This window comes from Nocardia terpenica, assembly GCF_013186535.1.
Classification (GTDB): domain Bacteria; phylum Actinomycetota; class Actinomycetes; order Mycobacteriales; family Mycobacteriaceae; genus Nocardia; species Nocardia terpenica.
The window spans coordinates 845,051-957,036 of record NZ_JABMCZ010000003.1 but is presented as its reverse complement, the minus strand read 5'-3'; the positions used below and the strand labels follow the sequence as shown (position 1 = coordinate 957,036).

Annotated in this window: 114 protein-coding genes, 2 tRNA genes and 1 pseudogene (3 of these 117 only partly in view); 64 read left to right on the top strand and 53 right to left on the bottom strand. The window is 68.7% G+C overall.

Annotated elements, in window-relative coordinates:
• Nucleotides 1-1,257, bottom strand: partial view of an ABC-F family ATP-binding cassette domain-containing protein gene (locus tag HPY32_RS26020; protein WP_067576650.1) — the 5' portion only. 450 nt of this gene lie to the left of the window's left edge; only the first 1,257 of its 1,707 coding nucleotides appear in the window; its start codon is at nt 1,255-1,257; its stop codon lies beyond the left edge, outside the window.
• Nucleotides 1,258-1,360: 103 nt separating this feature from the next.
• On the opposite strand from HPY32_RS26020, the gene HPY32_RS26015 reads away from it, so the two are divergent.
• From HPY32_RS26015 to HPY32_RS26000, 4 genes are all read left to right on the top strand, one after another.
• Nucleotides 1,361-1,762, top strand: a complete 402-nt coding sequence (locus HPY32_RS26015) for a hypothetical protein (RefSeq protein WP_156673749.1) — start codon at nt 1,361-1,363, stop codon at nt 1,760-1,762.
• Nucleotides 1,763-2,060: 298 nt separating this feature from the next.
• Entirely contained in the window at nt 2,061-3,113 is a 1,053-nt protein-coding gene (locus tag HPY32_RS26010; protein ID WP_228787704.1) for an alpha/beta hydrolase, read from the top strand.
• Between the two features lie 32 nt (nt 3,114-3,145).
• The gene (locus HPY32_RS26005; protein WP_067576646.1) at nt 3,146-4,153 is read left to right on the top strand and encodes an SDR family oxidoreductase; all 1,008 of its coding nucleotides are present in this window, start codon (nt 3,146-3,148) and stop codon (nt 4,151-4,153) included.
• 134 nt (nt 4,154-4,287) lie between these two features.
• The gene (locus HPY32_RS26000; protein ID WP_156673748.1) at nt 4,288-4,623 is read left to right on the top strand and encodes a glycine zipper domain-containing protein; all 336 of its coding nucleotides are present in this window, start codon (nt 4,288-4,290) and stop codon (nt 4,621-4,623) included.
• Nucleotides 4,624-4,704: 81 nt separating this feature from the next.
• Here HPY32_RS26000 and HPY32_RS25995 read toward each other — a convergent pair whose 3' ends face one another.
• Complete coding sequence (locus HPY32_RS25995; RefSeq protein WP_067576642.1) at nt 4,705-5,451, bottom strand: class I SAM-dependent methyltransferase; 747 nt, start codon at nt 5,449-5,451, stop codon at nt 4,705-4,707.
• 72 nt (nt 5,452-5,523) lie between these two features.
• Here HPY32_RS25995 and HPY32_RS44855 point away from each other — a divergent pair, with 72 nt between their 5' ends.
• Nucleotides 5,524-6,102 (top strand): CGNR zinc finger domain-containing protein, encoded by a 579-nt coding sequence (locus HPY32_RS44855; RefSeq protein ID WP_231951241.1) that lies wholly within the window; start codon nt 5,524-5,526, stop codon nt 6,100-6,102.
• Nucleotides 6,103-6,400: 298 nt separating this feature from the next.
• On the opposite strand, the gene HPY32_RS25985 is transcribed toward HPY32_RS44855, so the two are convergent.
• From HPY32_RS25985 to HPY32_RS25965, 5 genes are all read right to left on the bottom strand, one after another.
• Complete coding sequence (locus HPY32_RS25985; RefSeq protein WP_067583953.1) at nt 6,401-7,288, bottom strand: alpha/beta fold hydrolase; 888 nt, start codon at nt 7,286-7,288, stop codon at nt 6,401-6,403.
• Between the two features lie 41 nt (nt 7,289-7,329).
• Nucleotides 7,330-7,974, bottom strand: coding sequence for a class I SAM-dependent methyltransferase (locus tag HPY32_RS25980; RefSeq protein ID WP_197696297.1), 645 nt, complete (start codon nt 7,972-7,974; stop codon nt 7,330-7,332).
• Nucleotides 7,975-8,118: 144 nt separating this feature from the next.
• Nucleotides 8,119-8,640 (bottom strand): LppP/LprE family lipoprotein, encoded by a 522-nt coding sequence (locus HPY32_RS25975; RefSeq protein ID WP_067576636.1) that lies wholly within the window; start codon nt 8,638-8,640, stop codon nt 8,119-8,121.
• A 112-nt stretch (nt 8,641-8,752) separates the two neighbouring features.
• The gene (locus tag HPY32_RS25970; RefSeq protein ID WP_067576634.1) at nt 8,753-9,421 is read right to left on the bottom strand and encodes a YoaK family protein; all 669 of its coding nucleotides are present in this window, start codon (nt 9,419-9,421) and stop codon (nt 8,753-8,755) included.
• The gene (locus HPY32_RS25965) at nt 9,418-10,593 is read right to left on the bottom strand and encodes a PucR family transcriptional regulator (RefSeq protein ID WP_067576632.1); all 1,176 of its coding nucleotides are present in this window, start codon (nt 10,591-10,593) and stop codon (nt 9,418-9,420) included. Before HPY32_RS25965 ends, HPY32_RS25970 begins: the two co-directional genes overlap by 4 nt.
• A gap of 150 nt (nt 10,594-10,743) precedes the next feature.
• On the opposite strand from HPY32_RS25965, the gene HPY32_RS25960 reads away from it, so the two are divergent.
• Nucleotides 10,744-12,414 (top strand): alpha-keto acid decarboxylase family protein, encoded by a 1,671-nt coding sequence (locus HPY32_RS25960; protein ID WP_067576630.1) that lies wholly within the window; start codon nt 10,744-10,746, stop codon nt 12,412-12,414.
• Here the strand turns inward: HPY32_RS25960 and HPY32_RS25955 are convergent.
• A complete protein-coding gene (locus HPY32_RS25955; protein WP_067576628.1) occupies nt 12,411-12,977 on the bottom strand; it encodes a CGNR zinc finger domain-containing protein in 567 nt (188 codons plus the stop codon). The genes HPY32_RS25960 and HPY32_RS25955 overlap by 4 nt on opposite strands.
• A 102-nt stretch (nt 12,978-13,079) precedes the next feature.
• Here HPY32_RS25955 and HPY32_RS25950 point away from each other — a divergent pair, with 102 nt between their 5' ends.
• Nucleotides 13,080-14,264 carry an epoxide hydrolase family protein gene (locus HPY32_RS25950; protein WP_067576626.1) on the top strand — a complete coding sequence of 395 codons (1,185 nt, stop codon included), beginning with the start codon at nt 13,080-13,082 and terminating at the stop codon, nt 14,262-14,264.
• 75 nt (nt 14,265-14,339) lie between these two features.
• Nucleotides 14,340-15,761: an APC family permease gene (locus tag HPY32_RS25945; RefSeq protein WP_228787708.1), complete on the top strand. Its 1,422-nt coding sequence runs from the start codon at nt 14,340-14,342 to the stop codon at nt 15,759-15,761.
• On the opposite strand, the gene HPY32_RS25940 is transcribed toward HPY32_RS25945, so the two are convergent.
• The 3 genes from HPY32_RS25940 to HPY32_RS25930 all read right to left on the bottom strand — a co-directional run bounded on the left by HPY32_RS25940 (nt 15,758) and on the right by HPY32_RS25930 (nt 17,940).
• The gene (locus tag HPY32_RS25940) at nt 15,758-15,994 is read right to left on the bottom strand and encodes a hypothetical protein (RefSeq protein WP_067576624.1); all 237 of its coding nucleotides are present in this window, start codon (nt 15,992-15,994) and stop codon (nt 15,758-15,760) included. The genes HPY32_RS25945 and HPY32_RS25940 overlap by 4 nt on opposite strands.
• Nucleotides 15,995-16,057: 63 nt before the next feature.
• A complete protein-coding gene (locus HPY32_RS25935; RefSeq protein ID WP_067576622.1) occupies nt 16,058-16,372 on the bottom strand; it encodes a nuclear transport factor 2 family protein in 315 nt (104 codons plus the stop codon).
• An 89-nt stretch (nt 16,373-16,461) separates the two neighbouring features.
• Complete coding sequence (locus HPY32_RS25930) at nt 16,462-17,940, bottom strand: MDR family MFS transporter (protein WP_067576620.1); 1,479 nt, start codon at nt 17,938-17,940, stop codon at nt 16,462-16,464.
• Nucleotides 17,941-18,048: 108 nt separating this feature from the next.
• Between HPY32_RS25930 and HPY32_RS25925 the strand changes: the two genes are divergently transcribed.
• Both HPY32_RS25925 and HPY32_RS25920 read left to right on the top strand, forming a co-directional pair.
• Nucleotides 18,049-18,501: a DUF6153 family protein gene (locus tag HPY32_RS25925; protein WP_067576618.1), complete on the top strand. Its 453-nt coding sequence runs from the start codon at nt 18,049-18,051 to the stop codon at nt 18,499-18,501.
• A gap of 108 nt (nt 18,502-18,609) precedes the next feature.
• The gene (locus tag HPY32_RS25920) at nt 18,610-19,239 is read left to right on the top strand and encodes a DUF305 domain-containing protein (protein WP_171983062.1); all 630 of its coding nucleotides are present in this window, start codon (nt 18,610-18,612) and stop codon (nt 19,237-19,239) included.
• 533 nt (nt 19,240-19,772) lie between these two features.
• On the opposite strand, the gene HPY32_RS25915 is transcribed toward HPY32_RS25920, so the two are convergent.
• Nucleotides 19,773-20,063, bottom strand: a complete 291-nt coding sequence (locus tag HPY32_RS25915) for a hypothetical protein (protein WP_171983169.1) — start codon at nt 20,061-20,063, stop codon at nt 19,773-19,775.
• A 355-nt stretch (nt 20,064-20,418) separates the two neighbouring features.
• On the opposite strand from HPY32_RS25915, the gene HPY32_RS46850 reads away from it, so the two are divergent.
• The 4 genes and pseudogenes from HPY32_RS46850 to HPY32_RS25900 all read left to right on the top strand — a co-directional run bounded on the left by HPY32_RS46850 (nt 20,419) and on the right by HPY32_RS25900 (nt 22,586).
• Nucleotides 20,419-20,652 carry a serine/threonine protein kinase gene (locus HPY32_RS46850; protein WP_444939661.1) on the top strand — a complete coding sequence of 78 codons (234 nt, stop codon included), beginning with the start codon at nt 20,419-20,421 and terminating at the stop codon, nt 20,650-20,652.
• A 291-nt stretch (nt 20,653-20,943) separates the two neighbouring features.
• Nucleotides 20,944-21,481, top strand: a pseudogene (locus tag HPY32_RS46950) (GlnX family signal transduction membrane protein).
• A complete protein-coding gene (locus HPY32_RS25905) occupies nt 21,466-21,696 on the top strand; it encodes a hypothetical protein (protein ID WP_067576612.1) in 231 nt (76 codons plus the stop codon). The pseudogene HPY32_RS46950 and the gene HPY32_RS25905 overlap by 16 nt, the downstream one beginning before the upstream one ends.
• A 113-nt stretch (nt 21,697-21,809) precedes the next feature.
• Complete coding sequence (locus tag HPY32_RS25900) at nt 21,810-22,586, top strand: hypothetical protein (RefSeq protein ID WP_067576610.1); 777 nt, start codon at nt 21,810-21,812, stop codon at nt 22,584-22,586.
• Between the two features lie 272 nt (nt 22,587-22,858).
• Here the strand turns inward: HPY32_RS25900 and HPY32_RS25895 are convergent, their stop codons facing one another.
• From HPY32_RS25895 to HPY32_RS25885, 3 genes are read right to left on the bottom strand one after another with little or no spacing between them, the layout of a single operon-like run.
• On the bottom strand, nt 22,859-24,535 hold the full coding sequence (locus HPY32_RS25895; RefSeq protein ID WP_067576607.1) for a DUF885 domain-containing protein: 1,677 nt from the start codon (nt 24,533-24,535) through the stop codon (nt 22,859-22,861).
• A gap of 7 nt (nt 24,536-24,542) precedes the next feature.
• On the bottom strand, nt 24,543-25,856 hold the full coding sequence (locus tag HPY32_RS25890) for a lipase family protein (RefSeq protein ID WP_067576605.1): 1,314 nt from the start codon (nt 25,854-25,856) through the stop codon (nt 24,543-24,545).
• Nucleotides 25,853-26,977, bottom strand: a complete 1,125-nt coding sequence (locus HPY32_RS25885; protein ID WP_067576604.1) for an esterase/lipase family protein — start codon at nt 26,975-26,977, stop codon at nt 25,853-25,855. Before HPY32_RS25885 ends, HPY32_RS25890 begins: the two co-directional genes overlap by 4 nt.
• A gap of 167 nt (nt 26,978-27,144) precedes the next feature.
• Here HPY32_RS25885 and HPY32_RS25880 point away from each other — a divergent pair, with 167 nt between their 5' ends.
• The 4 genes from HPY32_RS25880 (at nt 27,145) to HPY32_RS25865 (ending at nt 30,345) form a co-directional block, all read left to right on the top strand.
• Nucleotides 27,145-28,386 (top strand): PucR family transcriptional regulator, encoded by a 1,242-nt coding sequence (locus tag HPY32_RS25880; RefSeq protein WP_067576602.1) that lies wholly within the window; start codon nt 27,145-27,147, stop codon nt 28,384-28,386.
• Nucleotides 28,387-28,522: 136 nt separating this feature from the next.
• Complete coding sequence (locus HPY32_RS25875) at nt 28,523-29,113, top strand: TetR/AcrR family transcriptional regulator (RefSeq protein WP_067576600.1); 591 nt, start codon at nt 28,523-28,525, stop codon at nt 29,111-29,113.
• A 147-nt stretch (nt 29,114-29,260) separates the two neighbouring features.
• Nucleotides 29,261-29,800, top strand: coding sequence for a winged helix-turn-helix domain-containing protein (locus HPY32_RS25870; RefSeq protein WP_067583944.1), 540 nt, complete (start codon nt 29,261-29,263; stop codon nt 29,798-29,800).
• Nucleotides 29,710-30,345, top strand: a complete 636-nt coding sequence (locus HPY32_RS25865) for a transposase (RefSeq protein WP_082870394.1) — start codon at nt 29,710-29,712, stop codon at nt 30,343-30,345. The genes HPY32_RS25870 and HPY32_RS25865 overlap by 91 nt, the downstream gene beginning before the upstream one ends.
• Here HPY32_RS25865 and HPY32_RS25860 read toward each other — a convergent pair.
• Nucleotides 30,342-31,055 (bottom strand): class I SAM-dependent methyltransferase, encoded by a 714-nt coding sequence (locus HPY32_RS25860; protein ID WP_082871006.1) that lies wholly within the window; start codon nt 31,053-31,055, stop codon nt 30,342-30,344. The genes HPY32_RS25865 and HPY32_RS25860 overlap by 4 nt on opposite strands.
• Nucleotides 31,056-31,336: 281 nt before the next feature.
• Here HPY32_RS25860 and HPY32_RS25855 point away from each other — a divergent pair, with 281 nt between their 5' ends.
• Nucleotides 31,337-31,900, top strand: a complete 564-nt coding sequence (locus HPY32_RS25855) for a hypothetical protein (RefSeq protein ID WP_156673745.1) — start codon at nt 31,337-31,339, stop codon at nt 31,898-31,900.
• 53 nt (nt 31,901-31,953) lie between these two features.
• Here HPY32_RS25855 and HPY32_RS25850 read toward each other — a convergent pair whose 3' ends face one another.
• From HPY32_RS25850 to HPY32_RS25835, 4 genes are all read right to left on the bottom strand, one after another.
• A complete protein-coding gene (locus tag HPY32_RS25850; RefSeq protein ID WP_195119172.1) occupies nt 31,954-32,511 on the bottom strand; it encodes a hypothetical protein in 558 nt (185 codons plus the stop codon).
• 169 nt (nt 32,512-32,680) lie between these two features.
• On the bottom strand, nt 32,681-34,168 hold the full coding sequence (locus HPY32_RS25845) for an amino acid permease (RefSeq protein ID WP_231951240.1): 1,488 nt from the start codon (nt 34,166-34,168) through the stop codon (nt 32,681-32,683).
• A 172-nt stretch (nt 34,169-34,340) separates the two neighbouring features.
• Nucleotides 34,341-35,396, bottom strand: a complete 1,056-nt coding sequence (locus HPY32_RS25840) for a phosphotransferase enzyme family protein (RefSeq protein WP_197696296.1) — start codon at nt 35,394-35,396, stop codon at nt 34,341-34,343.
• Nucleotides 35,389-36,729 (bottom strand): purine-cytosine permease family protein, encoded by a 1,341-nt coding sequence (locus tag HPY32_RS25835; RefSeq protein ID WP_067576594.1) that lies wholly within the window; start codon nt 36,727-36,729, stop codon nt 35,389-35,391. The genes HPY32_RS25840 and HPY32_RS25835 overlap by 8 nt, the downstream gene beginning before the upstream one ends.
• A 68-nt stretch (nt 36,730-36,797) precedes the next feature.
• Between HPY32_RS25835 and HPY32_RS25830 the strand changes: the two genes are divergently transcribed.
• From HPY32_RS25830 to HPY32_RS25820, 3 genes are read left to right on the top strand one after another with little or no spacing between them, the layout of a single operon-like run.
• The gene (locus tag HPY32_RS25830) at nt 36,798-38,114 is read left to right on the top strand and encodes a family 1 glycosylhydrolase (RefSeq protein WP_067576590.1); all 1,317 of its coding nucleotides are present in this window, start codon (nt 36,798-36,800) and stop codon (nt 38,112-38,114) included.
• A 43-nt stretch (nt 38,115-38,157) separates the two neighbouring features.
• The gene (locus HPY32_RS25825; protein WP_171983061.1) at nt 38,158-39,078 is read left to right on the top strand and encodes an esterase/lipase family protein; all 921 of its coding nucleotides are present in this window, start codon (nt 38,158-38,160) and stop codon (nt 39,076-39,078) included.
• A 57-nt stretch (nt 39,079-39,135) separates the two neighbouring features.
• A complete protein-coding gene (locus HPY32_RS25820) occupies nt 39,136-40,419 on the top strand; it encodes a glycosyltransferase 87 family protein (protein ID WP_082870393.1) in 1,284 nt (427 codons plus the stop codon).
• Between the two features lie 5 nt (nt 40,420-40,424).
• Here HPY32_RS25820 and HPY32_RS25815 read toward each other — a convergent pair whose 3' ends face one another.
• Nucleotides 40,425-41,303, bottom strand: a complete 879-nt coding sequence (locus HPY32_RS25815; RefSeq protein WP_171983060.1) for an SGNH/GDSL hydrolase family protein — start codon at nt 41,301-41,303, stop codon at nt 40,425-40,427.
• Nucleotides 41,304-41,406: 103 nt separating this feature from the next.
• Between HPY32_RS25815 and HPY32_RS25810 the strand changes: the two genes are divergently transcribed.
• Entirely contained in the window at nt 41,407-41,592 is a 186-nt protein-coding gene (locus HPY32_RS25810) for a hypothetical protein (RefSeq protein WP_067576585.1), read from the top strand.
• A 106-nt stretch (nt 41,593-41,698) separates the two neighbouring features.
• On the opposite strand, the gene HPY32_RS25805 is transcribed toward HPY32_RS25810, so the two are convergent.
• Nucleotides 41,699-42,175 carry a phosphatase PAP2 family protein gene (locus HPY32_RS25805; protein ID WP_171983059.1) on the bottom strand — a complete coding sequence of 159 codons (477 nt, stop codon included), beginning with the start codon at nt 42,173-42,175 and terminating at the stop codon, nt 41,699-41,701.
• Nucleotides 42,176-42,737: 562 nt separating this feature from the next.
• Between HPY32_RS25805 and HPY32_RS25800 the strand changes: the two genes are divergently transcribed.
• The gene (locus HPY32_RS25800) at nt 42,738-44,093 is read left to right on the top strand and encodes a sensor histidine kinase (RefSeq protein ID WP_156673743.1); all 1,356 of its coding nucleotides are present in this window, start codon (nt 42,738-42,740) and stop codon (nt 44,091-44,093) included.
• On the opposite strand, the gene HPY32_RS25795 is transcribed toward HPY32_RS25800, so the two are convergent.
• Entirely contained in the window at nt 44,094-44,765 is a 672-nt protein-coding gene (locus tag HPY32_RS25795) for a response regulator transcription factor (protein WP_067583925.1), read from the bottom strand.
• A gap of 195 nt (nt 44,766-44,960) precedes the next feature.
• Between HPY32_RS25795 and HPY32_RS25790 the strand changes: the two genes are divergently transcribed.
• The 4 genes from HPY32_RS25790 (at nt 44,961) to HPY32_RS25775 (ending at nt 50,041) form a co-directional block, all read left to right on the top strand.
• Nucleotides 44,961-46,358, top strand: coding sequence for a lipase family protein (locus HPY32_RS25790; RefSeq protein ID WP_067576581.1), 1,398 nt, complete (start codon nt 44,961-44,963; stop codon nt 46,356-46,358).
• Between the two features lie 142 nt (nt 46,359-46,500).
• Nucleotides 46,501-48,006, top strand: coding sequence for a 2-methylcitrate dehydratase PrpD (gene prpD / locus HPY32_RS25785; RefSeq protein WP_067576577.1), 1,506 nt, complete (start codon nt 46,501-46,503; stop codon nt 48,004-48,006).
• On the top strand, nt 48,003-48,917 hold the full coding sequence (prpB, locus tag HPY32_RS25780; RefSeq protein WP_067576575.1) for a methylisocitrate lyase: 915 nt from the start codon (nt 48,003-48,005) through the stop codon (nt 48,915-48,917). The genes prpD and prpB overlap by 4 nt, the downstream gene beginning before the upstream one ends.
• Complete coding sequence (locus HPY32_RS25775; RefSeq protein ID WP_067576573.1) at nt 48,917-50,041, top strand: bifunctional 2-methylcitrate synthase/citrate synthase; 1,125 nt, start codon at nt 48,917-48,919, stop codon at nt 50,039-50,041. Before prpB ends, HPY32_RS25775 begins: the two co-directional genes overlap by 1 nt.
• Before the next feature lie 4 nt (nt 50,042-50,045).
• On the opposite strand, the gene HPY32_RS25770 is transcribed toward HPY32_RS25775, so the two are convergent.
• Both HPY32_RS25770 and HPY32_RS25765 read right to left on the bottom strand, forming a co-directional pair.
• The gene (locus HPY32_RS25770) at nt 50,046-50,888 is read right to left on the bottom strand and encodes a helix-turn-helix domain-containing protein (protein ID WP_067576571.1); all 843 of its coding nucleotides are present in this window, start codon (nt 50,886-50,888) and stop codon (nt 50,046-50,048) included.
• Nucleotides 50,885-51,415 carry a DUF6879 family protein gene (locus tag HPY32_RS25765; RefSeq protein WP_067576570.1) on the bottom strand — a complete coding sequence of 177 codons (531 nt, stop codon included), beginning with the start codon at nt 51,413-51,415 and terminating at the stop codon, nt 50,885-50,887. The genes HPY32_RS25770 and HPY32_RS25765 overlap by 4 nt, the downstream gene beginning before the upstream one ends.
• 555 nt (nt 51,416-51,970) lie before the next feature.
• Here HPY32_RS25765 and HPY32_RS25760 point away from each other — a divergent pair.
• Entirely contained in the window at nt 51,971-52,153 is a 183-nt protein-coding gene (locus HPY32_RS25760) for a hypothetical protein (protein WP_156673742.1), read from the top strand.
• Between the two features lie 1,463 nt (nt 52,154-53,616).
• Here the strand turns inward: HPY32_RS25760 and HPY32_RS25755 are convergent.
• On the bottom strand, nt 53,617-54,381 hold the full coding sequence (locus HPY32_RS25755; RefSeq protein ID WP_082870391.1) for a glycosyltransferase family 2 protein: 765 nt from the start codon (nt 54,379-54,381) through the stop codon (nt 53,617-53,619).
• The gene (locus HPY32_RS25750) at nt 54,378-55,187 is read right to left on the bottom strand and encodes a GntR family transcriptional regulator (protein ID WP_067576568.1); all 810 of its coding nucleotides are present in this window, start codon (nt 55,185-55,187) and stop codon (nt 54,378-54,380) included. Before HPY32_RS25750 ends, HPY32_RS25755 begins: the two co-directional genes overlap by 4 nt.
• Before the next feature lie 132 nt (nt 55,188-55,319).
• Between HPY32_RS25750 and HPY32_RS25745 the strand changes: the two genes are divergently transcribed.
• The 16 genes from HPY32_RS25745 (at nt 55,320) to HPY32_RS25675 (ending at nt 64,035) form a co-directional block, all read left to right on the top strand.
• Nucleotides 55,320-55,781, top strand: a complete 462-nt coding sequence (locus HPY32_RS25745; protein ID WP_067576566.1) for a hypothetical protein — start codon at nt 55,320-55,322, stop codon at nt 55,779-55,781.
• Nucleotides 55,778-56,077: a hypothetical protein gene (locus HPY32_RS25740; RefSeq protein ID WP_067576565.1), complete on the top strand. Its 300-nt coding sequence runs from the start codon at nt 55,778-55,780 to the stop codon at nt 56,075-56,077. The genes HPY32_RS25745 and HPY32_RS25740 overlap by 4 nt, the downstream gene beginning before the upstream one ends.
• Nucleotides 56,074-56,295 (top strand): hypothetical protein, encoded by a 222-nt coding sequence (locus HPY32_RS25735; RefSeq protein ID WP_156673741.1) that lies wholly within the window; start codon nt 56,074-56,076, stop codon nt 56,293-56,295. Before HPY32_RS25740 ends, HPY32_RS25735 begins: the two co-directional genes overlap by 4 nt.
• The gene (locus tag HPY32_RS25730) at nt 56,292-56,570 is read left to right on the top strand and encodes a hypothetical protein (RefSeq protein WP_156673740.1); all 279 of its coding nucleotides are present in this window, start codon (nt 56,292-56,294) and stop codon (nt 56,568-56,570) included. Before HPY32_RS25735 ends, HPY32_RS25730 begins: the two co-directional genes overlap by 4 nt.
• Nucleotides 56,557-57,162, top strand: coding sequence for a DUF2637 domain-containing protein (locus tag HPY32_RS25725; RefSeq protein ID WP_231951239.1), 606 nt, complete (start codon nt 56,557-56,559; stop codon nt 57,160-57,162). Before HPY32_RS25730 ends, HPY32_RS25725 begins: the two co-directional genes overlap by 14 nt.
• A complete protein-coding gene (locus HPY32_RS25720) occupies nt 57,162-57,518 on the top strand; it encodes a hypothetical protein (RefSeq protein WP_156673739.1) in 357 nt (118 codons plus the stop codon). The genes HPY32_RS25725 and HPY32_RS25720 overlap by 1 nt, the downstream gene beginning before the upstream one ends.
• A 19-nt stretch (nt 57,519-57,537) precedes the next feature.
• Nucleotides 57,538-57,825: a hypothetical protein gene (locus HPY32_RS25715; protein WP_156673738.1), complete on the top strand. Its 288-nt coding sequence runs from the start codon at nt 57,538-57,540 to the stop codon at nt 57,823-57,825.
• 107 nt (nt 57,826-57,932) lie between these two features.
• Nucleotides 57,933-59,147: an FtsK/SpoIIIE domain-containing protein gene (locus tag HPY32_RS25710; protein ID WP_067576554.1), complete on the top strand. Its 1,215-nt coding sequence runs from the start codon at nt 57,933-57,935 to the stop codon at nt 59,145-59,147.
• Nucleotides 59,144-59,440 carry a hypothetical protein gene (locus tag HPY32_RS25705; RefSeq protein WP_067576552.1) on the top strand — a complete coding sequence of 99 codons (297 nt, stop codon included), beginning with the start codon at nt 59,144-59,146 and terminating at the stop codon, nt 59,438-59,440. Before HPY32_RS25710 ends, HPY32_RS25705 begins: the two co-directional genes overlap by 4 nt.
• Nucleotides 59,437-59,763 (top strand): hypothetical protein, encoded by a 327-nt coding sequence (locus HPY32_RS25700; protein ID WP_067576550.1) that lies wholly within the window; start codon nt 59,437-59,439, stop codon nt 59,761-59,763. The genes HPY32_RS25705 and HPY32_RS25700 overlap by 4 nt, the downstream gene beginning before the upstream one ends.
• Entirely contained in the window at nt 59,760-59,894 is a 135-nt protein-coding gene (locus HPY32_RS45765; RefSeq protein WP_269456460.1) for a hypothetical protein, read from the top strand. The genes HPY32_RS25700 and HPY32_RS45765 overlap by 4 nt, the downstream gene beginning before the upstream one ends.
• Nucleotides 59,891-60,076 carry a hypothetical protein gene (locus tag HPY32_RS25695; RefSeq protein ID WP_082871003.1) on the top strand — a complete coding sequence of 62 codons (186 nt, stop codon included), beginning with the start codon at nt 59,891-59,893 and terminating at the stop codon, nt 60,074-60,076. The genes HPY32_RS45765 and HPY32_RS25695 overlap by 4 nt, the downstream gene beginning before the upstream one ends.
• Nucleotides 60,073-60,735, top strand: coding sequence for a hypothetical protein (locus HPY32_RS25690; protein ID WP_082870390.1), 663 nt, complete (start codon nt 60,073-60,075; stop codon nt 60,733-60,735). The genes HPY32_RS25695 and HPY32_RS25690 overlap by 4 nt, the downstream gene beginning before the upstream one ends.
• A complete protein-coding gene (locus HPY32_RS25685) occupies nt 60,736-62,550 on the top strand; it encodes a replication initiator (RefSeq protein ID WP_082870389.1) in 1,815 nt (604 codons plus the stop codon).
• Between the two features lie 13 nt (nt 62,551-62,563).
• Nucleotides 62,564-62,773: a helix-turn-helix transcriptional regulator gene (locus tag HPY32_RS25680; protein ID WP_067576544.1), complete on the top strand. Its 210-nt coding sequence runs from the start codon at nt 62,564-62,566 to the stop codon at nt 62,771-62,773.
• On the top strand, nt 62,773-64,035 hold the full coding sequence (locus HPY32_RS25675) for a tyrosine-type recombinase/integrase (RefSeq protein ID WP_082870388.1): 1,263 nt from the start codon (nt 62,773-62,775) through the stop codon (nt 64,033-64,035). The genes HPY32_RS25680 and HPY32_RS25675 overlap by 1 nt, the downstream gene beginning before the upstream one ends.
• Before the next feature lies 1 nt (nt 64,036).
• On the opposite strand, the gene HPY32_RS25670 is transcribed toward HPY32_RS25675, so the two are convergent.
• From HPY32_RS25670 to HPY32_RS25620, 11 genes are all read right to left on the bottom strand, one after another.
• A tRNA-Leu gene (locus HPY32_RS25670) sits at nt 64,037-64,110 on the bottom strand.
• Nucleotides 64,111-64,165: 55 nt separating this feature from the next.
• Entirely contained in the window at nt 64,166-65,632 is a 1,467-nt protein-coding gene (locus HPY32_RS25665; RefSeq protein WP_067576537.1) for a peptide MFS transporter, read from the bottom strand.
• A gap of 286 nt (nt 65,633-65,918) precedes the next feature.
• Complete coding sequence (locus HPY32_RS25660; protein ID WP_067576536.1) at nt 65,919-66,866, bottom strand: Ppx/GppA phosphatase family protein; 948 nt, start codon at nt 66,864-66,866, stop codon at nt 65,919-65,921.
• The gene (locus HPY32_RS25655) at nt 66,863-67,411 is read right to left on the bottom strand and encodes a DUF501 domain-containing protein (protein ID WP_067583919.1); all 549 of its coding nucleotides are present in this window, start codon (nt 67,409-67,411) and stop codon (nt 66,863-66,865) included. The genes HPY32_RS25660 and HPY32_RS25655 overlap by 4 nt, the downstream gene beginning before the upstream one ends.
• Nucleotides 67,408-68,043, bottom strand: coding sequence for an FtsB family cell division protein (locus HPY32_RS25650; RefSeq protein ID WP_171983057.1), 636 nt, complete (start codon nt 68,041-68,043; stop codon nt 67,408-67,410). Before HPY32_RS25650 ends, HPY32_RS25655 begins: the two co-directional genes overlap by 4 nt.
• A gap of 46 nt (nt 68,044-68,089) precedes the next feature.
• The gene (gene eno / locus HPY32_RS25645; protein WP_067576534.1) at nt 68,090-69,379 is read right to left on the bottom strand and encodes a phosphopyruvate hydratase; all 1,290 of its coding nucleotides are present in this window, start codon (nt 69,377-69,379) and stop codon (nt 68,090-68,092) included.
• Nucleotides 69,380-69,666: 287 nt separating this feature from the next.
• Nucleotides 69,667-70,422 (bottom strand): lytic transglycosylase domain-containing protein, encoded by a 756-nt coding sequence (locus HPY32_RS25640; RefSeq protein ID WP_156673737.1) that lies wholly within the window; start codon nt 70,420-70,422, stop codon nt 69,667-69,669.
• An 88-nt stretch (nt 70,423-70,510) separates the two neighbouring features.
• The gene (locus HPY32_RS25635; RefSeq protein ID WP_067576531.1) at nt 70,511-72,022 is read right to left on the bottom strand and encodes an ABC transporter ATP-binding protein; all 1,512 of its coding nucleotides are present in this window, start codon (nt 72,020-72,022) and stop codon (nt 70,511-70,513) included.
• Nucleotides 72,019-72,891 carry an ABC transporter permease gene (locus HPY32_RS25630; RefSeq protein WP_171983056.1) on the bottom strand — a complete coding sequence of 291 codons (873 nt, stop codon included), beginning with the start codon at nt 72,889-72,891 and terminating at the stop codon, nt 72,019-72,021. Before HPY32_RS25630 ends, HPY32_RS25635 begins: the two co-directional genes overlap by 4 nt.
• A 412-nt stretch (nt 72,892-73,303) precedes the next feature.
• The gene (locus tag HPY32_RS25625; protein WP_067593359.1) at nt 73,304-74,233 is read right to left on the bottom strand and encodes an ABC transporter permease; all 930 of its coding nucleotides are present in this window, start codon (nt 74,231-74,233) and stop codon (nt 73,304-73,306) included.
• Nucleotides 74,230-75,735 carry an ABC transporter substrate-binding protein gene (locus HPY32_RS25620; protein ID WP_067593362.1) on the bottom strand — a complete coding sequence of 502 codons (1,506 nt, stop codon included), beginning with the start codon at nt 75,733-75,735 and terminating at the stop codon, nt 74,230-74,232. Before HPY32_RS25620 ends, HPY32_RS25625 begins: the two co-directional genes overlap by 4 nt.
• Before the next feature lie 819 nt (nt 75,736-76,554).
• Here HPY32_RS25620 and HPY32_RS25615 point away from each other — a divergent pair.
• The 6 genes from HPY32_RS25615 to HPY32_RS45760 all read left to right on the top strand — a co-directional run bounded on the left by HPY32_RS25615 (nt 76,555) and on the right by HPY32_RS45760 (nt 83,626).
• Nucleotides 76,555-77,607: a TauD/TfdA family dioxygenase gene (locus HPY32_RS25615; protein ID WP_067593365.1), complete on the top strand. Its 1,053-nt coding sequence runs from the start codon at nt 76,555-76,557 to the stop codon at nt 77,605-77,607.
• Nucleotides 77,561-78,523, top strand: coding sequence for an ornithine cyclodeaminase (locus HPY32_RS25610; RefSeq protein ID WP_067593369.1), 963 nt, complete (start codon nt 77,561-77,563; stop codon nt 78,521-78,523). The genes HPY32_RS25615 and HPY32_RS25610 overlap by 47 nt, the downstream gene beginning before the upstream one ends.
• A 98-nt stretch (nt 78,524-78,621) precedes the next feature.
• Nucleotides 78,622-79,914, top strand: a complete 1,293-nt coding sequence (locus HPY32_RS25605) for a type III PLP-dependent enzyme domain-containing protein (RefSeq protein ID WP_067596187.1) — start codon at nt 78,622-78,624, stop codon at nt 79,912-79,914.
• A gap of 36 nt (nt 79,915-79,950) precedes the next feature.
• On the top strand, nt 79,951-80,982 hold the full coding sequence (locus HPY32_RS25600) for a cysteine synthase family protein (protein WP_067593371.1): 1,032 nt from the start codon (nt 79,951-79,953) through the stop codon (nt 80,980-80,982).
• A 68-nt stretch (nt 80,983-81,050) separates the two neighbouring features.
• A complete protein-coding gene (locus HPY32_RS25595; RefSeq protein WP_082871925.1) occupies nt 81,051-82,391 on the top strand; it encodes an MATE family efflux transporter in 1,341 nt (446 codons plus the stop codon).
• Nucleotides 82,392-82,516: 125 nt separating this feature from the next.
• Nucleotides 82,517-83,626, top strand: a complete 1,110-nt coding sequence (locus HPY32_RS45760) for a phosphodiesterase (protein ID WP_309247542.1) — start codon at nt 82,517-82,519, stop codon at nt 83,624-83,626.
• Here the strand turns inward: HPY32_RS45760 and HPY32_RS25585 are convergent.
• The gene (locus tag HPY32_RS25585; protein WP_228787128.1) at nt 83,623-85,044 is read right to left on the bottom strand and encodes a stealth family protein; all 1,422 of its coding nucleotides are present in this window, start codon (nt 85,042-85,044) and stop codon (nt 83,623-83,625) included. The genes HPY32_RS45760 and HPY32_RS25585 overlap by 4 nt on opposite strands.
• Before the next feature lie 574 nt (nt 85,045-85,618).
• Here HPY32_RS25585 and HPY32_RS25580 point away from each other — a divergent pair.
• From HPY32_RS25580 to HPY32_RS25570, 3 genes are all read left to right on the top strand, one after another.
• Nucleotides 85,619-86,074, top strand: a complete 456-nt coding sequence (locus tag HPY32_RS25580; RefSeq protein WP_067593381.1) for a flavodoxin domain-containing protein — start codon at nt 85,619-85,621, stop codon at nt 86,072-86,074.
• Nucleotides 86,075-86,177: 103 nt separating this feature from the next.
• Nucleotides 86,178-86,654, top strand: a complete 477-nt coding sequence (locus HPY32_RS25575; RefSeq protein ID WP_067593384.1) for a pyridoxamine 5'-phosphate oxidase family protein — start codon at nt 86,178-86,180, stop codon at nt 86,652-86,654.
• Between the two features lie 4 nt (nt 86,655-86,658).
• Nucleotides 86,659-86,955, top strand: a complete 297-nt coding sequence (locus HPY32_RS25570) for an MTH1187 family thiamine-binding protein (RefSeq protein WP_067593387.1) — start codon at nt 86,659-86,661, stop codon at nt 86,953-86,955.
• Between the two features lie 9 nt (nt 86,956-86,964).
• Here HPY32_RS25570 and HPY32_RS25565 read toward each other — a convergent pair whose 3' ends face one another.
• From HPY32_RS25565 to HPY32_RS25550, 4 genes are all read right to left on the bottom strand, one after another.
• A complete protein-coding gene (locus HPY32_RS25565; RefSeq protein ID WP_067593390.1) occupies nt 86,965-87,669 on the bottom strand; it encodes a nucleoside triphosphate pyrophosphohydrolase in 705 nt (234 codons plus the stop codon).
• Entirely contained in the window at nt 87,666-91,280 is a 3,615-nt protein-coding gene (gene mfd / locus HPY32_RS25560) for a transcription-repair coupling factor (RefSeq protein WP_067593393.1), read from the bottom strand. Before mfd ends, HPY32_RS25565 begins: the two co-directional genes overlap by 4 nt.
• 248 nt (nt 91,281-91,528) lie before the next feature.
• Nucleotides 91,529-92,176 carry a TetR family transcriptional regulator gene (locus HPY32_RS25555; RefSeq protein ID WP_067593395.1) on the bottom strand — a complete coding sequence of 216 codons (648 nt, stop codon included), beginning with the start codon at nt 92,174-92,176 and terminating at the stop codon, nt 91,529-91,531.
• Between the two features lie 218 nt (nt 92,177-92,394).
• Nucleotides 92,395-93,009 (bottom strand): TetR/AcrR family transcriptional regulator, encoded by a 615-nt coding sequence (locus tag HPY32_RS25550; RefSeq protein ID WP_067593398.1) that lies wholly within the window; start codon nt 93,007-93,009, stop codon nt 92,395-92,397.
• A 381-nt stretch (nt 93,010-93,390) separates the two neighbouring features.
• On the opposite strand from HPY32_RS25550, the gene HPY32_RS25545 reads away from it, so the two are divergent.
• From HPY32_RS25545 to HPY32_RS25525, 5 genes are all read left to right on the top strand, one after another.
• Nucleotides 93,391-93,461: transfer RNA gene (locus tag HPY32_RS25545), tRNA-Gln, on the top strand.
• A 70-nt stretch (nt 93,462-93,531) separates the two neighbouring features.
• Nucleotides 93,532-95,022 carry a bifunctional UDP-N-acetylglucosamine diphosphorylase/glucosamine-1-phosphate N-acetyltransferase GlmU gene (gene glmU, locus HPY32_RS25540; RefSeq protein WP_067593401.1) on the top strand — a complete coding sequence of 497 codons (1,491 nt, stop codon included), beginning with the start codon at nt 93,532-93,534 and terminating at the stop codon, nt 95,020-95,022.
• On the top strand, nt 95,019-95,999 hold the full coding sequence (locus tag HPY32_RS25535) for a ribose-phosphate diphosphokinase (protein WP_067593404.1): 981 nt from the start codon (nt 95,019-95,021) through the stop codon (nt 95,997-95,999). The genes glmU and HPY32_RS25535 overlap by 4 nt, the downstream gene beginning before the upstream one ends.
• 69 nt (nt 96,000-96,068) lie before the next feature.
• Nucleotides 96,069-96,383 (top strand): hypothetical protein, encoded by a 315-nt coding sequence (locus HPY32_RS25530; RefSeq protein ID WP_082871701.1) that lies wholly within the window; start codon nt 96,069-96,071, stop codon nt 96,381-96,383.
• Between the two features lie 106 nt (nt 96,384-96,489).
• Nucleotides 96,490-97,146, top strand: a complete 657-nt coding sequence (locus tag HPY32_RS25525; protein ID WP_067593407.1) for a DUF2461 domain-containing protein — start codon at nt 96,490-96,492, stop codon at nt 97,144-97,146.
• Here the strand turns inward: HPY32_RS25525 and egtD are convergent.
• From egtD to egtA, 4 genes are read right to left on the bottom strand one after another with little or no spacing between them, the layout of a single operon-like run.
• Nucleotides 97,124-98,095: an L-histidine N(alpha)-methyltransferase gene (egtD, locus tag HPY32_RS25520; RefSeq protein ID WP_067593410.1), complete on the bottom strand. Its 972-nt coding sequence runs from the start codon at nt 98,093-98,095 to the stop codon at nt 97,124-97,126. The two genes, HPY32_RS25525 and egtD, sit on opposite strands and share 23 nt — an antisense overlap.
• Complete coding sequence (gene egtC / locus HPY32_RS25515) at nt 98,092-98,937, bottom strand: ergothioneine biosynthesis protein EgtC (RefSeq protein WP_067593414.1); 846 nt, start codon at nt 98,935-98,937, stop codon at nt 98,092-98,094. The genes egtD and egtC overlap by 4 nt, the downstream gene beginning before the upstream one ends.
• Complete coding sequence (gene egtB, locus HPY32_RS25510; RefSeq protein WP_067593419.1) at nt 98,937-100,277, bottom strand: ergothioneine biosynthesis protein EgtB; 1,341 nt, start codon at nt 100,275-100,277, stop codon at nt 98,937-98,939. Before egtB ends, egtC begins: the two co-directional genes overlap by 1 nt.
• Nucleotides 100,278-100,329: 52 nt before the next feature.
• Entirely contained in the window at nt 100,330-101,634 is a 1,305-nt protein-coding gene (gene egtA / locus HPY32_RS25505) for an ergothioneine biosynthesis glutamate--cysteine ligase EgtA (RefSeq protein WP_067593422.1), read from the bottom strand.
• 259 nt (nt 101,635-101,893) lie between these two features.
• On the opposite strand from egtA, the gene HPY32_RS25500 reads away from it, so the two are divergent.
• Nucleotides 101,894-103,090 carry an aminotransferase class V-fold PLP-dependent enzyme gene (locus HPY32_RS25500; RefSeq protein WP_373686665.1) on the top strand — a complete coding sequence of 399 codons (1,197 nt, stop codon included), beginning with the start codon at nt 101,894-101,896 and terminating at the stop codon, nt 103,088-103,090.
• On the opposite strand, the gene HPY32_RS25495 is transcribed toward HPY32_RS25500, so the two are convergent.
• The 3 genes from HPY32_RS25495 to HPY32_RS25485 all read right to left on the bottom strand — a co-directional run bounded on the left by HPY32_RS25495 (nt 103,087) and on the right by HPY32_RS25485 (nt 105,151).
• Entirely contained in the window at nt 103,087-103,827 is a 741-nt protein-coding gene (locus tag HPY32_RS25495; protein WP_171983055.1) for an SDR family NAD(P)-dependent oxidoreductase, read from the bottom strand. The genes HPY32_RS25500 and HPY32_RS25495 overlap by 4 nt on opposite strands.
• Before the next feature lie 114 nt (nt 103,828-103,941).
• Nucleotides 103,942-104,523, bottom strand: coding sequence for an aminoacyl-tRNA hydrolase (gene pth, locus HPY32_RS25490; RefSeq protein WP_067593428.1), 582 nt, complete (start codon nt 104,521-104,523; stop codon nt 103,942-103,944).
• A 22-nt stretch (nt 104,524-104,545) separates the two neighbouring features.
• Nucleotides 104,546-105,151 carry a 50S ribosomal protein L25/general stress protein Ctc gene (locus HPY32_RS25485; RefSeq protein ID WP_067593431.1) on the bottom strand — a complete coding sequence of 202 codons (606 nt, stop codon included), beginning with the start codon at nt 105,149-105,151 and terminating at the stop codon, nt 104,546-104,548.
• Nucleotides 105,152-105,596: 445 nt separating this feature from the next.
• Here HPY32_RS25485 and HPY32_RS25480 point away from each other — a divergent pair, with 445 nt between their 5' ends.
• Nucleotides 105,597-106,931, top strand: a complete 1,335-nt coding sequence (locus HPY32_RS25480) for a dicarboxylate/amino acid:cation symporter (protein ID WP_067593435.1) — start codon at nt 105,597-105,599, stop codon at nt 106,929-106,931.
• Between the two features lie 63 nt (nt 106,932-106,994).
• Nucleotides 106,995-108,614: a peptide chain release factor 3 gene (locus tag HPY32_RS25475; RefSeq protein WP_098699154.1), complete on the top strand. Its 1,620-nt coding sequence runs from the start codon at nt 106,995-106,997 to the stop codon at nt 108,612-108,614.
• A 27-nt stretch (nt 108,615-108,641) separates the two neighbouring features.
• On the opposite strand, the gene HPY32_RS25470 is transcribed toward HPY32_RS25475, so the two are convergent.
• The 3 genes from HPY32_RS25470 to HPY32_RS44845 form a co-directional block, all read right to left on the bottom strand.
• Nucleotides 108,642-109,166 (bottom strand): nuclear transport factor 2 family protein, encoded by a 525-nt coding sequence (locus tag HPY32_RS25470; RefSeq protein WP_067593441.1) that lies wholly within the window; start codon nt 109,164-109,166, stop codon nt 108,642-108,644.
• Nucleotides 109,167-109,293: 127 nt separating this feature from the next.
• Nucleotides 109,294-109,464, bottom strand: a complete 171-nt coding sequence (locus tag HPY32_RS44850) for a hypothetical protein (protein WP_253949865.1) — start codon at nt 109,462-109,464, stop codon at nt 109,294-109,296.
• A gap of 72 nt (nt 109,465-109,536) precedes the next feature.
• Nucleotides 109,537-110,409, bottom strand: a complete 873-nt coding sequence (locus tag HPY32_RS44845) for an Abi-alpha family protein (RefSeq protein ID WP_082871704.1) — start codon at nt 110,407-110,409, stop codon at nt 109,537-109,539.
• A gap of 291 nt (nt 110,410-110,700) precedes the next feature.
• On the opposite strand from HPY32_RS44845, the gene HPY32_RS25455 reads away from it, so the two are divergent.
• A protein-coding gene (locus HPY32_RS25455) for a DUF445 domain-containing protein (protein WP_231951846.1) crosses the window boundary here: on the top strand, nt 110,701-111,986 show its 5' portion. It continues 1 nt past the right edge of the window; 1,286 of the gene's 1,287 nt are visible here — the first part of the coding sequence; its start codon is at nt 110,701-110,703; only part of the stop codon is in view: it crosses the right edge, with 2 bases visible at nt 111,985-111,986.
• Nucleotides 111,984-111,986, top strand: partial view of an Abi-alpha family protein gene (locus HPY32_RS25450; protein ID WP_231951848.1) — the 5' end (the start) only. It continues 810 nt past the right edge of the window; 3 of the gene's 813 nt are visible here — the first part of the coding sequence; it begins with the start codon at nt 111,984-111,986; its stop codon lies beyond the right edge, outside the window. The genes HPY32_RS25455 and HPY32_RS25450 overlap by 4 nt, the downstream gene beginning before the upstream one ends.

Below are 111,986 nucleotides of genomic sequence, written 5' to 3'. Positions count from 1 at the left end.
GGTTTGGGCGAAGTAGCCGGGCCGGACGCGGGCGCCGAGCGCGGCGCGGCCGGTGTGCGGCACGGGCTCGGGGTCGAGGTCGGGCGCCGGGAGATGGTCGGCGTCCGGGTCGGTGCCGCCCGCCGCGAGCAGCCGCAGGAAGTGCGACTTGCCCGAGCCGTTGGCGCCGAGCACCGCGACCCGGTCGCCGTACCAGATCTCGGCGTCGAACGGCCGCATCAGTCCGGTCAGTTCCAGCCGCGTGCACACCAGCGCGCGTTTGCCGGTGCGCCCGCCCCGCAACCGCATGGATACGTTCTGCCGCAACGGAATCGCCTCGGGCGGCCCGGCCTCCTCGAACTTGGCCAGCCGGGTCTGGGCGGCGTGATAGCGGGCCGCGACGCTGTCGTTGAACTTCGCCTTCTCCCGCAGGCGCAGCACCAGCGCGCGGAGTTTGGCGTGCTCCTCGTCCCAGCGGCGGCGCAGTTCCGCCAGCCGGGCGGTGCGGTCCTCGCGCGCCCGGTGATAGCTCGCGAAGCCGCCGCCGTGGATCCAGGCGGTCGCCCCGGCGGCGCCCGGTTCGAGCGTGACGATCCGGGTGGCGGCATTGGCGATCAGCTCCCGGTCGTGGCTGACGAACAGCACCGACTTGTCCGATGCGGCGATCGTCCGTTCCAGCCACTGCTTTCCGGGCACGTCCAGGTAGTTGTCCGGCTCGTCGAGCAGCAGCAGTCGGTCCGGGCCCGCGAACAATGCCTCGAGGGCCAGGCGTTTCTGCTCGCCGCCGCTGAGCGTCCGCACCGAACGCCACTTGGCCCGATCGAATCCGACGCCGAGGACGGCCGTGGTGACGACATCCCAGAACGCCTCGGCCTCGTACCCGCCGACGTCGACCCAGTCGGAGAGGGCGTGCGCGTATGCCAACTGGGTGGCCTCCTCGTCGCGCTCGATCAGCGCGTTCTCGGCGGCGTCGAGCGCCCGCGCGGCCGCGGCGATGGGGGCGGCGGCGATGTCCAGCAGCAGATCGCGCACGGTCGAGTCGTCGTCGACTCGGCCGATGAACTGCCGCATCACCCCCAGCGTCCCCGACCGCGTCACCGCGCCGTCGTCGGCGGCCAGATCACCGGCGATGATCCGCAGCAGCGTCGTCTTGCCGGTGCCGTTCGGGCCGATCAGCGCCGCCTTCACACCCGCACCGATCCGAAAGCTCACCCCGCCGAGCAGCGGGCGCCCGTCCGGCAGGACGTAGTGAAGATCGGCAATGTCGATGTGCGCCATAGCGCCTGAGGCAACCCGACCGACGCCGCCCGCCGCAACCGAGTTTCTGCCAAGATGGAGATAGTCCGCGATCTACTTCCGCTACGCAGGAGGACGAAGATCCATGGTGACTATTCGGAACTATCGGCGTTCGGCCTTCGTCATGACCGTCTTCGCGGCGCTGGGAACGGCCGTCGCGTCGACGGCCGCCCCGGCGCTCGCCGACGGCGACAACAGCATCAAGGTCACCGGTGTCGGACCGGAGAACGTGGGTGTCGATTACACCTGCGCCTCCAACGCCGGAGTGGTCGCCATCAAGGCGCTGGCCGGAGCTCCCGATGCCGACAGACCGTCGGCGTCGGGCGCGCAAAGCCCGGTCACCTGCGATGGAAGTCCCCAAAGCGACGTGGTCGTCCTGACCGGGGCCAAGTTGGCGAAGGGGCAGCAGGTGCAGGTGCGGGTCGCGCTGGTCACCGGCGACGACACCGTGGTCTCCGGGTACGCCAACGTGTACACGCTGGGGTAGCGCCGACTCCGGTTGCGAAAACGCCGTTCCCCGAGTGACATGGGCGCCATGTTCACGTACGTGGTGACCGCGGAGTTCGCGAACGACGAAGCGCGGGAAGAGTATCTGGCCTGATGCGGGGCGGGCACGTGGCGGAGGTGGTCGCGCTGCGCGCCGCGGGCGCGCGGTTCACCGAGTCCGGCCGGGTCACCTTCGCCCGGCGCACCGGGGAGATCGTCTACGGCGTCTGAGCCGATCCCGTTCCGGGTCCGATGAAAATCGCTGCGTGGCAGATGGTTTCATCCGTATCGTCGCAGGGATGATGACGGACTTCACCCCGAGTTTCGATCTCGCCGGACGATTGGATCTGCACACCTTCTCCAGCACCCTGTTACGCGGCAATCCGCTCGGCGACCCGCACGAGCGGCCGCTGTGGGTCTATACGCCGCCGGGCTACGATGCGCCGGAGAACGCCGAAACGCGTTATCCGGCCGTGTATGTCATCCAGGGCTACACCGGCCGGTTGCCGATGTGGGGATACCGGCATCCGTTCAAGACACCGTATGTGGAGCTGGCCGACCGGGTCTTCGCCACCGGTGAAGCGCCGCCCGCCATCGTGGTCTACATCGACGCCTGGACCAAATACGGTGGCAGTCAATACGTCGACTCGCCGGGCACCGGCCGCTACCACTCCTATCTGTGCGAGGAGATCGTGCCGTGGGTGGACCGCAACTATCGGACCGCGGCCGATCGCGAGCACCGGGCGATCGCGGGTAAATCCAGCGGCGGATTCGGGGCGATGATCACGCCGATGCTGCGGCCCGACCTGTTCGCCAACTTCGCCACCCACGCCGGAGACAACCTCTACGAGTACTCCTACATCATGGAGTTCGGGAAAGCCGTTCGGCGCCTGCGGGAGTTCGGCGGCGATATCTGGGCGTTCTGGCGCGATTTCGGCGAGCGCGCGGCCCAGGGCGGCCCGATGCGGGATTCCGACACCACCGTCGTCATGCTGCTCGGCCTCGCCGCCTGTTATTCGGCGGGCGAGGACGGCACGCCCGAGCTGCCGTTCGATCCGGTCACCGGCGTGCTGCGCGAGCAGGCGTGGCAGCGCTGGCTGGACTGGGATCCGGTGCGCATGGTCCCGAAATACGCCGACGCCCTGCGCTCGATGCGGGCCATCTGGATCGACGGCGGCACCCGCGACGAATGGTTCCTCGATATCGGGGCCGAGGCGTTCCGCCGCGCCCTGTTCGACAATGGCGTGCCCGAGGACCGCGTGCGCTTCGAGCTTTTCGACGACACCCACATGGGTCTGGACTATCGCTATCGACACGGGCTGGCCTGGCTGTGTCGGCACATGTCGGCGTGACCGGGTAACGTCCGGGGTCGAGGGGAGGGTCGATGAAACTCCAAGCGGGACAGGTGGCCGTGGTGACCGGCGCCGCGAACGGCATCGGGCGGGCGGTGGCGGCGGCGCTGGGTGCGCGCGGCCTGCGGCTGGTGCTGGCCGACCTCGAGGCCGACCGGCTGGCCGAGGTCGCCGCCGAACTCGACGCCGACACCGTCGCGGTGCCCACCGATGTCACCGATACCGAACAGGTCGAGCGCTTGGCGCAGACCGCGCTCGACCGATTCGGCGGGGTGGACCTGCTGGTCAACAATGCCGGAACGATGGCGGGCGGCCCGAGCTGGCAGATCGATCCCGCCGACTGGCAGCGGATGATCGCGGTCAATCTCGGCGGCGTGGCCAATGGCGTGCGCGTGTTCGTGCCGCAGATGGTCGCGGCGGGTCGCGGTCACGTCGTGAACATCGCGTCGGTGTCCGGGCTCATCGCCGATCCGTTCAATGCCGTCTATGCGGCCACCAAACACGGTGTGGTTTCGCTGTCGGAATCCTTGCGCGGCGAATTGTCCCTGCTGGCACCGGAAATCGGTGTCACGGTCGTCTGCCCGGGACCGATCGATACCCGCATGCTGCGCGGCCTGATGGACAATGCGACGGCCCTCGTCGCCGGGGGCCCGGACGCCCTGCGCGAACGACCGGAGGCGGGCTGGTTCGCCACCGTCACCGCCGACCAATACGAAAAGCTGACACCGCTGTTCGGGGCCGTCACCGATCTGAATTCGGTAATGGTGACGCCCGCCGACGCCGCCGCCGTCGTTCTCGCCGCCGTCGAGGCGAACCGCCTGTATGCCACCACCCATCCGGCCTGGGCGGCGAAGGTGCGCGACCGCAGCGAGCGCATCATCGCCGACCTGCTCGCCTCCCCCACCGAGCGCATCCGGGCAATTGCCTTGGGCCGCAAGGCCCGCGCGCGGGTGGAGCACGGTGGCCGGGTGGCCCGCCGTATCGCGTTCCGATGCGGCGAGGTACTGGGAGGTTTCAGGGAGGGTTTCCGCGGCAACTGAATTGGCCGCGGTGTCCGGTGCGGATACCAATTCGTTGTTCGACGGAGCGAATCGGGTTGTCGCGCACTATTGTCGGAAAAGGTTCTCGAAAGGCGAGAACCGGTCGCAGTTGCTCTAGAGCAGTTAGGAAGAAAATGGCTCGTCACATGCTGGTCACATCGGGTCGCGTCGCCGCGGTCGTCGCCGTGCCGCTCATGGCCGCGGCAATGTTCGCTCCAAGCGCCTCGGCCGAGGAGGTAAATCCGTCGGCCACCACGGTTTCCGCGGGAATTCCGTTGCAGCCGGAGAACATTGCGACCAACCCCGATGCCCAGTACCCCGACCCGGTGCTGAACGGCGCGGTCGCGGGCGCCGCGATCGGTTCTGCCGTGGGTTCGGCCACCGGCTCCGGCGGCCCCATCCTCGGGGGCCTCATCGGCGCCCTGGTCGGCCACTTCAACCCCGACGTGATCCCGCAGATCCTGCCCTGATCCGGTCGGTTTCGGCCCACCGTGCGGCCGGGCCGCGCACCGCTGCCCGGCCCGGCCGCCGTCGTTACCGGCTCACCATCGCTACCTGACGGCCGCGACGATGCGGCGGCGGCCGTACTGCCAGATCGGGGAGACCGTGCGGAATCCGGCCTCCCGCAAAAGATTCAGGTGCTGTTCGTAGCCGGTGCCGCCGTCGGCGGGGTGCTCCCAGGCTCGGTTGTCGCGTTCGGCGACGGCGGCGGCGAGCTGCGGTTCGTCGGTGATCGCGGTCCACCATTGCGCCCAGTCCTCGCGGTCGCCGACGCCCTCGCGGTCGATCTGGCCGCTGCCGATGGCCCGCTCGAGGAGGTCGATATCGGCGTCGACGGTCACCATATCGTCGCCGTTGATCAGGATGCCGCCCGGCCGGATCAGGCTCGCGGCCTGGGCGTAGACCCGCGCGAGCTGATCGGGGTAGAGCCAGTGCAGGGCGGTGGTGCTCACGATCGCGTCGACCGGCTCCGAGATCGGCAGCGCGGCAATCCATGTCGGATCGGTGAGATTGTGGTCGACGAGTTCGAAGCCGTAGGCGGAATCGGCCAGCGCGAGCAGCACCGGATCGGTGTCCACGCCGATGACGCGGGCGCGGGGCAGCCTGTCGCGAATGCGGGCGCCGAGCGACCCCGGGCCGCAGGCCAGATCGATGACCAGCGGATCCGGGCGCCCGGTCTGCGCGACGACGGCGTCGGCGATCACCGCGAACACCGTCTCGCGATCGGGTAGGTACCTTTCCTGCTGGCGATCCCAGCGCTCGATCCAGGTGCGGGCGGTGGCGGTCGTGAGCTGCATGATCCAACCTCTGTAACTGTCATAATGATTGATGACAGTGACGAGATTAGCCAGAGCGGAGTAACTGGTCAAGTGCGTTTAGACAGTCACACCCTGTCTGCCGTGGAGGTCGCGGCGGAACTCGTCAATGCCGTCGTTCCGGGTGAGAACCGGGGCAGGCCCTATCCGCCCGCGGCCGATGCCGCGGAGCTGCGCGACCGCGTGGGTGGTGCGATCCGCGCGGCGTACGGGCATCCGGTGGACGCGGACGAGGCCGCGGGGCTGGCGCGCGTGGCCGAGCAGGCGCGGCGCGTGTTCGCCGCGGTCGCGGCCGGTGACCTCGACGACGCCGCGGGCCGGATCAACGCCATGATCGTCGAATACGACGCCCGGCCCACGCTCACCCGGCGGGACGGCGGGCCGTGGCATCTGCACTCCCACCCCCCGGACGCCCCGCTGGTCACCGGGATCGGCGCGGGGACGGCGGTCAGCCTGGCCTACGTTCTCGGCAGCGAATACGCCGACCGGATCGGCGTCTGTTCGGCCGACGGCTGCGACCGCGTGTATCTGGATGTGTCGCGCAACGGCACGAAACGATTCTGCGGGACGGCCTGCCAGAATCGCACCAAGACATCGGCTTTCCGCGCCCGCCGGGCGGCCGGGGATTCCTAGCGCGAATTCCCGCGGCCATCCGACTCGGGCGCGGCAACGAATGTCCTAGGACGTCGCAACTATCCGCGGAAGAAGGAGAACATCCGGTGCCCGTCGGTTGTGCACGCGCGGCAATGCTGGCCGTTTCGGGCCTACTCGCCATGTCCGCCTTGGTAATTCACGCCCCCGCCGAGGCGCGAGCCGAGGGGCCGATCGGCGGATGCCGGGATATGATATTCCGCCCGTCCGGCGCATCGAGGTCGAGGTGTACCGGAAACTCGACGGCACCCTGATATTGCTCCCTCGGCGGTGACAGCGTTCAGGGCCGAGACAGGCGGTCGAGTACCGCGCGGTTGAACTCGTCGGGATTCTGCAACATGCCGAAATGACTGACATTGGGCAGGATTCGGAGCTCCGCGTGCGGAATCGTGCGGGCCAGATATTCGGTGTGCGCGCGGGCGATCACCTCGTCGTGTTCGCCGTCGGCAATGGTGGTCGGCACGGTGATGGCGCGCAATTGGTCCGCGGTGTAATCGGGTTGGGTGTCCCACATGTGCGTGATCTGGGCGACGAAGCCGTCGTACTGGTCCGGGGTGGGCGACAGCGCCTGATATTCGGTCCGGGCGCGGGCGACGAAACGAGCGAAGTTCGGGCTGTCGGTGCCGTGCGGAATCAGCCCGGAGGGATCGGAATTGGCGCCGTAGGCGAAAAGGCTGCCGAGCCGGTCGGGATGATGGATGGCGATATCCAGGCCGATGATGCCGCCGTCGCTCCAGCCGACCAGATCCACCTTCGGCAACCGGAGGTAATCCAGCAGGGCGAGCACATCGGCGGACATCAGGTCGTAGCTGTACGGCTCGGCGGTGCGGGTGCTGCGCCCGTGGCCGCGGCTGTCGGCCACGATGACCCGATACCCGGCGCGCACCAGCGCCGGGACCTGGTAGTCCCAGTATTCGGAGTTGGACAGGCCGCCGTGCAGCAGCAGGACCGGCCGCCCCTGCCCGAATTCGGCGTAGTACACGCGGATTCCGTCGACGGGCGCGTACCCGCTCTGCGCGCCCGGCGGCACCGGCCCCAGCGCCGGGAGCGTCTGCCACACCGCGGGCGCCGTCGCCGACCGACTCGAACACCCCTGCCCGGCGACCAGGGCGGCCAGCAGCACGACGACTGCCACGAAACCGGCACGACCTCGCACGAAACGGTCCATACCGTCACTGTGCCCGACGGCGGCCGCCGCCGGGAAGATTTTCACGCCGCGCGCGTGCCCCGAGCCTTCCGGCAGGGGTGGAAGCGGGCCAGATACGCGGGACCGAGCCCGCTGCGGGTGGTCAGGTGCAGTCCGGCCGCGTCGGCGTGGGTGAGCAGCGTGGTGAGGGTGATCCAGTGCGGGTCGAAGAACTCGCCGACGACGAGCCGTCCGTCGGGGGTGAGAACTCGTTCGGCCTCCCGCAGCACGGTGCCGATATCGGGGATCTCGCCGAGCGCGGTGATCAGGTAGACCGCGTCGAAGCTCCCGTCGTCGAACGGCAGGCATCGCGCATCCGCCTGCGTGGCAACGATATTCGTGATATCGAGGTCGCCGGCGCGGCGCAGCACGTGCGACAGCATCTCCGGTTGCACGTCGAGCACGTCCAGGCGACCGGACTCCCCCAGCTGCGGGGCGATGTGCAGCGCCTGAAGCCCGGTGCCGGGGCCGATTTCGAGCATGCGCTCGCCGGGGCGCGGCTGGAGAATGGCATCCAGCCGCGCCCCGGTGAGCATCGGCAGCGGAACGTCGAGCATCCACCGCTGGCTGTACGGAAACGGCGCGCGATCGCCGAACCACAACCACCCGGCCGCGCCCACCGCGGCAGTACCAGCGACCATGGCCGCCGCCTTGCGCATACGAATCATCAATCCTCCCTGCGACATACGATATCGGATCGGTCGAAGTCTCGCTCTTCCACCGAGTCTCGTCGTCGCGGAGGCCGTCGGCGCTGGTGCTAGTGGGTGTTTCGAGGGTGGGGCAGGCTACACCCCGCACCACCCTCGCGGCGGCTACTGGTCCGGGTCCGGCGGGAACTGGCCGTCGGCGGTGACCTCGTGGCCGTTCAGGGTGAAGGTCACCACGGACGGGCCGCCGCTGGGGCAGCACAGGGCGTCCTGCGGGAGGGCCCAGCGGTAGCGGACCTGGACGTGCGTGCGGTCGCCGCCCAGGACGTCGGTGTAGGAGTAGTACTTGGAGGTCGCGGTGCCCAGGTACCGGCCGTCGGTGAAGAACAGCACGTGCGAGCCGGGATGGGTACCGGCCCAGTCGACGGTCATCCAGGACAGCAGTCCGTCGCAGCCCTGGGAAACCGGCACCTGGCTACCGGATTCGATCACCCAGGGGTAGCCCCCGCGGTTCGGCGGCAGCGACGCCACCGCGTCCCGGGCCACCTGCGAGTTCACATCGAAGCACAGCCCGTGGCCACCGCCGGGCGGCACGGGGTCGGCGGCGGCGATCGGCGCGCCGAAGGCGACGACGCTCGTCGCGACGGCGGCCGTGGCCGCCAGGAAGGCCGCTGACTTGATTCTCATGGATCCCCCTCGGAATCTCGGGACAACAGACACGAATGGCATTGGCGCTGAACCGGATCCCCGAACCCGGGCAAACCAGCCGAATCGGATATCGGCGCCGGAGCGGCGAATGTTAGCGCTCGTCATGAACGAACAGCGCCAGGGCGGCGACCAGCAGGGCGGCGGGGATCAGCGCCGCGTAGGCGTGCAGGTGCACGGTCAGGACGCCGCCCAGGCAGGCGCCGACGAGGAAGGCCAGGACCACGGCGAGGAAGCGGCGGGCCCGGCGGGCCGCCTCGCGATCGCCGGATATCACTGCGGCATAGGCGTTCTGGGTGGCGATGCGGAGATTGCCGGTCGTCATCGTGGTGCTGTACGGGGTGTCCACCAGGGTGCGGAAGGTGGTCACCTGCACCGAGGCGACGAAGGCCACCAGCACGGTGACCACGGTCTCGGCGTCGTTGGGCGCCAAGGCGACTCCGATGAGCACGAGGATCTCCAGCACCACCGCCACCCGCACCGGCCGGCGCAGGAACGCCGAAATCCGGGGCCGCTGCAACGTTTCCGCCACCAGCACACCCGCGATGAAGGCCAGGATGGGCGGAATGCGCTCGGCCGCGCGCCACCAGTCGCGTTGGGCGGCAGAGACACCCAGCAGCACGATATTGCCGGTCTGCGCATTGGCGAACACCCGGTAGCCGACGAAGGTGTAGGCGTCGAGCATGCCGCCGACCAGGGCCAGCAGCAGCCCCAGTCGAACCGACTGTGCCGTGGGCAGTTTCACCGGCTCGTCGGCCGTCATCGTTCGATCACCTCGTTCGGGGCGGGGGCGAACAGGCCGAGTCCCAGCATGCTGCGCGACAGGCCGTCCCAGGTGCGGGCATCCCATCCGGTGAGTTCCTGCCAGCGGTCGAGCCGGTACTTCACGGTATTGGGGTGCACGTGCAGGACGCGTCCGGTCGCGGCCAGCGACATGCCGTGGTCGGCGAAGTGCCGCACGGTGTCGGCCAGGTCCGGATGCTCCGCGGCCGGGGCGCGGACGGATGCCAGGACCGCGGCGAGCCGGTCGGCCTGCGGGAGCACGGTGGCGGGCAGCCACTCGTCGCGGAAGTGCGCGACCGCGCCGCCGCGCGCGAGCGGAAGCACCTGCTGGGCGTCGACGATGGTGGCGGCGGCGCCGGGCAGGCCGGGGCGCGGCAGGCCGACGCCGATCGGCGCGTGCGGCTCGCGGCGGCGCATCTCGGTGAGTAGCGCCTCGGCCGGAATGCGTTGCAGCAGGGCGAGCATCGTGGTGCCGCGATTGACGCAGCGCAGCACGCCGCGCGGGCGGCGCAGGGCCAGGCGCAGCTCGGCGAGGCGTTCGTCGGACCAGCACGCGGCCGGGGAGCAGACGGCCTGGAAGTCGCCGCCGGGGTCGAGGGTGATCGCGTGCGCCAGGCGGGTCAGGTCGGCGGGCGACGCGCCGCCCGCCAGCAGGGCGTCGAGAAAGCGGTAGGTCAGGCCCAATTGGGCGGCGTCCTCGGCGCGGACGGCCTCGCCGTAGGCGTCGGCCGCGGCGGTGGTGGCCTGCTGCACCCAGGTCCAGACGGTGCCGACCAGGCGCACCAGGTGCGCGGCCAGGCCCGGATCCCGCTCGTCGGCGCGGGTGAGCAGCACGTTCCACATCTCGCGGTAGCCGACGTGGTACGCGCCCATCAGCGATTGCATGGACACGCCCTCGCGGGCGCGCAGCCGACCGAGCTCGCGGGCTCGGTCGCGCTCGCGGGCGGACGGGGGCCGCCGGGTGGACAGCCCGATGAGCAGGCCCTCGAACTGCTCGGTGACGCCGACGATGTGCTCGTCCCGATCGACCACGTGATAGCCGGGCACCTCGCGGCGGATGATCTCGACGATGCCCGGGACCAGCCGGGGCAGGTCGGCGGTCACCGCATCGCACAGCGCGATCACGGGCTGCCAGCTGTCCGGCGCTGTCATGGGGTCACCTCGCTGATATTTCCGTCCGGAGCCTTTTGCGTTTTCCACGATAGAACCCGGCCTCGATTCTCGGTTTGCGCCCTAGTTGCCGCCTTGTTCGGCGACGAGCCTTGAAGGCAGGAAACAACGAGGACGAGAGGCATACGACCAATGGCGAGCCACGACACGATCACCGTGACCGACTACCTGCTGCGGCGACTCGAATCGCTCGGCGTGCGGCACATTTTCGGCGTTCCGGGCGACTACAACCTGAAGCTGCTGGATACCGTCATCGCGCATCCGGGCATCGAATGGGTGGGCACCGCCAATGAATTGGGCGCGGCCTACGCCGTCGACGGCTACGCGCGAATGACCGGATTCGGCGCGCTGGTCACCACGTTCGGTGTCGGTGAGCTCAGTGCGATCAACGGGGTCGCGGGCGGCTTCGCCGAGCGGGTGCCGATGGTGCACCTGGCGGTCGGCCCGGCCCAGGAGATGGAGCGGTCCGGCGCGATCCTGCATCACACCACCGGCGACGGCGATTACGAACGCTTCGCGCGGGCGCACGAGCAGATCACCTGCGCGCAGGCGGTGCTGCGGCCCGGCACGGCCGGCGCCGAGATCGACCGGGTACTGGCCACCGCGCTGCGCGAGAGCCGCCCGGTGTATCTGCGGCTGCCCGCCGACGTTGCCGCAGAACGGATTCCGGCGCCCACCGCGCCACTGCCGCTGCCCGGCGCCGCGGACGTGAACCCGGACAGCCTCGCCGCCTTCCTCGATGCCGCGGAACAGGCCGTGGCCGAGGCGGATTCGACGGCGGTGCTGGCCGACTTCCTGGCCGACCGCTTCCACGCCCGCACCGAGTTGGCCGAATTCCTTGCGGCGAGCGGCTTTCCGGTCGCGACGCTGTCCACCGGCAAAACGGTGGTGGACGAGCAGGACCCGCGGTTCGTCGGCGTGTACTCCGGGCAGTTCAGCGATCCGCGCACCCGGGTCGCGATCGACGAAGCCGGGGTGCTGATCCGAGTGGGCGTGCTGCTGGCCGACACCACCAGCGGCGGATTCAGCCAGGGCTTCGATCCGGAGGCGGGCATCGACCTCGGCCCGTACTCGGCGGCGGTGGACGGCAAGCGATTCGACGGCGTGCCGATGGCCGCCGCATTGGCCGGGCTCACCCGGCGCCTCGGCACTGTGCCTGCGCCGCAACGGATTCCGGCCGCACCGGCGCCGGTGGATCGCGGCGGCGACGAGCCGCTGACGCAGAACTACCTGTGGGACGCGGTCGCCGCGGCGGTGCGGCCGTGGAACACCGTGGTCGCCGAGCAGGGCACCTCCTTCTTCGGCATCGCCACCCGGCACCTGCCGACCGGCGCCCGATTCATCGGCCAGCCCCTGTGGGGTTCGATCGGCTACACCCTCCCCGCCCTGCTGGGCGCGCAGATCGCGGACCCCACCCGGCGCGGCGTCCTACTCATCGGCGACGGCTCGGCCCAACTGACCATCCAGGAACTGGGCACCATCGCCCGCCACGGCCTCACCCCCGTCATCATCCTGGTGAACAACGACGGCTACACGGTCGAACGGGCCATCCACGGCAAGCGCGCGGTGTACAACGACATCGCACCCTGGAACTGGTCGGCCATTCCCGGTGCGCTGGGCGCCTCGAACGCGCTGGTGTTGCACGCCCGCACCGCCGCCGAACTGGACCACGCCCTGGCCGAGGCCGCCCTCGCCACCGACCGCCTGGTGTTCCTCGAGGTCGTCACCGATATCGATGACACCCCGGCCCTGCTCACCGGATTCGCCGAAGGCGTTGGGGCACGCAATGGTTCGGACAGCTAACGTCGTTCCGCTGGTTTCTTGGCGTTGAAACGCGCCTTCTTCTGGCGGTTTCCGCAGGTGTTCATGTCGCACCATTTGCGGGTGCGGCTTTGGCTGGTGTCGAAGAACGCGGCCCGGCAGGTCGGTGAGGCGCACAGGGCCAGTTTTCCGTCTCGTTCGCCGGACAGGATGGCGATCGCGTCGGCGGCGATCACGCCGAGGGCGTCGTCCACGCCGGACGCCGAGCCGAGCCGCCAGTGCCGGGTGCCCTCGGGCGTCAGGATCGCCGCGGCCCGGCCCCGAACGCTGCGGCCGTTGATGACTCCGACGGCGGCGGCGGGCAGCGGGTCCCCGATCGCGGCCGCGGTCGCGGCGGCGTGGATCGACTCCCGCAATTCCCGGGCGAGGTCGAGCTGGGCGGGGGTGCAGGAATCCACGGCCAGGCCGTTCACCGCCAGCCAATCGACCAGCCGCTGCGGCGTGGGAATGCGCTCCACGGCATTGCCCCGGCGCTCGGTCAGGGTCGCCGTGAAGCTGGTCGCCAACACGGCACCGAGGCGGAAGTCGGGGAACTCGGCACGCATGGAACCACCTTAGCCGGTTGCACACCGATCTCACGGCATGTTAGAACCGTCTTAGCCGGTTCACGAGACGTGGTGGCCGGTCCCCGACGGCCAGGAGGTCTCATGCCCCGCGACGTGCACCCCTTCCACGCCCACGCCACCGACGCCGACCTCGACGATCTCCACGCACGATTGGCCGCGGCGCGGCTCCCGGAGGCCGAGACCGTCCACCACGCCACACCCGGCCCGCACCGATGGGAACAGGGCGTCCCCCTCGCCGACCTCATCGATGTCGTGAATTACTGGCGCACCCAATACAACTGGCGGTCCTTCGAAACGCGCCTCAACCGCATCGGCCAGTTCCGCACCACCATCGATGATCTGGGAATCCACTTCCTGCACCGCCGATCCCCCCGCGCCGACGCCACCCCGCTGATCTTGACCCACGGCTGGCCCGACAGCATCGTCCGATTCCTCGACGCGATAGACGAACTGGCAGACCCCACAAACGCAGACGCACCGGCATTCCACGTCGTGGTCCCGTCACTACCCGGCTTCGGCTACAGCGACAAACCCGCCACCACCGGATGGGGAACCGAAAAGATCGCCGCCGCATGGGTGGAACTGATGGACCGGCTCGGCTACCCGAGGTTCGCGGCCCACGGCGGCGACTGGGGAGGCAATATCACCACCGTCCTCGGCGGCAGGTTCCCGCAACACGTTCTCGGCATCCACACCACATTCGCCGCGGCACCACCCGGCCTGACCACCGACGGACTCACGGCGGTCGAACGCCGATGGGTCGAAGAAACCCACGACTTCTGGCACGGATCCCCCACCCGCCTCCGCGCCGCCTACGCCAAACAGCAAGCCACCCGACCCCAGACCATCGGCTACTCCCTCGTCGACTCACCCATCGGCCTCCTCGCCTGGATCCTCGACAAATTCGCCGAATGGACGGACACCCACGACAGCCCATTCGAAACAATCCCCATAGACCGCATTCTCGACAACATCACCCTGTACTGGCTCACCCGAACCGGCGCATCAGCAGCCCGCCTCTACTACGAAAGCCACAACGCCCTGGACCCCGAACTCCGCGTCGACATCCCCACAGCCCTCACCATGTACCCCCGCGACACCGAAAAATGCCCCCGCCCCTGGGCACAACAACGCTACCGACACATCATCCGATGGCGAACACCCGAAACCGGAGGACATTTCCCCTCCCTGGAGGTCCCCGAATACTTCGTCAAAGACCTCCAAGACGGACTCGCAGCCGTACTCGCCGCCGACCGCCGCGGGTAAGACCTTGAAACGGGTCCTGCGCGAACGGCTCTGACGCGGGTGCTGGCGCAGGTAGTGTGATCTGGATCATGCTGGATGGGTGCGCTGGTTCATGCGTACGGATTTCTCGCGGCGGAGGAAATGATGGATGCCCCGACCCCGCATCTGAGCAGGACTCTCACTCTGGGGCCTGTTGTCTTGTTCGGATTGGCCTATATGGCGCCGATGATCGTGCTCGGCACGTTCGGGGTGCTCGACGACGATACCGGGGGTGTGGTGCCGACCGCGTATCTGCTGGCGCTGGTCGCGATGCTGTTCACCGCGATCAGTTATGGACGAATGGCGGCGGCGTATCCGGTGGCGGGGTCGGCCTATACCTATACCCGGCGCACGATCGATGCGCGGGTCGGTTTCCTGGTCGGCTGGGCGGTGCTGCTGGACTACTTCTTCCTGCCCATGGTGATCTGGCTGATCGGGGCGGCATACCTGCACGATCAGTTCCCGGCGACACCGGCGTGGGTGTGGATCGTGCTGTTCATCGTCGCGACCACCGCGCTCAATGTGGTCGGTATCAAGCTGGCGGCCAATGTGAATCTGCTGTTGATGGCGATGCAGGTGCTGGTGCTGATCTTCTTCGTGGTGCTGTCGTTCCGGCACGTGAGCTCGACGGCCGGGTTCGGGGCGATGTTCTCCGGGGTGCCCTTCGGGCATTCGGGCACGACGGTGTCCAAGGTGGCGGCGGGTGCGGCCGTGGCGGCGTATTCGTTCCTCGGGTTCGACGCGATCACCACGCTCACCGAGGAGACCAAGGACGCCCGGCGCACCATTCCGCGGGCCATCGTCCTGGTCACGGTGCTCGGCGGCGTGATCTTCGTGATCGCCGCCTACGCAACGCAATTGGCGGCGTTGCGGGTGCACGTGAAGAACTCGGACACCGCGGCCTCCGACATCGCCCACGCCATCGGCGGGCAGCTGTTCGGTGCGATATTCCTTGCCGGACTGGTGATCACGCAGTTCGCCTCGGGAATCGCGGCCCAGGCCAGCGCCTCTCGGTTGCTGTATGCGATGGGACGCGATTCGGTGCTGCCCCACAAGGTGTTCGGCTATGTGCACCGCGCGTTCCACACCCCGGTGTTCAATATCGCCGCGATCGGCGTGGTGGGCATCGTCGCGGTGGGGCTGAACGTCAGCGAATCGACCGGGTTCATCAACTTCGGCGCGTTCACCGCGTTCACCTTCGTCAATCTGTGCGTGATCGCCCTGTCGATCCGGCGGGGCACGCTGCGCGGCGCGCGCGGCATCCTCGCCAACCTGATCGCACCGCTGATCGGCGCGGGGGTCTGCGTCTGGCTGCTGACGAACCTCGACACCATCGCGATCGTGCTGGGCGTGATCTGGCTGGCGCTCGGCATCTGCTACCTGACCTACCTCACCCGCGGATTCCGCAAGGCCCCGCCGGAAGTGGCGTTCACCGAGGAGGATCGGCCCGACGAGACCCCCGAGCTACAGCTCAGTTAGCGATTGAGCCAGGCGTCGAACAGCGCCAGCACCACGGCGACGGCGACCAGCGCCAAACCCACCGGGAGGGACTGGGCGATGGTCGCGGTGATCACGGCGGTCAGCAGAATGGCCGCGACGGGCGCGTAGACGAACGGGTCCGGCCAGCCGAGCGCGCGTCGGCGTCCGCCGCCCCAATCCCCGCGCTGCGCGCCGCGCTGCTGCCCCGCCGAACCTCTACTCGTCGCGTTCACCAGCGCGAGTGTACATTTCGACGGCGAGATCGGCCCGCCGACGGGGTGCCGGGGTGAGCGGCCCTACGCCTGGCCGGTCTCGAAGCGGCTGATCTTGTCGCCGCTGACCGTGAAACGCCATGCCGTGCGCATCGCGCCCCAGCGATCGTTGGTGTAGTTGGCGACGAGGGCGGTGCCGCCGTCGGCGACCGATTCGACATCCATGCGGCCGTTGCTGCCGAATGCCTCGCTCTGCACCCAGTTCCGCAGATCGCGGTCGGTGCCGTCGTCGGACATGGTCGCGTCCGGGGTGAGCAGGCCGAAGAATTCGTCGCTGTCGCCGGCGTTCAGGGCGGCGACGAACTTGGCCACCACGGGATCGAGCTGATTCACAGTCATCGGCGAATCCCTCCGGGAGGTGAGCGGACAGGTTCCTCCAGCAAAGCTACCGCAAATGACTGGTGCGCAGGTGCCGATCCGGCGACGCCCTATTCGAACATGACGGTGTCGGGGGCGGGGGCGCTTCGAGCGTCGTCCGACTCGGCCACCGGGACCGAGGTCGCGGCCCGGTGGCGGGGCATGGCGGCGGCCATGCCGACCATCACCAGCGCGACCACGGCCACGCCGATGAACACGCCGTGGATGGCGTGCGCCAGGACCGCGGGCGCGGGATGCGCCGCCTGGCCGACGTGCGCGTTCACCAGCGCGCCGAAGATCGCGACGCCCACCGCGCTGCCGATCGAGCGGGCGAACATATTGGCCGAGGTGACCACGCCGCGCTCGGCCCAGTCCACGCTGGCCTGCGCCGCGATCAGGGTGGGGCTGGCGATCAGGCCGAGGCCGCCGCCGATGACGAAACAGCCGAGGGCGACCTGCCACAGCGAGGAGCGGTCGGTGAGCAGCAGCATCCCGGCCCCACCGAGGGTCGCGATGCTGGACCCGATCATGCCGGTGAAGCGGAATCCGATGCGCAGGTACACCTTTCCCGACTGCGAGGCCGCGATCGGCCAGCCGATGGTGAGCGCCCCGACGGTGAGGCCCGCCACCAGCGCCCCGGTGCCGAGCACGCCCTGGGTGAAGGTCGGCACATAGGTGGTCAGGCCGAACATGACCGCGCCGACCAGCAGCGAGATCAGGCTGCTCGCCACGATCACCCGCCGGGAGAAGATCCACAGCGGCAGAATGGGATTCGTCGCCCGCCGCTCCACGAAGGCGAACACCACGATCGCCAGCGCTCCCCCGGCGAACAGTCCGACGCTGGGCGCCGAGCCCCACGCCCAGGAGTGCCCGCCCTCCAGCAGCGCGAGAATGACTGCCCCCGCGCCCAATCCGAGCAGCGCGGCGCCGAGGTAGTCGATGGTGTGCCGCCGCCGCGGGGCGGTCTCGCGGAACGTGCGCGCCAGCATCCAGGCCGCCAGCACCGACAGCGGAATGTTGACGAAGAAGATCCAGCGCCAGGTCAGGTATTCGGAGAACAGGCCGCCCAGCAGCGGGCCGAGCACCGAGGAGATGGCCCACACGCTGGCCAGGTAGCCCTGCACCTTGGCGCGCTCCTCGACGGTGTAGATGTCACCGGCGATGGTCATCGACATCGGCATGACGGCGCCCGCGCCGATGCCCTGCACGGCGCGAAAGATGATGAGCGCGAACATATTCGTCGCCACGCCGCACAGCAGCGAGCCGAGCGCGAAGACGGCGATGCCGAACTGCATCACCGGTTTGCGGCCGAAGGTGTCGGCCAGCTTGCCGTAGATCGGGACCGTAACCGCCTGGGCGAGTAGGTAGATCGAGAACAGCCACGGAAATTGCGCGAAGCCGCCGAGACTGTCGGTAATGGTGAGGACGGCGGTCGCGATGATGGTGGAGTCGAGCGCGATGAGCGAGGTGGCCAGCATGAGCGCGATCAGAATGGGTCCGCGCTCGGATCGTAGGCCGATCGAGGGTCTCCTTGTCGTTGCGGTGCTCACGACTTCCCTCCTTAGCTCGGCTCAACAACTAAAGTGAACACCCCGGCGCAAGTGAAATTCCCGACCCATACCGCCCAGGGGTATCGTGCTGCGGCTACACTGTGCGGCGTGAGCGATCGGCCCCGGCTGCGAGCGTCCGGACACGTCCGGCCGCTCGCCGTGTTGGCGCTGCTCATGGGCGTCGCGGTGATGCACATAGTGGTATTCGCGGCCAGCCACGTCATGGGGCCGTCGGGCGAGTCGACCGCGCGGGCGGAGCGCATGACGGGCATGGTCGCCGAGACCGTGCCGACCGTCCCCGTCGCGGATCGGGGATCGGCGGCCGCGAGTAAGCATGCGGGGCCGTGCGATTCCGGCGGCTGCGGTGTCGTGCACGGCATGCATGCCTGTGAGTTCATTCTCGCGCTGGCGGCGGCGCTGGGCCTGATGGTGCTGGCGTGGGTCGGGGTGGGCACGAGCCGTCTCGGGCCGCCGGGGGCGGGAACGATGTCGGCGCGGCGGGCGCGACCGCCGCCGTGGACGGTGCCCTCGCTGGCACAGCTATCGATTCTGCGGATCTGACGGGCCGCCGCGTCGGCATGAATCACGCACGCGGACGCGGGTTTTCGAGCCCTACCGACCGGGGACGCCAACGACCGGCGCTCCCCCCAAATCCACAGGAGTACACCCATGTTCCGTTCGCGCGCTCGAATCACGCTGGCAGGCACCGGAATCGCCGTCGCCCTGCTCGTCGCAGGTTGTAGCAACGACGATTCCGGTAGCAAGCCAACCACGACCAGTTCGATGGCGGACATGCCGGGAATGAGCCACGGCGCCACCGCCTCCACCAACGCACCCACCCGCACCGACTTCACCGACGCCGACGTGACGTTCCTGCAGATGATGTATCCGCATCACGCCCAAGCGGTGGAAATGGCCAAACTGGTACCGACCCGCTCGCAGAACCAGCAGCTGATCGACCTGGCCGCCCGCGTGGAGCAGGCCCAAGCCCCCGAAATGCAGAAGTTCGCCGACCTCCTCCACAGTTTCGGCAAACCCGCCCCCGCCCCCACCATGGGCCACGACATGCCCGGCATCATGTCCCACGACGACATGACCAAGCTCGCCGCCAGCTCCGGCCCCGACTTCGACCGCATGTGGATGCAAATGATGATCGCCCACCACCGCGGCGCCATAGACATGTCCAACACCGAACTGGCCTCCGGCACCAACCCCGACACCCGCTCCCTGGCCCAAGCCATAATCACCGCCCAACAGGCCGAAATCCAACAAATGCAGGGCATGCTCAACCAGGGCTGATTCCGGCCGAAAGCACGCCGGAATGACGGCGGCCGCTGCGGATGGCGGCGGCCGCGCCGGAATAACGACCGCCGCTGCGGAATAGGCGGGCGCGCCGGAGTAACGGTGGGCGCTGCGGAATGGCGGCGGGCGCTGCGAAACGGCGGCCGACGCGGCAGAACGGCGGCGGGCGCGGCAGAACGGCGGCGGGCGCGGCAGAACGGCGACAGCACGCCGGAATGACGGCGGCAACTGTGGAATGGCGGCGGCCGCTGCGGAATGGGCGGGCGCGCCGGAGTAACGGCGGGCGCGGCAGAATGGCGGCGAGCGCGGCGGAACGGCGACAGCACGCCGGAATGGCGGCGGCCACTGTGGAATGGCGGCGGCCGCGCCGGAATAACGACCGCCGCTGCGGAATGGGCGGGCACGCCGGGGTAACGGCGGGCGCAGCAGAACGACGGCAGGCGCAGCAGAACGGCGGCGGGCGCGGCAGAACGGCGGGCGCTAGCGATACAAATGTCCCTCGCAGGTGCGCCCTGGCGCGCCTGCGAGGGTCAGCTCCCGATGACCGCGTTCATAATGGTGCCCGCGCTGGTGGCGACGCCGCCGCCGAGCATGGCGCCGGCCACCATCTTGGGCGAATCCAGGCTGCCGCCCGACCATTTCTCCCAGGCGAATTTGCCGCCACCGTAGGTGATGGCGCTGATGCCGGAGAGCAGGACGAACCAGGTGAAGTACCGGACCATCTTGAGCAGCTTGTCGGCCGCCGGTGGGGTCTCGGGGGTGGGGTTGCCGACCTGGGCCAGCACCGTCGTGTACATATCGTGTGCCGCGGCGAGAACCATGCTCACGTTCGTTGTCCTCTCGGATACTGAGTGATGCGGGGTGATGCATCCGCCCGGATGACGCCGAGGGCGGCGAGAGCATGCAGCTATAACACGTGGTTCCTAGATCATTGAACCGCATTCGGCGACCGCGTGGGGCACAGACACACCAGATCGCCGCGCGGTTCTGGCAGCATGACCGATACCGGGTGGGGATCGGTTCCACGCGGACGGCGCCCGCGGGCCGGTCCGGGAGCACGGGGCGGGCAGCCGGTCGGAACGCACCACCCGCCGCGGATCGAGCCGCACGCCGTCCAACCGCAGCACCCGCTCGAGCCGCGGCCGCCTGGGCGCGGGACTGGTCACGATCCCGCCGATGCCCTATCGCGCCCCCTCGACCGCCATTATGACGAATCCGGTTGTGCCCGAACAGGACCGGCTCTGCGACCGGTGCGGCAAGCCGGTCGGGCGCGGGCGATCTGGTCGCCGGGCAGTACGAGGTGCTGGGCTGCCTCGCGCACGGCGGGCCGGTCTGGATCTATCTGGCCCGCGACCGGAATGTGAGCGACCGCCGGGTGATCCTCGAGGGCCTGCTCGACAGCGGCGATAGCGACGCCATGGCCGAGCGGCAGTTCCTGGCGACCGTCGACCACCCGAATATCGTCAAGATCTACAACTTCGTGCAGCATCCGGATCCGCGCTCGAGAGAGCTGGTCGGCTACATCGTGATGGCGTACGTCGGCGGCGCGTCGCTGAAGGAGCTACGCTCCGCGCGTGGGGGCGACGGAGCGCTCATCCCGCTACCGCCCGCGCAGGCGCTGGCCTGTGGTTGTGGTCGGCGCGCTGGCTACGGCGTTTGTCGTGGCGACGGCGGCGGGGGGCGCTGCGAGGCGGGGCGGAGGTGGTCGGGCATCGGACCGCGCCGCGGGTCGCCGCCACCGACGATCTGTCCTTCGCGCTGGCCGATATGGATGCGGAGGTGGCGAATGTGCTGCTGGTGGGCGGGGATTCGGCCCTGGCCACGGTGCACGACGCGGCGCTGCGGAGTTATCGGCAGCGGCGCGCAGGCCGATGCCGATCTGCAACAGGGGGTCTCGGTGGCGGGCACCGACGATGCCGCGCAACGCACCATCCGGACGCTGCTCGATCAGCTCGGTGATTACGAGGCGCGGGTCGCGAATGTCGTGCTGCTCAACGACTCCGAGAAGGGCCCGGCCGGACGCCTCGCACCGGACGTCCTCGACCAGTACCGGCAGGCGACCGCGCTGATGGGCACCATGCTGGGCAGTGCGGGCCAGCTGAGCGACGCCAATACCCGTGTGCTCGAGGGTTTTTACGCCAGCACGCGGCACAGCGCCTCGGTGGACCAGGCGTGGCTCGGGGTGTGCGCGATGGTGCTGCTGGGTCGCTCGTCGGATTGCAGGTGCTGCTGCGGGTGACCATGCGGCGGCGGCTCGATCCCACGCTGCTGGCGGCCACCGTGGTCGCCGTCGCGGTGGTGGTCGGCGGCTTCGTCACCGATTCCGTGGTCGAACTGGCTGCCCTGCACCGCTTTCGGGCTCATCGCCGTGCTGTGTCTGCTCGGGGTGCGGTCGCGGATGGTCGAGTACCGATGAACGTGTGCCGGGTCACTGCCGGGACAGGAGCGCCGTAAAGACTGGGGGCGGGGCCGTCAAGGCTCCGTCAGGGGCGTATCGGGCCGGAGTTGCGGATGTGAATGTTTCAGCAGGTGTGTGGGTGGGGCGTGGAGATCGAGGAGATGTAGCGATGGACTGCCTGTTTCGCCTGGTCGACGATACCGAGCAGTTCCTGTCGACCTGGTGGCGGCGACGCCCCGGGGTACTCAATCCGTTGTTCCCGCCGGTCGACGTGCTGCCGCCCGCTACGGTCGAGGCGCTGCTCGACGATGGCCTGCTCGCGGTGCCCTACGTCGAATTGGTGGGCGCGGACGGGACGGTGCCGCCGGACCGGTTCTGCCGCCCGCGCACGGTGCTGGGGCGGCGACTCACCAATTACGTTGACGCCCACCAGGTCCGGCGGCTCATCCGCGAGGAGGGCGCCACCCTGGTCCTGCGCTGCGTGGGCCAGTGGAACACCGGGGTACGCCGCCTGACCGACGGCATCGCCGAACGGCTGGACCATCGGGTGGAGGCGACCTACATCGTCACCCCGCCCGGCCCCGGGGCCCGCCGCACCGAGCCCGTGGACGCGGACAGGCTGACCATCCAGATCGCCGGGGAGACAATGTGGCAGATCCACGGCAACCCGTCCGATGAACGACCCGGCGCCACTCCCGTGATGTTGGAGACCACCGTGCACTCGGGCCAGGTCCTGTACACACCGAAGGGTTTCACCCTGACCGCACTCACCATCGGCGACGAGCCCTCGGTCCACCTGTCCCTCGCCATCGCGGACTCCCCCACCGAACCCCTCGCGCCCACAACCCTTTTCCAAAAACTCCGAACCAGCCCGGACGGCCTCGCCCCTGAAGCCCTGACCTCCGCCGCCCGAGCCGCGGTACGCCCGATATCCGGCGAGGGTTAGTCGGGTCACCACCAGGCCCCGGCCAAAAGCACGCCGGGGCCAACAACTAACCCGTCGCGCCGGGGCCGACAACCAACCCGCCACACCGGGGCCGACAACCAACCCGCCACACCGAGCCAACAACCAACCCGCCACACCGAGCCAACAACTAGCCCGCCACGCGAGGGCCAATAGGCTCGCCTACAGGGCAGGCGAGCTCGTCCGCCACGTCGAGGGCAACTCGACCCGGTGGGCCGCCGGATTCTCCGGCCCCGGCATGCTTTTGGCCGGGGCTACAGGGAGGCGGCCAGTTCTCGGAGGACCGGGAGGCTGATGGAGCCGGAGCCGAGGATTTTGTCGTGGAAGGTCTTGATGTCGAAGGTGGGGCCGAGGCGGGTGGTGGTTCGGGCGCGTTGGTTCAGGATTTCGAGTTGGCCGATTTTGTAGCCTACGGCCTGGCCGGGCATGGCTATGTAGCGGTCGATCTCGGTGCGGATTTCGGTCAGGCCGATGGGGACGGTGGAGATCATGTAGTCCAGGGCCTGTTGGCGGGACCAGCCTTTGGCGTGCAGGCCGGTGTCGACCACGAGGCGGCAGGAGCGGAACGAGTCGGCGGCCAGCATGCCCAGGCGGGCCAGATCGTCGGCGTACAAACCCATTTCGTCGGCCAGCCGCTCGGTGTAGAGCGCCCAGCCCTCGACGAAGGCGGTATTGGCGAAGGACTGCCGCTGGAAGCGCGGCAGGTTCTCCAGCTCACCGGCGATGGTGAGTTGCAGGTGGTGGCCCGGGATGGCCTCGTGATAGGCGATCGCCCCGGTCTGATAGCGCGGGCGGGACTTCGGGTCGTGCAGGTTCACGAAGTAGGTGCCGGGCCGGGAGCCGTCGGCGGCGGGCGGGAAGTAGTAGGCGCCGGGCGCGTCCGCGGCCAGAAATTCCGGCACCGGCACGATGTCGCAGCTCTGGCGCGGCAGCCGCCCGAACCAGTTCGGCATCTCGATCTCGGCCGCCGCCAACGCCTTTCGGGCGTCGGCCATGACCTGCTCGCCCTCGGTGTAGTTGAGGTCGGTGTCGGTGCGCAGCCGCTCAAGGATCGCCGACATGTCGGTCAGGCCGAACAGGCGACCGCAGAGTTCGGCGTATTCCCCACGCAGCCTCTCGATTTCGGCGAGCCCGATCTCGTGGATCTCGTCCGCGCCGAGGTCGGCGAGGGTGGTGTGACGGCGCAGCAGGCGGCGATAGATGTCCTCGCCGTCGGCCCCGAGCCAGCACAGCCCGGCCTTCTCGTCGGGGCGGGCGGCGGGCAGCAGCTCCTCGGCCAGCACCTGCCGATAGGCGCGGAAGGCCGGGCGAATCACCTCCCGGGCCAACTCGGTCAGCGTTGCGCGCCAGGCCTTTTCGCCGTCCCAGTCGGCCGGTCCGGGGAAGACCACGAAGGGGTCGGAGTCGAGGCCGGAGGCCAGGTATCCGTCGAGCTGGTTGAGCGAGCGCTCGATGGCTATCCGGGCGGGCGCGCGGCCCGCGGCCAGGCCCGCCCGGAACCGATCCGTCGCCTGCGCCAGCGCGACGCCGATCTGCCGGAAGCGGCGCACCAGCGCCTCGGCGTTCTCCGGCCGCGGCGCGTTGAGCTGCGGCGCGGCGGTCAACAGCAGCGAATGCACGCCTTCCATCTGGTCCGACGCCAGCTCCGTCGGCCGCCAGGCGCGGTGATCGATGGCCGAGTCCAGCTCGGCGTGCAGCAGGCTGCGGGTGGTGCGGTCGGTGTCGGAGAGCCCGGCGGGATCGAGCGCCGCCACCCGCGCCAGCAGGTCCCGCCAGGTGGTCAGCAGCCGCTGGTCGGCCTCCGCGGAATAGTCCTCGATGCGGTCGTCGAAGCGCCGGTCGCCCAGCAGCGTCGCCTCGCTGGGCGCGGACTCCAGCACGCTGTCCCAGTACTGTTCGGCCAGATCGATAAGCTCGTCGTGCGCATTCATACCGACATCATGCCGGGCGGCCGCGCCGGGCTCCGTCGAAACGCGGCCGCCACTGCGATGCCTCGACCGGCCCGCGGATCGGGCGACGGGCCAGCACCCGCAGGGCAAGCCCCGCGAGCCGACGATGCCCGGCCAGCGCGCGCCGGGAGACCGCCACCGACCACACCGTGTCGGTCCCGGTCCGCGCGGGCAGGCCCGCGAAACGGTCGGCGATCCAGTCCAGCATGGCCGGGACACCGGCGAACTGGAGCGGCAGATGGGTGCCGAGGCGGTCGCGCAGATAGCGCACCCGGGCCCCGGCATCGAGGTAGCGCCGCACCAGTGCGTCCACGTCGGCGACCGCGATCACCTCGTCCGGCACGCCCTGCAATACGAGCAGCGGCATGGCCGGAGCCGTTGCGCCGGGCCGGATCTCGGCCAGGATCTCCCGCAGCTCCGGTGCCGCCAGCAGCGCCGCCGCACCGCCGCGGCAGTGGTCGGCGACATCGCGCAGCGCGAACCGAGCCAGCAGCGGAAAGGTCGCGGCCCCTTCGGCTTTCGCCAGCAGCTCCAGGTAGGGCGGCCGGACTCGTTCGCGCAGCACCCGATCCAGCTGCGGGTAGGTGCGGCGCAACCCGGCGGTGAACACCATCGCGAAACCCGCGAACAGCGTGCCGTTCATGCGGGCGAAGGCGGCCCCCGGATCGCCCACCGGTGATCCGGCGACCGCGCCGACGATCTCGAGCTCCGGGGCGTAGGCGGCGGCCAGTTCCGCCGCCCAGGCGGTGGCCAGCCCGCCACCCGAATATCCCCACAGCGCAACGGGAGTGCGCGAACCCAGGCCCAGCGGCGCGAACCGCAGCGCGGCGCGAATGCCGTCCAGGGCCCGGTAGCCCGGCTCGCGAGGCGCGCCGAATCTGCCGGTGCGCCCGCCGTGATCGGGCACCGACACCGCCCAGCCGCGGGCCAGCGCGGCCACGATCAACGGCAGCTCCAGCTGCGGGATCGCGCCGAGCGCCCGCGCGCCCCGCCGCAGCGCGTAGGACGGGAAGCAATGCGGCGCAACGGCATCGATCGCGCACTGGAACGACACCAGCGGGCGCGGCCGGTCCCGGTCCGCGCCGTGCGGCAGCAGCACCGTGGTGACCGCGGCCTCCGGCGCACCGTGCAGGTCGCAGCTGCGGTAGAGCAGCTGCCACGCCGAAACCCGGAGGGGGACAAGGCCGAACAGGGCGATATCGACGATGCGGCTGCGCAGCACGGTCCCGGCGGGCAGGGCCGCGAAGCCGTCCGGCGGGACGTGGAACGGATCGCCGTCCGGGTGCGGCGGGCGGTGGCTCACAGCCCGCCCCCGCCGCCCACGAACCACGGGTTGAGGGTGCAGCTCAGCTCGGGATTCGCCGCCGGGTCCAGGGCGTGCAGCGCGATGGAGGCGGCCCGCGGCGAGTACATCATCGTGAGGTGGTCGGACATGTCCTGCGCGCAGCCGTCCTGCAACACGATGTCGTGCACGGTGGCGCCCGGCCCGGCCCGCAGGAAGGCGCGGTCCAGCGGGTTCATCACCTCGTCGAATCGGGTGTCGACCACCGTGTAGTCGACCCCGGGCACGGTGTCGCCGTCCGCGTTCAGCCGCTGGACGAATTCCGAGCCCTCCGCCTGTTCGAAATTCGCGGGACCGATGATCGGGCGGTAGAAGCCCAGGATATCGATGCCCAGGTTGGTGATCATCCGCCCGAGCGTGGCCATTCCGAGCAGCGATGTGCCGTGATAGGTGGCGCCGAAACTCACCAGCCGGCGCACCTTGTCCGCGCCGCCGCCGAATTTCAGATATTGCTCCGCGACCGGGCCACCCTGGGAGTGCGCCACGATATCCACCCGATCGGCGTGGGTTGTCGCGCGCACCCGATCGATGAAATCGCCGAGCTGCACCGCGGAATCCTCGATCCGGCCGACGCCGTAGCGACCGGGCAGCACCGCACCGATCCCGCCGCCGTCCAGGGGCGCGGACCGGCCGTAATTGAAGGTGAAGACGCAGAATCCGGCGCGCGCCAGCCGCGGGGAGAGAAAGGCGAAATCGTCGTAGGCATTGAGCCAGGTGCCGTGCACCAGCACCACCGGATCCGGATGCGCGGCGCTCGGGGCGCACCGCCCCTGGTTCGCGCCCGGCGGCGCGGCATCCGGGTGGCTTACGCCATATGCGAATGCGGCCAGATACGAGGACATTTCGGGGCCCTCGACGAGCGCGTCGGAGGCATGGCCGACCACCGGCCCGCCGCCGCTGCCGGTATCCATGATCGGTTCGATCCGGTGGCCGTCCGGGGTGAGCGGGAGTTGCGCGGTCAGCTCGTTCGCGAGTTCCTGTGCGGCGCTGGGCGAATCGGCGGCCGCGTGAGTCGTGGTGGCAAGGGTGGCACATAGCAGGGTCGCCGCTACGACGGCGGTGCGCCGAATTGTCTGCAACATTGCAAATCCTTCCGCTCGAGCACTGCACAAATTTTCGTGCCCCGCCGCGAGAGAGTCACTGCACCCTCGTGCACAGATTCCTCTCGACGATTTGTATTGGGAGACAAAAGATATTCCAGCGAAGCCGACGACTTGCCCTCGGTGCTGTGGCTCGCGACAATCGGCTCATGTCGGTCGCAGTTCATTCCTCGCCCGGAGAAGGCAGCATCGTGACGCGGGTGCTCGATCGGTTGCCGCAACTCGCCGAGCGCATTCTCGCCTCCGGGCTGGGGTCGGTGTTGCCCGCGGGGAGCCTGCCCGAGGGGCATTTTCTGGAGGTGCTGCCCGCCATCTACGGGTGCGCGCACGCGTTTCTGCGGGCCGTCGAGCAGGGCCGCGAGTTCACCCGGGAGGAGGTGCGGACGTTCGTGGTGCCGGTGGTGGAGCGGCACGCCGAGGACCGCCTGCCGCTGCGACTGCTGGTCGAGGCCGTGCACGAGTCGGCGCGGCAGGTGCTGCGCGAGGCGGTGGAGGTGAGCGATCCCGCCGCCCCGGGGGAACTGGTGGAATTCGGCGATCAGCTGCTGCGGCTGCTCATGCACATCAATGCGGTGGTGGTCGAGTCGTACGCCGAGGTCGAGCAGTCGGTGTTCAATGCCGAACGCGAAGCGCGCCGGGCATTGTGCGCGGCGCTGCTGCGCGGGCTGCCCGCCGAGGAACTGGCCGCGCGCGCGGATATCGTTCTGGCCGACCACTATTCGGTGCTCGCCCTTCGGCTGCGGTCCGCCGAGCCGGCGGCCGAGGTGGCGAATCTGCTGACCCGGCGGCGCATTCGGCTGTTACAGCAGACCCTGGATCGGCTGTCGCTCACCGCCACGCTGCACACCTTCGACGGCGCCCACGGCACCGTGCTGCTGCCCGGCGGCGAACCGGGCGGCGTCGATGTCACCGAGCTGGCTGCCGAGCTGGCCCAGCGGTTCGGCGTGGATGTCCTCGTGGCCGAAATCGCCGGGACCGCACGGGAATCCGTGCCCGGCGCGGCTCGTCAGGCGGCCGAGCTGGCGGAGCTGGCCCGGCTGCTGGGGCGACCGACCGGCGGCTACCGCATCGACGACCTGGTGCTGGAATATCAGCTCACCCGCCCCGGACCAGCGCGCGACCGGCTCGCCGAACGCATTGCCCCGCTGCTGCGCAGCCCGCACCTGGTCGAGACCCTGGACGCGCACCTGCGACACGGCGCCGACCGCAAGTCCGCCGCCGCCGAAATGCACGTCCACCCCAATACTTTCAGCTACCGCCTCCGCCGCATCGCCGACCTCACCGGGACCGACCCGGGCGAACCGAACGGATCACGGTTGCTCGCCGCGGCTTTGACGGTGCACCGGCTGTACCCGACGGCGGAGGGCGATCGAATGGTGCACCCGCAGTAGGCGAGAACCACGACATAGACCGCGCAGGGCACCACCACGGCCGTGAGCAGCAGGGCGCGCAGGATGGGATGCCAGCTCGCGGCGAACGGTCGCGGGAATCCGCAACTAGGTGGTTGGATTTTGCTACCCTCGGTCCATGGCCTGGGACACCGAACGCACCAAGCAGCTGCTCCTGGACGCCGCGACCACGGAATTCAGCGAGCACGGGCTGGCCGGGGCCCGGGTGGATCGGATCGCGAGCGCGGCGGGGGTCAACAAGGAGCGTATCTACCAGTACTTCGGCAAGAAGGACGAGCTGTTCGGCATCGTGCTGGCGCGCGAGGTCACCAGGGTGATGGACGCGGTGCCGATCACGGGCACCGGCCCGCAGGCCGTCGTCGGATACGCCGTCGGCCTGTTCGACTACCTGTGTGCCACACCGGCATTGGCGCGGCTGATGTTCTGGGAGGGCCTGGAGCTGGGCGCCCCGGTCGCGGAACCGGAGCGCCGGGCGAATACGCGGGCCAAGGTGGCGGCCATGCGCGACGCGGTACCGATGCTCACCGAAACCGAAGCGCAGGAGGTGCTTTCGACGATTCTCACGCTCTGCCACGGCTGGCACACCCTACCCAACGTCGATCGGCTGCTCGCCGGGGGCAAATCCGGGACCGCCGCGCGGGCGCGGCGGCGACGGGAGTTCATCGCGAGGACCGTTGCGGCTGCGCTGGATTCGCTCGCCGGGGGGTGAGGCATGGTGTGCGGCTTTAGGTCCCGGCCAAAAGCACGCCGGGACCAAGGGGGATTGCACGCCGGGACCAAGGGGGTTAACCCGGTTCCGGGTGTGATGTCGCGGTGGGGTGACGCTTGATCGCGGTTGCTGCGGTATGCCGGTGTGGTGAGGTATCCCCAGGGCGGTGGGTTGACCACCGAGCGGCGGATGTTCCGGGAGGGTATTCGCCTGCGGGCGGCGGAGATGTTCGCCGCGGGACAACGTAATTCGGTGATCGCTGGGCAGCTGCGGGTCAGCCTGCGATCGGTGCAGCGGTGGCGGCGGGCATGGCTACTCGGCGGGCAGCGGTCGTTGCGGTCGAAGGGGTCGCCGGGGCGGCCGAGGCTCTCCGATGCCTTGTTCGCGGTGCTCGAGACCGAGCTGGCGCGCGGTGCGGCCGCGCACGGCTGGCCGGATCAGACCTGGACCCTGGCCCGGATCCAGACGCTGATCGGGCGCCGGTTCCACAAGCATCTGTCGCCGGCGAGCATCTCGGAGATGCTGCGCCGGCACGGCTGGAGTCACCAGATACCGGCCCGCCGCGCGGTCGAGCGTGACCCCGACGCGGTCACCGGATGGGTGAAAACCACGTGGCCGCAGGTAAATCCACCGCGGCGGCGCTCGGGGCCTGGCTCGTGTTCGAGGACGAGGCCGGGTTCTCGATGACGCCGCCGACGCGCCGCACCTGGTCTCCGCGCGGGCACACACCCGTGGTCACCGTCCGGGGGCGATCCCAGCGCCGATTCTCCATCGCCGCCCTGACCTGCTACAAGGACGGGGAACGCTCCCGGTTGATCTACCGGCCGAAGCGACACCCGGACGCGAAGAACGCCGCACGCCGCAGTTTCGCCTGGACCGATTACCGGGACCTGCTCATTCGCGCCCACGTGCAACTCGGCGGCCCGATCGTGCTGGTGTGGGACAACCTCAACGTGCACCGCGATGCCCGCCTGCAGGCATTCATCGACACCCGCGACTGGGTCACCTGCTATCGGCTGCCACCGTATGCGCCCGACCTCAACCCGGTCGAAAGCATCTGGTCGCTACTACGACGCAGCAACCAGGCCAACACCGCCTTCGACGATCCCGCCCACCTGATGCACAGCCTGCGACACGGCCTGCGACGAATCCAACACCGGCCCACCATCATCGATAGCTGCCTCGCCGGGACCGGCCTCACCCTCACGACATCACACCCGGAACCTCGTTAGTTGCGGGTGGCCACCAGAACCCAGGTGGGAAGGGTCATTCCGCCCGAGCCGTCGAGTTGGATGTCGCCGCCTGCTTCGCGGACGGTGTCCAGGAAGGTGCCGGGGAGGGCGACGGCGTCGATGCGGTCGCGGCGGAAGGTGGTGAGTGTCCAGTCCGGGTCGGAGAACAGGGTGCGCAGCTCGCTCTCCTCGATCGGGAAGGGCGAATACCCTTGCGTGAGGCCGTCACCCGGGAAACAGAATTCGATGACGCGCGCGCCCGGGCGCAGGATACGAGCCAGCGCGGCGACGTGGGCGCGGCGGCCGGCCGGGTCCAGGCAGTGCAGCAGCGAGCTGCCGAGCACCGTGTCGAAGCGGCCGTCGTAGCCGGTCAGTGTGGTGGCATCGGCCACCTCGAAGGTCACCGGGATGTTCCGCTCGGCCGCGCGGGCGCGGGCCTGCTCGATCGCGGTGGGCGCGGCGTCCGCGCCGGTCACCCGGTAGCCGCGGGTGGCCAGGTAGACGGAATTGTTGCCCAGGCCGCAGCCGATATCGAGCACCTCGCCCGAAAACTGGCCCGCCGCTTCCAATTCCACCACCAGATGCTGCGGTTCACCGATGTCCCACGGCATGCGATCGAGGACCACACCCTCCATCAGGGTGCCGTCGCGATAGGCGCGATCGAAGTCGATGTCGGTGGGGTCGATGGGAGTTACTGGGTTGTCGGTCATGAGATCCATCCCCGCTTTCGCCGGTCGGGAGTCCTGCCTGTCCGCTCCGGAAGTCTAGTCCGAATCGGAGGAGCAGTCTCCGTTTTCGGCCGAGCAACTTCCCACCCGAAACGACACGCCGAGACCGGCGACGCGACCGCGTCGGCACGCGATTCGACGCGCCGAGACTCTGGGCAAAGCCATTTGCTGAAAGGTAGCCTTCTCAACGGCAGGACGGTCGCCCGTCTTGTCCACCCTCTGCCTACGGGGTGACCAGGGACGGCGGGGAAGCGAGTACCGATATGGCAACTATCGGACAACTGAGAGCGGCGCTGGCGGTGCTGGACGCCGAGATCGACGAGGTCGCGCACCAGGTGTGGGACCGGGAGATGGCGGGCTCCGACATCGCGGGGGTGCAGCACGCGATGCTTGCCGGGCTGCTGTATCGGCTGATCGGCGCGGACCTGCGAAGATCGCTGACCACGGCGCCGGATCTGGCCGCACTGGAGGACCGCGCGCGGGCCGCCGGTCCGGGGGCCGTCGCCGTGCACGACGAAGACCTCAGCGCGCAAGCGCATTTCGAGGCGTACTGGCTGACCGACCGGATCGCCGAGCTCTACGGCACCACCGACCAGGTGCCGCCGCCGCTGGCCGCCGCGGCCTACACCGCGGAGGCCACCCGCAGTCTGCTACGGATTCACCGCGACCTGCTGCGCGGTGCGCGGCTCGACGCCGGATACTCCGCGTGGGAAACCGTTCTCGACCAACTCGATCGAGCCAGGGCGCTGGCGAGGGCCGCCCACGCCGCCGCCGAGACCGCGCCGCAGCAGGGAGTGATTCCGGCCAAAAGCGTGCCGGAAACATAGGGGAAGAGCGTGCCGGAAACATAGGGGCAAGCCGCCGTAAGCCCCGATTGCGGTCAGCCCCCGACCTTGGCGAGGGCCGTCGTCCAGTCCGTGGCGATGGCTTCCTGGGCGGCCCGCAGGGATACCGTGCGGGCGCAGACCAGCTGGTGCAGGCGGTTTTCCACGCTGTCCTTGGCGTTGGGGGAGGCGCCCGGCTCGACCCACAGGTTGCGCGGGTCGTTCGGGTCGCCGCCCACCTCCAGCGGGATCAGGTGGTCGTATTCGGCCGCGGACAGCGCGCCGGTGTAGTCGTAGGACTTGGCGTTGAGCGCCTTCTCCCGGTCGGTGATCGAGACCGGCGGGCGGATCGACCTGGTGTATCCGGACTTACAGATCGTCGAGTCCAGGGTGTCGGGGGTGACCTTGGGATTCGTGGCGCCGGGGGTGCAGCGCGAATCGGGCAGGGTCTGGCCGTCGGCGGACTGTTGGTAGTGGCAATCGCTGGGCTGCGGCTCGACGACGTAGGTCCCGGTGGGGCCGGGCCCCACCGGGACCGCGGCCCCCGCCGTGCCGACGGAGACGAAAAGCGTTGCTGCCAAGGTTGTTCCGACGACAATTGTGCGCTTGTTCATGCCGGAGTCTAGGCAGTCACAGACCACGGGGAATGCAATGCGCCTGAGATGTCCGGTGAATTGTTCGCGAACGGAGAGATCCCGGCCAAAAGCACGCCGGGATCAAGCAAAAGCACGCCGGGATCAAGCAAAAGCACGCCGGGATCAAGGGATAGCGCGGAGCGCGGCCCTATTTTCCCCCGGTGCGCAGGAGCGAATGCCGTACCCCGTAGGCGAAATACAGGACCAGGCCGATGGCCATCCAGATGAAGAAGCGCAGCCAGGTCTCGACCGACAGGTTCAGCATGGCCCACAGGCAGGTCAGGACCGCGAGGATCGGGATGTAGGGCACGAAGGGAACCTTGAAGCCGCGCGGCAGATCCGGGCGGGTGCGGCGCAGGACCAGCACGCCGAGGGAGACCAGCACGAACGCGAACATGGTGCCGATGTTCACCATCTGCTCCAGGGTGCCGAACTTGACGAACCCGGCCAGCAGCGCGCACACCACGCCGACGATCGCGGTGATCCGCACCGGAGTTCCCTTGGAGCCGGTGCGCGCCAGCGAGCGCGGCAGCAGTCCGTCGCGGGCCATCGCGTACAGCACCCGAGTCTGGCCCAGATACATCACCATGACCACGGTCGTGAGCCCGGCCAGCGCGCCGATGGAGATGATGTTCTTCGCCCAGGTCACCCCGTGGATGGCGAAAGCCGTGGCCAGCGTGGCGTTCTCACCGGAGAGCTTGGTGTAGGGCACCATGCCGGTCAGCACCAGCGACACCGTCACGTACAGGATGGTGACGATCACCAGCGAGCCGAGAATGCCGCGCGGCACATTGCGCTGCGGATCGCGGGTCTCCTCGGCGGTGGTCGCGACCACGTCGAAACCGATGAACGCGAAGAAGACCAGGCTCGCGGCGGCCAGCAGGCCGTACGGGCCGAACGCGCTACCGCCCGCACCGGAGATCCAGGAGAACAGCGACTGATGCACGCCCTGGCCGGTATTGGAGTGCTCGGCGGGCGGAATGTAGGGACTCAGGTTCGACGCGTTGAAGTAGCGCAGACCGACGATCACGACCACCGCGATCACCACCAGCTTGATCGCCACCGCCACCGCGGACACCCGCGAGGACACCTTGGTCCCGATGGTCAGCAGCACGCCGAGCAGCACGATCAATCCGGAGGCGCCCCAGTCGAATTCGAGCGAGCCCAGATGGACGGTCGCCGGACCGCCGATCACCTCGCCCAGGTACTGCGACCAGCCCTTGGACACCGTCGACACCGCGACGGCGAATTCCAGGATGAGGTCCCAGCCGATGATCCACGCCGCGAGCTCACCGAAGGTGGCGTAGGAGAACGTGTACGCGCTGCCCGCCACCGGCACCGTCGATGCGAATTCCGCATAGCACAGGGCGGTGAGACCGCAGGTAACCGCGGCGATCACGAACGCCGCCGAGACCGAGGGTCCCGCGGTCTGCCCGGCGATCTGCGCGGTCAGGGTGAAGATGCCCGCGCCGACCACGACCGCCACACCGAAGAACGTCAGATCCCAGGCCGTCAGGTCCCGGCGCAGTTTGACATCCGGTTCATCGGTGTCGCGGATCGACTGCTCGACCGTCTTCGTGCGGAACAATCCGTTCCACCGGCCGGTCACCTGCTGCACTGGCTCGGGGATAGCCAAACCCGTCTCCTCTGTTCGCGGCATCGCCTTCGACGCCGCACCACACGATCGTTCAACTTAACAGTACGGCCATGTGATCTCGGTCTCGGGTTGCTGCACCGTCGCGTAACCATCGGTATTGTGCACAACCTGCGCATTTGGACCCCCGGAAACCGATGGCCGATAAGACATTTCAGACAGCTGCGGAGAGTCGGCCCAGGAGCTCGAGAAAGTTCCGACCGGCCGGACCGCGCGCCCAGCAGAGGCGGCCGAGTATGTAGTCGCGGTAGGCGATCTCGGCGTTCTCGCGATTGGGCCGGGGCAGCACCGACAGGAAGTAGTCGATCTCGGAGAGCTCGTACTCGACGGGCACGAGCGGAAACAGCTCGGGCAGCGCGCGATGCTCGGCCGGGGTCAGCGGGCGCAGCGCGGTGTAGGCGCGCAGAAAGGCGGCGAGCTGATCGGCGCGCACGTGCGCGGGGCCGCCGTCGCGCAGCGAGATCCAGTCGACGGCGAAGCGCTCGATGGCGGTGGCCAGGTCGAAGACCGCGGTGGTGCGGTTGGCCAGGCCGAAGTCGAAGACCGCGGTGATCTCCTCGCCGCGCCACAGCAGATTGGTGCCGTGCCAGTCGTTGTGGGTCCACAGCGGCTCGAGCCCCGCGACATCCACGCGCCACGGCTCGACCTCGGCGCGCCAGTCGCGGGCGGCGAGGAAGGCGGCGAGCGCGGGGCTCGCGGCGGCGCGGCGCTGGATCGTCGCGACCGGGTCGGTGCACAGCCCGGCCGACAGCGGGCGCGGCCGCCGGGCGGGCGCGTCGTATCCGGCTGCGGCGCGGTGCATTCGGGCCAGCATGCGCCCCGCCGCGGCGGCGTCGGCCACCGACAGGTACGGGGTCCAGGAGAAGCTGCCGCGATAGCGGTCCTCGCCCGCGCCGAGAGCGTGGATCTCGTAGGCGAATTCGCCGCGGGTGTAGGCCCGGACCTCGGGAATCGGGATGCCGCGGGCGCGCAGGTGGGTCATGAACGCGTGCTCCTCGGCGAGGGCGGCGGCATCGCGCAGCGCCAGCGGCAGCCGCTTCACGATCACCGCGGCGCCGTCGGTCATCCGCACCCGCGCGGCCGCCGACAGCGGTCGGGGGCTGCGCCATTCGATCGCCGCCGCGCCGTCGATCTCGGCGACCGTCAGCGGCGGCCAGTCCGGCGCGACCATGGGGGTCGTGCCCATGCCGAAGACGAGGTCGTCAGGCACGTCGGCGCTCGATCAGCACGATCAGCCCGGTGGCCGCGCCCGCGGCCAGGAAGGAGAACAGCGAGGCCGACGACCACCAGCCCGGGTGCACCCCGATGCCGTCCTGCACCCGCACCCAGAATCGGGCCCACCACTCCACCGAGCCCGGATTGAACAGTTGATACACCGCGAAGCCGAGCAGCCACGGCAGCACCATGAGCGGGCGCGCGGGGGCATGCTCGGACAGGTCCCAGCCGCGTCGCCCACGGCCGCAGAAGAAGTCGACCACCAGCACCGCGCACAGCGGCACGAACACCGAACCGATCAGGGCCAGGAAGGTGGAGAACCCGGTGAAGTCGTGCACGCCCAGCGCCAGAACCGTGGCCAGCGCGCCGATCACGGCGGCGATGATGCGACGGTCCAAGCGCGGCAACAGGTTCTGGATGGACATCGCGGTGGAGTACACGTTGGCGAAGGACTGGTCGGACTCGCGCAGCACGAGGACCGCGAAGAACACCCACCCGGCCGCGACGCCGAGGAAGGTGTCGAAGATCCGGTCCGGGTCGCCGCCGACCTGGATGAGCGCGACGACACCGAGCAGATAGCACCAGGTCTGCGCGGCGGAGTAGCCGATCATGGACGCCCCGGTGGCAGCCCGCACCGAATGCGCGTGCCGGGTGTAGTCCGCGGCCAGCGGCACGAAGGACACGGCGACGGCCAGCGTGCTGTCGACGCCGGGGAAGAATCCGCTCCACGAGGTGTCGGCCACGGGCGGCAGCGGTTGGCGCAGTAGCTGCACGGTGAGGTAGAGCATCGACACGGCGACGGCGACGGTCACGTATTTGCGCAGGATGTGCAGCACCCGCAGCGGCCAGATCGCCATCACCGTGCACAGCAGCCCGGCGGCGAGGATCACCGGCGCGTGCGCGAACCGGCCGTGCGTCAGCGACCGCACGCCACCGGAAATCACGGTCAGCTCGTAGACGGCCCAGCCGACGCACTGCACGATATTGGCGACGGTCGGCAGATACGACAGCCGCGTGCCGAACAGGCCGCGGAAGTTCGCCATGGCCGGTGCCCCGGTGCGCGCCCCGACCGCGCCCGCCGCCGCGACCATGCCGGTGCCCAGCACCGTGCCGACCACCGTCGCCAGCAGCGCCGCCACGATCGGCAGCTGCGGATGGCCGTCGGGTCGCAGCACGTAGATCGCGGCCGTGAAGCCGATCAGGCTGACGCCCAGATTGGCCCAGAACGCGGTCTGATCCGCGAACGACAGGCTGCGCGGGACTTCGGTGGTCAGCAGCAGGGGTGCCTCGGCGGTGCGCGACTCGCGCCGCTCGTTGATGCTCGTCATAACAGGACACATGCTAAATGCCGGGCGTTTTCCCTGGTCAACGGTCAACGCGCGGTACGGTTTTCCCCATGCGCCTTCGACCTCGTGGTCTGATCACGGCCGCGCTCGCCCTCCTGTTCGCCGCGATGGCGACCGGACCCGCCGCCGCACGGCCCGCGCCCGCGCAGATCGCGCCGCTGGGGCCGGATTTCCTGTGGGGCGTGGCGTCCTCGGGATTCCAGTCCGAAGGGCATGCGCCGGACAGCAATTGGTCGCGCTATGTGGCCGAGGGCAAGACCGCCGACCCGTATCGGGATTCGGTGGATTTCTTCGATCGCTACCGGTCGGATATCGAGCTGGCCCGGCAGCTGGGTGTGCGGGTGTATCGGATCGGCATCGAGTGGGCGCGGGTGCAGCCGCAGCCGGGGGTGTGGTCGGAGGACGGGCTGCGCTTCTACGACGAGGTGATCTCCGCGATCACCGCGGCGGGGATGCGGCCGATGCTCACGCTGGACCACTGGGTGTATCCGGGCTGGGAGGTCGATCGCGGCGGCTGGCGCAATCCGGGCATGGTGGACGACTGGCTGGCCAACGCGCGCACCGTGGTCGACCGGTATGCTCGGTACAACCCGATGTGGGTGACGTTCAACGAGCCGACGTTCTACGGGGTCAACGAGGTTCAGCACGGCGGGCTGTCGGCGGCGGAGCTGCCGATGCTGGCGGCGAAGCTGGCGCAGGCGCACAACGCGATCTACGACTACATCCACGGGGTGCAGCCGGGGGCGTGGGTGACCAGCAATGTCGCCTACGTGCCGGGCGGTGACGATGTGGTGTCCAAGCCGTTCCTCTCCGCGATCGCGGCGCGGCTCGACTTCGTGGGCATCGACTACTACTACGGCCTGACCTTCGACAATGTCGTGAGCATTCTGCAGAATTTCGACATGCTGTGGCGCAATCCGCTGGAGCCGGAGGGCATCTATTACGCGTTGCAGAACTATGCGCGGGCCTTTCCGGGCAAACCGCTCTACATCGTGGAGAACGGCATGCCCACCGAGAATGCCCGGCCCCGCAGGGACGGCTACACCCGCGCCGACGACCTACGCGACACCGTCTACTGGCTACAGCGGGCCAGGGCCGACGGCATCAATGTGGTCGGCTACAACTACTGGAGCCTCACCGACAACTACGAATGGGGCTCGTACTCGCCCCGATTCGGCCTGTACACGGTGGACGCGCTGTCCGATCCGAGCCTGACTCGGCGCGCGACCGACGCCGTCCCGGCCTACACTGCGATCATCCGCGACGGAGGCGTCCCCGCCGACTACCGGCCCACCCGAGCCCCCCTGACCTGCTCGCTGGTCGACGCCGCCGCCAGCTGCCTCGACCCGGTCACCGTGCCGCACTGAACCCCTCGCGGCACCGAGCCTGCCGTAGAAGGGATTCCGGCCCATGCCTCGACGGTTCACACGCCGCGTCGAAACGGCGGCAGCCGCCGCACTACTGATCGCGCTGCTCGGCCCGACGGCCAGGGCCGAGCCCGCCCCGGCCCCTTCCCTGCCGATCGGAATCGGCAAGCATCCCGATGGGAGTACTCCCCCGCCGGGGGCGGACGACTGGAATTGCGTTCCGTCGCAAGCGCATCCGCGGCCGGTGGTGTTGTTGCACGGGACCTGGGACAACCAGAATGTGTGGGACGTGCTTGCGCCGCAGTTGAAAGACCGTGGATATTGCGTGTTTTCGCTGAACTACGGGCGGGATGCGTCCAGTGCGGTGGGGGTGCTGGACGGGATGTACGGCACGGGGGATATTCGGGCGTCGGCGCGGGAGGTCGCGGGGTTCGTGGAGCGGGTGCGGGTGGCGACGGGGGCGGCGCGGGTGGATCTGGTGGGGCATTCGCAGGGGGCGGTGCTGGCGCGGCAGTATCTGCGGTTCGAGGGTGGCGGGGCGAAGGTGGGCACGCTCGTTTCGTTGGTGGGGTCCAATCACGGCGTCGATTCCGTCGGCCTCGGCAGGCTGATGGGTGGGGCGATGGCGTCGATTCGCGATGCGGCGCTGGCACGCGTCGTCGGTGTCGCGGGGACGCAGCAGCTGACCGGGAGCGACTTCCTGCGCGAGCTGAATGCGAGCGGGGACACCGTGCCGGGGGTGCACTACACGGTGGTCGCGAGCCGGGTCGACGATGCCTCGCAGCCGCCGGAGGCGACCTTCCTGCGACCCGGTCCCGGCGCGACCGTCGACAACGTCTGGGTCCAGGACCTGTGCCCCGCCGATGCCTACCGGCATGCCGATGTGCCGCGCTCCCCCACGGTCACCTATATCGTGCAGCGAGCCCTCGATCCGGACTATTCCGGCACGCCCTGTCCGCACTGACGCCGAATTCTCCCCCGCCCATCTGGGGGCGGCCGGTAATCGGTAATCTCGGCCTGGATGGTTAGCGTCTCCACTCCCGTACGGCCGCAGTTCGCCGCCCGTCGTCTCGGGCGCATTGCGTGGCTGGTCCCGGTAGTCCTCATCGCCGTGTGCGGCTACTGGCTGCTGCATCCGTCGTGGCCGTTGATTCCGATCAAGCGGGAGTTCATCGACCTGCAGGTGTATCGGCTCGGCGTGCAGGCCATGTGGCACGGCGCGGACATGTACGGCACGCTACCGAAGACCACGCTGGGCATCGGGCTGCCGTTCATCTATCCGCCGTTCGCCGCGCTGGCGCTGAGCCCGTTCGCGATGCTCCCCTGGCACCCGGCGGCGGTGAGCTTCTTCGTGGTGTCCACGCTGGCGCTCGCGGTGACCCTCTACCTGGCGGTGCGGCGGCTGTGGATCGGCGGCCTGGAGCCGGCGCTGTGGGCGACCGCGTGCGCGCTGCCGCTGGGCATGCTGCTGGAGCCGGTGCATTCGACCCTGGACTTCGGTCAGGTCAACATGCTGCTGATGGTGCTGGTGGCGGCGGACTGCCTGGCGCGGCGGCCGAAGTGGCCGCGCGGCATGCTGATCGGCATCGCGGCCGCGATCAAGCTGACCCCGGCGGCGTTCGTGCTGTATTTCCTGGTGCGGCGCGACTATCGGGCGGCGGGGACCGCGGCCGTCACGGGCGCGGTCGCGACCGGACTCGCCTACGCGGTGCTGCCGCGCGAATCGACCCGATACTGGCTGGGCGGCATGGGCAATGTGTCCGGGCTCAGCGGCTCGGCCTTCCATACCAATCAGTCCATTCAGGGTGTGCTGTCCCGGCTGCGGGTGCCCGAGCCCGCCTTCACGCTGCTGTGGCTGGTATTCAGCGTGGCGCTGCTGGCGCTGGTGGTCGCCGCCATGCGGCAGGCCACCGACAATCCGCCGCTGGCAATGTCGTTCAACGCGGTGTTCACGCTGCTGGTGTCGCCGATCTCGTGGTCGCACCACTGGGTGTGGATCGCCCCGGCGCTGCTGGCGGCCGTCGGCGCGGCGACCCGGCTGCCGCTGCGCACCGCCGCCTGGTGGTACCTGCTCGTGCTCGGCGCCGCGGTGGTATTCGTGATCGGCCCGCAGAACTGGGAGCCCGGCGAGAACAATCGCGAATTCGCCTGGACGCCTTGGCAGCACGTGATCGGCGATACCTACGTGTGGTTGAGCGTGCTGCTGGTGGTGCTGTACGTCGTCGCCGGACCCAAGCCCGCGACGCGGGAGCCGCTGCTGCCGATCCCGCTGCGGGAGCTGCGATCTCGCTATCCGAAGCCCTAATCCGCTCAGCGGGCGAGGGCGGCCAGGATGCTGCGGGCCTGATGGTCCGCGCCGAGTTGGTTGGGGTGGAACGGCACCGCAGGGCCGGGAGGGTTGCCGGACAACGGAATCAGGCCCTCGACCCAGCGCGTGCCGACCGGGCGACAGGCGTCGTGCCCGCCGCTGTCGCCGTAGGTGTCGACGAACTCGACGCCGGTCGCGGCCGCCACCCGGGCCAGCATGGCGTCCAGCTCGACCAGTTTGCGGCCCAGCCAGGCGGCATCGACATCGGAGATCGGAACCACGGGCCAGCAGCCGCGGTCGGTGCGCACGCCCTCGAAGTAGTCGATCAGCAGGATGCGCGCGTGCGGGGCGCGGGCGCGGACGCCGGTGACCGCCGCGGTCACCTTCGGTTCCGTCGCAGCGATATTCGCCGACATCCGGTCGACGCCGCCGGGCACATAGCGGTCCTGGCAGGGGGTGGCGGTCGGGTCGATGGTCAGGCAGTCCTGCACCGCGACCGCCAAACCCGCGTCGTTGCCGCCGATTTCGAGGGTCACCAGGTCGGTGCTCGGGGTGAGCCGATCGAACTGCGGCGCGTTGTCGCCCGTCAGGGTGCCCTGCGCGCCGGTGAGGTCGGCGGTCTTGGCCCCGCCGCAGGTGGCGTCGCGTAGCACGGGGATCGCGAGCGCGGCGGCGATCTGCTTGGCATAGTCGCGGCGGCTCTGATAGCAGCCCAGCGGCGCGTCGGCGGCGGTGGCCTGGGTTACCGTGGCGTCGGCCGCCCACGAATCCCCCAGTGCCACATACTCGGTGACGGCCGGAGCGGCCGCGGCCCGGCCCGGGCTCAGCAGCGCGGCGGCCGCGCATCCGATTGCGAACAGCGAGGTCTTCCGCACTGCCACTCCCCACCCCGACCCGATATGGACATATGTCCAGTGGACCGTAGCACCGAAATACCGACCGCGCGGGCAATTTCCGGCAAACACGCGGCCGGGATTCGGATCAGTGCGGCAGCGAGGCCCGGCGACGGCGAACGGCGACGAATACGGCGACGGCAATGGCGAGCGCGACCACGCCCGCAATCAGCTAGCTCGGGCCGCGCAGGGCGTTCTCGAGGCTGTGCCAGTCGGCGCCGACGGCGTATCCGGCGACGGCCAGCGCGGCCGTCCAGGGCAGCCCGCGACGGTGTAGAGACCGAACCGCCCGGCGGACATGCCCGCACTGCCCGCGGGCAGCGAGATGAAGGTCCGGGCGGCCCCCGGAGCGACCGACGAAACGATCAAGTGCTGCACTGTTTTTACTTCCTCCGAGCGAGACGAGCGGCGACGACCCCCTGCACCGGCCGCCACGCGACCAGGCACAGCACCAGCCACAGCCCACCCAGCGACCAGCCGCCGAGAATGTCCGTGGGCCAGTGCACACCCAGGTAGAGCCGCGAAATACCCACGGCGGCAACGAATATCGCCGCAACGGCAACCACCGCCACCCGCACCGCGGTCCGCCCGGCCCACAGCACCAGCAGCGCGGCCAGCACCCCGATCACCACGATCGACCCGAGACTGTGCCCCGACGGAAACGACTGATTCGTCTCCACCACAAGATGATCCACAACCGGCGGCCGACTCCGCCCCACCACGTGCTTCACCCCCACCACCAACACCCCGGCCCCCGCCGTGGCCACCCCCACCAACCCCGCCCGCCCCCACATCCGCCGCCACACCAACCCCACGAACACCACCGCAGCCATCCCCGCCATCGCCACCGTGCCCCCCATATCCGACACAAAAATCGCAACCCGCGTAAGCCCCCCATTCCGATGCCCGACAAACCACCCCAACACCGGCCGATCAATCACGGTAACCCCACCCCCCACCCCCACACTCACCACAACCCCCACGAAAACAACCGCAAGACAACCAACCACAACAGCCAACCCCACCCCCCGCCGAACCCACCCAACCAACAACGCAGCCCCCCTCACCATCGGCGTCGACAACGGAGCCGTAATCTCCCCACGCCCGGCAAACTGCTCCCCCTTGTCCCCGGCGACCTGGCCCCCTTCATTCCCGACGACCTGGCCCCCTTCATCCCCGGCGAACTGGTCCCTCTCATTCCCGGCGAACTGATCCCTCTCATTCCCGGCGAACTGGCCCCCTTTGTTCCCGGCATGCTTTTGGCCGGGATCTCTTTCGATTCGGGCCAGGAGTACGCCGGAAGGGTAGGGATGGGGAGTGGGGATCGGGTTTTCTGTCACGGCCTCACCGTGGCACCGGGTCGCTGAGGACACGCTGAGAGTCGTAGGGGTGGGCGGGCCGTGGTGGTCGATGATGGCTGGCATGCGCATTGTGTGGTCGCCCGCTCGGTGGGGGTTGCGGGTGCGGTCGGCGCTGGCGGCGGCGGGCGTGGTGGGGGTGGTGCTGGTGATTGCGGCGGCGGCCATGTTGTGGCTGCTGTATCGGTCGCTGCTGGATTCGGTGGATGAGGCGGCGGATGCTCGGGTCGGGGATATCGCGGGTCAGTTGCGGGCGGTCGAACCGGGGGATCTGAGTGCGTCGCTGCTGAGCGCCGATAGTCATGTCGAGGTCGTGCAGCTCATCGACGCCTCGGGGGAGGTGATTCGCCGATCCGAGGGCGCGCCGAAGCGGCCCCTGGTGACGCTGCCCGATTCCGGACGGGTGCACGGCCTGTCGGTCGGTCACGACACCGATCTGCGGGTGTCGGCGCGGCGGGTCGAGGGTCCCGGGGGGCCGATCGTCGTGCTCGCCGCGGCCAGCGTCGAACCGGTCGAGGAGACGATCAAGAAGGTCGCGGCCGGGCTGGCGGTGGGCGGACCGGTGGTGGTCGTCGCCGCGGCGGCCGCCACCTATGCCCTGGTCGGCCGGTCGCTGGCGTCGGTGGAGGCGATCAGGTCCCGGGTCGCCGGGATCGGCGCGGAGCGACTGTCCGAGCGGGTGCCGGTTCCGGTCGCGCGCGACGAGATCGCCCGTCTCGCAACGACTATGAACGAGATGCTGGGCAGGCTCGAGGCCGGGCACGCCGCGCAGCGCCGCTTCCTGTCCGACGCCTCGCACGAGCTGCGCAGCCCGCTCGCCACGGTGATGGCCGGGCTGGAACTGGCCCGCGACCACCCGCAGACCTTCGACCGCGAGCTCATCGGCGAGACCATGCTGCCGGAGGCCGAGCGCATGCAGCACCTCATCGACGATCTGCTCACCCTGGCCGCGGCCGACGAGCACGGACTCACCCTGCACCCCACCGACGTCGACCTCGACGATCTGGCCGCGACCGCGGTGGGGGCGCTGCGGCAGCGGCAGGGACCGCGCGTGGACACCGACCTGCAACCGGCCCGGCTGGTCGGCGATCCGCGGGCACTGGCCCGAATGATCCGCAACCTCACCGACAATGCCGCCACCCACGCCCGCTCGGTCGTGGCCGTCGCCACCGGCGCCACCGTCACCGAGGTCCGGCTCACCGTCGACGACGACGGGCCCGGCATCGCGGCCGCCGACCGCGAGCGGGTCTTCGAGCGTTTCGTGCGCCTGCAGGACGACCGCGCCCGCAACACCGGCGGCACGGGACTCGGGTTGGCCATCGTCGCGGAAATCGTTGCGGCCCACCGGGGTAGCGTTCGCATCGAGGACTCGCCCTACGGCGGCACGCGGGTGATCGTCGCCCTCCCGCTCGACGGGTGACTACTCCCCCAGCAGTTGGTACCCCACGCCGCGATGGGTCTTGATCGACGCGCGCCCGAACGGGGCATCGATCTTCTTGCGCAGGTAACCGACATACACCTCGACCACGTTCTCCGGGCCGTCGTAGTGCGCGTCCCAGACATTGCGCAGGATCTCGGTTTTGGTGACCACCGCGCCGGGCCGCCGCATGAGGAATTCCAGCAGGCCGAATTCGCGGGGAGTCAGCGACACCTCGTCCGCGCCGCGCCGCACCTCCCGGCGGACCGGATCGAGCACGAGATCGCCGACCCGCAGGATCGTCTCCTGCTGCGGGGCGCGCCGCCGCAGCAGGGCGCGCAGCCGCGCGAACAGCACCACGAACGAAAACGGTTTGGTCAGATAGTCGTCCGCGCCCAGGTCCAGCGCGTCGGCCTCCTCGTGGTCGCCGTCCTTGGCGGTGAGCATGAGCACCGGGGTGCGCACATCGCGGGCCCGCACCCGGCGCAGCACCTCGTATCCGCTCATGCCGGGCAGCATGATGTCGAGCACGATCACGTCGAAGCGGTCCTCCGTCGCCAGCCAGAGCCCGTCCGGACCGGTCGCGGCGACCTGCACCACGAATCCCTCCATCTCGAGCCCGCGCCGAACCGTCTCGGCCAATCGCGGCTCGTCCTCCACCAGCAGCACCCGCACCTGTAGGGCTCCCTCCGCAGACACCGGCGCGTCGCACCGGATTCCCTGCGCCGTTCCGGGCATTATGCCCAATCGGGTGGCCGGAAATTCGTTTCCGTGTGGATAGACGTCACACCCGCTTGTGCTGTGTGCTGGGTACCACAGTTCCGAACCGAAATTTTGCCGCGTGGCGCGGACCGGTGAGAGAAGGACCAGATGACCGTCAGCAAGTTCCGGGGGGCGGCGGTGGCGGCCGCCGTGGCGATAATGGTCGCGATTCTGACCGCCGTGCAGTCGGGGACGGCGGTGGCAGTGCCCGTGCAGCCTGCGCTCCCCTTTCCTGTACCGCCGATGCCACCCGAATTCGACCCGTCCTTCTACTCACCCCCGCCCGACGTGGTCGCGGCCAAGAAGCCGGGGGAGATCATTGCCGCGCGTGAGGTGCATCTGGGCTTCTACTCGGTGATCCCGCTGAATATCGATGCCTGGCAGTTGTCGTTCCGCTCCACCAATACTCGCGACGAGCCGATCGCGGCGGTGACGACGGTGATGAAGCCGCGCGGCGACAACGGTGGCGCGCCGCGCAATCTGCTGTCGTACGAGTTCCCGGAGGATTCGAACGCGCAGTACTGCGCGCCCTCCTATGTGCTACAGCAGGCGTCGATCCCGGGAACTATTACCGGGCAGTTCGACATTCCCTTCGAATTCGTCGCGCCGCTGACGGCGCTCGGTGCGGGCTGGGCGGTGGCCATGCCCGATCACGAGGGCCCCAACTCGGCGTTCGCGGCCGGACCGCTCGGCGCGCGGATCACCCTGGACGGCATTCGGGCGGTGGAGAATTTCGCGCCGATGGGGCTGCCGGGCCGCGACACCAAGGTCGGCGTGGCCGGATACTCCGGTGGCGCGATCGTCGCCGGGCACGTGGCCGAGATGCGCAAATCGTATGCGCCCGAGGTGAATATCGTCGGCGTGGCCGAGGGCGGCAATCAGCCGGATCTGCGCAAGACCGTGGAGTTGGCCAACAACAACCTGACCTCGGCGCTGATCCTCAGCGGCCTGCTCGGCGTCGCGCGCGAATACCCGGAGCTGAACCAGTACATCCAGCAGCACATGAACGGATTCGGCAAAGCCCTGATCCCCGTGAAGAATTCGCTGTGCCTGTATTCCGCGGGCATCCTTCCTTTCATGAATCTGGTCGGCCTGTTCGACAATCCGAACGTGTTGTACGACACCGTTCCCAACGAGGTGTTCGACAAGATCCGCCTCGGCCACGCGACACCCGATATGCCGATGTTCATCTATCAGTCCAACCCGGACTGGGCGGCCCCCGTCGGCCCGGTGAACACGGTGGTGAATCAGTACTGTCGCGACCCCGCCGCCCGCGTCCAGTACGTGCGCGACAACTTCAGCGAGCACATCTCCCTCGAAATCATCGGCATGCCACGGGTTTTGCTCTGGTTGAAGGACCGCTTCGACGGCGTGCCGGTGCGGCAGGGCTGCGACATCCACGACGAGGGCTCGATGGCCCTGGACCCCGCGACCTGGCCGGTCTGGTTGCAGGGAGCGGGCACCGTGCTCGCCGGAGTCCTCCAGCAGCGCATCGGGAGCAAGTAGCCGTTCCGGGGTCTCCACAACGTTCGCGGATTCACCGATCCCCCTCCGCAAAAGTAGGCATTTGTGGAGCATTCGTGGGCAACCGTGCGCTGTGTAGCGTGCGAAATGTAGCGGTGAAGCGACGCCTGGGAGGACACCGATCGTGAAGAATCATCTCGTCCGCACGCACCGATCCGCGGAGAGCTTTCCCCGCGAGGAGCACCTGGCGTGGCGGATCGCGGAGGTCGCGGCGGATGCCGTGGAGGTCGCTCCGGAGACGGAGGAGATGATCGTCAACCGGATCATCGACAATGCGGCGGTCGCCGCGGCCGCGCTCACTCGGCGTCCGGTCGCCAATGCCCGGGCGCAGGCGCTGGCCCATCCCTACTCGCCCGGTGCGACCGTCGTCGGCGTCGGCGGCAGGTTCTCGCCCGAGTGGGCGGCGTGGGCCAACGGCGTCGCGGTGCGCGAACTCGACTTCCACGACACCTTTTTGGCCGCCGAGTACTCGCATCCGGGCGACAACATTCCGCCGATCCTGGCCGTCGCCCAGCATGCCGGGCGCTCCGGGCGCGACCTGATCCGCGGCCTGGCAACGGGTTACGAGATCCAGGTGGACCTGGTGCGCGGAATCTGCCTGCACGAGCACAAGATCGACCATGTGGCCCACCTCGGCCCGTCGGCCGCCGCCGGTATCGGCACGCTGCTCGGACTCGGCACCGAGACCATCTACCAGGCCATCGGCCAGGCGCTGCACACCACCACCGCCACCCGGCAGTCCCGCAAGGGCGAGATCTCCAGCTGGAAGGCGTACGCGCCCGCGTTCGCCGGGAAGATGGCCGTGGAGGCCGTGGATCGCGCCCTGCGCGGCGAGGGCGCCCCGGCGCCGATCTGGGAGGGCGAGGACGGCGTGATCGCCCGGCTGCTGGACGGACCCGGGAAGGAGTATTCGGTGCCGCTGCCCGGCCCGCGCGAGCCCAAGCGCGCCATCCTCGACACCTACACCAAGCAGCATTCGGCCGAATACCAGAGCCAGGCCCCGATCGACCTGGCGCGCCGCCTGCGCGAGCGCATCGGCGACCTGGATCAGATCGCGACGATCGTGCTGCACACCAGCCACCACACCCACGTGGTGATCGGCACCGGCTCGAACGATCCGCAGAAGTTCGACCCCGGGGCTTCCCGCGAAACCCTCGACCACTCGGTCATGTACATCTTCGCGGTCGCGCTGCAGGACGGCACCTGGCATCACGAGCGCTCCTACGCGCCCGAGCGCGCGCGGCGGCCCGACACGATCGAGCTGTGGAACAAGATCTCCACCGCCGAGGATCCGGAATGGACCCGCCGCTATCACGCCACCGACCCGGACGAGAAGGCGTTCGGCGCGCGCGCCGAGGTCACGCTGAAGAGCGGCGAGGTCATCGTGGACGAGCTGGCCGTCGCCGACGCGCATCCGCTGGGCGCGCGGCCCTTCGCCCGCGAGCAGTACATCGCCAAGTTCCGCACCCTCGCCGAGGGCGTCGTCGCGCCCGCCGAGCAGGACCGCTTCCTCGAGGTGGCGCAGCGGACCGCCGAACTGTCGCCCGCCGAACTGTCGCAGCTCACCTTCGCCGTCTCCGACGAGGTGCTGGCGCGCGCACCGCACCTGCCGAAGGGACTGTTCCGATGACCGGCCTGCTCGCCGCCGCCACCTCCGCCGCCGACAAGCGCGCCGCGTTCCGCGCGGGCCTGGCCTCGGGCCGCCTCCAGCGCCTGCCCGGTGCGTTCAATCCCTTGGTGGCCAAGCTGATTCAGGAGATCGGCTTCGAGGGCGTGTACGTCTCGGGCGCGGTGCTGTCGGCGGATCTGGCGCTGCCCGATATCGGCCTGACCACCCTCACCGAGGTCGCGGGGCGCGGACAGCAGATCGCGCGGGTCACCGATCTGCCGGTGCTGATCGACGCCGACACGGGCTTCGGCGAGCCGATGAGCGCCGCCCGCACGGTGACCGTGCTCGAGGACGCGGGCATCGCGGGCCTGCACCTGGAGGATCAGGTCAACCCCAAGCGGTGCGGCCATCTCGACGGCAAGGCCGTGGTGCCCACCGCGGACATGGTGCGCCGCCTGCGCGCGGCCGTATCCGCCCGCCACGACCCGAATTTCGTGATCTGCGCGCGCACCGACGCCGCCGGGATCGAGGGCATCGACGCGGCCGTCGAGCGGGCCCGGGCGTACGCGGCGGCCGGGGCGGATCTGATCTTCACCGAAGCCCTCACCACCGCGGCGGAATTCGAGCGGTTCCGCGCGGCGGTCTCGATTCCGTTGCTGGCCAACATGACCGAGTTCGGCAAGTCCGAACTGCTCTCGGCCGCAACGCTGGAGTCGATCGGCTACAACGCCGTCATCTACCCGGTTACCACGCTGCGGCTGGCCATGTACGCCGCCGAGGCCGGGCTGCGGGAGATCTTCGACAAGGGCACGCAGGCAGGGCTTCTGGACCGCATGCAGCACCGCAGCCGCCTCTACGAACTGCTGGAGTACCAGCGCTACAACGAATTCGATTCCGACATCTTCAATTTCACCCTGGGAGGGGATCAGTGATGACGGAGACCGCGACACCGACCATCTCCAAGGGTCTGGCGGGCGTCGTCGTCGACACCACCGCCATCTCCAAGGTGGTGCCGGAAACCAACTCGCTGACCTACCGCGGCTACGCCGTGCAGGATCTGGCCGCCCACTGCAGCTTCGAGCAGGTCGCCTACCTGCTGTGGCACGGGGAACTGCCCACCCACGCCGAGCTCGAGCGGTTCTGCCAGCGGGAGCGGGCATCGCGGCGCGCCGACCGGTCGCTGCTGGCGCTGGTGGCGAAGCTGCCGGAGAACTGCCACCCGATGGACGTGGTGCGCACGGCGATCAGCTACCTCGGCGCGGAGGATCCGGCCGAGGACGACAACTCGGCGAAGGCCAACCGCGCCAAGGCACTTCGCATGATGGCGGTGCTGCCGACCATCGTCGCGGCCGACCACCGCCGCCGGCGCGGCCTGGATCCCATTGCGCCGCACTCACATCTGGGTTTCGCCGAGAACTTCCTGAACATGTGCTTCGGCACGATCCCCGCGCCCGAGCTGGTGCAGGCGTTCGAGGTATCGCTGATCCTGTACGCCGAGCACAGTTTCAACGCCTCCACCTTCGCCGCCCGGGTGGTCACCTCCACGCTCTCGGACATCTACAGCGCGGTCACCGCGGCCATCGGCGCGCTGAAGGGCCCGCTGCACGGCGGCGCCAACGAGGCCGTCATGCACGACATGCTCGAGATCGGCGACCCCGACCTGGCCGAGCCATGGCTGCGAAACAAGCTGTCGCACAAGGAAAAAGTCATGGGCTTCGGCCACCGCGTCTACAAGAACGGCGACTCCCGGGTACCCACCATGAAGAAGGCGTTCCTGGACATCGCCGCCGCCACCGACGGCCAGCGCTGGGTGCGAATATACGACATCCTCGAACGCACCATGCACGAAACCACCGGCATCAAACCCAACCTCGACTTCCCCACCGGCCCCGCCTACTACCTCCTAGGCTTCGACATCGAGACCTTCACCCCCATCTTCGTCCTGAGCCGCATCACCGGCTGGACCGCCCACATCATCGAACAGTCCGAATCCAACACCCTGATCCGCCCCCTGAGCGAATACATCGGGGTACCCCAGCGCACGGTCGTCGCCTGATATTTCAATCCGATTCTGTTCCTCGGCGATCGTCCAGAGCCGTTGTGATCAGATGACGTGCAGCCCTACCGACTACGGCCTGTTTCGCAAGTGTCTGAAACGTCTTCTCGTACAACACGAGTTCGCGTGGCTGGGTGATCGTCAACTCGGCAGTGATGGTCTCCACGAGCACTCGACTTGCGTCGAACATGCAGAAGTTCGACAGGGGCACAACGTATTCGGTGTGCGTGGGGATGATGCCGATCACAACGCGAGGCAGAGCCATGGCGATCAGGAGCCGGTCCAACTGCCCGATCATGATGTCGTCGTCGCCGACGGTGGTGCGCAGGACTTGTTCGGCAAGGATGAAATGGAATCGGTGGTCACCCCGGTACAAGACCTGTTGTCGCTCCATGCGAGCGGCTAGTCCGGCCGCGAGTTCGTCGCGTGAGCCTCGGTAAAAGTCCTGCATCCGTCCGAGTACAGCTTCTGCGTATTGCGGTGTTTGGAGCAAACCCGGTACGACGAAGGGCTCATACCAGCGCATCAGCTTGGTTTCGGATTCCCAGGCGATCGACTGCCGTTGCCGGTGCGGTAGGCGCATCTGCCGCCATTCGAGATATGCGGCTTCGACGTTCCGCAGCGACGCGATCAGGTCAGCGATCTGGTCTTCCGCATCACATGCCCGGCACCATGTCCGTATGTCACTGTCGGTGGGAGTCTGCTGCCCACGTTCGAGTTTCGACACCTTGGACGGTACCCAGCCGGCCGAACGGGATACAGCCCGCGCGGTCAGCCCGGCATCCTTTCGTATGTCCCGGAGCCGTCCCCCTAGGGCTTCCCGGACCTGTTGTACGGCGTAGGTCACCGTTCCGCAGGAACCGTGACGTATTCGGCATACGGAATCGCCAATGACCACACCCGATCTCGGACCGTGCGGATATGCGCCACGATCGCCGGGTCGGTGGTGGTCGCCAGTCCCGCCCCCGCGCCTGCTGGCGTGAACACGCTGAAGGCAACGAGATCATCATCGAAGATCCACCAGTCGTCCCCGGACAGCAATCCAGGGTCGATCTTGTGCCGCGGCAGGTACCGAACATCCTCCCCGGCCTCCACGTTCCGGACGGCGACGGTCAGCGCCCAACGGGTGTAGTCGGTATGGGGGACGGTTACCACGCGAACGCGCCGCATACCCCGACCGTTGCCGGTGAGTTCTCGAACGAGGTTCTCCCAGTCGGAGAACCACGCAAAATCGTCCGGTTCTCCAGCCAGGAACTTGTGGAACGGTTCGTCCTCCTCCGGTGCTGTGTAGCTGTCCTGAAGTTCCAGATGGACTGCTACACGCCAGTCGGCACGGAACAGCCGCGCCATGTCCTCACCGTAGTGGAGTTGCATCCGGTCGAATCTCCTGTCCTACTGGGACTTCCACGCTCGCCTCGTGTGCGGGAAGCTCCATCTGTTCCAGTGCTTCCGAGTCGGTGACCGGCTCACCCGCGAGGGTGAACGTCCCGTGCCCACTATCGTGCAGGATCGTTCCGAGACAGGTACCCGGCTCCAGGAACTCCAGGAGCCGGTGCGGTATCGCTATCTGGTTGTTTCGATCCGTCCTCCAGCCTTGGACCACATACGTCCCCTTATCAGAGGCGTACAAGGTGGGTGACCGACCTCCGTTCGTGCTCTTGCCGAGGAACCTCAATCGCATCGTGGCCTCCCAGTCCAGCGTGTTTCGCGGCGTTTCTCGTCCAACCATCGTCGTCACTCGTGGTGTAGCCAGTCAACGAATCCGGCGAGCGAAAGAAACATCGAGAAACTTTGTGGTGCATGGAATGAAGCAACCCCTAGCGTCAGATGCGGCGCTCGGGCTGGTAGAGCCCGGTCCGGTCCAGTCGACACGATCGAACTCCTGCTCCCCGAGCTGTCCCACCAGCTACCAGACGCAGAGAGGTTGTCATGGCTGCACGTTCGAGGACATTCGTCTTTCCCGGTGGAATGGTGCAAGTCGCCGCCTATGACGATGATGACGAGGACCGGCCGGGGTTTTACCTCGAACTCCACAACCACACCGGGGCCGTGAGCAGTGAGCGCGACGACGGCACCGATGCGGACGAAGAACAAATCGGTTCTCTCGCCTGATGATTCGACGAATCGAACGACTCGAGGCGCAAGGGCGACAGCCCCAGGGGTCACCGGTGGAGGGGACGTGAGCGTTGCCCGGAGCTCCCCCGGACTTGTGAGGGCAAGGAGCTGACGACGAGAGGACCTTCCCGCGCTTCGCCGCCCATGACCTACGGCGCATCGACGCTAGCCTCGGAGTCGCCTCCGGCGCGAACGTGAAGGCGATACGGCGGATGCGGGGGTACGCGTCCGCCGCGATGACGCCGATCTGTTCAACGACGATCCGGAAGCCGTGGCCCGCAAGATGGGGAGGTCGTGGGCAAAGTGTGGGCAGAACCGAAATCCCGGAAGGCCATCACGGGCCAAGAAACCCTCTCCACCTGCACCTTTGAGTGCCTAACCGAGGTGCCCCCGGTCGGGTTCGAACCGACACTGTGCGGATTTTAAGCTTGTTGCTCTTGATGTTTGGGTGTTTTCGGTGGCGTTGGTGATTGATGGTGAATGCTGGCTGACCAGCGTCTTCGTTCGTTGGTTGAGTTGGTGACTTTCGGCGAGCTTGGGCGCTGCTGCGGACTGACTGCGGACTGTGCTGCCTGAGCTCGCTTTTTCGTGGATAGGTTGTCTATCCGCACCCAATGACTACTTCCCCCCGCCCTCCTCATACTGGCCATCCCTCAGCGGAGCTCGTGCGTGTCAAGGGCGCTCTTTCCCTTGACTCGTGCGAGTGGAGCGAGACAATCGGGCCATGAGGAAGGCGGGGGGAACCGAACGTGACCAATGCCCGGCTGCTCAGCCTGACGGAAGCATCCGTCTTCGCCGACCCGGGGCCGAGCCGATTCCCGGGCGCTCGGAGCCTCACGACCACGCCCACCGCTCCGCGGTTGTGGTGCCAAGCGGAATGGGCGAGACGGGCATTGGGAAGCGACGGTCAACTTGCGCCCGCCGCGACACTCCGGCCGCCGGAACGGAGCGGGCGCAGTGAAGGCGAGCCGTGGTGTGGCGCGGCGGGCGCGCAGCGCCCGCCCGCGCCCCTTGATCCTGTATAGCCAAATTCGGCAAGCACTACGCGAACGGTGATGGTGGGGTGTGGGAGAGCGAGGCGAGAACGGGACGCGAATCGGCCGAATCGCTGGTCGGGGGACCCGAGGAGAATCCGGTCAGTGGATGGAAGTTGCTGCGTTGCAACGGTTCTTGTCGTCGCGGTGGCGTAGGGTGATGGCACCTCCGGCCGAGGGGCGGTGGACTTGGTCCACACACCGCGCCCAGGAAGGAGGTGGTGGGGGATGGCGAAACATCGCCGGAAAACGAGCGAGGCTCCGGTCGATTACGGCCTCATGCTTGCAGGCTGTGCCGTAGTCGCCGGAGCGCTCATCTTGGTCCGCTGGTTGCGGCGGGCTAGGTAACCCACCAAGGTGGGGCGTCGGTCGACTCCGGCGTCCCACCGCCAGCATCACTCGCGTGATAGAGACAAGGTTACACATTCACCGTGATGCAGCGTAGTGCCAGTGTGGGAAGTCGTCAGCGAGTGCCATGGCTCGGCGCTGAATGACTGTTCGGCGCGCGGTGAGATCATCTTCGTTAGCATGTGCGGCCTGGGCGGTCGTCTGACCTGGCCACTTGCGGTATAGGAGGCCAACATCGGCTGAGAAGTAGCCATCGGCTACTGCGTTGGCAGCCAACAAAAGACCGGTGTCCTCGGATGCGGGGAGAGCCATCCATCCGCCCAAGGCAAGAACCAACTGGGTGCGGATGCACATGGTTGTCGGATGGACCTGCGCACGGAAATTGTGTGTTCGCCAGTGTTGGAGGACAGCACCGCGGGGGACGATTCCCTCGGGGGGGTCATTATCGAACCCGAGTGTCGAGCCATCAGGCAAGAGATCGAGAACCCGTGAGGTGGTCCAACCGATATCAAATCGCTCTAGAGCACTGATATCGCGCATGAGACTTCCGTCAGTCAGTTGATCATCCGCATCAAGGACCTTGACCAGCTCGCCATTGACCCTGCCGAGAGCCAGCGTACGTGCTACACCTGGCCCGCCGTGACGGCCGACTGCGAAGCGAATTCGGTCATCGTCGGGTAGTGCGCTGACGATATCGGTTTCGTTGAGTCCGTCTGCCTGAATGATCCACTCCCAGGTCCATCCTGTGGGAAGTTGTTGTGCGACAAGAGATTTGTACGCATCTGCAACGTACTCAGGAACGGCATTGTATACGGGAGTAACAATCGAGATGAGGTGGCTCACTTGGATGACCTTTCGACCCATGGGGCGAGCTGGGTGGTGTAGACGAGCTGAGTTCGGTCCCCCGGAAGGATCACGTCGGCCACTTCGACTACACGGCCGTCTGTGTCTATGGAGATCTTCCTCAGGTCGAACACGGCGCTCCCTTCGAGAGAAATTCCCAACTCACTGGCTTCGCGTGCGGTTGGCGGGCGGGCCTCGACTTCCTCGGTAATCTTCGCGACTTCGATGCCAACCGTGAATAGCTGATGTTGCGTTCCTCCAGGCCAGGGCTCGTTGGAGTCGTCTAGCAAGTCCGGATTTTGCTCCACCATGTCATAGACCAGGTACGAGCGGCTGAGATTGAACGGTGCGTCATCACCACGCGGTCTTGTGCGGTAGTCACGCTGAAGGAGCTTCGTGCCGACTGGAACGCCGAATGCGTCGGCGAGGTCGTCAGTCGCTTTCGTTGTCGTGTAGTGAGCGCTGAATGACAAGTCGGGCAAGGTAAGTCCGGTGTCGCGCTCGGTGGCGCCAGTCGTTCGACGGACCGAGTCGGATTCGTGAACGCGGTTCTTCTCCCACTGATAGCGCTCATCGGTGCGTCGCACCTTGACGCGTGGTGTTCGGACGAAGGTGCCAATGCCATGCTTGGCCTCAACGAGACCTTCGGCCCGCAAGACTGCCAACGCCTGCCGCACGGTGGGAGGGCTGACCTTGTACTGCTCGACCAGAGCGGCCTCCCCAGGAACGCGATCGCTGGGTCGTAGCTCACCACTCACGATGCGTGCTCGCAGCTCATCTGCGATTAGCTCGTACTTCGCTGGCATAGCGACTCCGTTTCTTGTGACGACTCGGCTCATCTTATGTCCTCTGTAGGTCTTGACTCCTATAGAGGTCTGATCTACTGTCCTCTATAGAACAGCTCCTATAGAGAACAGAAGAACAAGGAGGACTATTCCGTGGCTATCAAGAAGGGACAGCGGTTCCCGATCCCGTTCGATATCGCGTTCCCGCAGGGTGCTGCGTTGATTGGCGAGATCGAGAAGGTCATGAAGTTCAACGAGCGTCGTCGGCAGTACACCGATGAGCAGGACACCGACGAGGAGACGCGTCTCCCGAAGTGGAAAGCCCGGCTGATGGACTTGTCGGAGGGTATCCGGGGTACCGATTCGGGTATCGACCTGGTGTTTCTGGCTCCGGTGCAGCCGGTTCCGCAGGGGCAGGAGGTGCTGCCGGGCGTGCGTCCGGTGGTCCTGGAGAACCTGATGGTGCAGCCGCGCGCCACGCTGGCGGGCCAGTTCCCGAAACTCATTTATTCGTACTTCGCGACCGGTATCGCGGGTGACACCTCGGGTGCCAAGCAGGCTCCGGCGAATCCGGGTGCGTCGCGTCCGGCTCGTGGTGACGAGAAGGTTGCGTGATCGCGATGGCGTACATGAGCACGTTCAACAGCAGCGGCCTGGAGGGTTTCGAGGTCGAGTACGACCCGGCTCACCTGGATGACGGTCGTCGTCAGCCTGCTTACGTCCGTATTCACCTGACCGGTACCGACGCGCATGTCGGGATGCAGATCGAGGAGGCCCGGCAGCTGGCCACCACGTTGCAGAACGTGATCATGCTGCACGACTCGGCGGAGCGCTTGGCCGCTGAGAAGGCGGTCGGCGGCGGGGAGTCCGATTCGGTATCGCAGCCGGTCACTGATAAGGCGGTGGCGTGATGCGTCCGGATGTGTGGATGCAGGTTGATTCGCGGAATCGCCTGGCCGATACCGAGATATCGGTTGGTTTCGATGATCAGCTGAGTGTAGTGGTTATCGAGATCGGTTCGGGCACTGTCTATTTGGGTGTTTCGCGTGCACTGCTGCTGGCGTTGGACCTGCTGGCGGTCGGTGAGCGGCTGAACGGTCACCCGGTCGCCGGAAAGGCGGTGGCGTGATGCAGCTGTATGCGCTTGCCGACTGGTCGGTAGTGGTGGTCTCGTTCGCGGCGGTGTCGGCGCTGGTCGGTGTCGTGCTGGGCAGGCTGTTCACGTTGACGCACCGGGTCGACTCGCTCGAAGGCTGGTTCGGTGAGGTCCGGTGGGAACTGCTGGCGCGGGAACAGGCCGATGACATGCAGATGATGCGTGAGCGGATGCAGGATATCGAGGACGCCTTGTCTCGGTTCGAGGACCCGGTCCGGTTCGGTGGTGGAGTAGATGTTCACCGCTGAGCGGGGGATGTTGGCAGCGCGGGTGTTCGCGGTCGTGGTGATCGTGGGCGTCGGCGCTGCCGCGTTCCGCCTGTCCTTCGCTACTCTGCGGGATCTGGCTGTGCTGGCGCATATCCCGGCCTCGGATGCGTGGTTGTTCCCGCTGGTCATCGACGGCACGATCGTGCAGGCGACGGCGGGGGCGCTGGTGCTGGCCAAGTCTCGGGAGCGGGTGTTTTTCCTGCGGGTGCTGGTGGTGGGTGCGCTGGTGTCGGTGGCGGGCAACAGTATTCACGCGGTGGCTGCCGGTCGGCCGCTTCCGGCGTGGATGTGCGCGGTCGTGGCGGCGGTCGCTCCGGTCTCGCTGCTGGTCGACACGCATGGTCTCGCGGTGCTTTTCCGTGCCGCGCAACGCATTCCGGCTCCCGTGGCCGCTCCGGAACCGGTTACCGAGCCCGGTGCAGTGGTGGAGCCTGACCCGCAACCCGAACCCGAACTCGTTGTCTCGCCTGCCTCGCAGCCGGAGCCTGTGTCGTCGCGTCCGGTTCGTCCGCGTCGGTCTGCGTGGCCGGTGCAGGCGGACATGCTGCCTCTGGAAGGGGTTCCTGCGTAATGAAACCCACTGATTCTGATCGCTGGTATTGGAAACCGTCTCCCGTGCTGGACTTTCAGCGGGTGCGGGTGGCTGCCGACAACGGCCGTCTCCGCACCACGTGCGAGGTGTTCGCCCGTTACCGCTGCGAGGTCGGTGAGGTGCAGCTGACCTTGCACAAGGAGCAGGCGTTCGCGGTGGTGGTGCATCTGGGGATGTCCGTGGATGACGCGCTTGCGGTCTACGGGGTGCTCGGGGCCGCGCTGCAAGACGCTCTCGATTCCCGGCACGACACGGATGCGCCGTCCCCGTGCCAACTTGTTTCACCAATCAAAGTCGTTGCCGCCCAGGAGGTGCGGCGAAATGAACACGAATGAATTCGAACCAACCGTGGTCGTGCGTGATCTGCACGGCGTGAATGCGTCGGTGCTCGGCATTTTCGCGACTGCGGCGGTCGGGGTCGCGGTCGTGCTGGCGTTCGGCTCACACTCCGGCCTCGATCCCGTGCATCCGGTAGCGGCGGTGTCCAAGCCCACACCCGTGGCTGAAACATCCACCGCGCCAACCACTTCGGGCTGCTGGATGTTCTGCAATGAGCCGTCTTTGCCGCCGGTGCAGGATTCGCGGGGCTGCCGCCTGTTCTGCGAGCTGGGCACCGCCCAGGGACGGAGTGAATGGCCATGACTGTGATCACCATGGTTCCGGTCGCTGTGGCAGCGGGAGGCGCGTTGGGGTTGTTCGCCCGCATGTGCGTCTGGCGTCGCTCGCCTGTCTCGGCCCATCCTCGGCCGGTGGCGCGGATTCTTGATGAGGCTCCGGCGGTGTTGCGTTCGGCGGTCCTGCATTTCGCGGTCACAGCGTTCGCGCGCCGTATGTTCACCGATCTCGGTTTGGGGTCGCCCGCGAAGGGGTTCCCGACCGTGGCGTCGTGGGATTACGACCGGCACGGTCTGGCGGTGGAGCTGCTGATGCTGGGTGGTCAGTCGCTGGCGGATTGGTCGGAGGAGAAGACCCTCGCGGCGATGGCCGATTACGTGGGGGTGCCGCAGGTGGTAGCGTCGTCGCCTGCTCCGGGCTGGGTCCGTCTCCAAGTGAGAGTCAACGACACTCTCGCGGCTGCGGCAACGAGGTCGGCAGCTGCCCCCGATGATGTGGACTTGGAGGCGGTCCCGGTCGGTCTGCGCGAGGACGGCGACCTGTGGCTGCTGCGCATCCTCTACGCCCACATCCTTCTCGCCGGTGCCACCGGTTCCGGGAAGGGCTCGGTGTTGTGGTCGATCCTGAACGGGATCGGTCCCGCCATCAAGGCAAAGCTTGTGGATGTCCGGCTGGCGGACCCGAAGGGCGGTGTGGAGTTCGGGCGCGGCGAGGATCGGCTGTTCACCCGGTTCGCCACCGACGCGATTTCCATCATGGATCTGCTCAAAGAAGCTGTCCGCGAGTTGGATGAGCGGCTGGCTCGGATGCGTAAGGCCGGTATCCGCAAACTCGTTCCCTCGGTGGACGAGCCGCTGATCCTGATCATCATCGATGAGGCGGCGTCGCTGTCGTCGTACGCCACCCGAGACGAGCGCGAAGAGTTCCGGCAATTGACCGGACTGCTGCTGTCCAAGGGTCGGGCCGCTGGTGTGTCGGTGGTGTCGGCGTTGCAGGACCCGTCCAAGGAGACCATGCCCAACCGGCAGCTGTTCCCGGTCCGGATCGGCCTGCGCCTGGACGAGCCGACCCAGGTGGCCATGGTCCACGGCCAGGGTGCCCGCGATCGTGGTGCCCGCTGCGACAAGATCTCCGAATTCACTGCCGGTGTCGGCTATGTCGGTGAGGACGGCACCACCGAGTTCGTGCGGGTGCGCGCGTTCTGGATCAGCGACGACCAGGCCGACCTGATCGTCGACATGTACAGCCCCGACCAGCCCGACATGGCTCCGGCCGCTGACTACAGCGACTTCGACCCCGACGACCTCGGTGACGACGACCCGGGCGACGGTATGGCGGTGGCGGCATGAACGGCGGTGCAGTGCGCGTGGGCGCGGTGATGCTGAGTGTGTCGGGTGACTCGGAAGCCGTTGCGGGAGTGCTGGATTGGTTGCGTGCGTCGGTCGCTGGTTACGACATGGCGTTGACAGCCGAGACGGTGCACGTGGCCGATGGGCAGGCCCATGCGGGGGTGGAGATCATGCTGCCGGACTATCCGCCGTCGTGCTCGGAGGACGGTCTGCACGAGTTCGCCTGGAATCGGGAAGAAGCCGTCGACATGTGTGTGCTGTGCGGCCGAACTGCTCGGGAGGTGCGGTCGTGAAGTCCGGATTGGTGACCGAGACCTGCGTGATCGCCTACTGCTCCGAGTGCGGGGATGCGTTCGGCACCGAACTGGGCTGCGGGCATCCGCTGCTGTTCGACTCGGTGGATGAGGCCATCGCGTTCCTGACCGATCGGGTCACCGCGGCGGGATGGCTGTTCGACGGTGAGCGCCTCGCGTGTGACGGCTGCCTGACGGCGATGGTCTGCGAAACCAAGGGCCACGAGTGGGGCGACTGGCAGCCCTACAGCCCCGTCGTGCGGCTGGGTGAGCTGCGCTGGTGCGAGCACTGCGGCGAGATCGAAACCAGGGAGATCCGATGAACCACAACCATTTTCATGCTGATTCCGATGCCGATCTCGAGGACCGGATCTGGCTGCGGCGCTGGGCCGAACGGCGCGGCATCTCCGGCGCGCTGGCTCCCGAGGACGAACCGGAGGCATGGGCCGCATGACCACCAGGAAGAAGACGGACGACACGAAAAATGCTGCGCGCCAGGTGAATCCGATTGTCGCCGAGGCGGCCGATCAGGTTCGCCAGGCCAAGGGCCGCCAGCGCAAATCCAAAGGTGTTCCGCGCTGGGGCTGCCCCGGTCAGCTGGATTTGTTCACGCGAGAGGAGCTGAGGAACCGATGACTCACGCACGAAACACGCAGTCGGGCACCGATTCTGCGATCGAGGATGTGCTGGCGGTGGTCGGTCACGTGCTGCTGGGCCTGGTGCGAGCGCTGCTGGTGGTGGTGTGGTGGGCGGTGTTGTTCCCGATGATCTCGGTTCCGGTCGGGGTCGCGGTGGCGGTGTGGGTGCTGGTGGGTTGGCAGGCTGGGGTCGCGGTTGCCGGGGTGTCGGTCGCGGGGATCATGCTCGTGCGCGTCAAGCGTCGGGAGATGTTCGAGCGGCTGGTCACCCAGCGGGCGCGTGCCCGGTTCCTGACCTGGTGGCGCTACACCCGACGCTGGACCACGCTCCTGGATCACTGCGGCCTGACTCGCCGTGAGGGCGGTGTCGTGGTCGCCTGTCCGCTTCTGCGCAGTGTCCGTATCGGTGCCACGGTCGATCGGCTCCAGGTGAAGATGCTGGCCGGTCAGTGCCCCGCCGACTACGAGAACCGTAGCGAGCATCTGGCGCATGCCTTCGGTGCTCTGGACTGCCGGGTCGTGTTCGTCGGTCCCGGACTGTTCGAGCTGACGTTCCGCCGTGGTGACGCACTGGCCGAGCCGATCACCGTTCCCGCTCGGCATCTGGGACTGCCCCGGAATTCGGCAACCGACACCACCGGGAAGGAGGCCGCGTAGATGATCGGCGAGGACCTCGCCGTCGTCGGGGGCGATTCTGCTGGGCACCTGCCTGGCGGGGTCGCCCCTGCCGGGGCTGTGACCATGCAGGATTCGCAGCGGGTGACTGCCGCGCAGCGTCGGGCGTTGCCGAAGCTGGCCGATATCGCCGACGCGGTGGCCGAGAAGTGGGGTGTGTGTAAGCGCCCGATCCCGATGCGCGCGTTCAATCCCGACACCGGCGAAACGAAATACGTTGGGGCAGCGTGCAAATCGACGCGTGCGTCGGACTGCCCGAGCTGCGCGGCAAAGGCTCGTGCGCTGCGGGTGACGCAGTGCCGTGAGGGCTGGCACCTGGAGAACGAACCGGTCAGCGACCGTAATCCACCTACCGAACAGCAGCAGGCATTGCTGACCGCCCGTGCCGATCTGCTGGCCGAGTACACCGTGGCCCGCGAACTCGGTGATGAGCAGACCGCCGACGGCTTCCGGGAGGTGATCGCGGACCTGGATCGGGAACTGCGCGCTACCGGCCTGTCGGGGCGGATTCCGGGGATCGACGCCCAGCCTCGCAAACGGCGGACCCGTTCCACCAAACGTCGCCAGGATGTTGCGGACCTGCCCCGCAAGAAGATCGACAAATCCACGCTCGGCCGCCGGTTCGCCGGTAAGCATCGGCCCTCGATGTTCATGACGGTCACGATGCCCTCCTACGGGGCCTGCCACCGTGACGGCGCGATCGACAAGCGCGGCAAGGTGTGCGGGGACGGCTCCCCGGTGGACCCGGACACCTACGACTACCGCCGCGCTGCCCGTGACGCGGTGTTCTTCCCGATGCTGTTCGACCAGTTCATGAAGAACTGGCGGCGCTGCACCGGTCGGGATGTGCAGTACTTCGCCACCGTGGAACCGCAACGGCGGGCCGCACCGCACGCGCACATCGCGATCCGGGGCACCGACCCGCACGTGCTGATCGATCAGATCATCGCCGGGACCTACCGCCAGGTGTGGTGGCCGCACTTCGACCACGAGCAGTACACCGACGACCGGATGCCGGTCTGGGACCACGCCGCCGGCACTTTCACCGACCCCGATACCGGGTATGTGCTGCCGGGCTTCGATGACGCGTTGGCGTTGATGGATGAGGTGGACGACCTCGAACCCGCGCACGTGGTCCGGTGGGGTGTGCAGATCGACCATCAGGACATCGGCGCCACCGATCCCGATGGGGAAGCGGGTCCGGTTCGTGCGGGCAAGGCCAAGGGTGTGCTCGGCGACACCGAGGACGCGGGCCAGCTGATCGGCTACCTGACCAAATACCTCACCAAATCCATCGGCGAAGTCCTCGAAGCACCCAACGAACGCACCCGTCGTCACTACGAGCGCCTGCACGCAGAACTTCAGCGGACACCGTGCTCACCCACCTGTGCGGTGTGGCTGCGCTACGGCATCGTCCCCCGCAACGCGACGGCCAAGACCCAGCCGGGACGCTGCAAGGGCAAGGCCCACCGCCGTGACACCCTCGGTTTGCGGGGTCGGCGGGTGCTGGTGTCGCGCCGCTGGAGCAATAAGACCCTGCCCGATCACAAGGCCGATCGCATCGAATTCGTTCGGCAAGTCCTCGCCGCGGTCGGCATCGCCAAATCCGAACAGGCCCACCGCTGGGTGGTCCGGCTCACCGAACCCGGTGACACCGACATCCCACCGCGTGAGCAACTGATCATGTCCGCCATCGCGCAACGATCGGTGTGGCACAACGAATACCAAACCGCCAAAGCAGCGATAACCGATCCACCAGGGCCGCAACAAGTTTCGGCAACAAACACAGCAGCATAGGGGAGGAGCTGACATGAACGACACCGATGATGCGTTTCTCCAGGCGAAGGCACTGGAGGCGCTGACCGGTATCCCGGAAGCCACCTGGCGGTGGTGGGCACACATCGGTTCCGGCCCGGAGAGTTTCAAGATGGGGCGGCGTCGCGTGTGGCGGCGCTCGGTGGTGCTGGCCTGGATCGCTGAACAGGAACGGCGTACGGCCCGCGGCGAGAAGGTCGCGTGATGGCCGGTCGACGCAATCCACGCTCGGGTGTGGAGGATCGCTGGCACAGGATGGTCACCAAGACCGACCCGGCAACCGGTGCCAAGTCCCAAGAACGGGTGAAGTCGAAACAGTTCGGCAAGGGCAAACGCTGGCGGGCTCGCTATGTCGATCCGAATGGCGTGGAACGGTCACGGGCATTCGCCATAAAGAACGAGGCTCAGAAGTTCCTCGACGGCGATGTCACCACCAAGGTGGTCACCGGAACGTGGGTCGATCCGGATCGAAGCGGCGTCTTGTTCGAAGTGGTCGCAGAGAAATGGTTCGCCACAAAGAAGCTCCGCAAACCCAAGACCGTCGCCGGATACCGATCACTGCTGGATACGATCGTTCTTCCTCGGTGGCGCTCGATCCCATTGCGTGACATCGAATTCGAGGACGTTCAAGAGTGGGTGGTGGCTCTCGCCGAGAAGGGGAGCTACCGATTCGAGGGGCGCGGTCTGTCGGCGTCTCGGGTGATTCAGGCGTATCAGGTGCTCGATCAGGTGTTGCGGTTTGCGATCAAATCCAAACGGCTCGCCGTGAATCCGGCCGAAGAGGTGGACCTTCCGTCGAAGTCTCCGACCGAGCGCCGCTACCTCACTCACCTGGAGGTGATGAAACTCGCCCTTGCTACCGGTCGTTTCCGCCCCTTGGCGTTCACGCTGGCCTACACCGGAATCCGGTTCGGGGAAGCAATCGCACTGCGGGCGGCCGATGTTGACTTGGAGAGTCGGCGTATCCGGGTGTCACGTTCGGCGACGCACGTCGCTGGTAAAGGCATCGTCGAGACCGACACGAAGAACCACACCGCCCGCGCCGTGCCGATCCCGGAGTTTCTGGCCAAGGAACTCGGCAAAGTGCTCGACGGTCGTGGCCCTGACACGTTGGTGTTCGAGAGCCGCAAGGGTGAGTTCCTGTCGCTGGGTGAGTTCCGGTGGGCCTTCGATCAGGCGGCGGCAGCAACGGGGGTCACCGGGGTTGTCCCGCACGGTCTTCGGCACACCGCGGCGTCGTTGGCGATCAGCGCGGGGGCGAACATCAAGGTCGTCCAGCGGATGTTGGGTCACAAGACCGCGACGCTCACTCTCGACCTGTACGGGCACTTGTTCCCGGATGATCTGGACACGGTGGCCGCTGGCATGGATGCCGGGGCGCGGACTGCTGCGGACCAACTGCGGACCAAGATCGGCGACGAAGGCCCCGGTAACTCCGAGAAGGGCGCTCTGCCAGCCGTTTCTTAGGTGCCCCCGGTCGGGTTCGAACCGACACTGTGCGGATTTTAAGTCCGCTGCCTCTGCCAATTGGGCTACGGGGGCGCCGGGTCAGCCTACCTAAGTCGTACGCCCGTCTCGGAATTATCCAGGGGGTTGCTCAGTGGACGCCCTCCATCAGTCGGCTGACCCGGGGAGCGAAGAAGAAGACCACGATGCCTACGGCGATGGCAACCAGGCCGGTGATGCCGAAGTAGGGAACCTCGCGGTCGGTGCGGTAGAAGCCGGACAGCACACCGGACATCGCGGTGCCGAGGCCGACGGAGAAGAAGTAGAGGGCCATCATCTGGGCGCGGAACGTCTCGGGGGCGAGCTTGGTCGTGACCGAGAGGCCGATGGGGGACAGCATCAGCTCGGAGACCGCGAAGCCGCCGAGGATGAAGAACACCAGCAGGGCGGGCACGGTCTTGCCCTCGAAACCGGCCAGCAGCACGAACAGCAGGAACGCCGCGCCCATGCCCATCACGCCGTAGGCGAACTTGCGCGGGGTGGTGGGCGCCTTGGCGCCCAGGCGGGTCCACATCATCGCGAACAGCGGCGACAGCACGATGACCCACACCGGCTCCTCGGAGCCGATCCAGTTCGACGGCGCCTGCCAGCCGAAGATGGACCAGCTCATGCGCTCGTCGGAGTACACCGCGAGCACGGTGAAGATCTGCTGGAACAGCGACCAGAACACCGCGTTGGCGATGAACAGCGGAATGTAGGCGCGCACCCGGGTCTTCTCGATCGGCGTCACCTTGCCGTTGGTGAGCATGATCGAGAAATAGACGACCGAGGCGACCACGATAATGCCGGTCGTGACCCACGACAGGTTGGACAGCCGCACCACTTTGGTGGCGATGCCGAGCGCCAGCACCGCGACCACCGCCACGATGAATCCGACCGACTTACCGATCTGGTTACGCGGCAGCGGATTCGGCACGACCCGGCCGTAGTCGCCGAGATTGCGGCGGAACACCGCGTACTGCACCAGGCCCAGCGCCATGCCGATGGCCGCCGCGCCGAAGCCGTAGTGGAAACCGATCCGGGTCTGCAACACACCGGTGATCAGCGGGCCGATGAACGAGCCCAGATTGATGCCCAGGTAGAACAGCGTGAAACCGCCGTCCGCGCGCGCGTCGCCCTTCTCGTAGAGGGTGCCCAGCAACGATGACGCATTCGCCTTCAGCGCACCGCTGCCCAGCGCCACCAGCACGAGACCGACGCCCACCCCGGCCAGTCCCGGAATCACCGCCAGCGCGATGTGCCCGAGCATCACGACCACACCGCCGTAGAACACGGCACGCTCCATGCCCAGCACCCGGTCGGCCAGCCAACCGCCGAGCACGGTGGACAGATAGACGAAACCACCGTAGGCGCCGACCAGCCCGGTCGCCGTGGACTTCTCGACGCCGAGACCCCCGTCGGCCAGCGAGTAGTACAGGTAGTAGCCGAGGATCGTGAGCATCCCGTAGTACGAGAAGCGCTCCCACAGCTCGACCCCGAACAGATTCACCAGGCCGATGGGATGGCCGAAGACCGTCCTCGCGCTGGCGTGCTGCTTCGGCGGCACTACTCCCGTCATGCGTTCGACCTTTCCATGTAACGCAATTTTCTAGCAACCGGGGTGGCGGTCGCTGCCATGCAGGTACCTCGGTGACCGATGCACCGCGGGACGCAGAGTAGCCCGGTTCACATATCGGGGAGGTAAATTCCGGTCAGAATGTTTAATCCGTTGGCACTCTGCTCACAGGCTGCCTACGTGCCCGAATGAAAACTGGTCATCCTGCACTCCCGATCGGCATTGTGTCCGATCGGGCACACGGCCGTGCGGCGGGGCCTGTGAGCCCCGCCACGCCACGCCGTGTCACTCAGATCAGGGACAGGGCAATCCCGTCGAGAATGTCGTGTTCGCTGACGATCAACCCGCCGATGCCGGCCCGCCGCGCCAGTTCGTCCGCGAGCACCTCGGTGATCACCGCGCCGCCGCCGATGACGTCGACCCGGCCCGGATGCATCGGGCCCAGCGCGGCCCGCTCGTCGTGGTCCATCTCGATCAACCGGTGGCAGACCGCACGCACCCGATCCAGGCTCAGTCGCGTCAGATGGACCTTCTCCGAATCGTATTCGGGCAGGTCCAACGCGACCGCGGCGATGGTGGTCATGGTGCCCGCGACGCCGACCCAGGTGCGGGCCCGCTCGACCGGAACCACGCCGAACGCCTGGGCCATCCGCTGCTCGGCGAAGAACCGTGCGGCGGCGACCTCCTCGGCCGTCGGCGGGTTGCCGTGTAAGTAGCGCTCGGTGATGCGGACGCAGCCGATATCGGCCGAGTACGCGGCCTGCACCCCCGAGTCGTCGCCGAGCACCACCTCGGTGGAGCCGCCGCCCAGGTCCACTACCACGAAAGGTCCTTCGGCGCTGGACAATTCGCCGACCGCCCCGGCGAACGACAGCCGTGCCTCCTCGTCGCCGGTGATCACCTCGGCCTGCGCGCCGGGCACGACCCGGCCCAGCTCGGCCGCGGTCATGGCGAAGAAGTCCTCGCGGTTGCGCGCGTCGCGGGTGGCGGAGGTGGCGGCCATGCGCACCCTGGTGACCCCGGCCTCGAGCATCATGTCGACGTAGTCGTGCAGCGCGGCCCGAGTCCGTTCTATCGCTTCGGGATTCAGTTCGCCGGTGGCGTCGACGCCCTTGCCCAGGCGCACGATCCGCATCTCGCGGCGGACCTCGCTCAGGCGGCGGTCCGCGCCGACGTCGGAGATCAGCAGTCGGATCGAGTTGGTACCACAGTCGACTGCGGCTACCCGGTCACTCATAGCTTTCCCTCTTCCGAATGCTGCTGGTACTGCTCGTATTTCGGCCAGTCGGCCGGAATCGCCGTGCCGCGCAGGCCGGTGTCGGCGGCCAGCGCCACCGCCTCGTCGCCGAGCGGGTTGACGCCGGGCCCCTTCGCCAGCGAGTGCGCGATGAGAACATGCAAACATTTCACCCGATCCGGCATGCCGCCGCCGCTGAAATCGGTTCCCAGCGACTCGATCTCGTTCCGTTCGGCCAGATACGACTCGTGCGCGGCGCGGTAGGCGGCCGCGAGCGCCGGGTCGGCGGCGAGCCGGTCGGTCATGCCGCGCATCAGCCCGGCCGCCTCCTGTCGGCTGGCCTCCACGGTCAGGCGCGGATCGGTGAGGTAGTACAGCGTGGGGAACGGGGTGCCGTCGGGCAGCCGCGGGGCGGTCTTCACCACGGCCGGTTGCCCGTCCGGGGTGCGGTAGGCGACGGCGAGCACTCCACGGGGTTCGCGGCCCAATTGCCGTGCGACGATCTCGAGATCGGCTTCGCTCGGCTGCTGGACGGGCTCGGTCACCGGGGTGCTCCTTCGGGGTTCGGGGGTGGTGGGGGCGGGGTGGTGTGTTCCGGGGCGGGCGGGTTGGCCACGCTGTGCCACAGCTGGGTGTACCAGGGGTCGGGCGGGCGCGGCTTGGTGGTCTGGGCGGGTACCGCGGGCTGCTCGATGCCGGGCACCTGCACGATGTAGGCGGTCTCCCCCGGCATCACCAGCCGCAGCCGATCGCGGGCCTCGGATCGGATGTAGGCCGGATCCTGTTGCTGGGCGCGGCGATCGCGGAGCCGGGCGAGGTCGTCCTCGAGTTCGCGGCGCTGTTGCGCGAGGTTGGTGGCCTCGGCGCGCTGACTGAAGTACGTGCGCATCGGCACCGCGAGGGTCAGTGCCAGGGCGCAGAGCACGGCCGCCAGGATGACGGCCCGGCCGGTGGGCAGGCCGAGGATCTTCCGTTCGGATCGGTCTGTTTTCCGTGCGGCGGAGGCGGCGTCCGATCTGCCGCCGGCGCGGCGCTGGGCGGCGCGTTTGCCTGCGGCGGTGCGGGCCGCGGGGGCGGAGCCGTTGCCGGAGCGCTCGGGGCGTGGTCTGCTCGTTCGCGACGAGCGGCGGTCGCCTCGTCCTGTCGGACTGGAACCGCGCGCCCGTCTGTCCGTCATCTCACCACACCTCGAAAGTCGCCTCTACACAACGGCTCCGACGGTACTACCCCTCGAAGGCAAAGCGCGGGAACGCAACGTCCCCGGCGTAGCGGGCGGAATCGCCCAGCGCGTCCTCGATGCGCAGCAGCTGGTTGTACTTGGCCACGCGTTCGCTGCGGGCGGGGGCGCCGGTCTTGATCTGCCCGCTGCCGACCGCCACCGCCAGGTCGGCGATGGTGGTGTCCTCGGTCTCGCCGGAGCGGTGGCTCATCATGGTCTTGTAGCCGTTGCGGTGGGCCAGGTCGACCGCGTCCAGGGTTTCGGTGAGGGTGCCGATCTGGTTGACCTTGACCAGCAGCGCGTTCGCGGCGCCCTTGGCGATGCCGTCCTCGAGCCGCTCCGGATTGGTGACGAACAGGTCGTCGCCGACCAGCTGCACCTTGTCGCCGATCTGGTCGGTGAGCGCGACCCAGCCGTCCCAGTCGTCCTCCGCCAGCGGGTCTTCGATGGAGACCAGCGGGTAGGCCGCCACCAGCTCGCCGTAGAACTCGGCCATCTGCGCGGCGGTGCGGTCGGTGCCCTCGAACTTGTAACCGGTGCCCGCGGTGTAGAACTCGGTGGCCGCGACGTCCAGCGCCAAGGCCACGTCGCTGCCCAGCTTGTAACCAGCCTTGCCGATGGCGGTGGCGATCAGGTCCAGCGCCTCGCGGGTGCCGCCGGCCAGGTCGGGGGCGAAGCCGCCCTCGTCGCCGAGGCCGGTGGACAGGCCCTTGCTCTTCAGCTCGGCCTTGAGCGCGTGGTAGACCTCCGCGCCCCAGCGCAGCGCCTCGCGGAAGGTGGGTGCGCCGATCGGGGCGATCATGAATTCCTGCACGTCGACGCTGGTGTCGGCGTGCGCGCCGCCGTTGAGGATGTTCATCATCGGCACCGGCAGCACGTGCGCGTTGGGGCCGCCGAGGTAGCGGAACAGCTCCAGGCCCGAGGACTCGGCCGCCGCGCGGGCCACCGCGAGCGACACGCCGAGCAGCGCGTTCGCGCCGAGGCGGGACTTGTCGGGGGTGCCGTCCAGATCCAGCAGGACCTGGTCGACGGTGCGCTGCTCGACCGCGTCGAGGCCGATAACAGCCGGCGCGATCTCGTCGAGGACCCCCTCGACGGCTTTCTGAACACCCTTGCCGCCGTAGCGCTCGCCGCCGTCACGCAGCTCCACGGCTTCGTGTTCGCCGGTGGAGGCGCCCGACGGGACTGCCGCCCGGGTCAGGGTGCCGTCGTCGAGAGCGATCTCGACCTCGACGGTGGGGTTACCGCGCGAATCCAGGATCTCGCGCGCTCCGACCTGTTCGATGATGGCCACGAAAACGAACTCCTTCGGCTGCTGACTCGGTCCCGCCCACCGCCGTCATGAGCAGGTCGCACGGTCGTCCGTGCGCCCCGAGCCTAACGCAGTGTTTATTTGGCCTCCGCTTCGCTCCGGCGGGATTGCGGCCTCGTGACCCCGTCGTTCAGCGCCCGTTGCTTGCTCCTTCGTCGCATCGCAACGGGCGCTGAACGACGGGGCGGCCGCAAACCATGTGGGTTGGCGGGGGTGGCAACAGTATTCAGGCTGTCCCCGGCGCATGGACCCGTGCACCGACGCCCGCTTCAGGCACTCCGGCCCACGCTGTATGCCGCCGCGTGATTGCGCACCTTGTACATATAAGCCGTCGACTGGTTGTAGACGAACAGGGCCTTCTGCCAGCCCTCGGCGGTGGTGAGGGTGCCGCCGCTGGCGCACAGGTAGCGGGCGGCGGTGAGGGAGGCGTCGTCGATGCTGTCCGGGTCGGCGACGCCGTCGCCGTTGGCGTCGACGCCCCAGTGCTGCCAGGTTTCCGGGAGGAATTGGAACGGGCCCTCGGCGCGGGCGTAGACGGTGGTGCCGGTGCGGGCGGTGGCCTCGTCGTCGAGGATGCGGGCCACGCCGGGCGAACCGTCCAGCGGCACACCGCGAATGGGCGGGGTGACCTTGCCGTCGGGGCCCAGCTGGGAGCCGCCGTGGCTGCCGTGCTTGCTCTCCACGCTGGCGATTCCGGCCAGGGTGGTCCAGGCGATGCCGCAGTCCGGGCGCGAGCGGGCCATGACGGCCGCGGCGTAGCCGTAGGCCTCGAGCGCCACGACCGGGATGTCGAGGGCGTCGGACTGGCTCTCGGCCCAGCCGCGCAGCTGTTCGGCGCTGCGGCCGGGCGCGTCGAGATCGATCGGCGGTACCGGGGTGCCCGCGCCCGGTGGGATGCCGTCCGGGATCGGTGGCAGGTTGCTGCTTCCCCCGCACCCGGCGAGCAGCACGACGGCCGCGACGGCGGCGAACGCACCGGCGCGGGTCGACAGCTCGGCACGCGCACCGGCCTTTCTCAGACGCACCCCTCCATCATCCAGATGCGGCGGGCATACCGTTCCCCATTGCGGGAGCGCCACACTCGCCCGCGGTTATGGCCTCGCTCACAGCGGATCAGCCCAGCAGGGCGAGGGTGGCGTCGTGCGAGGGCGCGGCGAGCAGGTCCGCGACCGGACCGGATTCGACGATGCGCCCGGCCTCCAGGACCTCCATGCGGGTGCAGTAGCGGCCCACCAGGTCCATGTCGTGGGTGATGACCAGCAGGGCGAGATCGCGGGTGCGGCGCAGGCGGTCCAGCAGGGTCATGATCGCGGCGGCGGTGTCGTGGTCCAGCGCGGAGGTGATCTCGTCGCAGACCAGGACGGCCGGGTCCAGCGCCAGGGCGCGGGCCAGCGCCACCCGCTGCCGCTGGCCGCCCGACAGTTCGTGCGGATACCGGTGCGCCAGTGCGGGATCCAGCTCGACGGTGCGCAGCAGGTCGGCGACGGCGGCCGGGGTCTGCGCGCGGGAGATGCCGCGGCGGCGGCGCAATGGCCGTCCCAGGGTCTGCGCGATGGTCCGGCGGGGGTTGAGGCTGGCGGCGCTGTCCTGCGGTACCAGCGCGAGTTGTCCGGTGGCGGTGATGGTTCCGGTAACCGGGCGGCGCAGGCCGACGACGGCCCGCGCCAGTGTGGATTTACCCGCGCCGGACGGGCCGGTGATCGCCAGGGACTCGCCGGTGGTTACTTCGAGGCCGATATCGGTGAGGACGGGTCGGCGGCCGATGGAGACAGTCACCCCTGACATCGAAAGCACCTGGTCGACAACGCGTTTCGGCTGCCCGGTGGAACATGCGGCGTTATGGGATGCCGATCCCGTATCCCGGCGCGGCGCCTCAGGGTCGATACCGCCCGGCGGCGCATCGCGGGTGTCGGGAGCACCAATCGTGTGTTCCGAGTCGAACAGCTCGGGCGGAAAGTCCGGCACGACAACACCGTTCACGGTGAGCGGCGCGGACGCGACCGCGACGTGGTCGTCGGCCAGTTCGCGCAGTGCTGCGGTGTCGTGCCCGGAGACGACGATCGTGGTGCCGCGGTCGGTGACCAGGTCGCGCAGCAGGCGCACCACGGCCGAGCGGAGGCGGCCGTGCAGACCGGCCAGCGGTTCGTCGAGGACGAGGATCGGGGTGCGCCGGGCGAGCGCGCGGGCCAGGGCGATTCGGCGCTGTTCGCCGCCGGACAGTTCCGCGGGCCGCCGCCGCAGATACGACTCCGGCAGTTCGACCGCGGCCAGCGCCTCGCGGGCCCGCCTCGCATCGGCCAGTTCCTCGAGCAATGTCCGCACCCGCATGGTCGGATTCAGGGCCACGCCGGGATCCTGGCCGACGAAGGCGATCTCCTCGCGCCGGAAACGCCGCAGCCCCACGGCATCCAGGGCCAGCACGTCGTGGCCGCCGACCCGCACCGCGCCCGCGACGGTCGCGCCGGACGGGACCTGCCCGAGCAGCGCTTTCATCAGGGTCGATTTGCCGCAGCCGGACGGGCCGGTCAGCGCCGTGATGCTGCCGGGCGGCACCCGCAGCGAGAGGGGGGCCAGCAGGGTAGTCCCGTTCGGTGCGCGCACCGAGAAGTCGTCCACCGCAATCACTGTCGATCACCTACCGATCGGGTCCGGCCCGCCTGCGTGTGCCCGAGCGCGGCGGCCAGCAGATTGACGCTCACGGCGACGATGCCGATCGCGAGGCTGGGCGCGAGCACCGCCCAGGGGTTCAGCAGGATTCCGGAGACGTTGTCGCGCACCATGACCGCCCAGTTGGCCGAGCCCAGCGAGGTGGGCAGCCGCAGGAACGCGGCCGTCGCGACGATGTACATGGCCTCGACGAACCGCAGCCCGAGCTGGGTGAAGAACAGCTCGCGCATATTCGGCAGCATTTCCCGAAAGATCAGGTAGCCCACCGACTCCCCGCCCAACCGCGCCGCCTCCACATATCCGGTCGCCGCGATACCCGTCGCTGCCGCCGCGAAAACCCGTGCGGAGTAGGGAATCCCGAGCGCGATCGCGACCAGCACCACCCCCAGCGTCCCCGCCGACGGCCACGACAGCACCACCAGCAGCAGCGCCAGCACCGCGGGCAACAAAATCGCCAGATCCGCACACCGCTCGATGACCACCCCCACCCGCGGCCACAGCGCCGACACGGCCCCCAGCACCCCCGCCACCCCGGTCACCGCCACCGAAATAACGGCCGCAACCAGAATCAACCCCCACCCCCCATGCAGCACCTGCCCGAAAACATCCCGCCCCAACCGATCCGCCCCCAACCAGGCCCCCGCCCCCGGCCCAGCAAACGGCACCCCCACGGTCGCCTCCACCGGCCGCCCCACCACCCACGGCCCCACCACAGCCGCAACAACCACAACCGCCGCCGGCAACCCCCGCCAGAACAAACCCCGATTCACCGCCACCCCCTCCCCCACCGAGCCCCAATCCCGCCCACTACCAACAGTTCCCGCCATCTCCCTTCGATCCCAACGCATTTCCCTCCAACCCCAGCACATCTCCCTTCGCGCCCAGCGCAACTCCCCTCGAGCCCAGCACATCTCCCCTCGCACCCAGCACGACCCCCCTCGAGCCCAGCACGACTCCCTTCGAGCCCAGCACATCTCCCTTCGCACCCAGCACGACTTCCTTCGCGCCCAGCGCAACTCCCTTCGACCCCAGCACGACTCCCTTCGACCCCAGCGCAACTCCCCTCGAGCCCAGCGTGCCGCCCCCACTTGATCCCAGCGTGCCGCCCCCACTTGATCCCACCGTGCCGCCTCGACTTGATCCCGGCGTGCTTTTGGCCGGGATCTCGCGGGATTCCGGCCAAAAGCACGCCGGAATCATGGGGCTGGGTGTTGGTGGGGTCCGTAGGGGTAGGCGCGTTCATTGGCGGCCTCGCAGGGACCAGGTGCGGATTCCGTCGGCCACCAGGAGCAGGACCATGATGGTGGCCCCGGCTACGGCGGCGGTCGCCGCGGCGAGGGTGGTGTCGCGGTCGGAGACCGAGCTTGCGAGGAGGGCGCCTAGGCCGGGGTAGTTGAAGAGGCTTTCGACGACCAGGGCGCCGCCCAGGAGCATGCCTACGGTGGTGGCGTAGGAGGTGGCGACGGCGGGGAGGGCGACGGGGAGGACGTGGCGCAGCATCAGGTGGTGGGGGGAAATGCCTTCCAGGAGGGCGTGTTCCACGTGCGGTGCGCGGGCGGCGTCGGCCAGGGCGCCGCGGACGACGCGGGTGTTCCAGCCGATCTGCGGGATGGCCAGCGCCAGCACCGGAAGCACCAGCATGTCGGGGCTGGCGGGAAAGCCGGAGGGGCCCGCCACGGTCACCGCGGGCAGCCAGCCGACGGCGAAGGAGAACACCATGATCAGCAGCGCCGCGACCACGAATTCCGGCAGCGCCACCACCATGGCCGTCGCCGGTTGCAGCACCCGGGCCGACAATCCGAACGGCCTGGTGGCCCACCACATTCCGGCGGCCAGCGAGGCGATCACGGTGAGCACGAACGCCGTTCCGCCCAGCAGCAGGGTCTGCGGGGCCGCCGAGGCCAGCAGTTCGCCCACCGACCGACCGTGCGCGGTGGTCCCGAAATCGCCGGTCGCCACGCCGCTGAACCACGACCAGAACCGTTGCGGCAGCGGACGATCCAGCCCCAGCTCGTGCCGCTTGGCGGCGATCGCCGCCGGGCTCGCGTCGCGATCCAGCGCGGCCCGCGCCGCATCGCCCGGCAGCACCGACACCGCCGCGAACACCAGCGCCAGCAACGCCACCAGCAGGGCGACGCGGCGCAGGATCAGTCCGAGGAGGGCGGTCACGACAGCCAGACCCGCTCCAGCTGCACCCGGCCGAAGCCACCCAGGGTCGGCAGATCCCGCACCCGCGTGGACGCGATATCGATGCCGTCGGCCATGCCCCACACCAGGTATCCGCCGCGATCGTGCTGGATCTGCTGCACGGTGCGGCAGGCGCGGGCATAGTCGGCCGGATTCGCGGCGGCCAGCGCGGCGGCGGTCGCGGCATCGAATTCCGGGTCGGCGAAGGCGGTTTCGTTGCGCTCGCTGGCGGAGGTCATGAGCTTGTCGGCGTAGAACAGCACCGAATCGTTGGTGCCCCAGTTCACCGTGTAGAGCGGCGCGTGCAGCCAGGTCTTGTCGTAGAACGTCCCCGCGTCCTGCACGACGACATCCAGCCGCACGCCGATGTCGCGGGCCTGGGTGGCGAACAGCCGCGCCGACTCGGCCTCGCCGGGCGCCTCCTCCTTGGTGACGAGCTGATAGGTGGCGCCGGTGTCGAAGCGGGCCTGCGCCAGCAGCGCCCTCGCCTGGTCGAGGTCGCGGCGACGCTGCGGAATGTCCTTGGCGTACTGGGGATCTCCGGTGCCGAGAATGTCGTCGGCGACCGTGCCGTAGCCGGAGAACGCCTGCGCGACCAGCGCGTCGCGATCGGCGGCCAGCCGCAGCGCGGTCCGCACGCGCGGATCGGCGAACGGGCCGTCGGCGCAGCGCATGGCGATGGCGACGGCGGTGTCGTTGGGCCGCCGGACCACCTGGAGGTCGCCGCGTGCGGCGGCGGTGCGCCCGGCGATGGCGCCGACATTGGAGGCCAGGTCGATCTGCCCGCCCAGCACCGCGTTCGAGAGCGCGTCGACGCTGTCGAACATGGTGACCTCGATGGCGTCGAGCTTCGGCCGCGGCCCGTGCCAGGCGTCGTTGCGCACCAGCCGGGCATTGCCCTGCCGGTAGGACTCCAGCCGGAAGGGGCCGCTGCCAACGGCTTCGGTGAAATCGGTGGTGCCCTGCTTGACGGTGAACGTCATCAGCCGCACCAGCAGCGGAATCTGCGTATTGGGTTCGGCCGCGGTGACGACGATCCGGTTCGGCCCGTCGGCGGCGATGTCCTCCGGCCGCGCCACCGGCATCTTCGACGCGCCGCCCACCTGGCGCAGGCGCCGCAGCGACCACACCACGTCGGCGGCGGTCACCGGGGTTCCGTCGTGGAACTTCGCCCCGTCGGCGAGGGTGAACACCCAACGGCGCTGTGCCGCATCGGCACTCCACGCGGTGGCCAGCCGGGGTTGCACGGTCGGGTTCGCGCCCGGCACGGTGAGCGGGTCGTAAACCAGTGAGGCGATCAGGAAGTCGCTCTGATTGCCCAGGTTGGCGTGTGGATCCTGTTGCAGCGCGGACACTTTGCCGAGCGCGCCGACGCGGAGCGTACCGGCGGCGCCGGAGGAACCGCGTCCGCACGCGGCCAGCACCAGCGCCGCCCCCGCACCGAACCCGGCACCCAACAGTCCCCGGCGGGTCATCGTCGTCATCGCGATCCGTCCTCAGCGCCTAGAATTTGCGAGCGAGCCAAGGCTAACCTAATGAGTATCCCGGCCGAAAGCACGCCGGGAACAACGGGTGGTGCACGCCGGGAACAACGGGTGGCGTACGCCGGGAACAACGGGTGGTGTACGCCGGGAGACAAATTCCCGGTTACGTGGGCTGTCAGGTCAGCCTTCGGTCAGTTCGCACGTCGAATTCCCGCTACCTGGCTCATCGGATCTGGTCAGCCCACGTGTTCGCATTCCGCTCTCGGGCAGGACATCCATCCGGGTGAGATCCCGGCCAAAAGCATGCCGGGAACAACGAATACTGCACGTCCGGAGCAACGAATACTGCACGTCGGGAGGAACGAATACTGCACGTCGGGAGCAACGAATACTGCACGCCGGGATCAAACGAATATTGCACGCCGGGATCAAGGGAGAGCGCACGTCGGAACCAGCGACAGCGCGCGCCGAGGCCAAGGGACGGAGCACCCCGGGATCAGGGATGGCGCACGCCGGGGTCGAGAGAGCCGTGCACGCAGGGGCTTTGGGGTGGGGCATGCCGAGATCCTGCAACACACATTAGGTAAGCCTTGCTTAAGCAAGCGCGACCGACTACCTTCGCAGTCCGGATCTTCACCACCTGCTTCACCACCGTTGCGAAGAAGGGAATGCCTGGTGAAAAACGTTCTCTCCGAACGTGAGACACACCGAACCGAGACCTCGGAAGACTGGGAACGCCGGGAGCTGCCCGCGGCTGCCGCGCGTGCGGTTCGCGACACGGCCCGGGCGATCGCGGCCACAATCGACACTATGCCCGGGATGTCCGACCTAGCGACCACGCTCACCGATGCGGCGCTGATCGAGCTGGTGGACGGGCGGGCCGCCGAGTTGCCGGAGGCCGTGCATTACGCGCTGCGGCCGCCGGAGTGCAGCGCGGGCATCGCGGTCGTCGACCGATTGCCGCTCGCGGACACCGAACTCGGGCCGACCCCGGGCGATTGGCGGCAGGCCGCCGAGTGGAGCGGCGACCCCGAGCGGCGCCGGTCCTCGTTCCAGCTGGACATCGCGATGATGCTGCTCGCACGCTGCGCCGGAGAGCCGTTCGGCTGGCAGGGTCAGCAGGGCGGGCGGCTGGTCAACAACATCCTGCCCGCCCGCGGCCACGAGCACGAGCAATCCGGCGCCAGCAGCACCACCCTGCTCAGCCCGCATACCGAGGACGCCTTCCACCCCGAGCGCGCCCACCTGCTCATGCTCGGCTGCATGCGCAATCCCGACCGCGTCGGCACCACCGTCTCGTCGGTGCGCGAGGTGCGCCTGAACGACACCCAGCGGCGGCGCCTGAGCGAGGCGACGCTGCCGATCCTGCCGGATGTCTCCTACGGCACCGACTTCCACCAGTACCCGGCCAACCGGGTGGCCACCGTCGGCGAATCCGACGGGCGCCCCATCCTGCGCTACGACCCGGCCTACACGCCGCTGGACGACGCCGACGACGAATTCCGTTCCGCCTACGCCCATCTCGGCGCCGAGCTGGAGCGGGTGTGCCGCACGGCGGTGCTGGAACCGGGTCAGCTGCTGCTGGTGGACAACGACGTGGTGGTGCACGGCCGGGTGCCGTTCACCCCGCGCTACGACGGCACCGACCGCTGGCTCAAGCGGGTCAATATCCGCCTGGCCCGCCGTCGCGCTCCGGCCGAGGCCCGCGAGAACGGTTACGGGCAGCGGACGGTCACGCCGTTCGGATCGAGAACACCAGCGGCACCGGCGGTGTCGCCCGCAGTGAACGAGGAATTACGTGAGTACCGAACCGAGCCCGCTACGCGTGCTCAGCCGCAGCGACCTGACCGACGTTCCGATCACTCCCGGTGAGGTGGTGCGCGCCGTCGAGGACGCGTATCTCGCCCTGGCGGCGGGCGAGTCGGACAACCCGCGCAAGCTCAGCGTGGGTCATCCGGAGGGCACGTCGGTCGCCTACGCCATGCTCGGCCGCGACGGCCGCCGGCGGGTGGTGGCGATGAAGACCTCCTACAAGTTCGATCCCGGCCACGACCGCAGCACCAAGCGGTACTACACCACCATCACGCTCTACGACGACGCGACCGGCCTGCCGATCGCCATGATGGACTGCGCCCGCATCGGCGCGATCCGCACCCCGGCGGCGTCGGCGCTGCTGGTGCGCGAGACGGCGCGGGCCGATGCGCGCAGCGTGCTGCTGATCGGCACCGGCACGCAGGGCCGCAATGCGCTGCCGCATCTGCTCGCCGCGAATCCGCGGCTGGATCGGCTGATGGTGTACGGCACGCACACCGAGGGGCTGCGGGCGGTGCACGACCAACTGGCCGCGCACCATCCCGGGTGTGAGTTGCAGACCGTCCCCGACCCGCGCGCCGCCGCGGGCGAGGCCGACATCGTGCTGGCCACGGCCGGGCCGGGCACCCGGGTCGCCCTCGAATCGACCGATCTGGCACCGGGTTCGGTGGTGGTGCTGGTCGGCTACGGGCTGGCGCCCTCCACGCTCACCGAGGCCGATCGGGTGGTCGCCACCAGCGCCGAGCAGATGACGCTGACCGGTACCGACATGGCCGGGCCGGACGGCAGGCTGCGCGCCGTCGACGCCGAGCTACCCGATATCCTCGCCCGTCGCGCCATAGGCCGCCGCACCGACTCCGAACGCATCTTCGTCTACAACAGCGGCCTGGTGCTCACCGACATAGCCGTCGCCCACGCCCTGGCCGCCCGCGCCATCGCCGAGGGCCGAGGTACGGAGGTCCGCCTGTGGGACTGAGCCCGACGAGAAACGCCCGGTCCGCACCGCATACCGATCCAGGCGTTGCCGCTTCGGGCACACCGGTGGGCGACACCTCCCCGATCGCCGCGGCACCCATGCCCGGGTACCGGGACGAGTGGGAGCGGCGGTTGCTGGATGACCCGGATCTGCTGGGGGACATGGCTTTTGCCATTGGTGGGCCGTTTCACGTCATGTACCCGGCGCGGGTGGGGCGGAATATCGACGGATTTCGGGCGGTGTTCGAGCGGTTCGGGGTGGAGGGGGCGATTTTTTATGGGAAGAAGGCCAATAAGGCGGGGTGTGTGGTGCGGGCCTGCGCCGAGCACGGGGCGGGGGTCGATGTTGCCAGCGTCGGTGAGTTGAGGGCCGCGCTGGCGCATGGGGTTCGGGGGGACGAGCTCGTGGTGACCGGGCCCGCGAAGTCGGAGGAGTTGCTGTGGCTGGCGGCGCGGCACGGGGCGCTGATCGCGATCGACGAGCTCGGGGAGTTGAATCGTCTTGTCGCGCTCGGTCTTCCCGCGCGCATTCTGCTGCGCGTGTTGCCGCCGGGCTCGTCGAGCCGGTTCGGGATGACCGATGGCGAGCTCGACGTCGCGCTCACCGGCACCGACCTCGGGCCGGTCCGGTTGGAGGGCTTCAGCTTTCACCTGTCCGGATACGATCCGGTGGCGCGCTCGGAGATGGCGGCGGCGCTGGTCGATCGCTGCCGGGCGGCCCGCGCCCTCGGGCATCCGGTGTTCACCATCTCCATCGGCGGCGGGTTCGCGGTCGACTACGTCCCCGCCGACGCTTGGCGCGCGTTCACCGAACACGCTGGTCCACACTGGTTTCACGCGGGCAAGCGGTTCGATTCCTATTATCCCTACCACTGCCCGACTCCGGGCCCGGCCATGCTGGCCGCCGTCCTCGAGCACGGAGAACTGGGAGCGCTACTGCGCGACAACGGTATCCGGCTCGCCATCGAACCCGGCCGGGCCCTGCTGGATCGCGCGGGCAGCACCGTATTCCGCGTGCAGGGCGCGAAAACCCGGACCGCGCACGACAATCCGTACCAGCTGCTCACCGTCGACGGCACCAGCCTGAGCCTGTCCGAGCAGTGGTTCGACAGCGAATACCTGCCCGACCCGGTGCTGTGGCCCACCCGGCCCGGCGACCCCACCCCCGCCGCCGTCGGGGCGGCCACCTGCCTGGAGTCGGATCTGCTCAGCTGGCGGCGCATCCCGCTGCCCCGCGCCGCCGAGCCCGGCGACCTGCTCGTCTACCCCAATACCGCCGGTTACCAGATGGACTCCAACGAGTCCCCGTTCCACCAGCTGCCGATCCCGCCGAAGGTGGTGCTGCACGACGCACCCGGCGGTCGGCTCCGCTGGACGCTCGACGCCGAATAAACCGCTCCCCCTTCCAGCCCACCAGAGGAGATTCGCATGCCGCTCGTCACCCGCGTGACGGACCTGATCGGCAACACCCCGCTGTTCGAGCTGGCGGCCACCGCCACCGGAACCCGATTGCTGCTCAAGCTCGAGCAGTTCAACCCGACCGGTGCGGCCAAGATCCGCATGGCGCGCGCCATGGTGCTCGACGCCGAGCGCCGCGGTTTGCTGCCCGATGGCGGGCATATCATCGAGTCGACATCCGGTAATACCGGACTGGGACTGGCGGTGGTGGCGGCCGAACGCGGCTACCGCTTCACCGCGGTCGTCGACCACCACGCCTGCAAGGACAAGCTGCGCGCGATGCAAGCCATGGGAACCGAACTCGTGTACGTCGCCGACGACGGGGACGACAGCCTGGCCACCTCCGCCCGGGAGGATCTGGCCGAGGCGATGGCCGCCGCCCGCGCCGACGCCTACTTCACCGAACAGCACAACAACGACGCCAACGCGGTCGGCTACTACCCGGTCGCCGAGGAATTGCTGGCCGACCTCGGCCACGTCGACATCCTGCTGTCGGCGGTCGGCACCGGCGGCTCGCTGTTCGGCACCGCCCGCCGCCTGAAGGAATTGGGCTGCCACCCACGGGTAATCGGGGTGGAGCCGGTCGGCTCGATCGCCTTCGGCGGCGAGGGCGGCCCGTACTGGCAGTCCGGCACCGGCACCCCGCCGGGCGCGACCGTCGGCACCGCCGTGGACTACTCGCTGCTGGACGAGGGCCTCAAGGTGACCGATGTGGACGCCTTCGCCACGGCCCGCGCGGTCGCCCGCAGGCTGGGCCTGCTGCTCGGCGGGTCGGCGGGCGGCTCGGTGCACGCCGCGCTGACCCGGCTCGAGCAGTTCCCGCCCGGCTCGACCATCGTGAGCATCGTGTGTGACGGCGGCGAGAAGTACCTCGATACCGTGTTCGACGACGACTGGATGACCGAACGAGACCTGCTCGACGAGTCCGCCGAGCGCGCGGCGGCCGACCTGCTCGACCGCTACACCCCGGCGGCCCGACGAAACCTGGTGGGAGCACTGTGAATTCGACGCCCGACACCCGCACGCGCTCGGACGGCCGGCAGCTCACCGCGCTGGCCACGCCGATCGCGATGACCCAGCTGGCCCAGGTCGCGGTCTCGACGACGAATATCGCGCTGATGGGCTCGCTCGGGATCAGCCAGGTGGCGGCCGGTGGTCTGGCGTTGACCCTGTTCAACCAGATCCGGACCATGTGCGTCGGCCTGATCACCGCCACCGGAAATCAGATCGCCACCGTGGTGAGCCGCGCGGAGAAGCGAAACACCGACGCCGACGCCGAGATTCGCGATGTGGTGCGGTCCAGTTTCCTGATCGCCACGGCCGGGGGGCTGCTCGGCGGCCTGGTGCTGATCGGGCTGGGCTGGTCGCTGCAGTGGCTCGGCCAGGACGCCGGGGTGCTCGCCGAGGCGCGGCCCATGATGGTCGCGCTGGCGCCGGGCCTGCTGCCGTGCCTGTGGTTCCAGGTGCTGCGGCAGTACAGCGTCGGCATGCAGCGCCCGCAGGCGCTGCTGCTGGTGACGCTGGGCTCGGTGGCGCTGAATCTGGTGCTGGCGCTGGCCCTCATGCACGGCTGGGCGGGGCTGCCCGCCCTGGGCCTGACCGGTATCGGCATCGCCACCTCGCTGGTCTTCCTGCTCACCTTCGCGGTGTTCTGGGTGATGGTGCGGCGCGATACGACGCTGGGGGCGACCCTGCCGATCCGGATGTGGCCGGTGCGCGCCAAGACCATCCTCGAGGAGCTGCGGCTGGGCACCCCGATCGCGCTGACCTACGGGTCGGAGGCGGGCATGTTCTCGGTGCTGGCGCTGGTCATGGGCCACCTCGGGCCGGACGCGCTGGCCGCGCACAATGTCGTCTACCAGCTGGTCTACATCGTGTTCCAGGTGGCGGTGGGGCTCTCGCACGGCGCGTCGATCCTGGTCAGCAAGGCCGTCGCCCGCGACGAGCATCGGCGCGCGCACGGGCTGGCCTGGCTCGCGCTGCGGCACGCCGCGGTGGTCGCGGCGCTGGTGGGCGTGCTGTACGTCGCGGTGCCCGATATGGTGCTGCGCCCGTTCCTGCACAGCACCGAGGACGGCACCGTGCGGCTGGCGCACACGCTGCTGCTGATCGCGATCGTGCTGCAATTCTTCGACGCCGCGCAGAACATCGGCAACGGTCTGCTCCGCGGGGTCAAGGACACCAAGGCCGGGTTCCGGCTGTCACTGGTCGGCTACTGGATTGTGGGATTGCCCACAGCGATCGTGCTCGCCTTCCCCGCCGGGCTGGGCGCGGCCGGTGTGTGGTGGGGCCTGACGGCCGGGCTGGCGGCGACTGCCGGGCTGATGCTGCGGCGCTACTTCGCATGCCTGGGCGCTCGGGAGCAGGTCGAGCCCCGCGTGCTGGCCGATAGCCTCAGCGGTCACAGCTGACACGAAAATCTCATCTCGGCGTAAGCATGTCGTCACCGTGCGCGGGGAAGGTGGAGACAGAGGCTTCGATATTCTGACGGGCGGGAACCCGAAGCCAATGGCGAGCAATTGCCGGGAGGAGTCCGGTGCACATACGCAGAGTCGCGGAGTACCCGCGACCGGACCACGTTCTGTTCCACTTCAGCGACACCCATCTGATCGCCGGTGACGGTGGGCTCTACGGCACGGTCGACGCCGAGCACCGACTACGCGAGCTACTCGCCCAGGCCGAGGCCAGTCGCATCACCCCGACCGCGATCGTGTTCACCGGCGATCTGACCGATCACGGCGAGTCCGACGCCTACGGGAAGCTGAGACGGCTGGTGGAGCCGTTCGCGGCCCGGCTCGGCGCGCCCGTGGTGTGGGTGGCCGGAAACCACGACGACCGCGCCACCCTGCGCGAGCATCTGCTGGACGAGGACGGCTCCGCCGCGCCGTTCGACCGGGTGCACCTGTTCGACGGCCTGCGCATCGTGGTGCTGGACACGACGGTGCCGGGCCATCACTACGGCGAGCTCTCCGACGACCAATTGGCCTGGCTGCGAACCGAACTCGCCGAACCCGCGCCCTTCGGCACCATCCTGGCCATGCACCACCCGCCGGTCCCCTGCATCCAGGACCTGGCCGTGACCGTGGAGCTGCGCGACCAGCGCCGCCTCGCCGACGTGCTGGACGGCACCGATGTGCGCGGCATCCTCGCGGGCCACCTGCACTTCTCGACCACGGCGACCTTCGCCGGGATTCCGGTGTCGGTGGCCTCGTCGTCGTGCTACAGCCAGGACCTGGCCGTGACCGTGGAGCTGCGCGACCAGCGCCGCCTCGCCGACGTGCTGGACGGCACCGATGTGCGCGGCATCCTCGCGGGCCACCTGCACTTCTCGACCACGGCGACCTTCGCCGGGATTCCGGTGTCGGTGGCCTCGTCGTCGTGCTACAGCCAGGACCTGGCCGTGAGCGTCGGCGGCCAGCGCGGCCGCGACGGCGCCCAGAGCTTCAACTACGTGCACGTCTACCCCGACACCGTGGTGCATTCGGTGGTACCGATCGGCCACGGCCCCACGGTCGGCACGCCCGCCAGCCCGGAGGAGGCGGCCGAGCGACTCACCGCCGCGGGCATCGTGATTCCGGGTGCGTCCAGGATTCCGCAGGTGCTGCGGGAGGGTGTGGACGCCCCGGAGTCGGACGAAATTCACTAGGCCGCACCGGGTTCCAGCGCGGTCAGTGGGTCCGCATCGTCGACGCGCTCCCAGGGGGCGGGCTCCGGGAAGTAGTTTTCCAGGAACTCCGAGACCACCCGGACGCGCTCGGCCTCCGCGACCTCCGGGAAGCTGCCGTCGTTGAGGCAGAAGAAGTCCACATTGCGGTGGCGAGCCAGGCCGGGCAGCAGGGCCAGGCCCGCGTGGCCGGTGGTGTCGACGTAGCGCACCTTGGCCGACTCCTGCGGAACGGCGCGGCCGGTGAGCAGCGCGTAGTAGTGATACAGCGAGTTGGTCACCGAGATGTCGGTGGCGGCGCGGAACCGGCTGGTCCGGGTGCGCGCGAAATCCTCCGGGAAGGTCTGCTCCATCTCCCGAAGCACGCTGCGGCGCAACGGAACCGGCGTGTGCTCCAGATGCCGGGTGATGACGTGCCCGAAGCGCTGCGCGAGCAGGCGGCGGTTCACCCGCGCCGCGTTCTCGAACCCGCTGCGCCGTTCGTTGTTGGCGCCCGGCCCGATTCGGGTGCCCGCCTCGATGAACCGGCTGATCCCGGCCGCGGTGAAGAACATCGACGGCCGCACCGGGCGGGCGAAGAACATATCGTCGTTGGAGTACAGGAAGTGCTCCGACAGGCCCTCGATATGCTGCAGCTGGGATTCGATGGCATGGGAATTGAACACCGGCAGCCCGCTGAGATCCGAGAAGTGGTCCGCCGCACGGACAATAGTGACCTTGGGGTCGTCGGCCAGCCACTCCGGCACCCGGGAATCGGTGGCGATGAAGATGCGGCGGATCCACGGCGCGTTCTTGTGCACCGAGCGCAGCGCGTACCGCAGCTCGTCGATCTGACGGATGCGGGCGTCCGCGTCGTCGCCCTCGCCGACCACCACCTGGGCCATCATTCCCGCACGGCGCGCACGGAATTCGGGGTCGCTGCCGTCGACCCAGGAGTACACGATGTCGATCGGGAAGCCGACATCGGCCGGGTGCGGGGCGAACATGCCCTCCAGGGTGGGCCAGCTGGTGTCGAACAGCAGCACCGTGGTCTGTTCCACGTCGGCGACGTCGAAGACGTTGCGGGTCAGCGCGTTCGGGCGCGGGCACTCCACCGTGTCGCCGTGGTACTCCCACAGCTCCAGCTCCACGTGATGGGCCGGGTCCAGGTCGCGGCCGATCCGGAATACGTTGTGGCGCACCTCGTTACAGGAGAATCCGGCCACCATCGCCGCGCCCAGCACGCGGCGCAGCTCGGCCCGGTGCGTGGCGTCGACCGCCAGCCGCAGGTGGTGGTCGGCGTCGCGCAGCAGCAGGAAGGGTGTGTCGGCGGCGGTCAACTCGGCGCGCAGATAGCGCAGATCGTCGACCACCGCCGTCGACACCGCCATATTGGCCACCGCCGCGCCGGTCGCGTACATCGCACCGGCCGAGTGCACCTCGAACTCCTTCATCACCGTCTCCCGCTTCGCTTCGACCCGGCACGGTCGGCTCCGGCTGCCGGGCAACAACATCCATGAAAAAAACGCGTACCGCCCTCCGCCCGTGGCGGAGGGCTCGCGACCCAAAACCGTCAGCGCGTAACGAACCGCGCGGTGAGACTGTTCGGGAAGGCCGCCCACAACCGAAGCCGATTCGATCGGAATCCCATTTGTTCTCACCTCACTCGCGGCTGGACGCGCGACGGAGCGCGTCGTACTGGATGTTGCTGCACCGTCCACACCGGGAAGACGGTGAACGACTCACTTCACCGGGCGGTCATCGACCGGCTACTCACACGACCTCGATTCGACGAGGAACCGTTACGAATGATGCAACTGCCGGGAGCCGTTCGTCAATCGGAACCGCCACAGGGGCATCGGCAGTTTTCGCGGCCGTAACGCGGAGCGTACCGAATCGTCGGTAACGCACCATTCGGCAACCCATATCAGTATACGAGTTAGGGTAGGCTTACCCACGGGAGCGAAGGGGGCCGATGCCAGACAGGAGACCGGTGTGCGGGTAGTGATTTTGTTCGGAACCGAGATGGGGACGGCGGAGCGCGCGGCGGAGGCCGTGGCGGATGTGCTTGCGGCGAGCCACGATGTGGCGGTCTACGACATGTCCGATTTCGATGCCGACGACCTGGACACCCGCGATTTCCACATCCTGGTCTGCTCGACCTACGGCACGGGCGAGCTCCCCACCGGCGCCGAACCGTTCTTCGCGCAACTCGACGATCGGCTGCCCGACCTGTCCGGCCTGCGCTTCGCGGTCTTCGGGCTGGGCGACATCGTCTACGACACCACCTTCAACCGCGGCGGCGAGATCTGCGCGGAGAAGTTCACCGCCCTGGGCGCCGAACAGGTCGGCGCCCACGCCCGCCACGACGCCTCCAGCTCGGAGCGACCGCAGGACATGGCGCGCGAATGGGCGCGGGCACTGGAGATCCCCGCGCCCACCTCGGTCTGACGCGACTGGGCAACCGGGGGCCAGCGGGTAAGCGGCGCAACGGCTTAGACTGCTAGGCGACGCGCGGAACAGCCCTCTGCGCGAGTCGACCGTGAGGTGGAAGATGGTAGCCGGAGCGCGGGAACGTCATGAGTCGTCGACCGAGCATCCCCAACTGGACGTTCTACCGGAATGGCCGCTCGACACGATCGCGGTACTGGTGACCACCGACCCGGCGCCGCACGCCATCCCGGTGTCCTGGCCGGTGCGCGCCGGTGATCGGCGAATCCTGTTGAGCCTCAAGTCCGATCGCGGCTCGCTGGCGCGGCTGCGGAAGCGGCCGGACGTGGCGCTGCTGATTCTCGCGGGCGGCAATGTGGCGCTGTGCGCCCGCGGCCACGCCCACGTGGTGGCCGATCCGCTCCCCGGCGCCGACGACTACGTGGGCGTCGCCCTCGAGGTCGAGGTGATCGACGACCACCGCCAGTCCGCGTTCGCCGTCGCCACCGGCATCCAGCGCAATATTCTCGACGACGCCGAGCTGCACTATCTCCAATCGCGTGTCGAGACCCTGCGCGGCATGATCAACGACCACAATTGATCCCATGATTGCCGCATTTTCGGTGACCCCGCTCGGCGTGGGCGAGGACGTCGGCCGCGCCGTGGCCGCCGCGGTCCGCGTGGTGCGCGCCAGCGGGCTGCCCAACGAGACCACCGCCATGTTCACCAGCATCGAGGGCGAATGGGACGAGGTGATGGCGGTGATCAAGCAGGCCACCGACGCCGTCATGGCCGTCTCCCCGCGCTGCAGCCTGGTAATCAAGGCCGACATCCGACCGGGCGTCACCGACGGCCTGACCAGCAAGGTCGACAGCGTGGAGCGCTACCTCGCCGAGGGCTGAGCGCGGGCGTCAGCGCGGCCAGTAGGTGCGCCAGTCCTGCGGGGCGAGTGGAAGTCGGTTGCCGCGAGCCTGTTCGGCGGCGTCCTCGGCCAGGCGGATGCTGGTCGCGAAGGCCACCGTCGCCTTGCGGAGGCGCTCCTCGGCGCTGTCGGGGCCGCCCAGGTGGACGACGCGCAGGTCCTCGGGGACGAGGTCGTCCGGCAGGCCCGCGCGGAGGCTGCGGGAGCGGATCTTCTCGGCGAGGGCCAGGGCGGGCTGGGCCATGGCGATGCCGTCCAGGCAGGAGCGGCGGGACTTCTCGGCGGATTTGCGTTCCTCCCAGGCCCTTTCCTGGGCGCGGATCTTCTCCTCGGGGGAGGCGGCGGGGTCGGGCGGGGCGTCCAGCAGCGGGCTGCGGTGGACCAGCTTGGCGACCAGGGCGGCGGCCACGTCGGCGATGGTGAATTCGCCCGCGGCCTCGGCGATGCGGGAGTGGAACAGCACCTGCAGCAGCAGGTCGCCCAGCTCCTCCTTGATGGTGTCGGCGTCGCGGTGCCCGATGGCGTCGAGCAGCTCGTAGGTCTCCTCGAGCAGGTACGGCCGCAGCGAATCGTGGGTCTGGGTCACCTCCCAGCCGCCGAAGTTCCACAGCCGGTCCATGACCTCGACCGCCTCGGCGAGGCCGTGCGCCAGCGCCGCCGAATCGGCCTCTCGCACAGTGGGGTCGGAGCTCATCGAGCCGAAACCTCGGTCGCCACATGCAGATCCACGGTGCCCTGCGGCTTACCGTCCAGCGCCAGCAGCAGATCCGCGACGTACTGCAGCAGCCGCACGTCGCGAATGCGCCCCGCGCCGACGCTGTCCTCCACCCGCGGCAGCGGCAGCTGCACGATGCCGGTGGTGGGGCGGTAGGTCGCCGACGGGTAGATCCGCTTGAGCCGCAGCTGTTTCGAGTCCGGCAGCTGCAGCGGGGAGAGCTTGAGCGTGGTGCCGGTGACGCCGACCTCGGCGATGCCGTACTCGCGGCACAGCAGCCGCAGCTTGGCCACCGACACCAGCCGACCGACCTCCACCGGCAGCGGGCCGTACCGGTCGACCAGCTCCTCCACCACCGCGGCCAGCGTCGAATCGTCCTGCGCGGCGGCCAGTTTCCGGTAGCCCTCCAGCCGCAGCCGGTCGCTGGCGATGTAGTCGGGCGGGATGTGCGCGTCCACCGGCAGGTCGATGCGCACCTCCTTGACCTCTTCCTCGGTGGTGATCGGCCGGCCGTCGGCCGCCGCGCGATACGCCTCCACCGCCTCGCCCACCAGCCGCACGTACAGATCGAATCCGACGCCCGCGACATGCCCGGACTGCTCGGCGCCCAGCACGTTGCCCGCGCCGCGGATCTCGAGGTCCTTCATGGCCACCGCCATGCCCGCGCCCAGATCGGAGTTTTGCGAGATGGTGGCCAGCCGGTCGTAGGCGGTCTCGGTGAGCGGCTTCTCGGCCGGGTACAGGAAGTAGGCGTACCCGCGCTCGCGGCTGCGCCCGACCCGGCCGCGTAGCTGATGCAGCTGCGAAAGACCCAGGGCGTCGGCGCGTTCCACGATCAGGGTGTTGGCATTGGAGATGTCCAAACCGGTTTCGATGATCGTGGTGCACACCAGCACGTCGAAGTCGCGCTCCCAGAAGCCCTGCACGGTCTTCTCCAGCGTGTCCTCGTTCATCTGGCCGTGCGCGACGGCGACCCGCGCCTCCGGCACCAGATCGCGAATCCGCTTCGCCGCCTTGTCGATCGAGGACACCCGGTTGTGCACGTAGAACACCTGGCCGTCGCGCAGCAGCTCGCGCCGGATGGCGGCGGCGACCTGTTTGTCGTTGTATCCGCCGACGTAGGTGAGGATGGGGTGCCGCTCCTCGGGCGGGGTGAGGATGGTCGACATCTCGCGGATGCCCGCCAGGCTCATCTCCAGCGTGCGCGGAATCGGGGTGGCGGACATGGTCAGCACGTCGACGTGGGTGCGCAGCGCCTTGATGTGCTCCTTGTGCTCGACGCCGAAGCGCTGCTCCTCGTCGATGACGACCAGGCCCAGATCCTTCCACCGCACGCCGGTCTGCAGCAGGCGGTGGGTGCCGACCACGATGTCGACCTCGCCCGCGGCCATGCCGTCCATGACCGCGCGCGACTCGGCGGCATCGGTGAAGCGGGACAGGCCCTTCACCGTCACCGGGAAACCGGCGACCCGCTCGGTGAACGTCTGCAGATGCTGCTGGGCCAGCAGCGTGGTGGGCACCAGCACCGCCACCTGCTTGCCGTCCTGCACCGCCTTGAACGCCGCGCGCACCGCGATCTCGGTCTTGCCGTAGCCGACGTCGCCGCAGATCACCCGGTCCATCGGGACCGCCTTCTCCATATCGGCCTTGACCTCGGCGATGGCGGTGAGCTGGTCGTGGGTCTCGGTGAACGCGAACGCGTCCTCCATCTCCTGCTGCCACGGGGAGTCGGGGGCGAAGGCGTGCCCGGGCGCGGCCTGGCGGGCCGCGTAGAGCTGCACCAGCTCGGTGGCGATCTCGCGGACGGCCTTGCGCGCCTTGCGTTTCGTGTTGGCCCAGTCCGAGCCGCCGAGCCGGGACAGGCTGGGCATCTCGCCGCCGACGTAGCGCGAGAGCTGGTCCAGCGAGTCCATCGGCACGTACAGCCGGTCGCCGGGCTGGCCGCGCTTGCTCGGCGCGTACTCGATGACCAGGTACTCGCGCCGCGCGCCGCCGACGGTGCGCTCGATCATCTCGACGAACCGGCCGATGCCGTGCTGATCGTGCACCACCATGTCGCCGGCCGACAGCGCCAGCGGGTCGACCTGATTGCGGCGGCGCGCCGGGAGCTTCTTGCCCTCGCCGGGGGCGGTGACACGATTGCCGGTGAGGTCGGATTCGGCGATGACGACCAGCTTCGCGTCGTCGAAGACGATGCCGTCGTGCAGCGATCCGCACAGCACCCCGACCAGCCCGCGCACCGGCTCCGCGCCCGGATCCAGTGCCGCCGCCGGGACTTCCGCGTCGGCGAGCCGCTCCAGGATGCGCTGCGCGGTGCCGTGCCCGGCGACGACGATGACCGCGCGGCCACCGGTCGTCACGTGCGCGCGCAGCGAGGCGAACACGGTCGCGACCAGTTCCTCGGAGCCGCGCGCGGCCGGGGCCGCCAGCACCGGCAGCACCAGTTCGGCCGGATCGTCGGCGGCCAGCGGGCTCAGCGTCCACCACGGCAGCCCGCAGGCGTCGGCGCTCGCGTGCACCACGTCCAGGCCGCGATAGGCCGAGGCGGCCAGGTCGAGCCCGTGCGCGCCCAGCGGGGCCGCGCCGCCGAAGGACGCCGCCGTCCACGACGCCTCCAGGAACTCCTGCCCGGTCCGGACGAGATCGGCGGCCCGGGTGCGGATTTTCTCCGGATCGCACAGCAGCACATGGGTACCGGCGGGCAGCACCTCGGTGAGCAGTTGCAGCTGGCCCGGGCGCAGCGCGGGCAGCAGCGCCTCCATGCCCTCGACCGGGATGCCCTGGGCCAGCTTCTCCAGCATCTCGACCAGGGCGGCGTCGGCGGGGTTCTCGGCGGCCACCTCGGCGGCGCGCAGCCGCAGCTCCTCGGTGAGCAGCAGCTCGCGGCACGGCTGCGCCACAACGGCATCCACCTCGACCTCGGCCAGCGAGCGCTGGTCGGCGACCGAGAACGGCCGCAGCTCGGTGATCTCGTCGCCCCAGAACTCCACGCGCACCGGATGATCGGCGGTGGGCGGGAAGACGTCGAGAATGCCGCCGCGCACCGCGAATTCGCCGCGCTTGCCGACCATGTCGACCCGCTCGTAGGCGAATTCGACCAGGCGCGTGATCAATTCGTCGAAATCGAACTCGGCGCCCACCCGCAGCACGACCGGCTCGATATCGCCGAGGCCACCGGCCATCGGCTGCATGAGCGAGCGCACCGTGGTGACCACGACCCGCAGCGGCACCGGATAGACCGGGTCGTCGGGATGGGTGAGGCGGCGCAGCACCTGCAGGCGCCTGCCCACGGTGTCGGCGCTCGGCGACAGCCGCTCGTGCGGCAGCGTCTCCCAGGACGGGAACAGCGCCACCCCGTCGCCGAGGATCTCGGCGAGCTCGACGGTCAGGTCGTCGGCCTCGCGGCCGGTGGCGGTGACCACCACCAGCGGCCGCGTCGCGGCAATGGTCGCCGCGACGAACGGCCGCACCGCCGACGGCGCCACCAATTGCACCGGCGTGCGACCGATCAGGCTCGCGACCTGTGTCAGCGCGGCGTCGGCACCGGCCGTCGCGGCCAGTCCCGCGAGAGGCGGACGAGGGGTGGACATGAGGCGGACTCCTGGCGCGGACGAGCGATTAGGGCGGCCAACCGAGTCTAATCACCGCAGCCGACAGGAACCGGACCCACCACTCCCCCTCCACTACTCGAGACGGATGACGGAGCGAGTCTTACGAGCGACCGTTCGCGGCCCGGCTCGTCGTTCAGCGGCCGAAGCGCATGCGCGCAGCGCGAGTCTCGGCCGCTGAACGACGAGCCTCCAGGGGCCGCGAACCGCCGAGCGCAGCGAGGCCAAAATTACGGCACGTAGCGGCGGAGGCGACGCGCCGCGAACTCGCGGAAGTAGGCGACCTTCTCCTTGGGGACGATCGAGGGCAGCAGGAAGTACCACATGCGTTCCATGCGGACCGCCATCTGATCGATGGAGTCGGTGCCGACGGCGGTGATGTGCACGCCGGCGGTGAGCTCCTGCAGCAGCAGGCCGATGGTCTCCGGTTCCAGGTCCGGCTCGAGATCGCCCTGGGCGATGGCGCGCTCGGCCAGCAGCCGGTGCGTCTCGCCCCAGGTCTTGGCGATGTTGTCGCCGGTGGCGCCGCGATAGTCGCCGATCTGGTGGGTGAGCTTGAGCATCGCGCCCACCATCGGGTCGTTCATCGTGAGATCGGCGACCACGTAGGTGATTCCGATGCACGCCTCCAGCGCCGGCACCCGCGGATCGAAGAAGCCCTGGCAGGCGCTGATCAGTCGCTCGTTGCCCTGATCGACCACGGCGCGCGCCAGCTCCTCCTTGGAGCCGAAGTGAAAGTACAACGCGCCCTTGGTCACGTTCGACTGCGCGATGATCTCGCTCAGACTCGCATTCGCGTAACCCAGGCGCAGAAAGACATCGGCAGCACCCGCGAGAACGGAATCGCGAGTGATCTCCGCACGCGCTTGCCTAGCCATCAGATCCGCCTGTCATCAAACCAGCCATCCTGAAGTAGACCGACATCCCGAAGTTGACCGACATCACAGCTCGAACAGCACTCGAAGGATGGGTGAACCGTACCACCCGACCGGGCCGAGCCGAGGGAATCGAGCATTCCGACCGGCCTCTTTCGCTAATCATGGGTTAACCGTCCAGTTCGTCCGCACCGCGCTGCCCCTACCCCGCAGCCGCGTGGTTACGCCCCTGTGCCGCTTGACCATTCGGACGCCAGCTGCGGGTCGGCCTCCAGATGGGTGAGCCCGTTCCAGCACAGGTTCACCAGGTGCGCGGCGACCACCTCCTTGGACGGCTGCCGCTCGTCCAGCCACCATGTCGCGGCCGTCGCGACCATCCCGACCAGCGCCTGCGCGTAGAGGGTGGCCAGGCTGGTGTCGAAGCCGCGGCGCTGGAAATCGCCCGCCAGGATGTGCGCGACCTGATTGACCGCCTCGTTCAGCAGGCTCGAATACGTGCCCTCGGCCGCCGATACGGGCTGGTCGCGCATCAGGATCCGGAACCCGTCGGTGCGCTCCTCCATATATGTCAGCAACGCCAGTGCCACCTGCTCGAGCCGCACCCGGGAGCGATTGCGGGTCAGCGATGCGGTGATCATGCTGAGCAGCGTCGACATCTCGCGGTCGACGACCACGGCGTACAACCCCTCCTTGCCGCCGAAATGTTCGTACACAACGGGTTTGGACACCTGCGCGCGCTGGGCGATCTCCTCGATCGAGGTGGCGTCGTAGCCGCGCTCGGCGAACAGCGCCCGCCCGATCTCGATCAACTGCTGCCGTCGCTGCGTACCGGTCATGCGGGTACGTGGTGATCGGTTCGTCTCACCCGAGCTCATCACTCCCGCCTCTCTTCTGTATGCCGTCACAAATTCCGCACACAACTCTTTCAGACATCCGCGAAGATTTCTGCAACCACCCGTGCGCCAGTCCCGGAGCAGCGGTCCACTCGGGCTCCCAACGCACCAACCGATCTCGGGAGAACATGGGTAACTCGCCGGGAACGCCCAGAGGTCCCCCGCACGACACCGTCGGCCCGGTCGACAACTCCCCCACGACCGACTATCGGCGAAAAAACACGGAGAGGCGGGACCGCGTTAGACGAACGCGGCTCCTCATGCGAGGATCATTCCCGCATGCCGTGGCGCAGCGGTGAACCGACAGGTCCGCCGGTGCGGCAATCCGCCGTAGTGTAATGGCAGCACCACTGATTTTGGTTCAGTTAGTCCAGGTTCGAGTCCTGGCGGCGGAGCAGACCCGGCCGCGCGGCCCCAGCGCAAGACAGCCCACCGAACACGATGACAGGCAGCCGAGGGAGATCCATGCCACAGCAGACCGCCGTCGTCGTTCTCGCCGCCGGAGCCGGAACACGGATGCGGTCCAAGACGCCGAAGGTGTTGCATTCGTTGGCCGGCCGCAGCATGCTCGCCCACGCGCTGCATGCGGCGAACGAGATCGACCCCACGTATCTGGTCACTGTGGTGGGGCACGACCGCGAGGTGGTCGGCGCCGCCGTGAGTTCCGTTGCGGCGGAACTGGGTCGGGAGATCGTCTCGGCCGTGCAGGAGGAGCAGCTCGGCACCGGGCACGCGGTGCAGTGCGCGCTGGGCTCGCTGCCCGCCGACTTCGACGGCGATCTGCTGGTCACCTCCGCCGATGTGCCGCTGCTGGACGGACACACCCTCTCGGCGCTGCTGGACGAGCACCGCAGCTATCCGGAGCGGTCGGCGGTCACGGTGCTCACCTTCGCTCCCGAGGACCCGAACGGCTACGGCCGCATCGTGCGCGACGCCCAGGGGCACGTGTCCGAGATCGTCGAGCACGCCGACGCCACCCCCGCGCAGGCCGCCATCGGCGAGGTCAACTCCGGCGTGTACGTCTTCGACGCGTCGGTGCTGCGGGTGATGATCGGCCGCCTCACCACCGCCAACGCCCAGCACGAGCTGTATCTGACCGACGTGTTGAAGCTGGCCCGCGAGGGCGGGCACCCGGTGCACGGCGCGCGCCTGCTCGACGCCGCCAAGGTGACCGGCGTCAACGACCGGGTGCAGATGGCCGCCGCCGCCCGCAACCTCAACCGCTACATCCTGGAACGCCACATGCGCGCCGGGGTCACCGTCATCGATCCGGCCAGCACCTGGGTGGACGCCGGGGTGCGCATCGACCGCGACGCCGTGCTGCGGCCGGGTGTGCAACTGCTCGGTAACACCGTGATCGGCGAGGACGCCGAGATCGGGCCGGATACCACGCTCACCGATGTGGTGGTCGGTGCGGGCGCTCGCGTGGTGCGCACCCACGGCGAGGGCGCCACCATCGGCGCGCGGGCGACCGTCGGCCCGTTCACCTATGTCCGGCCGGGCACGGTCGTCGGGGCGTCCGGCAAGCTCGGAGCGTTCGTCGAGACCAAGAACGCCGACATCGGCGCGCATTCGAAGGTGCCGCATCTGACCTACGTCGGCGACGCCACCATCGGCGAGTACAGCAACATCGGCGCATCGAGCGTGTTCGTGAATTACGACGGGGTGAACAAACACCATACGGTCGTGGGCTCGCATGTGCGGACCGGCTCTGACACGATGTTCGTAGCCCCGGTGACCGTGGGCGACGGCGCTTATACCGCGGCAGGTACTGTGCTGCGGAAGAACGTTCCGCCGGGGGCGCTTGCCGTGTCGGGCGGGCCACAGCGCAATATTGAAGGCTGGGTGCAGCGGTATCGATCCGGAACCGCTGCGGCGCAGGCGGCGGCGGATGCTATCGCGGCCGATGACAGGGCGAGTCAGGCAACCGAGCAAAAGGATGGCAACAGAGAGTGACCGCGTTCTCGACCGATAACCAGAAGAACCTGATGCTGTTCTCGGGGCGTGCTCACCCCGAGTTGTCCGAACAGGTCGCGAAGGAACTCGACGTTCACATTACCCCGCAAACGGCTCGCGACTTCGCCAACGGTGAGATCTTCGTCCGGTTCGAGGAGTCGGTGCGTGGCTCCGACGCCTTCGTGCTGCAGAGCTTCCCGGCGCCGCTGAACCAGTGGCTGGTCGAACATCTCATCATGATCGACGCGCTCAAGCGCGGTTCCGCCAAGCGGATCACCGCGGTGCTGCCGTTCTATCCCTATGCGCGCCAGGACAAGAAGCACCGTGGCCGCGAACCCATCTCCGCGCGCCTGGTCGCCGATCTGCTCAAGACCGCGGGCGCGGACCGGATCATCACCGTCGATCTGCACACCGATCAGATCCAGGGCTTCTTCGACGGCCCGGTGGATCACATGCACGCGCTCGTCCAGCTGTCGGAGTACGTGCGCAACCACTACACCCTCGACAACATCACCGTCGTCTCCCCCGACGCCGGACGGGTGAAGGTCGCCGAGAAGTGGGCCGACTCGCTGGGCGGCGCCCCCGTGGCGTTCATCCACAAGACGCGCGACCCGCTGGTGCCCAACCAGGTCAAGTCGCACCGCCCGGTCGGTGACGTCGACGGCCGCACCTGCATCCTGATCGACGACATGATCGACACCGGCGGCACCATCGCCGAGGCGGTCCGCGTGCTGCGGGAGGCGGGCGCCGGCGACGTCGTCATCGCCGCCACCCACGGCGTGCTGTCGGCCCCGGCCGCCGAGCGCCTGTCGGCGTGCGGCGCCAAGGAAGTGATCGTCACCAACACGCTGCCGATCACCGAGGACAAGAAGTTCCCCACCCTGACCGTGCTGTCCATCGCCCCGCTGCTGGCCCGCACCATCCGCGAGGTCTTCGAGAACGGCTCGGTGACCGGCCTGTTCAACGGCTCGGCTTAACCGCCTGACGACATCGATCGCCCCGCCGGAGACTTATCCGGCGGGGCGAGTTCGTTGTAGCGTGGGCCTATGGCCGACGAACCCGATAATCCGCTGATGGACGAGGTGTTCGAGATGGACGCTGAGGACGACGAGGATCTCGATTACGACCTGGGCGACGACGAACAGGCCGACGAGGTGCGCGAATACGAGCGCTACATCACCGACCCGCCGAGCGATCTGGTCATCCGCTATCACGAGAACGACGACACCGGCCGCCTCGGCATCGCCCGGGAGCTGGACCAGGAGTGGACCCGCCGCCGCCGGCGCGAGCAGCAGCGCGCCGAGGACGAGCGCCCGGCCGAGATCGCCGCCATGGAGGTCGTGGACGAGCCGGGGGACTGAGGCCCCGTCCGTCATTCCGGCGTGCTTTTGGCCGGAATCTCCCGAGAGGTCCCGGCCAAAAGCACGCCGGGACCACATGGTTGGAGGGGCGGGATAAGTTGTCAGGATGAGCGGATTCGCGGGTTTCCCGTTTGCGGGACTGGACTTCTACGAGGATCTCGAGGCCGACAACTCGAAGACGTTCTGGACCGCCAACAAGCACGTGTGGGAGCGGTCGGTGCGCGACCCGATGGCCGCGCTGCTCGCGGAGCTGGAGACCGACTTCGGCCCGGCCAAGATGTTCCGGCCCTATCGCGACGTTCGCTTCTCCGCCGACAAGACGCCGTACAAGACGCATCAGGGCGCGGTGGTGCGGGTCGCGCCGGGCGCCGGGTGGTATCTGCACATCGGCGCGCCCGGCCTGTACCTCGGGGGCGGGCTGTTCGGTCCGTCGCCCGAGCAGATCGCCCGGCTGCGCACCACGATCGATGACGAGGTGCGCGGCGGCGAGCTGGAGGCCCTGCTCGCCAAGGCCACGAAGGCCGGTTTCACCGTGGGCGGCGACACGCTGAAGACCCGGCCCAAGGGCTATCCGATCGATCACCCGCGCATCGCGCTGCTGCGCCACAAATCCCTGTGGGTCAGTAGGGATTTCGGCGCACCCGACTGGCTCCGGACCCCGCGCGCCGCCAAGGAGATCCGCAAGTCCTGGGAGACGATCCGCCCGGTCGTGGAGTGGCTGGGCGCGGTGGCTGGTGAGCTCAGCGACGCTCGGCCAAGATGAGGGCGAAGCGGGCGTCGGGGTCGGTCCAGACGTGTTCGGTGGCGAATCCGGCCGCGGCCAGTTCGGCGGTGAGGCCGTCGATGCGGAACTTGGCGGAGATCTCGGTGCGCAGTTGCTCGCCGCGGGCGAACCGCACGGTGAGGTCCAGATCGGCCACCGTGACGGTCATGTCGCGCCCCGCCTCGAGCCGCATCTCGATCCACTCGTTGTCGGTGTCCCACAGCGCGATGTGCGCGAAGGCGTCCGGGTCGAAGTCCGCGTGCAGCCGGGAGTTCAACACGTGCAACACATTTCGGTTGAATTCGGCGGTGACCCCCGCCGCGTCGTCGTAGGCGGGCACCAGCACCGCCGGATCGATCACCAGCCCCGCGCCCAGCAGCAGCTGCTCGCCCGGCTCCAGGACCCGCTGGATGCCGGTGAGGAATTCGGCGCGCTCGGCCGGGACCAGGTTGCCGATGGTGCCGCCGAGGAACGCGATCATGCGGCGCCCGCCGCGGGGGAGGTTGTGCAGGGTGTCGGTGAAGTCGCTGACCACGCCGTGCACGGCCAGCCCCGGGAACTCCGCGGCGATCTCGGCGGCCGCGCCCCGCAGCGCCGATTCCGACACATCCTGCGGCACATAGGTTTTCAACGGCCCCCCGGCGCTCAGCGCCGACAGCAGCAGCCGGGTCTTGGCCGCGGAGCCCGCGCCCAGCTCCACCAGCACCTCGGCCCGGGCGATCTCGGCGATCTCGCCGACCACGCGCTCCAGCAGGGCCCGCTCGGTGCGGGTGGGATAGTACTCGGGCAGCTCGGTGATCGCCTCGAACAGTTCGCTGCCGCGGGCGTCGTAGAACCACTTGGGCGGCAACCACTTCGGAGTGGCGGTGAGGCCGCGGCGGGCATCGGCCCGCAGCGCCTCGGTGAGGTCGTCGTCGGTGAGGTGGATCTCCAGCGTCGGTGCGGTCATGAACGCGCCCTTTCGGATTCGGCTTCCAGGTAGTCCCCGCCACGGTCGTCACCCGCGAGGGAGGCGATGACCAGCGACCCCGGCCGCACCGTCACCACCCGCCCCTCCGGCACCGCCCGCCAGCGCGGATCGTCGTCATAGGGTTCGGACGCCACCACCGCCGCCTCCTCGCCGACGAGCACCGCCAGCGAGTGGTAAACGGTAGTGGCCCATAGTGTTTCGCCATCGCTCAGCAAGAGATTCAGTCGTGCCTCCGGTACTCGCGCCAAGACGGCCCGTGCCAGCCGCGCCAGCGCGACCGATGGGTCGTGCGCCCGGAAGCTGTCTGCTGCTTGCCCAACCGCCGTACCAGGCGTCTCGAGCAGGCCGCGCACAATTACCCACAGGGCGGCCGAGTCGGTACGCGATTCGGCATCGAGGAGGGACGGAACCCCGAATTCGGCGGCGACCTCGGTGAGAACGCGCTGCCAGTCCCGAACCACGCCGTTGTGGCTGAATGCCCAGCGCCCGTGCGTGAACGGCGCGCACGCGCTGCGCTCGACCGGCATCCCGACCGTGGCCGATCGCACCGCGGCCACCACCGCGGTCGACCACAGCTGCGGCAGCACCTCGTCCACCGCGGGGTCGGTCCAGATCGGCGCGGGATTGCGATATCGGCTGGCGCGCAAGGTATCGCCCGGCTCCCGCACCCACCAGGCGACGCCGAAGCCGTCGGCATTGATCGTGCCGCCGCCGCGCATGTCGCGCGGGGCCCAGCCCTGCTCGCGCAGCGAATGCGTTCCCCGCGTGAGGAGTTCGCCCACGGGGGCGGCGGGGCCGAGGTAGCCGAGGTGGCGGCACATCAGTGCTCGCCCGGGCGTAGGTCTCGGGCCAGGCGAAAGCCCGAGAAGATCTGGCGGCGGATGGGGTGGTCCCAGTTGCGGAAGGTGCCGCGGCAGGCCACCGGGTCGGTGCCGAACGAGCCGCCGCGCAGCACCCGGTAGTCGCCGCCGAAGAACACCTCCGAGTATTCGCGGTACGGGAAGGCGTGGAAGCCCGGGTACGGCTCGAAGCCGGACGAGGTCCACTCCCACACGTCGCCGACGAGCTGATGCACGCCCGCGGGCGAGGCGCCCGCCGGATACGCGCCCACCTCCGCCGGTTCCAGGTGGCGCTGACCGAGATTCGCGGTGGTGTCGTCGGGATCGGCGTCGCCCCAGGGATATCGGCGCGACTGCCCGGTGGCCGGATCGACGCGGGCCGCCTTCTCCCATTCGGCCTCGGTGGGCAGGCGCTTTCCGGCCCAGTTCGCGTACGCCTCGGCCTCGAACCAGCACACGTGCACCACCGGCTGCCGCGGCCGCACCGGCACCATGGTGCCGAAAACCCGCCGCCACCACCGGTTTCCGCCGTCGCGCTCCCAGAACTGCGGCGCCACCAGCCCGGCCTCGACCCGATGCGCCCAGCCGCGCTCGGACCACAGCTCCGGCCGCCGGTAGCCGCCGTCCTCGATGAACCGCTGGTACTGCTCGTTGGTGACGGGCGCGGCGTCGATGGCGAAACCGGGCAGGCGCACCGGATGCGCGGGTCGCTCGTTGTCCAGCGCCCACGGATCGGTCGAGGTGCCCATGGTGAATTCGCCTGCGGGAACGACGATCTCACCGGAGACCGGGACCGTGGCCGCCGGGGCGGGCGGGGCCGACAGCACCGCCGGGCCCGTGCGCAGCTGATGCGTCGCCAGCATGGTCTCGTCGTGCTGCTGCTCGTGCTGGGCGATCATGCCGAACGCGAACCCGCCCTCGACCAGCCGGGAGCCGCGTAATGCGCTGTCGGACAGCACATCCAACACCTTCGCCCGCACGGTCCCGACATAGCCGCGGGCCTGCGCGGGGTCGAGCAGCGGCAGCGCGGGCCGGTCGGCGCGCGCGTGCCGGAAGGCGTCGTAGAGGTGGTCGATGTCGGCGCGCACGGGCTCCCGCCCGCCCACATCGCGCACCAGCCACAGCTCCTCCTGGTTGCCGATGTGCGCCAGATCCCAGACCAGCGGGCTCATCAGCCGCGAATGCTGGGCCACCAGCTCGGCCTCGTCCATGCAGTCGGTGAGGGCGGCGGTGCGGGTGCGCGCCCGGGTCAGGACCCCGGCGATCCGCTCGCGCAGCCGCTCGGTCTCGGCGCGATCGCCGCCGGTCAGGTGAACAGTCATGAGTGTGCTCCGAATCCGTAGAGCCGATATGCGCGTATTTCCCCGCGCGGCATTACCTTTCGGCGTTCGCGCCGGTCGGTCCGTCGATGTCCGCGCAGCGGGCCCGCTCACCGGTGGGCATGCGGCCGCTACGACATCGGTGCGCGGCGGCGCCCAGTTCGCGCGCCGCCACCGGGGTCACCGCGTGCGCCTGCGCCAGTTCGAGCAGGGCCACCGCGGCCGAACGGATCTCGGGATCCGCGAGGCCGCAGCGCGCCGCCTCCAACCAGCGATCGGCGACCGGGGCCGCCACGCGGGTGGCCTCGGCGACCGCCGCGGGCGTGGACATCAGCGCCTCGACGGCGTGGATCGGCACGGTCCACCCGTCGCCGGGCTGGGCGTCGACATACCGCACCTCGAGATGACCCGACGCCCGCACCGGCGGGAACATCGTGGTCAGGTGGTAGTCGAGATCGGCGAGGTCGGGTCGGCGGCCCACCTCGTCGTCGAGGGCGCCGCACAGCCAGTCGGCGAAGGTGGCCCCGGGCGGGGCGGCCCAGTCGGTCGTCTCGTCGGGGCCGCGGACGCACAGCAGCGGCACGTCCAGGGCCCAGCGGGCGTAGTCGGCGACCGGATCCGACCAGTGCCGTACCGGCGGCCGGGTGCGGGCGTGGTCCAGCCGCAGCCAGGCCCGCATGCGCTGCGACGCCCAGGCACCGGCCGGGACGCCGTGCAGGTCCGGGGAGCAGGCGAAGGCCGCCAGCAGCGCCGGGCCGATGGCGTAGAGCACGCCCCAGCGGACGGAGACCTCGGCGCGGTCGGCGCCCGCGTCCACGCTGACCTGCGTGGCCGCGGTGTTGCACATCATGAGTTTGCCGAACGGGCCGATGCCGGCGAAGGCGCGTTCCATGGCGCGATAGCGCGGGAGCTGGAGTAGTCGTCGCGGTTGCCGCACGCCGTCGGCGGCCGCGGAAATGATTCGGATGGAACGGGATTCGAGAAGATGCTCCAGTAGTCGAGTGTCGGCCCGAAGGCGCTCGCACAGTTCGGTCGCGGTGCCGAAGGGGGCGCTGGACAATTCGATCTGCCCGCCGGGTTCGATGGTGACTCGGCTGCCGCCGGGCAGTGGCAGGGCTGGAGATTCGGGTGAAATGGACCGTGGCGCATACGATCCCAGCGCGTCCGCGAGCTCGTACAGCTCGGGTCGCGGGCCGGGCGCCGACGACTCGCCATGCGCGGTGAGCCACTCAAGTTCGGCGCCGATGAGCGCCGGTGGACCCTGTTTGAAGCAGACCCCGCCGATATACGCCTCGGCGGCGGCCCGGGAGGAAAGCCCGGAGCCGACCTCGATCGGGGTCCGAACCGCTGTTACCGCCATGCCAACCTCCGCTCTGCACCCGCCGATCTCGGCCGGGTGCGGCAGCCATGCCGCCTAGCCTGTCGTCACGGAAGCCGAACCGTCTTCCATCGACCCGAACCAGGGTAACGGTAGCCACCGACAAGAATTCGACAATAAGTCCGACGAAACCATGAGCGGTGCCCGTCCGCGGCCGCTACCAGCCCGAATCCGGTTCGGATCGAGTCGGTCGAGCAGGGACGCACCCCGATTCCGGCGCCGATCTTCTATCGTCGGTCGGGTGCTAGATCAACAGCGCCTGCGAGCCGACATCCGCGCCTATGCCGACACCTCCCGCCCCTCCCCCGTCTTCCTCGACAGCGCCGGATCCTCGCTGCCCCCGCAGGTCGTGCTCGACACCGTGATCGGGCATCTGCGGCGCGAGGCCGAGATCGGTGGCTACCGCGCGGCGAACGAGCGCCTGGACGATCTGGCCGCGGTCAAGTCCGCCATCGGCACCCTGATCAACGCCGACGCGGCGGGTATCGCCCTGAGCGACAGCGCCTCTCGCTCCTGGGCGGACTTCTTCTACTCGGTGCCGCTGAGCCCGGGCGACCGCATCCTGATCTCGGGATCGGACTACGCCAGCAATGCCATCGCGGCGCTGCAGCGCGCCCGCGCGCACGGCGCGGTGGTCGAGCAGATCCCCACCGACGACACCGGGCAGGTCGACACGGCGGCCCTCGCCGAGCTGGTCGACGAACGGGTGAAGCTGGTGTCGCTGGTGCACGTGCCGACCAACGGCGGCCTGACGAACCCGGTCGCGGAGGTCTCCCGGATCGCGCACGGGGTGGGGGCGCTGGTGCTGCTGGACGCGTGTCAGTCGGCGGGACAGGTGCCGCTGGACGTGGCCGCCTTCGATGTCGACGCGCTGTCGGCGACCGGCCGCAAGTGGCTGCGCGGGCCGCGCGGCACCGGATTCCTGTATGTGCGACCGGAATTGGTGACCGCCATCGAACCCACCCGGCTGGATCTGCACAGCGCGGTGTGGACCGGGCCGCGGGAGTACCGGGTCGCGCCCGACATCACCCGCTTCGAGTTCTGGGAGTGCGATGTGGCCGCGCGCCTGGGGCTGGGCGCCGCCGTGCGCTACCTGCTCGACCTCGGGCCCGACGCCGTGTACGACGCCGTGGCGGCCAATGCCGGGTACCTGCGCAAGACGCTGCCGCAGATTCCCGGCGTCACCGTCCGCGATCTGGGTGTGCGGCACAGCGGCATCGTGTCGTTCACCGTCGACGGGCTCGAGCCGGTGGACGTGCGCGACCACCTGCTCGGCCGGGATATCACGGTCACCGTCAGCCACCGCGGCTCCACGCTGCTGGACATGTCCGCGCGCGAGCTGTCCTCGGTGGTGCGCGCCTCACCGCACTGCTTCGTGACCGCCGCGGAGCTGGATCGGTTCGTCGACGAGGTCGCCGCGCTGGCCGCGGGGCGCTAGATCAGCGCCGAGCCGCCGTTGATGGCGAGGGTCTGCCCGGTGATGAAACCGTTGCGCACCACCGCGAGCACCGCGTCGCCGACCTCCGCCGCGGTTCCCATGCGGCCCACCGGGATTCGGTCGGCCACGCCGGACCGCTTCAGCGGCTCGGCCATGTCGGTGTCGATGGGGCCCGGCGCGACGGCATTGACGGTGATGCCCTCGCGCGCCAGTCGGGTGGCGTAGCCGCGGGTCAGGCCCTCGAGGCCCGCCTTGGAGGCGTTGTAGTGCACGCCGACGATGCCACCGCCGCGCGCGGCGGCCGAGGACATGTTCACGATCCGGCCCCACCCCGCGGCCCGCATGTCGGGCAGCGCGGCCCGGGTGCACAGGAACGCGGATTTGAGGTTGGCGGTGATGGTTTCGTCGAAGACGGCCTCGGTCACCTCGTCCAGATCGAGGATGACGCCGATGCCCGCGTTGTTGACCAGGATCTGCACCGGTCCGAGCGCGCCGCGCACCTGTTCGAACAGCCGGGTGACCTCGTCGGCGACCGACACGTCCGCGCCGATGGCGACGGCCCGGCCGCCCGCCCGCTCGATCTCGGCCACCACCTCGTCGGCGGCATCGGAACGGGTGCGATAGTTCACCGCCACCGCGGCCCCGGCCGCCCCGAGCGCCACCGCAATGGCCCGCCCGAGCCCCCGCGACCCCCCGGTCACCACGGCCACCCGCCCCGCGATCCCCGCCTCCGACATGAGCTCTCCTCTCGAGTCCGACACCTGTCAGTGCCAAACACCCCAGAGCCGAGCCCGAATTCCCCCGGCACGCCCATCGATCTGTTCCCGGCACGCTTTTGGCCGGGATCCGAGTCAGTGCAACTGGTTCTGTGCCGTCTCCAAACCCACGCGCAGCAGCAACTCCACGGCGTCCGCGGCCTGTTCGACCAGCACCGGCACTTCCTTGCGCTCCGGGGTGGCGAACGGTTTGAGGACGAAGTCGGCGGGGTCCTGGCGGCCCGGGGGACGGCCGATGCCGAAACGCACCCGCAGGTAGTCCTTGGTGGTCAGGGCGCTGGAGACCGAGCGCAGGCCGTTGTGGCCGCCCTCGCCGCCGCCGCGCTTGAGGCGGATGGCGCCGAACGGCAGGTCGAGTTCGTCGTGCACGACCACCACCTCGGTGGGCGGCACCGAGAAGAACCGGGCCAGCGCGGCGACGGGGCGCCCGGACACGTTCATGTAGGTCCGCGGCTTGGCCAGCAGCACCTTGCGTCCGTCGAGCCGGGCCTCGAGCAGGTCGGCGCCCGACTTCTTGTGCACGGTGAAACGGCCGCCGACGCGCTCCGCGAGCACGTCGGCGACCATGAAACCGACATTGTGCCGGGTGCGCTCGTATTCGGGCCCGGGGTTACCCAGCCCGACCACGAGCGCCGCCCCGGCGTCCGATGCGGTCATCGAGATCCGTTGGGAGCCGGTCTTATTCGGCGCTCTCGCCCTCGGCGCCCTCGGCGGCCTCACCCTCGCCCTCGACCTCGGCGGCCGGGGCCTCGATGATGTTCACGATCAGCTGCTCGGCATCGCCGGCGAGCGAGGCGCCCTTGGGCAGCGCGATCTGACCGGCGGTGATCTGGGTGCCGGCCTCGGCGCCCTCGATGGACACCTCGATCTGCTCGGGGATGTTCAGGGCGTCGACCTCGATGGACAGGGTGGTGGTGTCCTGGGTGACCAGGGTGGCCGCGGCGGCGTCACCGGTCAGCACGATGGACACGTCGGCGGTGACCTTCTCGCCGCGGCGCACGAGCAGCAGGTCGGCGTGCTCGATGTAGCGGCGGATCGGGTGCACGACAACCGACTTGGTCAGCGCCAGCTGCTTCTTGCCCTCGATGTCGAGGTTCAGCAGCGCGTTGGTGCCGTGCTGACGCAGCACGGCGGCGAACGCCTGGGCGTTGACCGACAGATGCTTGGGGGCCTCGCCGTGGCCGTACAGCACGGCGGGCACATTGCCGTCGCGGCGGGTGCGGCGCGCGGCGCCCTTACCGAATTCGGTACGGACGGTGGCTTCGAGGACGGTAACGTCGGACATGACTGATGAACTCCTACGGCTCTCCGGGGCGGGTCTGCACACTGGCCAGGGGGCTGCCCCTGGCAAAGGGTCTGCTAGTCGGGCGACAACCGCGCGAGAACGGCCGGAAAGCCGAGCCACGTCGATCACGGTGAGAAACTTCCGTTGCTCACCCTCGCCGAGACAACCCGAAGAGAATAACATGCACGGCCGTACCCCTATAGCAGGGGCTCACCCGGGGGTGATCACTTCGACCCTGCGCGGAATAACAGACAAATCACGTACGCTCGTTGGGTTGTGAACTTCTCTGTGACTGTTGTGCACCTGGTCGCCAGGTTGCACGTGGATCTCGGCCGACTGGCCGCACAGCTGTGTCGCTGAGGCGTGCGCGATAGCGCTCGCTGCCCTCGCGCCGCCTCGACCCCGGTCGGATCCCTCATAGAGTTCAGTTCGGAGTTGGTTCTCCATGTCATCGCCGTCTTCGTCCACGTCGGCCTCTCCCTTACGCCTGCTCAATCCGGTGCGCTGGCCGTTCGGCATCCAGATCCTGGCGGGTCTGGTCGTCGGCATCGCCGCCGGATTCATCGCCCGCGCCTGGCATGTCGCCTGGCTGGCGAGCACGCTGTCCCAGGTCGGCGGCATCTTCGTGCAGCTGCTCAAGCTGGCGGTGCCGCCGCTGGTGTTCACCGCGGTGCTGGTAAGCGTGGCCGGGCTGCGGCACGTCACCAATGCCGCGCGGCTCGCCGGGCGGACCCTGCTGTGGTTCCTGGGTACCTCGCTGATCGCGGTGGTGGTCGGGATCGTGCTCGGCCTGATCACCAATCCCGGTCGCGGGGTGAATCTTTCGCTGTCCGGGGCGAAGGCGCCCGACACGCAGGGCGGCTGGACCGACTTCCTGACCGGCATCATCCCCAAGGGCGCGGTCGACGCCTTCACCACCAACGGCAGTGTGCTGCAACTGGTCTTCCTGGGCGCGGTGCTCGGTGTCGCCGCGGTGAAGCTCGGCGAGGCCGCGAAACCCTTTCTCACCCTGGCCGAGTCGGTGCTGCAGCTGGTGCAGAAGGCGCTGTGGTGGGTGATCCGGCTGGCCCCGGTCGGCACGGCGGGGCTGATCGGGAAGGCGATCGCCAGCTACGGCTGGAATCTGTTGCGGCCCTTGGCGACCTTCACCGTCGCGGTCTACGCCGGGTGCCTGATCGTGCTCGTCGTGGTCTACCCCGTGCTGCTGCGGCTGGTCGGCGGGGTGAGCCCGCTCCGCTTCTACTCCCGGGCCTGGCCCGCGCTGGAGTTGGCGTTCGTGTCCCGTTCCTCGGTCGGCACCATGCCGCTGACCCAGCGCATGACCACCGAGCGCCTCGGCGTCCCGAACGAATACGCCTCGTTCGCGGTGCCGTTCGGCGCGACCACCAAGATGGACGGCTGCGCGGCCGTGTATCCGGCGCTGGCGGCGATCTTCGTCGCCCAGATCACCGGCACCCACCTGGGCATCCGCGACTACCTGCTGATCGCGTTCGTCTCGGTGGTCGGCTCGGCGGCGACCGCGGGCCTGACCGGCGCCATCGTGATGCTGACCCTCACCCTGTCCACGCTGGGCCTGCCGCTGGCCGGGGCCGGGCTGCTGCTGGCCATCGACCCGATCCTGGACATGATCCGCACCGCCACCAATGTGGCGGGCCAGATGGTGGTCCCGGTCCTGGTCGCCAAGCGGGAGGGCATCCTCGACGAAACGGCCTTCACCCGAAAGTCGGCCTCGCTCGATGCCCCCGAGACCATGCCGGGGGAGGTGCCCGCCGCGGCATGACGCGCCCCCGACCCCGTCGAGTACCCTGGAACGGTTGTTGTCCCGTCCAGAGGAGCAGTGTCCGTGAATTCCCCGTCTCCCGGCGCGACCACATCCGGGCGGTTGGCCGAGGAGGTGGCGCGGCGGCGCACGTTCGCGGTGATCTCGCACCCGGACGCCGGTAAATCCACGCTGACCGAGGCGCTGGCGCTGCACGCCAAGGTCATCGCCGAGGCGGGCGCCATCCACGGCAAGGCGGGGCGCCGGTCCACCGTCTCCGACTGGATGGAGATGGAGAAGGCGCGCGGCATCTCGGTCAGCTCCACCGCGCTGCAGTTCGAGTACGACAACTGCGTGATCAACCTGGTCGATACCCCCGGCCACTCGGACTTCTCCGAGGACACCTACCGGGTGCTGACCGCCGTCGACGCCGCGGTCATGCTGATCGACGCCGCCAAGGGCCTGGAACCGCAGACGCTCAAGCTGTTCCAGGTGTGCCGCCACCGCGGCATCCCGGTCATCACCGTGATCAACAAGTGGGACCGGCCGGGCCGCGCCCCGCTGGAACTGCTGGACGAGATCGCCGAGCGCATCGGCCTGACCCCCACCCCGCTGTTCCTGCCGGTCGGCATCGCGGGCGACTTCCGCGGCCTGCTGCGCCGCGGAACCGACGGCGCCGCAACCGAATACATCCACTTCACCCGCACCGCGGGCGGCGCCACCATCGCGCCGGAGGAGTTCTACACCCCCGAGCAGGCCGCCGCGCGCGAGGCCGAGGCGTGGACCACCGCGCTCGAGGAGAGCGAGCTGCTGTCGGCCACCGGACAGGACCACGATCAGGAGCTGTTCCTGGCCGGGCAGACCTCGCCGGTCGTCTACGCCTCGGCGATGCTGAATTTCGGTGTGCGCCAACTGTTGGAGACGCTGGTGCGGCTCGCCCCCGCACCCGGTCCGCGCGACGATGTGCGCGGCACCCCGCGCGAACCGGCCGAGCCGTTCAGCGCGGTCGTGTTCAAGGTGCAGGCGGGCATGGACACCGCGCACCGCGACCGGCTCGCCTTCATGCGCATCGTGTCCGGCGAGTTCGAGCGCGGCATGGTCGTCACGCACGCCCAGACCGGGCGGCCGTTCGCGACGAAGTACGCGCTGACCGTGTTCGGCCGCGAGCGCTCCACGGTCGACACCGCCTATCCGGGCGATGTGGTCGGCCTGGTGAACGCGACCGCGCTCGCCCCCGGGCACACCCTGTACGTGGACAAGAAGGTGGAGTTCCCGCCGATCCCGTCCTTCGCGCCCGAGCACTTCGCCACGCTGCGCGCGCAGAGCGCCGGTAAGTACAAGCAGTTCCGCAAGGCCATCGACCAGCTCGACTCCGAGGGCGTGGTGCAGGTGCTGCGCAACGACACTCGCGGCGACGCCTCACCGGTGCTGGCCGCGGTCGGCCCCATGCAGTTCGAGGTGGTCACCGCCCGGATGCAGAGCGAATTCAATGTCGAGACCCATCTCGACTTCCTGCCCTACCAGCTGGCCCGCCGCACCGACGCCGAGTCCGCGCCCGAACTGAACCGCCAGCGCGGCGTCGAGGTCTTCACCCGCACCGACGGCGCCATCCTGGCCCTGTTCAGCGACAAGTGGCGCCTGCAGTACATCCAGAAGGAAATGAAGGACCTGACGCTGGAACCGTTGGTGGCTACGGCGGACTGAGGTCCCGGCATGCTTTCGGCCGGGACCTCACCCCATCGTCTCCGCCGAATCCGGCGGCATCCCATCCACTTCCGTCGTCATCCCCGGCTCACGCGCGATGAGTCCCCATCGGCTCGAGGTCAGCCGCAGGCTCGGTAGGTCGGAGAGGGACAGCACGACCTCGTACGTGCGCTCGTACCCCGTGTGGGCGATGCGCCACTGCCCGTCGTCGCAGCGCACATAGCGGTCGGAGTAGAAGGCCGCGCCGCGCAGGAGCATGTTGTGGCCGGGGATGAGGACGGTGTCGGCCAGATACCAGATGCCGGTGGCGGTGTCGCCGTCGATATCGATCTCGGGGTGGTCGCAGCGGTGCTCGGTGATGACGTGCGGGCCGAGGGTGTTGCGCATGAACGCCAGGAACGCGTCGCGCGATTCGAACTGCAGGTACTCACTGTAGGTGGCGGTCGCCTCCGGGATCATGGTGTCGGCGAAGTCGTCCCAGGACTTGGTGTCGAGTGCCCGCAGATACCGGTACTTCAGCCGGCTGATCGCGGAGACGGCATCGGAATCCATACTTCAACAATCCCATCCGAACCGCCGGTTCTACGCAGATCGGCAAATTTGTATCGGATTGCTATCACAGACCGATCGGTCCCGGCCAAAAGCACGCCGGGAACTAGAGGATGAGACACGCCAGGAACTAGAGGGTGAGGCACGCCAGGAACACGAGGATGAGGCGTGCCGGGAACACGAAGGTGATGCACGCCAGGAACACGAAGGTGATGCACGCCAGGAACACGAAGGTGATGCACGCCAGGAACACGAAGGTGATGCACGCCAGGAACACGAGGATGAGGCGTACCGGGAACACGAGGATGAAGCACGCCGGGAACTAGAGGGAGGCACGCCGACCTTCTGGTCCCGGCATGCTTTTGGCCGGGACCTACGACCCGTTGATCGTGAAGCAAGTCTTGCAGAAGTCTTCACCGAACTCCGTAAGGCGCAAGCTCTTCCGCACGATCTTCGGTACCCGTCCGGCCTTCTTCAGGGCCGCCTCCACCAGCGGCTGTACCTCCAGGACCATGTAGCGGCTGAGCACCACCGGGTCGTCGGAGATGTGGGTGAGGCCGAGGCGGTTGAGGTTGATCAGGTACAGCCGGGCCCGGTCCGGGTAGCGCACGCCCGCCTGCTCCGGCACCGAGGTCAGGTCGCCGGCGACCAGTTCCGAGCCGATGCCCAGCGGACGGTTGGTGCGCACGTCGACCGTCGGCTGCGGGCCGCTGAGCGCCATGAAGCGCAGGATGCGGGCCTCGTCGGGCGCGATCTGGTCGAGGATGCGGTCGTAGGCCGGATGCACCGCCTCGGTGAAGTACACGTCCGCCGAGCGCGCGAGCAGCGCGTCGCCCCGGTGGCGCAGATCGTCGAGGCTGCTCGACCGGACGTACCCGCCGATCGCTTGCTGGGCATGGCCGTTCGAGGTCGGCACGTAGCTGACGATCTCGCGCACCGACCCCTCGGTGACGCCGAGGATATTGCGCGCCACCGACTGCAGCGCGGCGCCCGCGCGCTCGGCGATCTCGGCCGACGACTCCCCGTCCAGCGCGGCCTGGGTGATCTGCCGGGTGACCTCGTAGGTGGTGCCGACCGCCCATTGGCCGCCGCGCACCGCGCTACCGGCCGCCAGTCCGGCCGCGCGGAAGACGCCGCGGATCAGCCTGGCCTCGTTGCTGATCTGCCGTTGCTCCACATCCGAACTACGTTCCACGGCACGGGAACCGGGTCGGACCACATCCTGTCCGGTCCTGTCGTCTGCCACGTCCCTCTCCGAATATCGCCAGGTGAACGCATCCGCTCACAATGTGGTGGTCGTCATTCTTCCGGTACCCGCTTGTTCAGCGCGACATTCCGGGCACGCGATGTGACCGAAGTCTCCCACCTCACGGCGTCGTGAGCCAGTCCCCGTAGCAAGTGGACCGAATTCCCGATTCCACAGTAAGGTCTGCCGTGCCGACGGGGTACGTTGAGGTGCCGGTGAGGCGGCGGGTCACCGGGTGGTGAGGGTCGGCAGGAGGGTGTCGTGCTACACAGTGTTCTTCCCACGAGCATTGTGCTCGAACTGATTACCATCCCGCTGTTCACCGGCATCATCGGTTACATCACCAACTGGACCGGCGTCCTGATGTTGTTCAAGCCGATCCACTTCCACGGTATTCGCGTGCCGGGCCTGCGCTGGCTGTTTCCCTTCCTGCTCAAGCGAATTCAGGTGCTGCCGCTCATGCGGTACGACGGCCGGGTGGGTTGGCAGGGCATCGTGCCCTCCCGCGCGGACAAAATGGCGTCTATCGCCGTCGACAAGGGGTTGGCGAAACTCGGCAGCGTCGGCGACTTCTATCGGGAATTGGATCCCGATGCGCTCGCCGAACATCTCACCGATATCGCGGAGGAGCAGATCCGCGACATCGTGGAGGAGATCGCGATCCGCGAGCATCCGCAACTCTGGTACAACCTGCCCGCACAGGTCCGGGACATGGTGCACGAGCGCGTGCGCCAGCAACTGCCGGACGTGCTGCGCGAACTCACCGAGGAGCTGGGCGCCAATATCGAACAGCTGCTGGACGTCAAGTCGATGGTGATCCGCTACTTCCAGTCCCGGCCGCAGTTGCTGAACGCCGTGTTTCAGGTGCTGGGCGCCAAGGAGCTGCGGTTCATGCAGAACTTCGGCTTCTACTTCGGTGCGCCGATGGGTGCGGTGCTGGTCGGCATCCTGCATCTGACGCACTGGTCGCCGCTGATCGTGCTGCCGGTGGGCGGGGTGATCATCGGCTGGGTGGTGAATTGGATCGGCATCAATCTGATCTTCGAACCGGCCTATCCGAAGTGGTGGTGCCCGTGGCGGCAGGGCCTGCTGATCAAACGGCAGTCCGAGATCACCCAGGGTTATGCGGATTTGGTGGCCACCCAGATCATGACCATCGCCAATGTCGGCGACGAATTGCTCAACGGGCCGCGCTCGGATCGCACCATGCAGGTTCTCGAGGACACGCTGCGGCCCGCCACCGATCGGGCGCTGGGCCCCGCGCGCGGGGCCCTGAGGTTCATGATCGGTAATCGTGATTACGAGACGCTGAAAACCGCGTTCACCGACCAGGCCAAGAATCTCGCCCCGGTCGCGTTCGCCGATCCCGCGTTCAATGCGCGGCAGAGCAAACAGGTCGGGCAATACATCGCCAAACAGATGGCGGCGCTGTCGCCGCCGGATTTCGTGGACATGCTGCGCTCGGCGATCAAACAGGACGAGTGGCTGCTGTTCGTGCACGGCGGTGTGCTCGGGCTGTTCGCCGGTTACGCTCATCTCCTGCTCTTCGGAACGGAGATAGCCACGAGATGGATATG

What these genes read in the sequence shown, in the direction of transcription:
- prpB (WP_067576575.1), top strand. Translation starts at nt 48,003, where the DNA reads ATGACCGGCCTGCTCGCCGCCGCCACCTCCGCCGCCGACAAGCGCGCC.
- HPY32_RS25875 (WP_067576600.1), top strand. Translation starts at nt 28,523, where the DNA reads ATGGCCTGGGACACCGAACGCACCAAGCAGCTGCTCCTGGACGCCGCG.
- HPY32_RS25765 (WP_067576570.1), bottom strand. Translation starts at nt 51,415, where the DNA reads ATGCAACTCCACTACGGTGAGGACATGGCGCGGCTGTTCCGTGCCGAC.
- HPY32_RS25720 (WP_156673739.1), top strand. Translation starts at nt 57,162, where the DNA reads ATGAAACCCACTGATTCTGATCGCTGGTATTGGAAACCGTCTCCCGTG.
- HPY32_RS25530 (WP_082871701.1), top strand. Translation starts at nt 96,069, where the DNA reads ATGGCCGACGAACCCGATAATCCGCTGATGGACGAGGTGTTCGAGATG.
- HPY32_RS26015 (WP_156673749.1), top strand. Translation starts at nt 1,361, where the DNA reads ATGGTGACTATTCGGAACTATCGGCGTTCGGCCTTCGTCATGACCGTC.
- egtC (WP_067593414.1), bottom strand. Translation starts at nt 98,937, where the DNA reads ATGTGCCGCCACCTCGGCTACCTCGGCCCCGCCGCCCCCGTGGGCGAA.
- egtA (WP_067593422.1), bottom strand. Translation starts at nt 101,634, where the DNA reads ATGGCGGTAACAGCGGTTCGGACCCCGATCGAGGTCGGCTCCGGGCTT.
- HPY32_RS25825 (WP_171983061.1), top strand. Translation starts at nt 38,158, where the DNA reads ATGCCTCGACGGTTCACACGCCGCGTCGAAACGGCGGCAGCCGCCGCA.
- egtD (WP_067593410.1), bottom strand. Translation starts at nt 98,095, where the DNA reads ATGACCGCACCGACGCTGGAGATCCACCTCACCGACGACGACCTCACC.
- HPY32_RS25830 (WP_067576590.1), top strand. Translation starts at nt 36,798, where the DNA reads ATGCGCCTTCGACCTCGTGGTCTGATCACGGCCGCGCTCGCCCTCCTG.
- HPY32_RS25470 (WP_067593441.1), bottom strand. Translation starts at nt 109,166, where the DNA reads ATGGATTCCGATGCCGTCTCCGCGATCAGCCGGCTGAAGTACCGGTAT.
- pth (WP_067593428.1), bottom strand. Translation starts at nt 104,523, where the DNA reads ATGACCGCATCGGACGCCGGGGCGGCGCTCGTGGTCGGGCTGGGTAAC.
- HPY32_RS25820 (WP_082870393.1), top strand. Translation starts at nt 39,136, where the DNA reads ATGGTTAGCGTCTCCACTCCCGTACGGCCGCAGTTCGCCGCCCGTCGT.
- HPY32_RS25895 (WP_067576607.1), bottom strand. Translation starts at nt 24,535, where the DNA reads ATGAATGCGCACGACGAGCTTATCGATCTGGCCGAACAGTACTGGGAC.
- HPY32_RS25965 (WP_067576632.1), bottom strand. Translation starts at nt 10,593, where the DNA reads ATGACAGCGCCGGACAGCTGGCAGCCCGTGATCGCGCTGTGCGATGCG.
- HPY32_RS25800 (WP_156673743.1), top strand. Translation starts at nt 42,738, where the DNA reads ATGCGCATTGTGTGGTCGCCCGCTCGGTGGGGGTTGCGGGTGCGGTCG.
- HPY32_RS25495 (WP_171983055.1), bottom strand. Translation starts at nt 103,827, where the DNA reads ATGTCGGAGGCGGGGATCGCGGGGCGGGTGGCCGTGGTGACCGGGGGG.
- HPY32_RS25725 (WP_231951239.1), top strand. Translation starts at nt 56,557, where the DNA reads ATGTTCACCGCTGAGCGGGGGATGTTGGCAGCGCGGGTGTTCGCGGTC.
- HPY32_RS45765 (WP_269456460.1), top strand. Translation starts at nt 59,760, where the DNA reads ATGAACCACAACCATTTTCATGCTGATTCCGATGCCGATCTCGAGGAC.
- HPY32_RS25970 (WP_067576634.1), bottom strand. Translation starts at nt 9,421, where the DNA reads ATGACGGCCGACGAGCCGGTGAAACTGCCCACGGCACAGTCGGTTCGA.
- HPY32_RS25550 (WP_067593398.1), bottom strand. Translation starts at nt 93,009, where the DNA reads ATGACCGGTACGCAGCGACGGCAGCAGTTGATCGAGATCGGGCGGGCG.
- HPY32_RS25775 (WP_067576573.1), top strand. Translation starts at nt 48,917, where the DNA reads ATGACGGAGACCGCGACACCGACCATCTCCAAGGGTCTGGCGGGCGTC.
- HPY32_RS25565 (WP_067593390.1), bottom strand. Translation starts at nt 87,669, where the DNA reads ATGAGCTCCGACCCCACTGTGCGAGAGGCCGATTCGGCGGCGCTGGCG.
- HPY32_RS25485 (WP_067593431.1), bottom strand. Translation starts at nt 105,151, where the DNA reads ATGTCCGACGTTACCGTCCTCGAAGCCACCGTCCGTACCGAATTCGGT.
- HPY32_RS25665 (WP_067576537.1), bottom strand. Translation starts at nt 65,632, where the DNA reads ATGACGGGAGTAGTGCCGCCGAAGCAGCACGCCAGCGCGAGGACGGTC.
- HPY32_RS25585 (WP_228787128.1), bottom strand. Translation starts at nt 85,044, where the DNA reads ATGTACGCGACCGGCGCGGCGGTGGCCAATATGGCGGTGTCGACGGCG.
- HPY32_RS25920 (WP_171983062.1), top strand. Translation starts at nt 18,610, where the DNA reads ATGTTCCGTTCGCGCGCTCGAATCACGCTGGCAGGCACCGGAATCGCC.
- HPY32_RS25680 (WP_067576544.1), top strand. Translation starts at nt 62,564, where the DNA reads ATGAACGACACCGATGATGCGTTTCTCCAGGCGAAGGCACTGGAGGCG.
- HPY32_RS25915 (WP_171983169.1), bottom strand. Translation starts at nt 20,063, where the DNA reads ATGGTTCTCGCCGCGGCACACGATATGTACACGACGGTGCTGGCCCAG.
- HPY32_RS25995 (WP_067576642.1), bottom strand. Translation starts at nt 5,451, where the DNA reads ATGCAGCTCACGACCGCCACCGCCCGCACCTGGATCGAGCGCTGGGAT.
- HPY32_RS25630 (WP_171983056.1), bottom strand. Translation starts at nt 72,891, where the DNA reads ATGGCGGGAACTGTTGGTAGTGGGCGGGATTGGGGCTCGGTGGGGGAG.
- HPY32_RS25605 (WP_067596187.1), top strand. Translation starts at nt 78,622, where the DNA reads ATGCCCGGGTACCGGGACGAGTGGGAGCGGCGGTTGCTGGATGACCCG.
- HPY32_RS25650 (WP_171983057.1), bottom strand. Translation starts at nt 68,043, where the DNA reads ATGACGGACAGACGGGCGCGCGGTTCCAGTCCGACAGGACGAGGCGAC.
- HPY32_RS25805 (WP_171983059.1), bottom strand. Translation starts at nt 42,175, where the DNA reads ATGGGGGGCACGGTGGCGATGGCGGGGATGGCTGCGGTGGTGTTCGTG.
- HPY32_RS25835 (WP_067576594.1), bottom strand. Translation starts at nt 36,729, where the DNA reads ATGACGAGCATCAACGAGCGGCGCGAGTCGCGCACCGCCGAGGCACCC.
- HPY32_RS25690 (WP_082870390.1), top strand. Translation starts at nt 60,073, where the DNA reads ATGACTCACGCACGAAACACGCAGTCGGGCACCGATTCTGCGATCGAG.
- HPY32_RS25750 (WP_067576568.1), bottom strand. Translation starts at nt 55,187, where the DNA reads ATGCCAGCGAAGTACGAGCTAATCGCAGATGAGCTGCGAGCACGCATC.
- HPY32_RS25685 (WP_082870389.1), top strand. Translation starts at nt 60,736, where the DNA reads ATGATCGGCGAGGACCTCGCCGTCGTCGGGGGCGATTCTGCTGGGCAC.
- HPY32_RS25985 (WP_067583953.1), bottom strand. Translation starts at nt 7,288, where the DNA reads ATGGACCGTTTCGTGCGAGGTCGTGCCGGTTTCGTGGCAGTCGTCGTG.
- HPY32_RS25945 (WP_228787708.1), top strand. Translation starts at nt 14,340, where the DNA reads ATGGGTGCGCTGGTTCATGCGTACGGATTTCTCGCGGCGGAGGAAATG.
- HPY32_RS25600 (WP_067593371.1), top strand. Translation starts at nt 79,951, where the DNA reads ATGCCGCTCGTCACCCGCGTGACGGACCTGATCGGCAACACCCCGCTG.
- HPY32_RS25570 (WP_067593387.1), top strand. Translation starts at nt 86,659, where the DNA reads ATGATTGCCGCATTTTCGGTGACCCCGCTCGGCGTGGGCGAGGACGTC.
- HPY32_RS25705 (WP_067576552.1), top strand. Translation starts at nt 59,144, where the DNA reads ATGAACGGCGGTGCAGTGCGCGTGGGCGCGGTGATGCTGAGTGTGTCG.
- HPY32_RS26000 (WP_156673748.1), top strand. Translation starts at nt 4,288, where the DNA reads ATGGCTCGTCACATGCTGGTCACATCGGGTCGCGTCGCCGCGGTCGTC.
- HPY32_RS25935 (WP_067576622.1), bottom strand. Translation starts at nt 16,372, where the DNA reads ATGACTGTGAATCAGCTCGATCCCGTGGTGGCCAAGTTCGTCGCCGCC.
- HPY32_RS25975 (WP_067576636.1), bottom strand. Translation starts at nt 8,640, where the DNA reads ATGAGAATCAAGTCAGCGGCCTTCCTGGCGGCCACGGCCGCCGTCGCG.
- HPY32_RS26005 (WP_067576646.1), top strand. Translation starts at nt 3,146, where the DNA reads ATGAAACTCCAAGCGGGACAGGTGGCCGTGGTGACCGGCGCCGCGAAC.
- HPY32_RS25555 (WP_067593395.1), bottom strand. Translation starts at nt 92,176, where the DNA reads ATGGCTAGGCAAGCGCGTGCGGAGATCACTCGCGATTCCGTTCTCGCG.
- HPY32_RS25660 (WP_067576536.1), bottom strand. Translation starts at nt 66,866, where the DNA reads ATGAGTGACCGGGTAGCCGCAGTCGACTGTGGTACCAACTCGATCCGA.
- HPY32_RS25860 (WP_082871006.1), bottom strand. Translation starts at nt 31,055, where the DNA reads ATGACCGACAACCCAGTAACTCCCATCGACCCCACCGACATCGACTTC.
- HPY32_RS25480 (WP_067593435.1), top strand. Translation starts at nt 105,597, where the DNA reads ATGTCATCGCCGTCTTCGTCCACGTCGGCCTCTCCCTTACGCCTGCTC.
- HPY32_RS25955 (WP_067576628.1), bottom strand. Translation starts at nt 12,977, where the DNA reads ATGCGTGCCGAGTTCCCCGACTTCCGCCTCGGTGCCGTGTTGGCGACC.
- HPY32_RS25980 (WP_197696297.1), bottom strand. Translation starts at nt 7,974, where the DNA reads ATGATTCGTATGCGCAAGGCGGCGGCCATGGTCGCTGGTACTGCCGCG.
- HPY32_RS25880 (WP_067576602.1), top strand. Translation starts at nt 27,145, where the DNA reads ATGTCGGTCGCAGTTCATTCCTCGCCCGGAGAAGGCAGCATCGTGACG.
- HPY32_RS46850 (WP_444939661.1), top strand. Translation starts at nt 20,419, where the DNA reads ATGCCCTATCGCGCCCCCTCGACCGCCATTATGACGAATCCGGTTGTG.
- HPY32_RS25900 (WP_067576610.1), top strand. Translation starts at nt 21,810, where the DNA reads ATGGACTGCCTGTTTCGCCTGGTCGACGATACCGAGCAGTTCCTGTCG.
- HPY32_RS25950 (WP_067576626.1), top strand. Translation starts at nt 13,080, where the DNA reads ATGCCCCGCGACGTGCACCCCTTCCACGCCCACGCCACCGACGCCGAC.
- HPY32_RS25790 (WP_067576581.1), top strand. Translation starts at nt 44,961, where the DNA reads ATGACCGTCAGCAAGTTCCGGGGGGCGGCGGTGGCGGCCGCCGTGGCG.
- HPY32_RS25595 (WP_082871925.1), top strand. Translation starts at nt 81,051, where the DNA reads ATGACCCAGCTGGCCCAGGTCGCGGTCTCGACGACGAATATCGCGCTG.
- mfd (WP_067593393.1), bottom strand. Translation starts at nt 91,280, where the DNA reads ATGTCCACCCCTCGTCCGCCTCTCGCGGGACTGGCCGCGACGGCCGGT.
- HPY32_RS25760 (WP_156673742.1), top strand. Translation starts at nt 51,971, where the DNA reads ATGGCTGCACGTTCGAGGACATTCGTCTTTCCCGGTGGAATGGTGCAA.
- egtB (WP_067593419.1), bottom strand. Translation starts at nt 100,277, where the DNA reads ATGACTGTTCACCTGACCGGCGGCGATCGCGCCGAGACCGAGCGGCTG.
- HPY32_RS25575 (WP_067593384.1), top strand. Translation starts at nt 86,178, where the DNA reads ATGGTAGCCGGAGCGCGGGAACGTCATGAGTCGTCGACCGAGCATCCC.
- glmU (WP_067593401.1), top strand. Translation starts at nt 93,532, where the DNA reads ATGCCACAGCAGACCGCCGTCGTCGTTCTCGCCGCCGGAGCCGGAACA.
- HPY32_RS25885 (WP_067576604.1), bottom strand. Translation starts at nt 26,977, where the DNA reads ATGTTGCAGACAATTCGGCGCACCGCCGTCGTAGCGGCGACCCTGCTA.
- HPY32_RS25695 (WP_082871003.1), top strand. Translation starts at nt 59,891, where the DNA reads ATGACCACCAGGAAGAAGACGGACGACACGAAAAATGCTGCGCGCCAG.
- HPY32_RS25675 (WP_082870388.1), top strand. Translation starts at nt 62,773, where the DNA reads ATGGCCGGTCGACGCAATCCACGCTCGGGTGTGGAGGATCGCTGGCAC.
- HPY32_RS25855 (WP_156673745.1), top strand. Translation starts at nt 31,337, where the DNA reads ATGGCAACTATCGGACAACTGAGAGCGGCGCTGGCGGTGCTGGACGCC.
- HPY32_RS25850 (WP_195119172.1), bottom strand. Translation starts at nt 32,511, where the DNA reads ATGAACAAGCGCACAATTGTCGTCGGAACAACCTTGGCAGCAACGCTT.
- HPY32_RS25525 (WP_067593407.1), top strand. Translation starts at nt 96,490, where the DNA reads ATGAGCGGATTCGCGGGTTTCCCGTTTGCGGGACTGGACTTCTACGAG.
- HPY32_RS25615 (WP_067593365.1), top strand. Translation starts at nt 76,555, where the DNA reads ATGTCCGACCTAGCGACCACGCTCACCGATGCGGCGCTGATCGAGCTG.
- HPY32_RS25960 (WP_067576630.1), top strand. Translation starts at nt 10,744, where the DNA reads ATGGCGAGCCACGACACGATCACCGTGACCGACTACCTGCTGCGGCGA.
- HPY32_RS26010 (WP_228787704.1), top strand. Translation starts at nt 2,061, where the DNA reads ATGATGACGGACTTCACCCCGAGTTTCGATCTCGCCGGACGATTGGAT.
- HPY32_RS25620 (WP_067593362.1), bottom strand. Translation starts at nt 75,735, where the DNA reads ATGACGACGATGACCCGCCGGGGACTGTTGGGTGCCGGGTTCGGTGCG.
- HPY32_RS25865 (WP_082870394.1), top strand. Translation starts at nt 29,710, where the DNA reads ATGGGTGAAAACCACGTGGCCGCAGGTAAATCCACCGCGGCGGCGCTC.